Annotated in this window: 137 protein-coding genes and 3 pseudogenes (2 of these 140 cut by a window edge); 91 read left to right on the forward strand and 49 right to left on the reverse strand. The window is 69.7% G+C overall.

What is annotated here, in order from left to right; translation table 11 throughout:
* From IE206_RS18660 to IE206_RS18675, 4 genes are all read right to left on the reverse strand, one after another.
* Window positions 1-428: the start of a family 2 encapsulin nanocompartment cargo protein terpene cyclase gene (locus IE206_RS18660; RefSeq protein ID WP_226599720.1), read on the reverse strand. The gene continues 766 nt to the left of window position 1, outside the view; only the first 428 of its 1,194 coding nucleotides appear in the window; the start codon lies at window positions 426-428; the stop codon falls past the left edge of the window.
* Window positions 429-538: 110 nt separating this feature from the next.
* Window positions 539-1,957, reverse strand: a complete 1,419-nt coding sequence (locus tag IE206_RS18665; protein WP_189963323.1) for a family 2B encapsulin nanocompartment shell protein — start codon at window positions 1,955-1,957, stop codon at window positions 539-541.
* 389 nt (window positions 1,958-2,346) lie between these two features.
* Complete coding sequence (locus IE206_RS18670) at window positions 2,347-2,874, reverse strand: O-acetyl-ADP-ribose deacetylase (RefSeq protein ID WP_189963326.1); 528 nt, start codon at window positions 2,872-2,874, stop codon at window positions 2,347-2,349.
* Between the two features lie 85 nt (window positions 2,875-2,959).
* Window positions 2,960-4,384 (reverse strand): phytoene desaturase family protein, encoded by a 1,425-nt coding sequence (locus tag IE206_RS18675; protein WP_189963327.1) that lies wholly within the window; start codon window positions 4,382-4,384, stop codon window positions 2,960-2,962.
* A gap of 80 nt (window positions 4,385-4,464) precedes the next feature.
* Between IE206_RS18675 and IE206_RS18680 the strand changes: the two genes are divergently transcribed.
* Window positions 4,465-5,283 (forward strand): nucleotidyltransferase family protein, encoded by an 819-nt coding sequence (locus tag IE206_RS18680; RefSeq protein WP_189963329.1) that lies wholly within the window; start codon window positions 4,465-4,467, stop codon window positions 5,281-5,283.
* Window positions 5,284-5,696: 413 nt separating this feature from the next.
* Here IE206_RS18680 and IE206_RS18685 read toward each other — a convergent pair whose 3' ends face one another.
* Complete coding sequence (locus tag IE206_RS18685) at window positions 5,697-6,524, reverse strand: inositol monophosphatase family protein (protein WP_189963332.1); 828 nt, start codon at window positions 6,522-6,524, stop codon at window positions 5,697-5,699.
* A 202-nt stretch (window positions 6,525-6,726) separates the two neighbouring features.
* Between IE206_RS18685 and lplAB the strand changes: the two genes are divergently transcribed.
* Window positions 6,727-7,782 carry a lipoate-protein ligase LplAB gene (gene lplAB / locus IE206_RS18690; RefSeq protein WP_189963334.1) on the forward strand — a complete coding sequence of 352 codons (1,056 nt, stop codon included), beginning with the start codon at window positions 6,727-6,729 and terminating at the stop codon, window positions 7,780-7,782.
* Window positions 7,783-7,807: 25 nt separating this feature from the next.
* Complete coding sequence (locus IE206_RS18695) at window positions 7,808-8,701, forward strand: hypothetical protein (protein WP_189963335.1); 894 nt, start codon at window positions 7,808-7,810, stop codon at window positions 8,699-8,701.
* Here IE206_RS18695 and IE206_RS18700 read toward each other — a convergent pair.
* Together IE206_RS18700 and IE206_RS18705 are read right to left on the reverse strand one after the other, a co-directional pair.
* Window positions 8,665-9,384 (reverse strand): annotated as a pseudogene (locus tag IE206_RS18700) (cytosine permease); the annotation flags it as partial. The gene IE206_RS18695 and the pseudogene IE206_RS18700 overlap by 37 nt on opposite strands.
* Before the next feature lie 471 nt (window positions 9,385-9,855).
* Complete coding sequence (locus tag IE206_RS18705; protein ID WP_189963338.1) at window positions 9,856-10,272, reverse strand: hypothetical protein; 417 nt, start codon at window positions 10,270-10,272, stop codon at window positions 9,856-9,858.
* 258 nt (window positions 10,273-10,530) lie between these two features.
* Between IE206_RS18705 and IE206_RS18710 the strand changes: the two genes are divergently transcribed.
* From IE206_RS18710 to IE206_RS18840, 27 genes are all read left to right on the forward strand, one after another.
* The gene (locus IE206_RS18710; protein WP_226599721.1) at window positions 10,531-10,836 is read left to right on the forward strand and encodes a helix-turn-helix domain-containing protein; all 306 of its coding nucleotides are present in this window, start codon (window positions 10,531-10,533) and stop codon (window positions 10,834-10,836) included.
* Window positions 10,836-11,018, forward strand: coding sequence for a hypothetical protein (locus IE206_RS18715; protein ID WP_189963340.1), 183 nt, complete (start codon window positions 10,836-10,838; stop codon window positions 11,016-11,018). Before IE206_RS18710 ends, IE206_RS18715 begins: the two co-directional genes overlap by 1 nt.
* A gap of 80 nt (window positions 11,019-11,098) precedes the next feature.
* Window positions 11,099-11,452, forward strand: a complete 354-nt coding sequence (locus tag IE206_RS18720) for a hypothetical protein (protein ID WP_189963342.1) — start codon at window positions 11,099-11,101, stop codon at window positions 11,450-11,452.
* On the forward strand, window positions 11,449-11,670 hold the full coding sequence (locus IE206_RS18725; RefSeq protein WP_189963343.1) for a hypothetical protein: 222 nt from the start codon (window positions 11,449-11,451) through the stop codon (window positions 11,668-11,670). Before IE206_RS18720 ends, IE206_RS18725 begins: the two co-directional genes overlap by 4 nt.
* 17 nt (window positions 11,671-11,687) lie before the next feature.
* The gene (locus IE206_RS18730) at window positions 11,688-12,266 is read left to right on the forward strand and encodes a hypothetical protein (protein ID WP_189963345.1); all 579 of its coding nucleotides are present in this window, start codon (window positions 11,688-11,690) and stop codon (window positions 12,264-12,266) included.
* An 87-nt stretch (window positions 12,267-12,353) separates the two neighbouring features.
* Entirely contained in the window at window positions 12,354-12,731 is a 378-nt protein-coding gene (locus IE206_RS18735) for a hypothetical protein (RefSeq protein ID WP_189963347.1), read from the forward strand.
* A complete protein-coding gene (locus IE206_RS18740) occupies window positions 12,728-12,991 on the forward strand; it encodes a hypothetical protein (protein WP_189963349.1) in 264 nt (87 codons plus the stop codon). Before IE206_RS18735 ends, IE206_RS18740 begins: the two co-directional genes overlap by 4 nt.
* A 5-nt stretch (window positions 12,992-12,996) precedes the next feature.
* Window positions 12,997-13,170, forward strand: a complete 174-nt coding sequence (locus IE206_RS18745; protein ID WP_189963648.1) for a hypothetical protein — start codon at window positions 12,997-12,999, stop codon at window positions 13,168-13,170.
* The gene (locus IE206_RS18750) at window positions 13,167-13,412 is read left to right on the forward strand and encodes a hypothetical protein (RefSeq protein WP_189963351.1); all 246 of its coding nucleotides are present in this window, start codon (window positions 13,167-13,169) and stop codon (window positions 13,410-13,412) included. Before IE206_RS18745 ends, IE206_RS18750 begins: the two co-directional genes overlap by 4 nt.
* Window positions 13,409-13,663 (forward strand): hypothetical protein, encoded by a 255-nt coding sequence (locus IE206_RS18755; protein WP_189963353.1) that lies wholly within the window; start codon window positions 13,409-13,411, stop codon window positions 13,661-13,663. The genes IE206_RS18750 and IE206_RS18755 overlap by 4 nt, the downstream gene beginning before the upstream one ends.
* Window positions 13,660-14,583: a hypothetical protein gene (locus IE206_RS18760; RefSeq protein WP_189963355.1), complete on the forward strand. Its 924-nt coding sequence runs from the start codon at window positions 13,660-13,662 to the stop codon at window positions 14,581-14,583. The genes IE206_RS18755 and IE206_RS18760 overlap by 4 nt, the downstream gene beginning before the upstream one ends.
* Entirely contained in the window at window positions 14,583-15,704 is a 1,122-nt protein-coding gene (locus IE206_RS18765; protein WP_189963358.1) for a recombination directionality factor, read from the forward strand. The genes IE206_RS18760 and IE206_RS18765 overlap by 1 nt, the downstream gene beginning before the upstream one ends.
* The gene (locus tag IE206_RS18770) at window positions 15,701-16,426 is read left to right on the forward strand and encodes a 3'-5' exonuclease (protein WP_189963359.1); all 726 of its coding nucleotides are present in this window, start codon (window positions 15,701-15,703) and stop codon (window positions 16,424-16,426) included. The genes IE206_RS18765 and IE206_RS18770 overlap by 4 nt, the downstream gene beginning before the upstream one ends.
* On the forward strand, window positions 16,423-17,016 hold the full coding sequence (locus IE206_RS18775) for a hypothetical protein (RefSeq protein WP_189963361.1): 594 nt from the start codon (window positions 16,423-16,425) through the stop codon (window positions 17,014-17,016). Before IE206_RS18770 ends, IE206_RS18775 begins: the two co-directional genes overlap by 4 nt.
* Window positions 17,013-17,261, forward strand: a complete 249-nt coding sequence (locus tag IE206_RS18780; RefSeq protein WP_189963363.1) for a WhiB family transcriptional regulator — start codon at window positions 17,013-17,015, stop codon at window positions 17,259-17,261. Before IE206_RS18775 ends, IE206_RS18780 begins: the two co-directional genes overlap by 4 nt.
* A complete protein-coding gene (locus IE206_RS18785) occupies window positions 17,258-17,461 on the forward strand; it encodes a hypothetical protein (RefSeq protein WP_189963365.1) in 204 nt (67 codons plus the stop codon). The genes IE206_RS18780 and IE206_RS18785 overlap by 4 nt, the downstream gene beginning before the upstream one ends.
* A complete protein-coding gene (locus tag IE206_RS18790; RefSeq protein ID WP_189963367.1) occupies window positions 17,458-17,823 on the forward strand; it encodes a YfdP family phage-associated protein in 366 nt (121 codons plus the stop codon). The genes IE206_RS18785 and IE206_RS18790 overlap by 4 nt, the downstream gene beginning before the upstream one ends.
* Before the next feature lie 2 nt (window positions 17,824-17,825).
* Window positions 17,826-18,638, forward strand: a complete 813-nt coding sequence (locus tag IE206_RS18795) for a DUF2303 family protein (protein ID WP_189963369.1) — start codon at window positions 17,826-17,828, stop codon at window positions 18,636-18,638.
* Window positions 18,638-18,928 (forward strand): hypothetical protein, encoded by a 291-nt coding sequence (locus IE206_RS18800; protein WP_226599722.1) that lies wholly within the window; start codon window positions 18,638-18,640, stop codon window positions 18,926-18,928. Before IE206_RS18795 ends, IE206_RS18800 begins: the two co-directional genes overlap by 1 nt.
* Before the next feature lie 11 nt (window positions 18,929-18,939).
* Window positions 18,940-20,646, forward strand: a complete 1,707-nt coding sequence (locus tag IE206_RS18805) for an AAA family ATPase (protein WP_189963371.1) — start codon at window positions 18,940-18,942, stop codon at window positions 20,644-20,646.
* A 172-nt stretch (window positions 20,647-20,818) separates the two neighbouring features.
* Window positions 20,819-21,247: a hypothetical protein gene (locus tag IE206_RS18810; protein ID WP_189963373.1), complete on the forward strand. Its 429-nt coding sequence runs from the start codon at window positions 20,819-20,821 to the stop codon at window positions 21,245-21,247.
* Between the two features lie 101 nt (window positions 21,248-21,348).
* Window positions 21,349-21,558 (forward strand): hypothetical protein, encoded by a 210-nt coding sequence (locus IE206_RS18815; RefSeq protein WP_189963376.1) that lies wholly within the window; start codon window positions 21,349-21,351, stop codon window positions 21,556-21,558.
* Window positions 21,555-21,902, forward strand: coding sequence for a hypothetical protein (locus IE206_RS18820; protein WP_226599723.1), 348 nt, complete (start codon window positions 21,555-21,557; stop codon window positions 21,900-21,902). The genes IE206_RS18815 and IE206_RS18820 overlap by 4 nt, the downstream gene beginning before the upstream one ends.
* A gap of 91 nt (window positions 21,903-21,993) precedes the next feature.
* Window positions 21,994-22,185 carry a hypothetical protein gene (locus IE206_RS18825; RefSeq protein ID WP_189963377.1) on the forward strand — a complete coding sequence of 64 codons (192 nt, stop codon included), beginning with the start codon at window positions 21,994-21,996 and terminating at the stop codon, window positions 22,183-22,185.
* A gap of 103 nt (window positions 22,186-22,288) precedes the next feature.
* Window positions 22,289-22,711, forward strand: a complete 423-nt coding sequence (locus tag IE206_RS18830; RefSeq protein ID WP_189963379.1) for an SLOG family protein — start codon at window positions 22,289-22,291, stop codon at window positions 22,709-22,711.
* Between the two features lie 690 nt (window positions 22,712-23,401).
* Complete coding sequence (locus IE206_RS18835) at window positions 23,402-23,797, forward strand: hypothetical protein (protein ID WP_189963381.1); 396 nt, start codon at window positions 23,402-23,404, stop codon at window positions 23,795-23,797.
* 194 nt (window positions 23,798-23,991) lie between these two features.
* Window positions 23,992-25,125 (forward strand): VanZ family protein, encoded by a 1,134-nt coding sequence (locus tag IE206_RS18840; RefSeq protein ID WP_189963382.1) that lies wholly within the window; start codon window positions 23,992-23,994, stop codon window positions 25,123-25,125.
* Window positions 25,126-26,056: 931 nt separating this feature from the next.
* Here the strand turns inward: IE206_RS18840 and IE206_RS18845 are convergent.
* From IE206_RS18845 to IE206_RS18855, 3 genes are all read right to left on the reverse strand, one after another.
* Window positions 26,057-26,548: a hypothetical protein gene (locus IE206_RS18845; RefSeq protein WP_189963384.1), complete on the reverse strand. Its 492-nt coding sequence runs from the start codon at window positions 26,546-26,548 to the stop codon at window positions 26,057-26,059.
* 81 nt (window positions 26,549-26,629) lie between these two features.
* The gene (locus IE206_RS18850; protein ID WP_189963386.1) at window positions 26,630-27,154 is read right to left on the reverse strand and encodes a GIY-YIG nuclease family protein; all 525 of its coding nucleotides are present in this window, start codon (window positions 27,152-27,154) and stop codon (window positions 26,630-26,632) included.
* Window positions 27,102-27,440, reverse strand: a complete 339-nt coding sequence (locus IE206_RS18855) for a sigma-70 RNA polymerase sigma factor region 4 domain-containing protein (RefSeq protein ID WP_189963388.1) — start codon at window positions 27,438-27,440, stop codon at window positions 27,102-27,104. Before IE206_RS18855 ends, IE206_RS18850 begins: the two co-directional genes overlap by 53 nt.
* A 167-nt stretch (window positions 27,441-27,607) precedes the next feature.
* Here IE206_RS18855 and IE206_RS18860 point away from each other — a divergent pair, with 167 nt between their 5' ends.
* From IE206_RS18860 to IE206_RS18900, 9 genes are all read left to right on the forward strand, one after another.
* Window positions 27,608-27,925 (forward strand): hypothetical protein, encoded by a 318-nt coding sequence (locus IE206_RS18860; protein ID WP_189963390.1) that lies wholly within the window; start codon window positions 27,608-27,610, stop codon window positions 27,923-27,925.
* Between the two features lie 219 nt (window positions 27,926-28,144).
* Complete coding sequence (locus IE206_RS18865; RefSeq protein WP_189963392.1) at window positions 28,145-28,459, forward strand: hypothetical protein; 315 nt, start codon at window positions 28,145-28,147, stop codon at window positions 28,457-28,459.
* A 65-nt stretch (window positions 28,460-28,524) separates the two neighbouring features.
* On the forward strand, window positions 28,525-29,454 hold the full coding sequence (locus IE206_RS18870; protein WP_226599724.1) for a DUF2637 domain-containing protein: 930 nt from the start codon (window positions 28,525-28,527) through the stop codon (window positions 29,452-29,454).
* Complete coding sequence (locus tag IE206_RS18875; protein ID WP_189963397.1) at window positions 29,454-29,633, forward strand: hypothetical protein; 180 nt, start codon at window positions 29,454-29,456, stop codon at window positions 29,631-29,633. Before IE206_RS18870 ends, IE206_RS18875 begins: the two co-directional genes overlap by 1 nt.
* A 4-nt stretch (window positions 29,634-29,637) precedes the next feature.
* Window positions 29,638-29,844 (forward strand): hypothetical protein, encoded by a 207-nt coding sequence (locus IE206_RS18880; RefSeq protein WP_189963398.1) that lies wholly within the window; start codon window positions 29,638-29,640, stop codon window positions 29,842-29,844.
* 8 nt (window positions 29,845-29,852) lie between these two features.
* The gene (locus IE206_RS18885) at window positions 29,853-30,371 is read left to right on the forward strand and encodes a hypothetical protein (protein WP_189963401.1); all 519 of its coding nucleotides are present in this window, start codon (window positions 29,853-29,855) and stop codon (window positions 30,369-30,371) included.
* Entirely contained in the window at window positions 30,368-30,886 is a 519-nt protein-coding gene (locus IE206_RS18890; protein WP_226599725.1) for a hypothetical protein, read from the forward strand. The genes IE206_RS18885 and IE206_RS18890 overlap by 4 nt, the downstream gene beginning before the upstream one ends.
* Entirely contained in the window at window positions 30,883-31,647 is a 765-nt protein-coding gene (locus tag IE206_RS18895; protein WP_189963403.1) for a hypothetical protein, read from the forward strand. Before IE206_RS18890 ends, IE206_RS18895 begins: the two co-directional genes overlap by 4 nt.
* Window positions 31,644-31,928: a hypothetical protein gene (locus IE206_RS18900; protein ID WP_189963405.1), complete on the forward strand. Its 285-nt coding sequence runs from the start codon at window positions 31,644-31,646 to the stop codon at window positions 31,926-31,928. The genes IE206_RS18895 and IE206_RS18900 overlap by 4 nt, the downstream gene beginning before the upstream one ends.
* 157 nt (window positions 31,929-32,085) lie before the next feature.
* Here the strand turns inward: IE206_RS18900 and IE206_RS18905 are convergent, their stop codons facing one another.
* Window positions 32,086-32,316 carry a hypothetical protein gene (locus tag IE206_RS18905; protein WP_189963407.1) on the reverse strand — a complete coding sequence of 77 codons (231 nt, stop codon included), beginning with the start codon at window positions 32,314-32,316 and terminating at the stop codon, window positions 32,086-32,088.
* 52 nt (window positions 32,317-32,368) lie between these two features.
* Window positions 32,369-32,581 (reverse strand): hypothetical protein, encoded by a 213-nt coding sequence (locus IE206_RS18910; protein WP_189963409.1) that lies wholly within the window; start codon window positions 32,579-32,581, stop codon window positions 32,369-32,371.
* Between the two features lie 118 nt (window positions 32,582-32,699).
* On the opposite strand from IE206_RS18910, the gene IE206_RS18915 reads away from it, so the two are divergent.
* From IE206_RS18915 to IE206_RS19040, 26 genes are all read left to right on the forward strand, one after another.
* A complete protein-coding gene (locus tag IE206_RS18915) occupies window positions 32,700-33,032 on the forward strand; it encodes a DUF6011 domain-containing protein (RefSeq protein ID WP_189963411.1) in 333 nt (110 codons plus the stop codon).
* 19 nt (window positions 33,033-33,051) lie between these two features.
* A complete protein-coding gene (locus IE206_RS18920) occupies window positions 33,052-33,390 on the forward strand; it encodes a hypothetical protein (protein ID WP_189963414.1) in 339 nt (112 codons plus the stop codon).
* A 76-nt stretch (window positions 33,391-33,466) separates the two neighbouring features.
* On the forward strand, window positions 33,467-34,003 hold the full coding sequence (locus IE206_RS18925; RefSeq protein WP_189963415.1) for a hypothetical protein: 537 nt from the start codon (window positions 33,467-33,469) through the stop codon (window positions 34,001-34,003).
* On the forward strand, window positions 34,000-35,403 hold the full coding sequence (locus IE206_RS18930) for a phage terminase large subunit (RefSeq protein ID WP_189963417.1): 1,404 nt from the start codon (window positions 34,000-34,002) through the stop codon (window positions 35,401-35,403). Before IE206_RS18925 ends, IE206_RS18930 begins: the two co-directional genes overlap by 4 nt.
* 185 nt (window positions 35,404-35,588) lie before the next feature.
* A complete protein-coding gene (locus IE206_RS18935; protein WP_189963419.1) occupies window positions 35,589-37,175 on the forward strand; it encodes a phage portal protein in 1,587 nt (528 codons plus the stop codon).
* Between the two features lie 76 nt (window positions 37,176-37,251).
* Window positions 37,252-38,298 carry a head maturation protease, ClpP-related gene (locus tag IE206_RS18940; protein ID WP_189963421.1) on the forward strand — a complete coding sequence of 349 codons (1,047 nt, stop codon included), beginning with the start codon at window positions 37,252-37,254 and terminating at the stop codon, window positions 38,296-38,298.
* A gap of 13 nt (window positions 38,299-38,311) precedes the next feature.
* Entirely contained in the window at window positions 38,312-39,679 is a 1,368-nt protein-coding gene (locus tag IE206_RS18945) for a phage major capsid protein (RefSeq protein WP_189963423.1), read from the forward strand.
* Between the two features lie 99 nt (window positions 39,680-39,778).
* Window positions 39,779-40,216 carry a hypothetical protein gene (locus IE206_RS18950; RefSeq protein WP_189963425.1) on the forward strand — a complete coding sequence of 146 codons (438 nt, stop codon included), beginning with the start codon at window positions 39,779-39,781 and terminating at the stop codon, window positions 40,214-40,216.
* Between the two features lie 2 nt (window positions 40,217-40,218).
* Window positions 40,219-40,689, forward strand: a complete 471-nt coding sequence (locus tag IE206_RS18955; RefSeq protein WP_189963428.1) for a hypothetical protein — start codon at window positions 40,219-40,221, stop codon at window positions 40,687-40,689.
* Between the two features lies 1 nt (window position 40,690).
* Window positions 40,691-41,224: a hypothetical protein gene (locus IE206_RS18960; protein ID WP_189963429.1), complete on the forward strand. Its 534-nt coding sequence runs from the start codon at window positions 40,691-40,693 to the stop codon at window positions 41,222-41,224.
* Window positions 41,221-41,631 carry a hypothetical protein gene (locus IE206_RS18965; RefSeq protein ID WP_189963431.1) on the forward strand — a complete coding sequence of 137 codons (411 nt, stop codon included), beginning with the start codon at window positions 41,221-41,223 and terminating at the stop codon, window positions 41,629-41,631. The genes IE206_RS18960 and IE206_RS18965 overlap by 4 nt, the downstream gene beginning before the upstream one ends.
* Window positions 41,632-41,673: 42 nt before the next feature.
* Entirely contained in the window at window positions 41,674-42,723 is a 1,050-nt protein-coding gene (locus IE206_RS18970) for a hypothetical protein (RefSeq protein WP_189963433.1), read from the forward strand.
* A 3-nt stretch (window positions 42,724-42,726) separates the two neighbouring features.
* Entirely contained in the window at window positions 42,727-43,128 is a 402-nt protein-coding gene (locus IE206_RS18975; RefSeq protein WP_189963435.1) for a hypothetical protein, read from the forward strand.
* Entirely contained in the window at window positions 43,125-43,580 is a 456-nt protein-coding gene (locus tag IE206_RS18980) for a hypothetical protein (RefSeq protein WP_189963437.1), read from the forward strand. Before IE206_RS18975 ends, IE206_RS18980 begins: the two co-directional genes overlap by 4 nt.
* Window positions 43,577-44,314 (forward strand): hypothetical protein, encoded by a 738-nt coding sequence (locus tag IE206_RS18985; RefSeq protein WP_189963439.1) that lies wholly within the window; start codon window positions 43,577-43,579, stop codon window positions 44,312-44,314. Before IE206_RS18980 ends, IE206_RS18985 begins: the two co-directional genes overlap by 4 nt.
* Window positions 44,314-44,745 carry a hypothetical protein gene (locus IE206_RS18990; RefSeq protein ID WP_189963441.1) on the forward strand — a complete coding sequence of 144 codons (432 nt, stop codon included), beginning with the start codon at window positions 44,314-44,316 and terminating at the stop codon, window positions 44,743-44,745. The genes IE206_RS18985 and IE206_RS18990 overlap by 1 nt, the downstream gene beginning before the upstream one ends.
* A gap of 6 nt (window positions 44,746-44,751) precedes the next feature.
* Window positions 44,752-45,159, forward strand: a complete 408-nt coding sequence (locus IE206_RS18995; protein WP_226599727.1) for a hypothetical protein — start codon at window positions 44,752-44,754, stop codon at window positions 45,157-45,159.
* 12 nt (window positions 45,160-45,171) lie between these two features.
* On the forward strand, window positions 45,172-45,570 hold the full coding sequence (locus IE206_RS19000) for a hypothetical protein (protein ID WP_189963443.1): 399 nt from the start codon (window positions 45,172-45,174) through the stop codon (window positions 45,568-45,570).
* 151 nt (window positions 45,571-45,721) lie between these two features.
* Window positions 45,722-48,256 carry a hypothetical protein gene (locus IE206_RS19005; protein WP_189963445.1) on the forward strand — a complete coding sequence of 845 codons (2,535 nt, stop codon included), beginning with the start codon at window positions 45,722-45,724 and terminating at the stop codon, window positions 48,254-48,256.
* A gap of 2 nt (window positions 48,257-48,258) precedes the next feature.
* Window positions 48,259-51,015, forward strand: a complete 2,757-nt coding sequence (locus IE206_RS19010; RefSeq protein WP_189963446.1) for a hypothetical protein — start codon at window positions 48,259-48,261, stop codon at window positions 51,013-51,015.
* 10 nt (window positions 51,016-51,025) lie between these two features.
* Entirely contained in the window at window positions 51,026-51,502 is a 477-nt protein-coding gene (locus tag IE206_RS19015) for a hypothetical protein (protein ID WP_189963448.1), read from the forward strand.
* Between the two features lie 17 nt (window positions 51,503-51,519).
* Window positions 51,520-51,753, forward strand: coding sequence for a hypothetical protein (locus tag IE206_RS19020; RefSeq protein WP_189963450.1), 234 nt, complete (start codon window positions 51,520-51,522; stop codon window positions 51,751-51,753).
* A complete protein-coding gene (locus IE206_RS19025) occupies window positions 51,753-52,631 on the forward strand; it encodes a hypothetical protein (RefSeq protein WP_189963452.1) in 879 nt (292 codons plus the stop codon). The genes IE206_RS19020 and IE206_RS19025 overlap by 1 nt, the downstream gene beginning before the upstream one ends.
* A 1-nt stretch (window position 52,632) precedes the next feature.
* Window positions 52,633-52,959 carry a hypothetical protein gene (locus IE206_RS19030; RefSeq protein ID WP_189963454.1) on the forward strand — a complete coding sequence of 109 codons (327 nt, stop codon included), beginning with the start codon at window positions 52,633-52,635 and terminating at the stop codon, window positions 52,957-52,959.
* 34 nt (window positions 52,960-52,993) lie between these two features.
* A complete protein-coding gene (locus tag IE206_RS19035; protein ID WP_189963456.1) occupies window positions 52,994-53,260 on the forward strand; it encodes a hypothetical protein in 267 nt (88 codons plus the stop codon).
* Window positions 53,257-53,970 (forward strand): collagen-like domain-containing protein, encoded by a 714-nt coding sequence (locus IE206_RS19040; protein WP_189963458.1) that lies wholly within the window; start codon window positions 53,257-53,259, stop codon window positions 53,968-53,970. The genes IE206_RS19035 and IE206_RS19040 overlap by 4 nt, the downstream gene beginning before the upstream one ends.
* Here IE206_RS19040 and IE206_RS19045 read toward each other — a convergent pair.
* Window positions 53,963-54,172 carry a hypothetical protein gene (locus IE206_RS19045; RefSeq protein ID WP_189963460.1) on the reverse strand — a complete coding sequence of 70 codons (210 nt, stop codon included), beginning with the start codon at window positions 54,170-54,172 and terminating at the stop codon, window positions 53,963-53,965. The genes IE206_RS19040 and IE206_RS19045 overlap by 8 nt on opposite strands.
* 93 nt (window positions 54,173-54,265) lie before the next feature.
* Here IE206_RS19045 and IE206_RS19050 point away from each other — a divergent pair, with 93 nt between their 5' ends.
* Window positions 54,266-54,412, forward strand: coding sequence for a hypothetical protein (locus tag IE206_RS19050; RefSeq protein WP_189963462.1), 147 nt, complete (start codon window positions 54,266-54,268; stop codon window positions 54,410-54,412).
* Here the strand turns inward: IE206_RS19050 and IE206_RS19055 are convergent, their stop codons facing one another.
* Window positions 54,413-54,763 (reverse strand): DUF6233 domain-containing protein, encoded by a 351-nt coding sequence (locus tag IE206_RS19055; protein ID WP_226599728.1) that lies wholly within the window; start codon window positions 54,761-54,763, stop codon window positions 54,413-54,415.
* Between the two features lie 89 nt (window positions 54,764-54,852).
* Between IE206_RS19055 and IE206_RS19060 the strand changes: the two genes are divergently transcribed.
* Window positions 54,853-55,290 (forward strand): hypothetical protein, encoded by a 438-nt coding sequence (locus IE206_RS19060; RefSeq protein ID WP_189963464.1) that lies wholly within the window; start codon window positions 54,853-54,855, stop codon window positions 55,288-55,290.
* A 138-nt stretch (window positions 55,291-55,428) separates the two neighbouring features.
* Window positions 55,429-55,611 (forward strand): hypothetical protein, encoded by a 183-nt coding sequence (locus IE206_RS19065; protein ID WP_189963466.1) that lies wholly within the window; start codon window positions 55,429-55,431, stop codon window positions 55,609-55,611.
* Between the two features lies 1 nt (window position 55,612).
* Here IE206_RS19065 and IE206_RS19070 read toward each other — a convergent pair whose 3' ends face one another.
* The 3 genes from IE206_RS19070 to IE206_RS19080 all read right to left on the reverse strand — a co-directional run bounded on the left by IE206_RS19070 (window position 55,613) and on the right by IE206_RS19080 (window position 57,561).
* Window positions 55,613-55,843 (reverse strand): hypothetical protein, encoded by a 231-nt coding sequence (locus tag IE206_RS19070; RefSeq protein WP_189963468.1) that lies wholly within the window; start codon window positions 55,841-55,843, stop codon window positions 55,613-55,615.
* A 106-nt stretch (window positions 55,844-55,949) separates the two neighbouring features.
* The gene (locus tag IE206_RS19075) at window positions 55,950-56,801 is read right to left on the reverse strand and encodes a helix-turn-helix domain-containing protein (RefSeq protein ID WP_189963470.1); all 852 of its coding nucleotides are present in this window, start codon (window positions 56,799-56,801) and stop codon (window positions 55,950-55,952) included.
* Window positions 56,802-56,811: 10 nt separating this feature from the next.
* Window positions 56,812-57,561 carry a DUF6879 family protein gene (locus tag IE206_RS19080; protein WP_189963639.1) on the reverse strand — a complete coding sequence of 250 codons (750 nt, stop codon included), beginning with the start codon at window positions 57,559-57,561 and terminating at the stop codon, window positions 56,812-56,814.
* Between the two features lie 169 nt (window positions 57,562-57,730).
* On the opposite strand from IE206_RS19080, the gene IE206_RS19085 reads away from it, so the two are divergent.
* From IE206_RS19085 to IE206_RS19100, 4 genes are all read left to right on the forward strand, one after another.
* Window positions 57,731-57,952: a hypothetical protein gene (locus IE206_RS19085; RefSeq protein WP_189963472.1), complete on the forward strand. Its 222-nt coding sequence runs from the start codon at window positions 57,731-57,733 to the stop codon at window positions 57,950-57,952.
* 33 nt (window positions 57,953-57,985) lie between these two features.
* On the forward strand, window positions 57,986-58,474 hold the full coding sequence (locus IE206_RS19090; protein WP_189963474.1) for a hypothetical protein: 489 nt from the start codon (window positions 57,986-57,988) through the stop codon (window positions 58,472-58,474).
* Window positions 58,474-58,653, forward strand: a complete 180-nt coding sequence (locus tag IE206_RS19095; protein WP_189963476.1) for a hypothetical protein — start codon at window positions 58,474-58,476, stop codon at window positions 58,651-58,653. Before IE206_RS19090 ends, IE206_RS19095 begins: the two co-directional genes overlap by 1 nt.
* An 84-nt stretch (window positions 58,654-58,737) precedes the next feature.
* Window positions 58,738-59,202 (forward strand): glycine-rich domain-containing protein, encoded by a 465-nt coding sequence (locus IE206_RS19100; RefSeq protein WP_189963478.1) that lies wholly within the window; start codon window positions 58,738-58,740, stop codon window positions 59,200-59,202.
* 225 nt (window positions 59,203-59,427) lie between these two features.
* Here IE206_RS19100 and IE206_RS19105 read toward each other — a convergent pair whose 3' ends face one another.
* The 12 genes and pseudogenes from IE206_RS19105 to IE206_RS19160 form a co-directional block, all read right to left on the reverse strand.
* Window positions 59,428-59,667 carry a helix-turn-helix domain-containing protein gene (locus tag IE206_RS19105; protein WP_189963480.1) on the reverse strand — a complete coding sequence of 80 codons (240 nt, stop codon included), beginning with the start codon at window positions 59,665-59,667 and terminating at the stop codon, window positions 59,428-59,430.
* A 178-nt stretch (window positions 59,668-59,845) separates the two neighbouring features.
* Complete coding sequence (locus IE206_RS19110; RefSeq protein ID WP_189963481.1) at window positions 59,846-61,243, reverse strand: recombinase family protein; 1,398 nt, start codon at window positions 61,241-61,243, stop codon at window positions 59,846-59,848.
* A 40-nt stretch (window positions 61,244-61,283) separates the two neighbouring features.
* Window positions 61,284-62,096 (reverse strand): annotated as a pseudogene (locus IE206_RS19115) (cytosine permease); the annotation flags it as partial.
* 71 nt (window positions 62,097-62,167) lie between these two features.
* Window positions 62,168-63,166 (reverse strand): TIGR03842 family LLM class F420-dependent oxidoreductase, encoded by a 999-nt coding sequence (locus IE206_RS19120; protein WP_189963482.1) that lies wholly within the window; start codon window positions 63,164-63,166, stop codon window positions 62,168-62,170.
* 7 nt (window positions 63,167-63,173) lie between these two features.
* Window positions 63,174-64,577, reverse strand: coding sequence for a dihydropyrimidinase (gene hydA / locus IE206_RS19125; protein ID WP_189963483.1), 1,404 nt, complete (start codon window positions 64,575-64,577; stop codon window positions 63,174-63,176).
* 53 nt (window positions 64,578-64,630) lie between these two features.
* The gene (locus IE206_RS19130; RefSeq protein WP_189963484.1) at window positions 64,631-65,914 is read right to left on the reverse strand and encodes an aspartate aminotransferase family protein; all 1,284 of its coding nucleotides are present in this window, start codon (window positions 65,912-65,914) and stop codon (window positions 64,631-64,633) included.
* Entirely contained in the window at window positions 65,911-66,753 is an 843-nt protein-coding gene (locus IE206_RS19135) for a nitrilase-related carbon-nitrogen hydrolase (RefSeq protein WP_189963486.1), read from the reverse strand. The genes IE206_RS19130 and IE206_RS19135 overlap by 4 nt, the downstream gene beginning before the upstream one ends.
* A 173-nt stretch (window positions 66,754-66,926) precedes the next feature.
* Window positions 66,927-67,427 (reverse strand): HAD family hydrolase, encoded by a 501-nt coding sequence (locus IE206_RS19140; RefSeq protein WP_189963487.1) that lies wholly within the window; start codon window positions 67,425-67,427, stop codon window positions 66,927-66,929.
* A gap of 84 nt (window positions 67,428-67,511) precedes the next feature.
* Window positions 67,512-68,777, reverse strand: coding sequence for an alginate lyase family protein (locus IE206_RS19145; protein WP_189963489.1), 1,266 nt, complete (start codon window positions 68,775-68,777; stop codon window positions 67,512-67,514).
* Window positions 68,778-68,886: 109 nt separating this feature from the next.
* A complete protein-coding gene (locus IE206_RS42475) occupies window positions 68,887-69,096 on the reverse strand; it encodes a hypothetical protein (RefSeq protein WP_226599730.1) in 210 nt (69 codons plus the stop codon).
* Window positions 69,093-69,353: a helix-turn-helix domain-containing protein gene (locus IE206_RS19155; RefSeq protein ID WP_189963491.1), complete on the reverse strand. Its 261-nt coding sequence runs from the start codon at window positions 69,351-69,353 to the stop codon at window positions 69,093-69,095. Before IE206_RS19155 ends, IE206_RS42475 begins: the two co-directional genes overlap by 4 nt.
* Before the next feature lie 107 nt (window positions 69,354-69,460).
* A complete protein-coding gene (locus IE206_RS19160; protein WP_189963493.1) occupies window positions 69,461-70,006 on the reverse strand; it encodes a winged helix-turn-helix transcriptional regulator in 546 nt (181 codons plus the stop codon).
* A gap of 109 nt (window positions 70,007-70,115) precedes the next feature.
* On the opposite strand from IE206_RS19160, the gene IE206_RS19165 reads away from it, so the two are divergent.
* The gene (locus tag IE206_RS19165; protein WP_189963495.1) at window positions 70,116-71,285 is read left to right on the forward strand and encodes a thiolase family protein; all 1,170 of its coding nucleotides are present in this window, start codon (window positions 70,116-70,118) and stop codon (window positions 71,283-71,285) included.
* Between the two features lie 58 nt (window positions 71,286-71,343).
* Window positions 71,344-72,111, forward strand: coding sequence for a type I methionyl aminopeptidase (gene map / locus IE206_RS19170; RefSeq protein WP_189963498.1), 768 nt, complete (start codon window positions 71,344-71,346; stop codon window positions 72,109-72,111).
* Window positions 72,112-72,284: 173 nt separating this feature from the next.
* On the opposite strand, the gene IE206_RS19175 is transcribed toward map, so the two are convergent.
* Together IE206_RS19175 and ggt are read right to left on the reverse strand one after the other, a co-directional pair.
* Window positions 72,285-72,965, reverse strand: a complete 681-nt coding sequence (locus IE206_RS19175; RefSeq protein WP_189963499.1) for a glycoside hydrolase family 75 protein — start codon at window positions 72,963-72,965, stop codon at window positions 72,285-72,287.
* Between the two features lie 149 nt (window positions 72,966-73,114).
* Window positions 73,115-74,932, reverse strand: coding sequence for a gamma-glutamyltransferase (ggt, locus tag IE206_RS19180; RefSeq protein WP_189963501.1), 1,818 nt, complete (start codon window positions 74,930-74,932; stop codon window positions 73,115-73,117).
* Window positions 74,933-75,036: 104 nt separating this feature from the next.
* Between ggt and IE206_RS19185 the strand changes: the two genes are divergently transcribed.
* Entirely contained in the window at window positions 75,037-75,780 is a 744-nt protein-coding gene (locus tag IE206_RS19185; RefSeq protein WP_189963503.1) for a hypothetical protein, read from the forward strand.
* On the opposite strand, the gene IE206_RS19190 is transcribed toward IE206_RS19185, so the two are convergent.
* The 8 genes from IE206_RS19190 to IE206_RS19225 all read right to left on the reverse strand — a co-directional run bounded on the left by IE206_RS19190 (window position 75,777) and on the right by IE206_RS19225 (window position 84,159).
* Window positions 75,777-77,012, reverse strand: a complete 1,236-nt coding sequence (locus IE206_RS19190) for a cytochrome P450 (RefSeq protein ID WP_226599731.1) — start codon at window positions 77,010-77,012, stop codon at window positions 75,777-75,779. The genes IE206_RS19185 and IE206_RS19190 overlap by 4 nt on opposite strands.
* A 38-nt stretch (window positions 77,013-77,050) precedes the next feature.
* Window positions 77,051-77,824: an alpha/beta fold hydrolase gene (locus IE206_RS19195; RefSeq protein ID WP_189963508.1), complete on the reverse strand. Its 774-nt coding sequence runs from the start codon at window positions 77,822-77,824 to the stop codon at window positions 77,051-77,053.
* Between the two features lie 115 nt (window positions 77,825-77,939).
* Complete coding sequence (locus IE206_RS19200) at window positions 77,940-78,542, reverse strand: hypothetical protein (protein WP_189963510.1); 603 nt, start codon at window positions 78,540-78,542, stop codon at window positions 77,940-77,942.
* A gap of 126 nt (window positions 78,543-78,668) precedes the next feature.
* Window positions 78,669-79,169 (reverse strand): hypothetical protein, encoded by a 501-nt coding sequence (locus tag IE206_RS19205; RefSeq protein ID WP_189963512.1) that lies wholly within the window; start codon window positions 79,167-79,169, stop codon window positions 78,669-78,671.
* Complete coding sequence (locus IE206_RS19210) at window positions 79,166-80,632, reverse strand: ATP-binding protein (protein ID WP_226599732.1); 1,467 nt, start codon at window positions 80,630-80,632, stop codon at window positions 79,166-79,168. Before IE206_RS19210 ends, IE206_RS19205 begins: the two co-directional genes overlap by 4 nt.
* On the reverse strand, window positions 80,629-81,321 hold the full coding sequence (locus tag IE206_RS19215; protein ID WP_189963514.1) for a response regulator: 693 nt from the start codon (window positions 81,319-81,321) through the stop codon (window positions 80,629-80,631). Before IE206_RS19215 ends, IE206_RS19210 begins: the two co-directional genes overlap by 4 nt.
* 34 nt (window positions 81,322-81,355) lie before the next feature.
* Window positions 81,356-83,002, reverse strand: a complete 1,647-nt coding sequence (gene murJ, locus IE206_RS19220; protein WP_189963516.1) for a murein biosynthesis integral membrane protein MurJ — start codon at window positions 83,000-83,002, stop codon at window positions 81,356-81,358.
* The gene (locus IE206_RS19225; protein WP_189963518.1) at window positions 82,999-84,159 is read right to left on the reverse strand and encodes a lipid II:glycine glycyltransferase FemX; all 1,161 of its coding nucleotides are present in this window, start codon (window positions 84,157-84,159) and stop codon (window positions 82,999-83,001) included. Before IE206_RS19225 ends, murJ begins: the two co-directional genes overlap by 4 nt.
* Before the next feature lie 179 nt (window positions 84,160-84,338).
* On the opposite strand from IE206_RS19225, the gene IE206_RS19230 reads away from it, so the two are divergent.
* Both IE206_RS19230 and IE206_RS19235 read left to right on the forward strand, forming a co-directional pair.
* Entirely contained in the window at window positions 84,339-85,604 is a 1,266-nt protein-coding gene (locus IE206_RS19230; protein WP_189963520.1) for a L,D-transpeptidase, read from the forward strand.
* Window positions 85,605-85,719: 115 nt separating this feature from the next.
* Window positions 85,720-87,333 carry an alpha/beta fold hydrolase gene (locus IE206_RS19235; protein ID WP_189963522.1) on the forward strand — a complete coding sequence of 538 codons (1,614 nt, stop codon included), beginning with the start codon at window positions 85,720-85,722 and terminating at the stop codon, window positions 87,331-87,333.
* Between the two features lie 55 nt (window positions 87,334-87,388).
* On the opposite strand, the gene IE206_RS19240 is transcribed toward IE206_RS19235, so the two are convergent.
* The 8 genes from IE206_RS19240 to pcaDC all read right to left on the reverse strand — a co-directional run bounded on the left by IE206_RS19240 (window position 87,389) and on the right by pcaDC (window position 94,035).
* A complete protein-coding gene (locus tag IE206_RS19240; protein WP_189963524.1) occupies window positions 87,389-88,273 on the reverse strand; it encodes an amino acid ABC transporter permease in 885 nt (294 codons plus the stop codon).
* Window positions 88,270-88,914, reverse strand: a complete 645-nt coding sequence (locus IE206_RS19245) for an amino acid ABC transporter permease (RefSeq protein ID WP_189963526.1) — start codon at window positions 88,912-88,914, stop codon at window positions 88,270-88,272. The genes IE206_RS19240 and IE206_RS19245 overlap by 4 nt, the downstream gene beginning before the upstream one ends.
* A 7-nt stretch (window positions 88,915-88,921) precedes the next feature.
* Window positions 88,922-89,827 carry a glutamate ABC transporter substrate-binding protein gene (locus IE206_RS19250; RefSeq protein ID WP_373300945.1) on the reverse strand — a complete coding sequence of 302 codons (906 nt, stop codon included), beginning with the start codon at window positions 89,825-89,827 and terminating at the stop codon, window positions 88,922-88,924.
* A gap of 18 nt (window positions 89,828-89,845) precedes the next feature.
* The gene (locus tag IE206_RS19255) at window positions 89,846-90,589 is read right to left on the reverse strand and encodes an amino acid ABC transporter ATP-binding protein (RefSeq protein WP_189963530.1); all 744 of its coding nucleotides are present in this window, start codon (window positions 90,587-90,589) and stop codon (window positions 89,846-89,848) included.
* A gap of 141 nt (window positions 90,590-90,730) precedes the next feature.
* Window positions 90,731-91,165 (reverse strand): DUF6278 family protein, encoded by a 435-nt coding sequence (locus tag IE206_RS19260; protein ID WP_189963532.1) that lies wholly within the window; start codon window positions 91,163-91,165, stop codon window positions 90,731-90,733.
* 82 nt (window positions 91,166-91,247) lie between these two features.
* Entirely contained in the window at window positions 91,248-92,027 is a 780-nt protein-coding gene (locus tag IE206_RS19265) for an exodeoxyribonuclease III (protein ID WP_189963534.1), read from the reverse strand.
* 30 nt (window positions 92,028-92,057) lie between these two features.
* Window positions 92,058-92,696 carry an MBL fold metallo-hydrolase gene (locus IE206_RS19270; RefSeq protein ID WP_373300946.1) on the reverse strand — a complete coding sequence of 213 codons (639 nt, stop codon included), beginning with the start codon at window positions 92,694-92,696 and terminating at the stop codon, window positions 92,058-92,060.
* 46 nt (window positions 92,697-92,742) lie between these two features.
* Window positions 92,743-94,035, reverse strand: coding sequence for a bifunctional 3-oxoadipate enol-lactonase/4-carboxymuconolactone decarboxylase PcaDC (gene pcaDC / locus IE206_RS19275; protein ID WP_189963538.1), 1,293 nt, complete (start codon window positions 94,033-94,035; stop codon window positions 92,743-92,745).
* Between the two features lie 15 nt (window positions 94,036-94,050).
* On the opposite strand from pcaDC, the pseudogene IE206_RS19280 reads away from it, so the two are divergent.
* From IE206_RS19280 to IE206_RS19325, 10 genes and pseudogenes are all read left to right on the forward strand, one after another.
* A pseudogene (locus IE206_RS19280) lies at window positions 94,051-94,491 on the forward strand (TraM recognition domain-containing protein); the annotation flags it as partial.
* A gap of 42 nt (window positions 94,492-94,533) precedes the next feature.
* Complete coding sequence (locus IE206_RS19285; protein WP_189963540.1) at window positions 94,534-95,022, forward strand: hypothetical protein; 489 nt, start codon at window positions 94,534-94,536, stop codon at window positions 95,020-95,022.
* 153 nt (window positions 95,023-95,175) lie between these two features.
* Window positions 95,176-96,246: a hypothetical protein gene (locus IE206_RS19290; protein WP_189963542.1), complete on the forward strand. Its 1,071-nt coding sequence runs from the start codon at window positions 95,176-95,178 to the stop codon at window positions 96,244-96,246.
* Entirely contained in the window at window positions 96,243-97,007 is a 765-nt protein-coding gene (locus IE206_RS19295; protein ID WP_189963544.1) for a hypothetical protein, read from the forward strand. The genes IE206_RS19290 and IE206_RS19295 overlap by 4 nt, the downstream gene beginning before the upstream one ends.
* Before the next feature lie 438 nt (window positions 97,008-97,445).
* Window positions 97,446-97,835, forward strand: coding sequence for a hypothetical protein (locus IE206_RS19300; protein ID WP_189963546.1), 390 nt, complete (start codon window positions 97,446-97,448; stop codon window positions 97,833-97,835).
* Between the two features lie 109 nt (window positions 97,836-97,944).
* On the forward strand, window positions 97,945-98,814 hold the full coding sequence (locus tag IE206_RS19305) for an adenine nucleotide alpha hydrolase family protein (RefSeq protein WP_189963547.1): 870 nt from the start codon (window positions 97,945-97,947) through the stop codon (window positions 98,812-98,814).
* Window positions 98,814-100,079, forward strand: a complete 1,266-nt coding sequence (locus IE206_RS19310; protein ID WP_189963642.1) for a DNA cytosine methyltransferase — start codon at window positions 98,814-98,816, stop codon at window positions 100,077-100,079. The genes IE206_RS19305 and IE206_RS19310 overlap by 1 nt, the downstream gene beginning before the upstream one ends.
* Window positions 100,079-101,197, forward strand: a complete 1,119-nt coding sequence (locus tag IE206_RS19315; protein WP_189963549.1) for a DnaB-like helicase N-terminal domain-containing protein — start codon at window positions 100,079-100,081, stop codon at window positions 101,195-101,197. Before IE206_RS19310 ends, IE206_RS19315 begins: the two co-directional genes overlap by 1 nt.
* A 955-nt stretch (window positions 101,198-102,152) precedes the next feature.
* Window positions 102,153-102,635, forward strand: coding sequence for a winged helix-turn-helix domain-containing protein (locus tag IE206_RS43180; protein WP_189963551.1), 483 nt, complete (start codon window positions 102,153-102,155; stop codon window positions 102,633-102,635).
* Window positions 102,632-103,207, forward strand: coding sequence for a transposase (locus IE206_RS19325; protein ID WP_226599734.1), 576 nt, complete (start codon window positions 102,632-102,634; stop codon window positions 103,205-103,207). Before IE206_RS43180 ends, IE206_RS19325 begins: the two co-directional genes overlap by 4 nt.
* Here IE206_RS19325 and IE206_RS43570 read toward each other — a convergent pair.
* The gene (locus IE206_RS43570; RefSeq protein ID WP_189963555.1) at window positions 103,175-103,504 is read right to left on the reverse strand and encodes an STAS domain-containing protein; all 330 of its coding nucleotides are present in this window, start codon (window positions 103,502-103,504) and stop codon (window positions 103,175-103,177) included. The two genes, IE206_RS19325 and IE206_RS43570, sit on opposite strands and share 33 nt — an antisense overlap.
* Before the next feature lie 306 nt (window positions 103,505-103,810).
* Between IE206_RS43570 and IE206_RS19335 the strand changes: the two genes are divergently transcribed.
* Window positions 103,811-104,023, forward strand: coding sequence for a hypothetical protein (locus IE206_RS19335; RefSeq protein ID WP_189963557.1), 213 nt, complete (start codon window positions 103,811-103,813; stop codon window positions 104,021-104,023).
* A gap of 43 nt (window positions 104,024-104,066) precedes the next feature.
* On the opposite strand, the gene IE206_RS19340 is transcribed toward IE206_RS19335, so the two are convergent.
* Window positions 104,067-104,906 carry a hypothetical protein gene (locus IE206_RS19340; RefSeq protein ID WP_189963559.1) on the reverse strand — a complete coding sequence of 280 codons (840 nt, stop codon included), beginning with the start codon at window positions 104,904-104,906 and terminating at the stop codon, window positions 104,067-104,069.
* 461 nt (window positions 104,907-105,367) lie between these two features.
* On the opposite strand from IE206_RS19340, the gene IE206_RS19345 reads away from it, so the two are divergent.
* From IE206_RS19345 to csb2, 3 genes are all read left to right on the forward strand, one after another.
* Entirely contained in the window at window positions 105,368-105,721 is a 354-nt protein-coding gene (locus IE206_RS19345; RefSeq protein ID WP_189963561.1) for a hypothetical protein, read from the forward strand.
* Between the two features lie 964 nt (window positions 105,722-106,685).
* Window positions 106,686-107,876, forward strand: coding sequence for a type I-G CRISPR-associated RAMP protein Csb1/Cas7g (cas7g, locus tag IE206_RS19350; RefSeq protein ID WP_189963563.1), 1,191 nt, complete (start codon window positions 106,686-106,688; stop codon window positions 107,874-107,876).
* A gap of 4 nt (window positions 107,877-107,880) precedes the next feature.
* Window positions 107,881-107,934, forward strand: partial view of a type I-G CRISPR-associated protein Csb2 gene (gene csb2 / locus IE206_RS19355; RefSeq protein WP_189963565.1) — the 5' end (the start) only. It continues 1,416 nt past the right edge of the window; 54 of the gene's 1,470 nt are visible here — the first part of the coding sequence; it begins with the start codon at window positions 107,881-107,883; the stop codon falls past the right edge of the window.

Consider the following 107,934-nt stretch of genomic DNA (forward strand, 5'->3'; position numbering starts at 1 on the left):
AGCCGGTCCGGGTCGTCGGTGTCGGGGTGGGCCAGCATCATGAGCCGCCCGAAGTCCGCGGCGCGTACGCGTTCGAGCCGTCCGGCGTAGAGCCCGGCCTCTTCGGCCCAGCTCACCAGGCGGTCGTTCACCTCCTGACCGAGTGCCGGGTCGTCCCGGACCACGGGCGGGCAGTACAGCTCGGGGACTCCGGTGCCGCGCGCCTCCGCGCTGTTGGCGGCCGCCTTGTTCGCAGCGATGCGGGCTGCGGACGTGCCGAGGCCCGTCGGCCCGGTGGGTAGGGACATCGCGGTGCCCGCCGGGCTCGGGGCGGTTCCGGGCAGCGCCTTCGGGGCGGCGTGTTCCTGGCGATGGCTGAGGAGCGTGGCCACCAGCCGCGCCGTGTGGTGGCGGGCCGTGGGTGCGCTCATCCGGGACAGCTGTGACACGGGTTCTGCTCTCCGTTCGCGCTGGTCGACGTCTTCGTCGGAACGGCTGACGCCTTCTCGGTACGGGCTGACGCTGCGTCAGGACAGGCTGCCGTCAGGACGGGCGGTCGTCAGGACGGGCTGTGGAAGACCTCGACGTTTTCGAGGACGCCCAGCGCGTCGGGCACGAGGACCGCGGCCGAGTAGTACGTGCTGACCAGGTAGGAGATCAGGGCCTGGTCGTTGATGCCCATGAACCGCACGTTGAGGCCAGGCTCGTACTCGTCGGGGATTCCGGTCTGGCGCAGGCCGACCACCCCTTCCTCGGCCTCGCCCAGGCGCATCGCGAGGATGGCGGAGGTTCCGTCGTCGGAGACGGGGATCTTGCCGCAGGGCAGGATCGGCACGCCACGCCAGGCAGGAATGGCGTGGCCGCCCACCTCGGCGCTGTCGAACGAGAGGCCCCGCTTGTTGCATTCGCGGGCGAAGGCGGAGATGGCGCGGGGATGCGCGAAGAACGCCTTGGTGCCGCGCCGCATGCTCAGCAGCTCGTCCATGTCGTCCGGGGTGGGCGGGCCGGAGTGGGTGGAGATGCGCTGGCTGTGGTCGGCGTTGTGCAGCAGCCCGAACTCGGGGTTGTTGACGAGCTCCGACTCCTGGCGCTCGCGCAGCGCCTCGATGGTCAGCCGCAGTTGCTGCTCGATCTGGTCCATCGGGTCGTTGTAGAGGTCGGCGACCCGGCTGTGCACTCGCAGGATCGTCTGGGCCACGCTCAACTCGTATTCACGGGGCGCCAGTTCGTAGTCGACGAAGGTTCCCGGAAGGACCGGCTCGCCGGTGTGGCCGGAGGCGAGGGCTATGTTCGCCTCACCCTTCTTGTTCTGCGGCCTTGCCCTGTCGTCCTCGCGCCGGCGGACGTGGTCCCTCAACTGCTCGTTCCGGGCGGCCACTTCCTCGTACGCGGCCCGGGGCAGGGCGAGCACCGTGCACGCCGTCATCGCGCGTGCCGTGAACTCCCACTCCCCCGGCTCCTCGGCGACCGCCTGCCCGCCGAAAAACCCGCCGTCGGACAGCACCCCGCGCCGGGTCTCCTCGCCGTACGGTCCGGTGCCGGCCTTCTCCACCTTGCCGTGCACGATCAGATAGACGTGGTCGACGGCCCCGCCCTGTTCCGCGATCACCTGGCCGGGGCCGTACTGCTGCTTCCGGCACCGGTCGGCGAGCGCACGCAGCGCCTCGTCGTCGTCGAAGCCGCGAAGGAGCGGCAGTTCGCCCAGCTCAGCGGGGACGACCCTGACCGCGGTGCCCTCCTTGACGAAGGTGACCCGGCCGTCGCCGACCTCGTACACCAGGCGCCGGTTGACGCGGTACGCGCCGCCCTTCACCTCCACCCAGGGCAGCATGCGCAGCAGCCACCGGGAGCTGACGCCCTGCATCTGCGGAACGGTCTTGGTGGTGGTCGCCAGGTTCCGCGCGGCGGCGATCCCCAGGCTGAGCTGTGCCCGGCCCGTCGGCTGCTCGGGCTGTTGCCGGTACGCAGCGGTCGACATCCTGGTCCCTTCCGTCGGGGCGTATGCGCCAAAGAAGGAGCCCACGGATTCACCCGATCGGGTGGCGAGAGGCTCCTGCCGGGCAAGTGAACCAGCGAGTAATGATGTTGGTCGAAGCGAGTGACGACATGTCGACGCATTTCGGCCACTGACGCGACACGGCCTCTGCCGCCCACCTCGACGCCTGCGACCGGAGCCCAGCGCTCAACTCGACCGCGATACAACAACATGCGGTGCTTTGATCAAGCAGATTCATGGAGACATGACAGCGGCGGGCTCCACGAACCCGGTCGGCGAGGTGGCCGATAACGCGCGGTCGGGCACAGGCCCCTGAGGGGATCCGCCCACGTCGAGGCGCTCAGCGCGGCGGCTCGGCCGAGCCCGTCCCCTCAGCCGCCCAGGACCTGCGCAAACGCCTGGTACGCCGTCTCGTCGAACAGCACGAAACGGATCTCGCGCAGCGGAGCGCCACCGTGCTCGCGAGCCACGCGGATCGCGATCTCGGCCCCGCTGTCGATCGGCCAGCCGTAGATGCCCGTCGAGATCGCCGGGAAGGCGATGGTCTCGGCGCCCAGCTCTTTCGCAAGCTTGAGGGACTGCTCGTAGCAGGAGGCGAGCAGCGCGCCGCGGTCCTCGGTCTTCGACCAGACCGGGCCCACGGTGTGGATCACGTGGCCGGCGTGCAGCCGCCCGGCCGTGGTGGCGACCGCCTGTCCCGTCGCCAGGCCCTTGCCGTACTGGGAGGCCCGCAACTTGCGGCAGTCCTCCAGGATGGCGGGGCCGCCGCGCCGGTGGATCGCACCGTCAACCCCGCCGCCGCCGAGCAGCGAGGAGTTCGCGGCGTTGACGATGACGTCCACGGTCTGCTCCGTGATGTCACCGTGCACGAGGACGATCTCGGCCCGGGTCGATGTCATCGCTGATCGGCCTTTCGCAGGGTTCGGTGCACGGTCGGCTCTGTGATGCCGCCGCGCATCAGCACGGTCCCCGTCTCAGTCATCGTCATCGCTGATCGGCCTTCCGCAGCGCTCTCCATGCCGCCTTCGCCGCGTTGTGGCCGGACATGCCGTGCACCCCCGGGCCCGGCCACGCTGCCGACGAGCACAGGAACACCGATGGGTGGCGCGTCGCGTACGGGAACAGGGAGACCTTCGGGCGGAGCAGCAGCTGGATGCCGCGGGCCGCGCCGCAGGCGATGTCGCCGCCCACGTAGTTGGCGTTGCGCTCGGCGAGTTGGGGCGGCCCCGCGGTCGCGCGGGCGAGGATCCGGTCGCGGAAGCCGGGGGCGAACCGCTCGATCTGCCGCTCGATGGCGTCCGTGAAGTCGCCCTCCCACCCGTTGGGGACGTGCCCGTACGCCCAGAACACGTGCTTGCCCTCGGGCGCGCGGGACGGGTCGACGAGGCTGGGCTGGGCCGTGATCAGGAACGGGGTGTCGGGGGCCGTGCCGCCGGAGGCCTGGCTCAGGGCGGTGGCGATGTCGCGGCTGGAGGGGCCGATCTGCACGGTCCCGGCGCGCCGGGGCTCCTCGGCCGTCCAGGGCACGGGCCCGTCGAGGGCGTAATCGATCTTGAAGACGGCGGCGCCGTACTTGTAGCCGTCGTACGCGCGGCCCAGGCCCGCGATCCGGGCCAGCGCGGTGGGTGAGGTGTCGAAGAGGTAGGTGCGGGCCGGCGGCAGATCGTCGAGCCGCTTGACCTCGAACCCGGTGTGGACGGCGCCGCCCAGGTCACGCAGGTACGCGGTGAGGGCGTCGGAGATCGACTGGGAGCCGCCGCGCGGCAGCGGCCAGCCGTTCTCATGCGCGGCCAGCGCGAAGAGCATCCCTACGCCGCCCGTGGCCAGGCCGTTGAGGGGGGCGATGACATGGGCGACGAGCCCGGCCATCAGGGCCCGCGCCCGGTCGTCCCGGAAGCGCCGCATCAGCCAGCTGTACGGCGGCAGGCCCACGGTCCCGAACCGGGCGAGGCCGATCGGGTCGCGCGGCAGCGCGGTCAGCGGCAGGGACATGAAGTCCCGTGCCAGGACGTCCCACTTGCCGAGGTAGGGGGCGAGCAGGCGGCGGTACGTTCCGGCGTCGCGCGGTCCGAAGGACGCCGCGGTCTCGGAGACCGAGCGGGACAGGACGGCGGCCGTGCCGTCGTCGAAGGGGTGCGCCATCGGCAGCTCGGGGTGCAGCCATTCCAGGCCGTACCGGTCGAGCGGCATGTTCCGGAACGCGGGCGAGCCGATGCCCAGGGGGTGGACCGCGGAACACGGGTCGTGGCGGAAGCCGGGGAGGGTGAGCTCCTCGGTCCTGGCGCCGCCGCCCACGGTGTCCTTGGCCTCGAAGACCTCGACGCGCAAGCCCCTCCTGGCCAGTTCGACCGCAGCGGTCAGCCCGTTGGGGCCCGCCCCCACGACGACGGCATCGAGCATCGACGGCACCTCGGACTCCTCACGCCACGGCCAGGACCCCCAGGATATTCCGGTGCACCGACAATCCCGCCCGGGGTAGCGTCCGGCCGGTGAACTCGCACGCGGACGCCGCCTTCAGCCACCGTATTTCCGCAGTCGCCGAGCGGCTCACCGAGGTGCCCGGGGTGCGGGCCGTCGCCCTCGGCGGCAGCCGCGCCCGCGGTACGCACCGCCCGGACTCCGACTGGGACCTGGGCCTCTATTACCGCGGTGACCTGGACGTTTCCGCCCTCTCCCGGCTGGCCGAAGAGATCACGGGAGCCCGGGTGGAGGTGGCCGGGCCCGGCGGCTGGGGGCCCTGGGTGAACGGCGGGGCCTGGCTGACGCTCGACGGCGTCGCGGTCGACTGGATCCTGCGCGACCTCGACCGTGTCGAGCACGTCTGGGCGGACTGCCAGGGGGGCCGGTACGAAGTCGGCGTACAGCCCGGCCACCCGCTCGGCTTCTGGTCGCCGACGTATCCCGGCGAGGTGGCCCTGGCGCGCGTACTGGCCGATCCCCAGGGCGAGTTGACGGCCCTTCAGGAGGCGGTACGGGACTATCCCGAGCCGTTGCGGGCGGCGCTGGTCGCGGCGTCCTGGGAGGCGGAGTTCTCGGTGACGGTCGCCCGCAAGTCGGCCGGGTCGGGCGACCCACTGCACGTCGCACTCTGCCTGTCCCGAGCGGTTGGCATCCTGGCCCAGTCGTTGCACGCCCACCACCGGCGCTGGCTCCTGAACGAAAAGGGAGCGTTGGCCTCGGCGGCGGCCCTCCCGGCAGCCCCGCGGGACTTCGCTGAGCGCGCGACGGCAGCGCTGTCCGCCCTGGACGCGGAGGCGGTGGAGCTGGCGGCGACGCTGGTGAGCGAGGTACGAGCGGCGCTGTCCTGACGCCCCCGGGGCTCCGCCCCGGACCCCGTTCGCGCCTGAGGGGCGCTCGTCCTCAAACCCAGCTCGTCCTCAAACTCCCCCAAGGCCACAAGGCCCAGGGGCCCCATGACGGGCTGGGTATGCCCGCATGGGCACCCTGGCAGGGGCGCTGGAGCTTGCGGCCCACCGCATGGACGCGCGGCCTGACGCGGGCGCACCAGCACCCCCCTCCGCCCGGGGCGCGCGTATCAGGGGCACGGGGCCGCGGCACGAGCAACCACACGCGCCCCGCGGCCGTAATGGAGGCCCAAGGAATGCACTCCGCCAGGGCCAACGCTGGTGGGGGCGCGGGGAACCGCGCGAGAAGCACGCACGGTCCGCACCCACACCTGTCCCAGAGGCAGACGCTGAGCCCCCTAAGGCTTGGGCGCGCCTCACTCCCCCGCCAGCAGCCCCCGCATCCGCTCCGCCGTAGCCGCATCCCGCGCCGCGGTGAAGGGAAGCGCATTTCCTCCGGCGATCCGGAACGGCTCGCCCGCGATCGTGGTCTGGGCGCCGCCCGCCTCGGCAATCAGGAGCAGGCCCGCCGCGTGGTCCCACGCGTACTCCCACGAGAAGGCGAGCGCGTCGAGCTCGCCGCGGGCTATCGCCAGGTATTCGAGACCGGCCGAACCGCACGGACGCGGCTGGACCCCCTCGGCGCGCAGGCCGAGGAGAGCCCGCTTCTGGTCGGGCGTCGTGTAGTCCGGGTGGGACGTGGCGACCTCAAGGATCGCGCCGGGTTCGGGTGAACCGGCGTGCAACGGCTCGCCGTTGAGCGTGGCGCCCCGGCCCCGTATCGCCACGGCCATCTCGTCGAGAGCCGGCGCGTACGTCCAGGACGCGAGCAGCTCGCCCCGGTGGGCGAGAGCGACCAGCGTGCAGAATCCGGCTTCGCCGCGGACGAACTGGCGGGTGCCGTCCACCGGGTCGACGATCCACACCGGCGCGTCGCCGTGCAGCGCGTCGTACACCGCCGGGTCCGCGTGCACGGCCTCCTCGCCGACCACGACGGAGCCCGGAAGTATCGCGGTGAGGGAGGCGGTCAGATGCTCCTCCGCGAGCCGGTCGGCCACCGTCACCAGGTCGTGCGGGCCGTTCTTCTCGACGATCTCGTGCGCGGCGAGCTGCCGGAAGCGCGGCATGATCTCGGCGGCGGCCGCCTTGCGGACCGCCTCTTCCACCGCTGCCATGTCACCTGCGAGAAAACCTTCGTCGATCATGCGTCCAGCAAAGCACGAGCCACTGACAATCAGCGAGCCCCGTCCGAATCCCCGGCCAACACCACACGGCTTCGACGTGAACGCCCCAGCCCTTGAGACCCGCCCGATCCAGCTCCGGTCCGCACCCTGTGGGGCCACCCGCCCCGGAATACCCCCCGCCCGATTACCGTTGAGCCCGCTCGGAGCAGATGGAGGCAAATCGGTGCACGGTGAATACAAGGTTCCCGGGGGCAAGCTCGTCGTGGTGGACCTCGACAGCCGCGACGGGGTCCTGCGGGACGTGACGGTCGCGGGGGACTTCTTCCTCGAACCCGACGAGGCGATCCTGGCGATCAACGGGGCCTTGGAAGGGGCACCCGCCGACACCGACGCGGCCGGGCTCGCGGCCCGGATCGACGCGGCGCTGCCGCCCGGCACCACCATGTACGGGCTCACCTCGGAGGGCGTGGCGGTCGCCGTGCGGCGGGCGCTCGCCCACGCCACCGACTGGAACGACTACGACTGGCAGCTGATCCACGAGGCCCCGCAGTCACCCGCGCTGCACATGGCGCTGGACGAGGTCATCACCGCCGAGGTCGCCGCCGGGCGCCGGCCGCCCACCCTGCGGGTGTGGGAGTGGGGCGCGCCCGCCGTGGTCATCGGCAGCTTCCAGTCACTGCGCAACGAGGTCGACCCGGAGGGCGCCGAGCGCCACGGCATCACCGTCGTGCGGCGGATCAGCGGCGGCGGCGCCATGTTCATCGAGCCCGGCAACACCATCACGTACTCGCTTTCCGTGCCCGACGCCCTCGTGCAGGGCCTGTCCTTCGCGGACAGCTACGCCTATCTCGACGACTGGGTCCTGGGCGCGCTCGGCGACATGGGTGTCAAGGCCTGGTACCAGCCGCTCAACGACATCGCGACCGAGGCCGGCAAGATCGCGGGCGCGGCGCAGAAGCGGATGGTCGCGGACGACGGCGCGGTCCTGCACCACGTGACGATGGCGTACGACATCGACGCGGACAAGATGCTGGACGTGCTGCGCATCGGCAAGGAGAAGCTGTCCGACAAGGGCACCAAGAGCGCGAAGAAGCGCGTCGACCCGCTGCGGCGGCAGACCGGCCTGCCGCGCGAGGCCGTCATCGAGCGGATGATCGCTTCGTTCCGTTCCCGGTACGGTCTGTCCGAGGGCAAGGTCACCGACGAGGAGATGGCCCGGGCCCGCGAGCTCGCGGCTACCAAGTTCAGCAGCGAGGAATGGACGGCCCGCGTGCCGTAGCCCGGGCGCGGAGAGGGAGCAGGACGTGGCGGAGCAGTCGCTGTACGTCGACGGGCCTGCCGTTCCCGCGCTGCGGGTCGAGACCGCGTCCGGCCGGCGGCTGCTCCTGCGCCAGGGAGCGGACCCGGTCCTCTTCGCGGTCCAGCGGGCCACCCACCGCGGGCTGTACTACGCGAGGACCGGCCGCTACGTCTCGCCGCTGCCGCCGCTGCGGGCCACCCTCGCCCGCTCCTTCCGGGCATCGCCCGAGTGGCCGGCCCGCTGGGCGCACCACTTCACGGCCGAGCTCCGCACCAGCCCCAACGGGCCCTTCCACCAAGGGAGTTGGCAGCTCCTTCGGTCGCTGCCCAACTGGTTCGCCGACGTGAACTGGCCCAAGCTGCTCTCCCACGATCCCGACCGGGGACACCTCACCTGGTTCGGCTACGGCGACCCGGTCGAGGACGCGCGCGACCTGCTCCCGCTGCGGAGGCTCTCCGCGCCGAACGCTTCCCGCGTGAAGGCCTACCGGCGCCAGTACCGCGAGGGCGTGCTGCCCCCGGTGCTCCTGTGGTGGGTCAGCGGGCTCAACTCCCCCGTCGTACTGGACGGTCACGACCGCCTCACGGCCGCGCTCGCGGAAGGCGGCCGCCCCGAACTCCTCGTCCTGACCCGCGCGATGCTCGACGGCTGGGCCGGGCAGGCCGTGCGCCAACGCATCGAGGCGTACGAGCAGCACGTGCGGGCGGAGGAGGTGAGGGGCGGCCCGCTCGCCTCCACGCGGATCTCCCGTGCATCCCGCAGGCTCGCCGACGACCTCACCACCCTGGACGACGCCGCCGGGCTCACCCGCGCCTGGCCCCTGCCGGGCGGCCCCGAGGCCTGGCAACGGGCGGTCTACGACTACGCGCCGGGCTGGGAGCCGGGCCCCAAGGACTGACGGCGCGTCCCCGCCGACAGCACGACGTACAACAGCAGCGCCGAGCCGAGACCCACCGCCCAGCCGTAGTCCGCGAGCGGCTTCAGGAACGGGATCAGGCCGTCCGTGGGGAACGGGCCCGCCTTGGCGCCCTTGTCGTCGAGCGTGGAGTACGAGCCGCCGATCGCGAGCAGCCCGCCGACCAGGAACGCGGCCACGGCCCGCCAGTTCCAGCCGCCCGTGTACCAGTAGCGGCCGCCCGGCCGGTACAGGTCGGCCACGTCCAGGACCGTGCGGCGCACCACCCAGTAGTCGGCGATGAGGATCCCGGCGACCGTGCCGAGCAGCCCGCCGACCACGCCGAGCCAGGTGAAGATGTACAGCTCGGGCGTGGAGGTCAGCTTCCAGGGGAAGATCAGCACCCCGACCACGCCCGTAATGAGCGCTCCCCGGCGGAAGTTGATGTGTTTGGGGGCCAGATTCGCCAGGTCGTAGGCCGGGGACACGACGTTCGCCGCGATGTTCACCGAGATCGTCGCCACCAGGACCGTCAGCAGCGCGAACAGCAGGCCGAAGACGTTGTCCGTCTTGGCGACCAGGTCGACCGGGCTCCAGATCGGCACCCCGTACACCGCCTGCGAGCCGGAGGTGACCAGGACCGACAGGAGCACGAACGCGGTCATGGTTGTCGGCAATCCGAAGGTATCCGAAAGCCCCAATTAAAGCCCCTGGTCGGAGTGTTGGGGGCGTCCGCCGGGCCGTTCCGTCTCCTCTGTAATGCATGGAAGGGGCCAGCGGCCGGCATGGGCGGTTGCGTGCAGGTTCCACTCGCGGATCAACTGGGGGCTCATGTGTCCGGGTGCTATGGCGAGCACAGTCTCGTCGGCAAGTTCGACTGGGATCATGGCCATGCCGTCGGGGACGAGGCTGGTGATTACAATGCGTGCGCGTTCATTCGGTTCGGCTCCCTCGTTGTCAGCCATGTGACCCCCATTGGCGTGGCCTGCGACACAAACGAATCAGGTGTTCGATTCGCACGGCGTACGCAGACTACTGGACTCTCACGCCCCCCAGGCGGAGCAGTAATGGTGCCGGATTGGACAACTTTTGACTACCCGGCGCACGCAAGAACTACCGTGCGTGCCAGCATTGGCCAAAGGAATATGCCCGCGGCGCTACTGAGGGTCCGTGAACGCGTCCAACAGGCGCATCACTTGCTCACGTTGAGTAGGCGTCAGCTTGTCCGCCCGCTCCACCAGCGCACGCGCCTCCCCGCTCGCAGACCACACCACGTCGATCCCCAGGAACTCGGCCGCAGCCGCATCCTGAACGCGCCTCAGCGGGACATCGACACCCACCGCCAGCCCGCGCAGCATCACCAAGTCGGGCGGCTGGACAGGTAGGCCAGTCAACAACCGGTGCAGCCAGCTCGACTTGATCACCTGCTGACCGGACTCAGGGTCGACGCAGCGCGCGGCCAGCCGTTCGTAGCTCAGGCCGGCCGCGTCCTTGCGTTCTCTTACCAAGTCCCGTAGCTGGGTGCGCGGCGACGAGGTCAGCGCGCCGCGATCTTGTTCAGCCATGAGGTTCATACTGCCACTCCGTGTCTACGCATGGGCCGTGGGGTGTCCATGTGACCAGCGATTCGCGGAGGTGATTTTCGCTGGTGACGCGGGGCTCCCATCCCGCGCGCTGGACAGAGTGTCCATGCAAAACGACGGCGCACGCTAGAGCGCACTTGCAGATAGGCGCAATTCCAGCCCTCGCATCCAAGGAGCTGGACAGACCGTCCAAGCAGTGCAATGCTCTTCTCATCCAAGCAGTGCAACGAATCAATGCACGGGGTGGACGTGACTACACCTGACCCGGATCAGAACCTGATCCCGCTCTTCAAGCTCCTGGACCGCGAACTCATGGCGCGGCTCATGCAGCGCACCGGTACCGGTGCCGCCGTGACCGTGCGTGAACTGGCCTCCAAGGCATCCGTCCCACACGGGACGATCGGCAACCTCCTCACCGGCGAACAGGAATCTGTCTTCCTGCCCTCGGCCTGCGCGATCTGCGCAGTCCTCGGTGTGGATCTGCTGATCCTGTTCGCCCCCATGGGCCGGTCCAGCCGACACACCGGCGGCCGCCGCCTCGAAATGTCGGCGTGATGAACGGCCAGCCCTTCAGCCGCGCAGCCGCCGAGCGGCGTCTCGGCCCGGCTGCGGTCGCCGCGATCGCCCGGCTCGTCGAAGCGGCTCCCCCGCTTCGCGCCGAGCAGCGCATGCAGTTGCAGGCGGTCTTCAACTCGGCCCGCCCCGCACTGCCCCAGGCCCCGCCTCGCGCCGCCTGATCAACGAAGTACGGGGCCGCTCGGACGGCTATCCGAAACGACCCCTCGGCACCTCAACCACTCGAAGAAATCGAGGAACCGTGAGCACCAAGACTACCCACCGACCGCCCGCCACCAGGTGGGGCGCGATCAGTGACAACCGTCTCGCTGTCGAGGCGATGCTCGACTCCCTGCCCCTGCCCTGCCCGACGCTCATCTCCCGGCCGGACGCCGTGTACGTGACGGTCGCCGACGTGGACGACCTCGGTGTCTGGCTCCGTGCGTGTGGCGGCACCATCCGCGTCAGCCCGGAGTTCGGGGGCGTCGAGCTCTGGATGCTGCACACGGAGACGCCGGAGCGGACCGACGGCTCGACGGTGGCGGTGCGGGTGTGCGTGCCGGTGCTGGCGGACGAGTCGGTCATGCACGACATTCGCGCGGCGGTGAAGGCATGAACGACATCGTCCGGGTCACGTTCGACCCGTCCACGGAGATCGAACCGCTGACCGCGAAGAGCGACGACCTCGCCCTGACCGTGGCCCGCTACCTGGTTCGCCTGTCCGGCGAGCAGATGCGGGTGGACTACGCGGAGACGTTCGGGGTCGGCGCCGCGTACACGTCGGTGCGGCTGTTCGCGACGTTCGAGGTCGCGTCGATCGGCGATGCGAAGTGAGCGCCTCGGTGCGGCGGGTGGCCGCTGCCGAGGGTGTGATCCGCGCGGCGTGGAAGCGCTCGAACGCCGAGCCGTGGCACTTCATCGGGGTGGCTGCTCAGGCCCTGGAGGACGCGGGCCGGTTGACGTCGCCGGAGACGGCCGCAGATCTGGAGCGGCTGCGGCTGCTCCAGAACGCGCAGCCTGCCGCCCTGTCCCAGGAGCAGATCGACGCGCTCGCGGACGCCGGTAACGAGGCGCTCAACGACCACTACCACGAAGACCTCTGTTTCTGCTTGGCATGGCCGGAGAGCTGCTTGAGCAGCGGGAACTACTTCGCCGGGTACTGGGACACGGCCGCGTTCAGCATCGGCATGCCTGCCGTGATCGGCGCGTGGGAGGCGATGCGTGCTCGGGACGAGGCTGACGAACTGGCCCGGCTGCGGACGCGGGTCGGTGAGCTGGAGGCCGCGCTCGCGGACTTGACGGAGCCGGACGTCGACGGGGCGGGCCGGACGTACTCCGAGTACCAGCCCTCTGCTGCGTCCAGTCGACGTGACGGGTCCGTGGCCAAGCTCAAGGCCCTGCTCGCCGTGCAGCGGGGTGAGCGCCCGTGATGCCGCTCGTAATCCTCACGATCCTCGCGCTCGGCCTGGTCTGTGTGACCGCCGCGCTCGTACTCGACTCCACTTCCGGGGGCTCCGATGAGCACTGACCGTACGCCCGTTGACGGGCCGTTCCGTATCCACGTCGATGCCACGCCGACCGGTGCGACCCTCGACGTGACGCACTACCTCACGACCGTGCTGCTCTCTCTTGCGGCCGCCGCCGAGGAGGACGGGGAGGGGCTGCTCGCCGAGCTGGTCGAGGTGGCTGGGCTGGCTCGGTCGGCTCAGGCGCAGGGCCGTGACTCGCATGCGGCGCATGAGCGTGATGAGCGGGTGGCCGCGCTGTTGGCCGAGGTGGCTGATGAGGGGCTGATCCCGGTGTACGGCCCGGCGGTTGGCCGGTTGGCTGATCGGCTGCGGGAGATCGCTGCTCCTCGTCCGGTGCCGTCGCAGCGTGAGGCAGGTGCCGCGTGACCGCCCGCCGTCAGTACCGACTGCTCGCGAACGTCGACCACGGCAAGGTCCGCACCTACCGCAAGGGCTGCTGTTGCGCGTCATGCACGGCTGCGGCCGTCGACGCGGCACGCCGTTGGCAGGCGAAGGCGAGGCAGAAGCCCTTCGCCGAGATCCCGCACGGCACCGCAGGCGGCTACACGAACTATGCGTGCCGCTGCCCAGAGTGCACCGCCGCGATGACTGCGGCCAAGCGGCCGCACGGCAGGGGGCAGGTGTGACCCACATGACCGACGCCGAGCGTGTCCTCGGCCAGATCGAGCGCGGCGAGTGCCGCGTCGGCCCCGACGCCGCGCGGGAGATCGCCGCCCGGCATGAGGCCGCGTACGGCGCGGCCTGGCCCGCCGACCACGCATGGGCCGAAGCCCTCACCGCACTCCCCCAGGACGGAACCTCATGAGCCTGCGCCTCTCCTGGCCCACCCTCACGTGGCGCCCCGCCCCGCGGCTGGACCAGACGTACCACGCCGACACGGACTCCCACACCTACGTGGTCGACCACGACGGCACCTCCTGGTGCCTCCGTGCCTGGCACCACGGCAAGCCCATCTCGATCGACCTCAACTACTCGGACAACCCCGACGTGCTCATGCAGTTCGCGGACCAGCACGCCGCACAGCAGAAGGCCGGAGGCGTCCGATGACCGGACCCGAGCACTACCGCGAGGCCGAGCGGCTCATCGCCGTCGCCGTGCGCAGCGATCAGACGACGTACGAGGGCGAGAACCCCGAGGCCGACCGGACGCTCGCCGAGGCGCAGGTGCACGCGACGCTCGCGCTCGCCGCGGCCACCGCGCTCGTGGACGAGACGCCTCGCAGCGACTCGCACAGCGAGTACCGCGCATGGCAGTCCGTCGCAGGCAGCCCGTACCAGGGGCCCGGTGAGGCCCGATGACCAACACGACTGTGCGTGCCGGGGCTTCGGCCCCGGCCGCCGGCCGCCGCTCCCGCACCAAGCAGGAGCAGCCGACCGGCACCGACCGCATCCCCCGCCCGTCGCAGGGCTGGTACCGCGTGCCCGGCACCGACACCAAGTTGCGCCGCGTCACCACGATCTTGAGCCAGGGCTCCACCAAGGGCGACGTCCTTTCCAAGTGGGCCGCCAACCTGGTGGCCGAGGTGGCGATGGCGAATCTGCCGCGCCTCGTCTCGTCCTCCCTGTACACCGAGCAGCGCGCCGAGACGTACGACTGGCTGCGCCGGGCGCCGCTCCGCAAGCGCGACGAGCGGGCCGACATCGGCTCGGCAGTTCACTCCATCATCGAGGCCCACGTGCTGGGCATGCCGGTCCCCGAGGATCTCCTCAACGACCTGGAGATGGCGCCGTACCTGGCCCACTTCCTTCGGTTCGTGGACGAGTGGCAGGTCACCTTCGAGGCGTCGGAGATGGTCGTCGGGAGCTACGAGCACGGCTATGCCGGGACCCTCGACTACCTCCTTAAGTCCCCGTTGATCGCCGGAGAGTTCGGCATCCCGGCGAGCACGGTCCTGCTCGGCGACACGAAGACCGGCGGCGAGCTCGACGTCAAGGGCGTCTATCCCGAGGCCGCCTTGCAGATGGCCGCCTACCGCAAAGCCGATGTGGCGTGGCTGCGGGACGGCACGAACGTGCCGATGCCCGCGACCCATGACCGCGGAGTCGTATTGCACCTGCGCCCCGAGGGATACCGGCTCATCCCGATCGCGTGCGGCGACGACGTGTTCGCCCAGTTCCGCATCACCCAACAGGCCGCCGAGTGGATCTCCGGCCTGTCCAAGACCGTCGTCGGCGAGGCCCTCGCCCTGCCCACCGCTCCAGAAGAGAGGGCCGCCTGATGCCCATCCTTGATCTTCAGCGCCGCATGCGACAGCTCGGCGAGATCCGCATCGGCCACGTCGTCTCCGGCGTGTCCAAGAAGGGCAACGCGTACACCAGCCCCGCCAAGCTCAAGTACTTCCGGTTCACCAGCCCGAGCCGCGAGATCCTCGCCGAGGTCGCCACCCTCTACGGTGGCGACGTCAAGCCCTGGACCCCGGCCAACGGCGGCCCGGCCGAGTTCGAGGTGTACTCCACCACCAACCGCCTCCCGGTTCTCATCCCGCCGAACGACGCGGTCTCCCAGTGGTACGAGCTGTACGCCGGGTCGAAGTGCCGACGCCGCTGCGACGGCGTCACCGAGCACAAGTCCGACCGGCCGTGCATGTGTGACCCGGAAGACCGCGAGTGCAAGATCACGACCCGGGTGAACGTCATGCTGCGCGACGTGCCCGCGCTCGGCCAGTGGCTGCTCGTGTCCAAGGGCTATTACGCGGCGGTGACGCTGCCCCCGGCGGCCGAGCTGCTGGCGCAGGCCGGCGGGTACGTCGCGGGCTGGCTCGGCATGGAGGAGAAGCTCGTTCAGCGGGACGAGGGTCCGGCACGGTTCATGGTGCCGACGCTCGATGTGGAGATCACCCCGGCTGCGTTGATGGCTGGGCAGATCACCGGCGGCGCGGCGGCGGTCGCGTCCGGCCCGGAGCGCGTCGCAATCACCGGCGGGCGGCCGGACTACGCGGCCCTCGCCGCCGTCGCCAAGACCGCCGACGAGGTCGGCAAGCTGTGGAAGCAGGCAGTCGACAGCAAGCACATGGATGACGCACTCGCCGCCGTCCTCAATGCCCGTGGTGCCGAGCTGCGCGCTGGAGAAACGGGCGGCGAGACGGGCGAGTCGGGGCAGGACGACGCGACATCGGCCACCGAGGACCCTGCCGACGAGGTCCACGACGCCGAGTTCGTCGAGGACGACGACGTCGAAGAGATCTGGTTCCAGATCATCGCCGCCGCCGGGCCCCTCGGCCTCACCACCGACCAGGTAGAGGCCCGCTTCGCCGAGGCCAACGGCGGACTCCACCCGTCGACCGCATCAGCCGACCGGCTCCGCACCTTCCTCAAGTCGCTGAAGGCAGCACGCTCATGAGCTGGCACACCGGCCGCCTGGCTGGCTTCGATCTTGAGACGACGGGCGTCGACGTCGAGAACGACCGCATCGTCACCGCCTGCGTCGTCTGCTGCGGCGGCGGCCTGCCTACCCGATCGGCCACGTGGCTCGCCGACCCCGGCATCGAGATCCCCGAGGAAGCCGCCAAGGTCCACGGCATCACGACCGAGAAGGCTCGCACCGAGGGCCGTCCGGCCGCCGAGGTCATCGAGCAGGTGATCGCCTCGTTGCTCGACGCCGTCGAGGGCGGCCTGCCGATCGTGGCGATGAACGCGAGCTTCGACCTGACGGTCCTCGACCGCGAGGCCCGACGCCACGGCGCGATGCCACTGACCGATCTCATCGGCGAGGAACTGCGGGTCGTCGACCCGCGCGTCCTGGACAAGCACATCGCCAAGTACCGCAGCGGCAGCCGCACCCTCACCGCCCTGTGCGCGACGTACCAGGTGGCCCTCGACGGCGCGCACTCGGCGGACGCCGACGCCCTCGCAGCGTGCCGCCTGGCCTGGCGCATGGGGATGGTCACGCCGACGCTCGCCGAACTCTCGCTCGCCCAGCTGCACGAGAAGCAGATCGGATGGGCCCGCGAGCAGGGTGAGAGCTTGGCCGCGTACTTCCGTCGCACGCCCGGCAAGGAGGAGCAGGCCGACGGTGTCCGCACCGAGTGGCCGCTCATCCCCCACCAGCGGAGCGCCTCATGACCCTGCCGCTCTTCCCGTCAACTCCCGCGGCCGGGCTGCCCGCTGCCCGCCCGGCCGCGGTGACCCGCCCCTTGGTCATCGGTCTGGATCTTTCGCTCACGTGCACCGGCGTGGCGGGCGAGGGCTGGACGGACCACATCCGCACCAAGCTGCGCGGCGACGCCCGCCTCGGCTACCTCGAAGCGCAGGTGGCCTCGTTCATCAGGCAGGCCAACTTGGTGGTCATGGAGGGTCCGTCGTACGGACACGCCGCGCTCGCCGGACACGAAGACCTCGCTGGGCTGCGCGTCCTGGTTCGCCGCTACTGCTGGCGCCGCAGCATCCCGTACGCCGTCATCCCCCCGTCGAACCTCAAGCTGTACGCCGCCGGGCGCGGCAACGCGATCAAGGGCGAAATACGCAGCGCCATCGCCGACCGGTACGGCATCCACACCGAGGGCGCCGCACGCTACGACGAGGCCGACGCCTACGCCGCGCTCGCGGCCGGCATGCACTGGCTCGGCTACCCGCTCGCCCCAGTCCCGGAGCGCAACGCCAAGGCGCTGGACGGCTGCGCGTGGCCGGAGCACCCGCCGGTGGTGGCGAGATGACACACCGTTTCTTCGTCCCGTCCGACGGTGCCGTCCCGCTCTGCGCGCAGACCGACCCAGAGATCTTCTTCCCCGAGAGGGGCGCCAGCAACGTGCCCGCCAAGACGCTCTGCTTCGCCTGTGCGGCTCGCGTCGAGTGCCTCGGCTACGCCCTCGACAACGACGAACGGTTCGGGATCTGGGGCGGCCTGTCCGAGCGTGAACGCCGCCGCCTGCTGCGCCCCGACGCGAGCGAGGCGGCATGACAGCCGCACCGCAGCGCGTCACGGCCGCGCTGTTCATCGACATGACCAACGGCCGCGCCCGCTACGAGTGCCTCCTCTGCGGCGCCCGCGCAGGCCCCGTCCAAGGGCGCCGCAAGGTCGCCGAGTTCGTCCAGACCATCCGCGCGAATCACCGCGCGGAATGCCCCCACCTCCATCAGCAAGGAGCACACGCCGCATGACCACCACCGACAACAAGCCGGACACCGAGCCCGCCGACATCGCCGCGTTCCTCGCCGGACACCTCAACGGCCGCACCGCCGAAGAGCTCTCCGGCGAGCTGCACCAGCTCCTCGACGCCGTCCGCGCCCACGGCAAGAAGGGCCAGCTCGTCATCACCTTCATCGTCGACCCGCCCGCCAACGGCGTCGAGTCCGCGCCCCTCCCCATCGGCATCGAGTCCGCCGTCAAGGCTCCCAAGCCCACGCCCGTGAAGTCCCTGTACTTCCTCGACGACGAGGGCAACCCCGTCCGTGAGGACCCGCGACAGCTCGCCATGGACTTCCGCACCGCGCCCACCACCACCGAGTTCAAGGACATCTGACCGTGACCGACATCGACAACGTCCAGACCATCGTTGAGACCGCGCGCCTCTCCGCCACCCCGGCCGAACTGGAGCCCGGCAAGATCTACGCCTTCAACACCCCCACCGGAGTGCATGAGGTCGACCTGAGCGGACCCGCCTTCACGGGTGTCCCGAGCCGTAAGCAGGGCACCACCCTCGTCCGCGACGCCGTCTCCTTCCACGCCTACTACGACAAGCACCACGACGAGAACACCGAAGTGTTCGCCGACGCCGAACGGCTCACCGTCACCGCCATCCTCGACGCCCACACCGCGGACACGGCCCGGTGGTCCGGCCACCGCCTCGCCCTGTCGCTGCGCCAGACCGACGCGTGGAAGCAGTGGCTCGCCTACGACGGCAAGCTCATGGCACAGGAGCCGTTCGCCGAGTTCCTAGAGGACCACCTCCCGGAGCTGATCGAGCCGACCGCCGCGGACATGCTGGAGATCGCGCAGTCCATCCAGGGCGCCACCAAGGCCGAGTTCCAGGCCGGCACCCGTCTCGCCACCGGCCAGCGTCAGCTGTCGTACGTCGAGACGACCACCGCGAAGGCGGGCAGCAAGGGACAGCTGACCATCCCCGAGACGTTCACCATCGGGCTGGTGCCGTTCGAGGGCAGCGAGGGCTACAAGCTCACCGCCCGGCTGCGCTACCGCATCGAGCGGGGCGGGGAACTCCGCATCGGCTACAAGCTGGAGCGGCCCGGCGACATCCAGCGGACAGCATTCGCTGACGTCGTCAAGGCGATCGCCGAGCAGATCGACCAGCCGATCATGAACGGCGCCTGCGCCTGATGGCGGGGCGCGCGAGCGGGAGCGGCACCACCCGGTGCCCCTCCTGCTCCGCGCCCATCCTCCGCCAGCTGGTGGGCCGGGTCGCCGCCCTCGACGTCACCGCGGACCTCACCCCGCTCACCCCCGCCGAGCAGCGCGCCGTACGCGAACCCAACCGGCTCATCTGGTGCCTCTACCGCGCAGGCCCCCACACGGCCCCTCGCCTGCGCTGGACCGGCCGCGACCACCCCGCAGCGTGCCCCCACCCCCACGTCACTCAGCACCGCTGCCCGCCCACCACCCTGTTCTGAGGAGCCAGCACGTGGAGAACGTCCGTCCCCTCCCGCGCGACACGGGGGACAGTGACGCCCTCAACCGGCGCATGCCCCATGACGCTGATGCCGAGTGGCTCATCGGCGGCGTCATCATGCACGACCCCGAGGCCTACAAGGCCTGCGCCCAGATCATCAAACGTGACGACCTGTACCTCCGCCCTGTCCGCCTCATCTGGGACGTCGTCGGCGGCATGGTCGCCGAGAACAAAGAGCTCCACCCCGTCCTCGTCCGAGCCGAGATCGACCGCCTCGGCCGACTGCGCGAGGTCGACGGCGGCGCCCTCATCGACCGCCTCGGCACCGACTACATCACCCCCTCCATGGCCCCCGCGTTCGCCGAACGCATCCGCGACGAGGCCCGCCTGCGCCGCCACCTCGAACACGCCACCGCCATCGAAGCCGCCATCCTCACCGGCACCGCCGACCCCGACCACCTCGACAAGCTCACCGCCAAGCAGACCGAGTACGAAGCCAGCCGCACCACCGCCGACAGCCCCACCCACCTCACCGGCGCCCTCCTCGACTGGGGCCCCTTCTTCGCCACCGACTTCGGCGCCGTCGACCTCCTGCCCGGCCGCCTCCTCGCCCCCGGCCAACAGATCACCGTCGTCGGCGACGGCAAGGCCGGCAAGTCCCTCCTCGTCCAGGAGTGGCTGTGGCGCATGGCCACCGGCCAGAGCTGCCTCGGTGACCGGCCGCAGCCCGCCGTGCCGGTGCTGTACGTCGACGCCGAGAACGGACACCAGGACATTCAGGAACGCTTCGTGTCGTACGGCGGCGGCCCCGGCCGCATGGGCCTCATGTCGTACGCCAGCTTCCCGCCGATCCGCCCCCTCGACACCGCGGGCGGCGGGCAAGACCTCCTCGCCCTGGTGCGGGACTGCGAGGCCCAACTCGTCTGCCTCGACACCGTGTCCCGCTTCATCTCCGGCCCCGAGAACGACGCCGACACCTGGCTCTCCCTCTACCGCCACACCCTGCTCCCCCTCAAGCGCGCCGGCGTCGCCTCCGTACGCCTCGACCACATGGGCAAGGACGGCGAGCGAGGCGCCCGCGGCTCCTCCGCCAAGACACAAGACGTCGACCACGTATGGGAGCTGCGCGCACAGGGCGGCGGGAACCTGCTGCTGCGCCGCACCCACACCCGTACCGGCATCGGCCCCGAACAGTTCGCGCTGGTGCGCCAGGCCCGCAGGGACGGCGACCGCTACATGCCCGGCTGCACCCGCCACATCCTCATGACCTACGAGCACCTCGAACAGAACATCGTCGGCTCCGACGAGCAGATCATCCTCGCCCTCGACGGCGCCGGCGTCCCCCTCGACGCGGGCAACCGGGTCGTCAAGGCCAAGCTCGCCGAGCTCCAGATCCCCGCCGGATCCGACAAGATCGCCCGCGTAGTCAAGGCCCGCCAAAACAGGGCCAAATCGGACAGCGCTCGGCGTTCCCCGGAACGTTCCCCCGACCCCTTCCAAGAGACGTTCCCCGGGAACGTTCCCCGGAACGCGTCAAGGGACGGTAAAGCCCCAGCTCAAACGTTCCCCGGTAACACCGAGGGAACGTCAGGAACGCCCCCCGTTCCCCCCGTTCCCCCCTCGAAGAGGGGGGAACGGGGAGGGAACGCCAGGAACAGCCACACCAACAACCCCCCTCTGCGACATCTGCAACCACCCCCTCAGCCGCGACTGGGCTGACCGCGGATACGCCGTACACCTCGGCTGCGACCCCGCCACCGGCAGCCACCCCGACAGACCCACCCACCCCACCGACCACCCCAACACCGACGTCGCCTGACCCCGGACAACCACATCCCACGGCAACGAGACACCCCGTCTCGCCGCCTCTCCCCGCGTAAGGACACCCGCCATGTACCCGACCCTGTTCCGCACCCCCGGTGTCGCCCGGTTCGCCGAGGCCGTTGACGCTGAGCGTCAGGCTCAGCTCATCAAGTGGGGCGAGCAGCGCCACCCCAACGGCACCGGCGGCGCCCTGGACCAACGGGCCGCGCGCGACGCCCGCACGGCGTGCCAGTACGCCGCCGAGAGGGGTGTCGTCACGTGGCGGGACATCCTCGGTGAGGAGGTCGCCGAGGCCTTCGCCGAGTCCGACCCCGCCGCGCTGCGGGCCGAGCTGGTTCAGGTCGCTGCGGTGTGCGCCGCGTGGATCAGCGACCTAGACCAGCGCGTCTACCCGTGCGCCCACTGCGGCGAAGAGATCGCCGTCGACCCCGCCCGGTGGACGTGGTTCGGGCCGGTGCCGGAGCCGGGCCAGCCGTCGAACCTCGCGCCCCGCTAGCACTTCGACCGCGACGAGTGCCGTGTGGCGGGCGGCGAGCAGCCGCGCGCGCCGCGCCTCGACCCTCCTGCCCCCGACTACAACGCGTAAGGAGCACCACCGTGTTCGAGTACACCGACGTCTACGGCAGGCGCCTCGCCATCTCGCCGGACGTTGACGCGTCCGGCGCCCCGGTCCTCTGCCTCTCCGTGTCGACCGGTCGCGCAGTGCTGACCGTTCAGGTGGCGGCGGGGCGCACCGAGGAGGTCGTCGCGGGCATCCGCGGCACCGTCCGCCAGCCTGGAGCAGCTGCCGCGGGGAGCGCGTCGTGAGCGGCTTCTGGCGCCGCTTCCTGGCGGCCCTCACGCACAGTGGCCCCGGCTACGACACGACCCCGCCGCGCCTGCCTGCACCCCGAGGGGGTGACGCGCCGGCTGAACTCCCCCGCCGCTTCCAACTGCTGCGCCACCGTGACGTGTCCGGGATCTCCGGCACCGGCGTCGTTGCCCTCGGCGTGTGCTGGCCCGACGGGACTGCCTCGGTGCGCTGGCTCGGCGACCGGCCGTCGATCGTGTTCTGGGACCGGGGCGGCATGGCCGACGCCGAGCACGTTCACGGGCATGGCGGGGCCACCGAGGTTGTGTGGCTGGATCCGGCCGAGGAGCAGCCGTCGTGATCTACCTCTGTCTCGCCGTGTACATCGCGCTCGTCTCCATCGGCACGGCGCTGGTCGCCGTCGACCTCAACCCGCCACGGAAGGACCACCGATGACCCGTCGTGAGCCCACGATCCACAACCCCGCCCTCATGATCCAGTGCCCGCGCTGCGACTGTGTGGCCGGCGCCCCCTGCCTCGACACCCGGGGCTCCCGTCTCCGCGACGGCCGGGTGCACCTCGCCCGCACCGCCGCTCACCGCCGCCGCGAGGCTGCACGCAAGCCGCGGGAGGCCGGCCGATGACGACCGCGCTCACCGTCGTGCTCTGGCTCGCCGCAGCCAACCTCTCCGCTTCGCTCTTCGCCCTCGGCTACGCCCTGTTCCAGTCCTGGAAGGACCGCTGCTGATGACCGCCGCCCCGTACCGGGTCCTCGTCACCGGCTCGCGCGACTGGCGCGACGAGCAGCGTGTACGCCGTGAACTCGCCTGCGCCTGGCAGGAGTCCGGCCGCCCGATAGTCGTCGTGCACGGCGCGTGCGACACCGGCGCCGACCGGCACGCCGCCCTGTGGGTCCGCGACTGCCGCGCCACGCTGCTCGGCGGCGTCACCGACGAGCCCCACCCCGCCGCCTGGAAGCAGGGTCCGGGCGCCGGCCCTGCCCGCAACCGGCTGATGGTCGACTCCCGCCCGTCCCTGTGCCTGGCGTTCATCGCGCCGTGCACCAAGTGGAACTGCACCCGGCCGGACGTGCACGGCAGTCACGGGGCGTCACAGTGCGCCGCCTATGCCGAGGTGCGCGGCATCACTACCAGGAGGTTTACGCCATGACCCGACTCGAACGCGCCCGCATGATCCTGCTGTTCGCCACCTGGGTCGGGCTGCTCGCCGTGGCGTGCGTCTACGCGCAGGCCGCTGTGTGGCCCGTGGCGGCCCTGCTGGGGATGGGGGCGGTGGTCTTGCGCCGACGCCGCTCTGAACGCCCAGGAGAAGGCCAGAGAGCTGCACGCTGCGTGCGTCCAGCTGGGGCAGCAGGATCTCGACGCGCGAGGACTCGACGGGGAGGTCCGGTGACTCGCCCCGCTCTCCTCCTCGCCTGCACCCTCATCACGGGCAGGCGAGTACTGCGAGGCGCGGTGGCCCAACCATGGGCGGGAGTATGCGAACGACCGCCGAACGCAGTCCGATCCATACACGGGAGCCCAGGGCTAAATCCTCCTGTCGAGGCCGTCGGATCAATTCCCAATTATTCTGCTGGTGGGGTTAGTTCACGCCACTTGCAGCGAGGGGAAGACCCACCATAGAGCCACCGCGATGAGCGCTAGGGGCAGCCGACTTTCCGGCGCAGCAGGCGATTCAGCACCTACCGAGGCGGCGCAAATATGGGTAATCCGGGCGTCGCGTTTCAGTCAAGGCAGGTTAAACATGTTGCTCGTCATGAGGAGTTCAGCGAGTCTTCCCTTTGTCACCGCCCATCGGACACATGTTCGACTCGGGCTAATTCAAGGGGAGGGGCATTTCATGTTCAAGAAAGCCGTAACCGTAGCCGCGCTGACCGGCGCGTTGGCATTGACAGGCGGGACAGCGTTCGCTTTCGGGGGAGCCAGTACCTCGCTCAGCAACGGAACTCTAAGCGTCTACGCCGACGACGGTTGCAACGTCTCCGGAAATTGCAGCCTGTTCTACTCCCAGACCAGCTACAAGAAGACGGGCGGCTCCAGCGTCTCCATTCAGCTGGCCGTGTGGACGGACAACCGACTTCGCAAGACGGACGCGATGACCGTCTCCTCCGGCCAGACGAAGACCAACAGTTGGGGTGGAATCGCCAAGTCTGAGTCTTCGTCCACCTGTAACATCACCGGCTACATGGTTGCGAGCACGGGCAAGTACTACACGCCGCCCGTATCCGTCTGCTAGTTCCGGAAGCCGTTGCGGCTGGAGGGTGACTTGTTCCCTCCAGCCGCAGCTCCCCACGAAAAGGCCACACTGTGATCAAAGCGTCTATCGGGGCGGTACCGGGGCTCATCCTGTCGTTCCTGATCCTGGCTGCCGTACTCGCTGGAACCACGGCACTCATATCTCGGGCACGAAAGAAGCCACTACTCCTTCCCGTGCTGCTGGCCATCTGCATGGCGGGCGTATCCACGGTGACCTTGCTCCCGAGCGGCGCCGGCACACCAGTTGGCCAGTGCGACACAGGCCTTCCGGGCCATGTACTCACGTCGTCGAGCTCCCTCCTCAACATCGGCTTGTTCGCCCCTGGGGCCGCACTGAGCACGCTGCTGTTCCGCCGGCCCGCAACGACGGCTGCCACATTTGTGGTCTTCAGCGGATTGATCGAATTCATCCAATCCGTCACGCCGTTGGGCCGTTCGTGCAGCGTCACCGACGTCACAGCCAATTCGATAGGCGCGCTTCTCGGTGTCGCGGGCGCCACGGTGTGGCTGCGGATGAATGATCGCCCTCTCCGTCGACCGCTACGCGACCTTGCCTGGGCTGCAGGGATCGCACTCGTCGGCTCGGCAGCACTGGCCGGTGGCTTCAACTCCCAGGTGAAGGGCATCAATGTCGTCGCGATCGACGACTCCCGTCAGGCCTTCGGCGATGCCACTGACGGCTCCGACGCCTGGCTGTCCTCCGAGGCGGAGGCCGTGTTCGGACCCGGCACACACGCCACCGAGACGTCCGCGGAGAAGGACGGGAGCCGATGGAAGATCAGCGCTACGACGAACCGCGGAACGATTTCAGGCTGGTGGCCGGACCGAACCCTTGAGAAAGCCTGGGCTTCCAACAACCGTGGCGACACTGGCAAGCTGAGCGGGGCCCAAGCGGGCCAAGTCGCCCGCACCTTCGCCGAAAAGCACTTCCCCGACAGCCTCGCAGGAAGCGATCAGACGATCCGTACCCTTGGCGACGGGTCCGATGCTGCATACCTGGTGACCTACCGCCGCCACCGCCACGGCGTCATGATGCCCATGCGGCTCGACTTCACGATCACCAAGACCGGCCGAATGATCGGTTTCACTTCCAAGGCGGTCAAGGACCCTGCCCTGCCTCAGGCGACCGTCACGGAGAACACCGCGCGAGCGCAGGCGGCAAAGGCCGCCGGCGCCAAGACGACGAGCGCTCAGCTCCTCGCCCAGCAAGTGGGCGGCCAATGGCGCCCCGTCTGGCTGGTAGGTGCGAACAACGCCGACGTGTGGCTCGACGGCGTCACCGGTCAGAAGGTCACGCCCGACAAGTAGGTCCGATCGGCCCTCGATCGAGACTCGCCCCTCCCGCCCCCGTCCCAGGCGGGAGGGGCGAGTCTCTGCGGCCACTCGTCATGGCGGAGACGCTGCCCGAATGGATCGCTACTCACACTGCGTGAGCTGTGCATGCGCGAGCCCCCGCCCAGGGTCGGGCGGGGGCTGACGCGTGCTCAGGGTCAGTCTGTTGGTCCGGCGGGAGTCGGTATGCGAGGTACCCCGCGAGGCGCCGCGCCTTCACGTCCCAGTCGTGTGCGGCGTCGGCCATCCTCTTGACGGTCAGGCCAGCGCATCGCCTTCTGCCCGACATGGCGAACGTGACATCATGACCCCGACCTTGGGAGGGGACATGGCAAATGGCCATGGTGCGCGCGCAGCCGGCATCACGGTCGCGGTATCCGTTCTCAGTGGTGTGGTGATCATCGCGCTAGGCGGAGCGCAGCCTTATGCCGCCAGCACTGACGACCAGCCGCAGGCGGCCTACAGCGCACCTCCGGCCGCGCCAACGCCGAAACCGTCGTACACCTGCCCCGACGACAGTCGGGTGGACGACGTCATCTGGTGCATAGGCAGGACATCGACGCGGTCACCCGCGGCCCCTCCTCCGCGTGCTACCTACAGCCCCCGGTACACGCCTGACCCGGACTCGGCGCCGCCCGTGGTGTCCAGCGTCCCGGCCGGTGGGGGCTCCCTGTGCGGCGACGGTACGTTCTCGGGGGCATCGGGGCAGGGCGCCTGTTCGTGGCATAAGGGGGTCGTGAAACCGCCGAAGGTACCCAAGCTGCCGAAGGCGCCGCCCCTGAAGTTGCCCAAGGCCCCGCCGCACATCAAGGTGCCTAAGCTTCGTTGATGTTGCGAGCAGCGCTCCAGTACGACACTGCGGAGACGCTGCCCGAATGGATCGTCAGCCGCACCGGGGCTACGCCAGTCAATACCGGGATGGCACCCGCAGGGGGATCCAGTCATCCTGGTCCTGCCAGCGAACGAACAGTTGCGGCGGAACAGGCCGACCCCAACCCCCGGCCATCGTGAAGTCGCGCCCTTCGCCAGCAGCCAGCGAGGACGGCACCCCTGGGCTCAGGTTCTGAGTTGTGGGTAGGTCTCGATCACTTACCATGACTGCGTTCGCCGAGGCCTGGCCATCGTTCACGATGCGGTACTTGGTGCCGTACAAGTGGTGAATGGCGAGTTCCACCTTTGGTCTGGCCGCTTCCGCCTCGGCTAGGCGCCTCTCCTGCGCCTGGCTCTGCTCATGGGCCAGTGCCGCCTCGGCGGCGTCCGCCGATCTGACCGACGCTTCCGCTGCTGTTGCAGCGGCATCTGCGGACCGCCTACCGTCACCACGCGCCTTGAGACTGACGATGAAAGCGCCAACCGAGAGCACGAGCGCTGCCCATGCGGGCACATCTCCCCATTCCATGAGCAGACACTAGGGCTGGAATCATCGGCTGGCAGCAAAAGCCCCCGCCCGCTCACGGCGGGGGCTGACGTGTGCGCGCAGCTACAACCAAACCACAGGCGGGTAGGCCACCCCATCGGGGAAGGCGCCCGACGCTTCCTTGTACGCCCGCTCGGCCATGAGCCCGGCCCGCCGCGCCGTACGCTCTGGCGCGCCCGCCTCAACGAGTCTGGCCTGGACCAGTCGCCGAAGCTGGTTCGCCTGCCGCAAGACCTTGCCCTTGGTCCTCGCCTGCTCCCGGTTGGCCCGCTGCCGTACCGACCGCTTGGCGTTGTCCTGTGGCGTGCCTGCCTGGTTGTAGAGCGGCGCCTCGTTCCAGATGGCCGCTGACTCCGCCTCGCACGCCTTGTTCCGCGTGGGATGCCACGTCTCCTCGCGGCGCGCCACCTGCGGCCACCACGGCTTGTCACTGCGGTGAGCAGCGAACCGGGTGGACGGGTCCTTGGTCACGCCGACGTAGAGCAGCCGGTCGGCACTGTCGTACAGGCGGTAGAGGGCCGTGGCACTCCCGTGCTCAACTCCCGCCGGTGGCCGGTTCGTCGGGTTGTTCGCTTGCTCCTGGGTCATCGTTCCCCTTGGCTGCCTTGGGTCGGTCGGCCCATGACCCGGAGTGGCCGCGCAGGATGTCTTGCACCGTGCCGAGGGACACCGAGATCTCGGCAGCGATCTTCCGAAACGACATGCCCTGAGCACGCAGGTCGACGACGACCTCCCGTCGCAGCGCCGCGAGTCGAGGCGTCCGCTTGGTCTGGTCGGCGAGCACCTTGCTGATCGCACGCGCTCGCTCCGTCGGGTCGGCGATCTCCTCCAAAGCATCCATGGCCTTGATCACCTGCTCCGCCTCGTCGGTCAAAACCCGGTCCCTTCTTCGGGCGGGCCGCTTCCCCAGAGCGTATGGGGGCCCATACACTTCAAGGAAGTGGCCACGCGCTACTGACGCACAAAGCCCCCGGCCCGGCGCTGGAACGCCATATGGGCCGGGGGCGGACCCACTCTGAAGCGATCGAAGGAGCAGGCCCGATGCCTGAGCGTACCGATCACGTCCAGCCCGATGAATACCCACGACGCGCTACCGGCCCCAGCACGGACGGGTGTGCCGTCCTCAACGCCGCGGCCGACCGGCTCTCCGCCGTGCGCCCTGACGGCGTGATGCGTGAGCCGATCCGTCTCGCCCTCGCCCTGCGATACGCCACGCAGGCCCACGGCTTCAGGTCGCAGCGCGCGGACGAGGTGGAGCGTGAGGTGCTGCGCCTCATGCCGATCATCGCCCCCAGCTCGACCACCACGCGTGGCGAGTACGCGCTGATCCTTCGGCGCGCGGCGGGCGGTGCGGCATGACGACCAAGCACACGCACAAGGGGAGCTTCGGCCGCCTCGTCGACGGCTGCCCGCGCTGTGACGAACTCGCCCGCGGCGCCAAGCCTGTGTCCTGGCAGGCCGACAAGACGCGGCGCGACCAGGAGCAGCGCGACGCCGCGCAGCGCGCCCACTTCGCCCCCGGCGGCCCGCACGCGCGCGGTACCTGCGGGCCCGTGTGCACGTTCGGGAGTGGTGACCGTGGCAGGACAGAAGCCCGGCCACATCGCGGTCATGCTCGACAAGGTCGCCAGCACGCTGGAGAACTCCACCGGGCTGAACCCCGACCAAGCCGTCCGCCTGGCCATCTGGGGCGACGCCGACACTCCGGACCCCGAGCACGGCACGCCTAGCGCCGACATGTTCAGGGAGATCACGGTGCTCATCGCGTGCCACATCGCGAACGAGGACGGGATGGACCCCCGGGACAGCATCGCCTGGATTCCACCACACCGTGCGGCCGCGGCATGCCGGGCCGGAGCACGCCGCTGGTGGACCATCGCCGCCCGCGGCTGACCAATCAACCGGCCGGGCCCGCCACTTCCCCGCGGGCCCGGCCCCGCTGCTCCTGGAGCTGCACCGTGACCACCGCACCACGCCGCCTCGGCGGAGCCATCCGCACCGCATGGGCCGTCGTCGTCCTCATGATGCTCGGCGCCGCCGCCTGGTCCATCAGCGGACTCCTCATCCGCTGGGGCATGAACCACACCGCAGCATGGGGCTTCAGCGTCATGTACGACGCCGCCGGCCTCATCTGCGCCGACTACGCCCGCCGGGCGATCGAACGCAACACCCCGGCCGGACTGCCGCGCCTGTCACTCTTGGCGTTCGTCGCCGTGTCCGGCGTCCTCAACTGGTCGCACGGCCAAGCCATCGGCGGTCGGCCCGCAGCGTGGGGCCTGGCCGCGCTGTCCGGCGGTGTCGAGCTGCTCACCGAGCTGCACCGGCGTGACGTGCGTGACGAGCAGCGCGCTGCCCGCGGCCTCGTCGCCGAACGCCTCCCGCACATCCCCGTGTTGGGGTGGATCATGTTCCCCGGCCGGGCGTGGCAGACCCTGCGCGGCGCGGTCGGGGCGCGCCTCGACCTCCTCGACCCGGTGCAGACCGAGGCTCGGACACAGGACAAGGACAGGGCCGGGCACGCGTCCGGGACTGTCCGGGCCGCTGTCCGCGCTGTCCTGGACACGGTGCCCGACGCGACCGAGGACGACGTCTTCGACCAGCTCGACATCCTCGGCATCGACTACGACGAGGACACTGTCCGCGCCATCCTGGACAGCGGACAGGACACGCAGGACAGCAGGTCACGGGGCACGCTGCACCCGATCGCCCCGCCGGGCCAGTCCATCGCGGACACGATCCGGACAGGCCGGTCCACCGGTGTCCGGGACAGGGACAAGCTCGTGTCCTACGTCCGGCAGGTTCATGGTCCGGATGTCCGCCGAGACACGATCATCCGAACCATCAGCCGCATCGAGCGGGACGAGAAGCGCACGCGGCGGGGTGCCTGATGCTGCTCGCCCTCATCGGCTTCCCCACCGCGGCCATCGTCGCCGCCCTCGGCCTGGCCCTCGGGACGTACCGCGACCAGGTACCGCACGCCACCCTCGTACGCGCCGTGCTCCTCGTCGCCGTCTCCTGCATCGCCACGGGAGCGCTGTGCCTGGCCCTCGCCTGGGTCGGCTGGTAGCGCCGTGGCCCACCTCGAACTCCGTGACCTGGCCGACGGCTGGCACCTGTGCGTCGCCCTCGGCCTCACCACGCCCGCAGCAGCCCGCCTCACCGACGCGTTCGCCGCGCTCCTCGTCGTCGCCGCCTGGCACGCCGGCCACTACCGGTCGGCCGTCACGCTCGCCGCGACCACGGTGAGCACCGCCGCCGTGTCGGCCTACCTTCTGTGAGCCCTGCCATGTCTCAGCCGATCGAGCCGACGCGGATCATTCCGCCCGGCGTGCACATCCCGACGCTGCTCTCGGCCGCGCCGCCTCCCCCTCCGCCGCCTCCTCCTCCGGCGCCGACGTGGTACTCCATGCCGGAGCCGCCGCCGCCTGCTCCGCTGGAAGTACGGGTGACCGTAGACCTCGTTCACCCCGCCCCGGAGCCCGAGCCCGCGCGTGACTGGTCGTGGCTGTGGGCGTGGCTGCGGCCCGTGCAGACGATCCTCACGGCCGGGATAGCCGCGCTTCCGGTCCTGCCCGGTGGGCACAGCCTCATCAGCGGGTGGGCCGAGGCGCTGCATCAGTGCCGCACCGAGGCCAGCACCGGCGGCGCCTACGCGCTCGCCGTCGTCGCGCTCGCCGTGACGCTGCTCCTCGACCGCTCCCGCCGGTGGTGGGCACGCACGCTGCTCGTCACCGCGGTCCTCGGCGGGACGGGCGCCATGTCCTGGTTCGACCCGGTGACCGCTCTCACGGGGGTGACCCGTTGAACGGCACCACAGTGGGGCTGTCTCTTGCCGGGCTCGCCCTTGCCCTCGCCGTCCTGTGGGCGAACCTGCGGCCCTGGTGGGAGGGCACCCGCGACCCCAAGGCGCTGGCTCCGTTCGGGTCCGGGTTCCTGCTCGGCGCCCTGTCGACCATGTGCACCGGCGGCCTGCTGGGCTGGCTCGCAGGCTGCACCCCGGGCGTGACCAACGGTGTCGGAGACAAGGCCGTGTCGGCCGTCACCGGGCGGGGAGGAAGCGCCACGCTCGCGCACGGCAGCCTCGGAGCGCTCACGCCGAACGGCGCGATCGTGGTGTTCCTCGCGACGATCGCCATCGTCCTGGGCTGGCGAGCGGCAGGGAAGCAGGACAAGAAGCGCACGGCAGGCGGCGCGTTGGTCGGCTCCACCCTCTGCGTTACGGCCGGAGTAGCGAGCCTCTTGAACTGGCTTCCTGGCCTTGTGAATCAGGGCGGGGACCAGGTCGTGGCTGCGTTCAACGGGCTGGGTGGTTTGCTGTGAGCCGCCTCAACCGGGCCGCGTCGCGCCTCGCCACCGGCGCCACGCTGCTCGCCCGCCGCATCATCGACCGAACCTCAGCGTGGGTGCGCGCGGGGCGCCGCGAGGATCTCACCGGCTGGCAGGCCTCGTTGGGCTGCTGGGTGCGCCTCGCCCTCGTCGTGGCCGGAGTGTGGATCGCGTGGCGCATCGTCCGCGCCGCCCCGGCCGTGCTGTGGGCTGTGCTGCCCGTGCTTGGCCTCGCGGCGTGGCGCGCGGGCCGGCCGCCCCGCAAGCCGGTGGCGCCGGCGGCCGCCGCGGCCGAGGTCCCGGAGCCGGCCGAGGAGCAGCCCGTATCGACGCTCTCCGACGCCGAGTTCATCGACCTCGTCCGGCGCTGCATCGGGCCCCGCTCGGGTGTCCATCTCGCGGTGCTCCCCGACCTCCTCGGCGAGCTCACCGGCGAGCCGTGGTCGGGGGCCCGGGTGAGGGCCTCCCTCAAGGCGGCCGGGGTGCCCGTGTCGGGGTCCGTCCGGATGCGCGGCCGGAAGGTGTCGACGGGGGTGCGCCTGGACGCTCTCCCCTGCCCCTCTCCGACCCCTCCTGTAGCTCCGCCCGTGGGTGTAGTTCCCGCAGGTCAGGATCCAGCTACGCCGGGAACTACAACTACAGCTACACCCAGTCGCCGCCGCGTGGGGGACTGGATCGTCGAGGCGGTCGACGACGCGCGCAACCCGGCCGCGACGCACGTACGCGCGACCAGGGCGGAGGTGAACAAGCCATGACGCGTCACGAGGACTGGTTCCGGATCTACGACAGCGCCCCTGTCTCCGACGTGGACATCCGGGCGGCCTACACCAAGGAGATCAGTGTCGACGGTGCCGTGTGGGAGTGCCCGCACGAAATGACTGGCGAGCACCTGAAGCTCGACATGACCGAGGCCCTGATCGCCGAACGCACGGTTGGACTGCGCAACGGCGTCGTGGTGATCGAGAGCCCCTATCCCATGGGTGGGCTGATCCGCTACACACCCACAGCCCACGTTCGTGCGAGCGGGCGGGGGTGAACGAGTCATGATCCAGCGCCTGTTGCGCGTCCTCGTCCGCGCCAACCCGACGTACTGCGCGGCCTGCGGATGGTGGGTCACCAGCTGCCCGCACCAGAGTTGATCGTCAGCGTTCAGGCCCCGTCGCGGCTTCCCTGCCCGGCGGGGTCTCGCTGTGTCAGCCCTGGTAGTTGTCGGTGTACTGCGGCCCGCCGGGCTCCGACTCGCAGCCCTCGGTGCGGTCCGGGGTGCCGTGGCCGATGACGAGGGCGTACGAGTCGGGGACGAACCGGCACCCCTTGTCAGCCCATTGGCCAGCCACGGCAGTCCAGAGGATGAGGAGCAGGCAGGCGAGGACGATCGTTGTGGATCTCTTGAGGGGCCATCTTCGGCCAGGCGCGTCGGACATGCGCGCGATTGTGACGCGTGCGGGGCCGGATGCGGGAGGGGTTCGACGAGACTCAGTCGGCTTCTGACCAAGGCCCGGCGGCCGGCCGCTCGGGGAGCTTGGCGCCGGGGCGGCGCAGGTACCAGCGGATGAACTCGCGTACGACGGCGGCGCGGGGGCTGCGGCCGGTCGGATGCTGCGCCTTGGTCGCGTCCTCGAACGGGCCCCATTCGCTGTCGGGGATGCGCATCTGGCGGGGCTTGTCGTACTCCTGGTCGTCGGTCATGGGGGGAACGGTACCGCCCTGGATTCGTAGCTACAAGTTTCTCGACCAACCCCCTTGCCTTGTAGCTACAAGCGGCGTAACTTTGTAGCTACAAGGAAGCCGCACCGAGGGGGATCTGATGAACGCCACCACCCACACCAACTGCCTCCGCTGCGGCCGCCACCTCACCAGCACCAAGAGCCAGGCCACCGGCTACGGCCCCACCTGCGCCCGCAAGATCCGCAACGCCGCCGTCGACCTCGCCGACTACAAGGCCCACCAGATCGCCTCGGCCCGCGAGCTCATCGAGGACGGCGCGATCATCCCCCTCCGCTCCGTCGTCTTCCTCGCGATCTCCACCGACGGCACCGAGACCTACCGCAGCGCCCCGACCGGCTGCACCTGCGCCGCCGGGCGCAAGGGCGGGGGCTGCTACCACCAGCTCGCCGCCCGCATGCTCCTCGCCGCCTGACCCTCGAAGGGACCACGCCATGGACACCGACCTCGCCGCCCGCGTACGCACCGCCCTCGGACTCAAGGGCAACCCCGCCATCGACACCGCCGCCGGGGAGACCGAGACCCGCCTCGGCCTCTGGTCCGTCCGCGAACTCGACCACCTGTACGCCCGCGTCGGCGGCACCGTGACCGGCCGCCTGGTGGAACTCCCTTTCAGTGAGGGCACGTTCCCCGCGATCGAGATCACCATCACCGTCGACCTGCCCGGTGTCGGCACGGCACAGGCCTTCACCGACTGGGTACCGGCGGACGAGCCGTACGCGTTCGCGCTGCCGCTGCTGGCGGCACTGCCTGCCTCGCAGCTCACCGTCTGACACACCGAAGGGCCCGTCCCAGGATCCGCACCCGGGACGGGCCCTCTCCGGAGCACCTCGCCGCTAACATCAAATCATGACGACCGTCAACAATCCATCACAGGGCGAGCCGGGCAAGCAGCCGACCCGCTCTGAAGGGAACGGTCAGTTCGTCCGCACCGACGACACCGCGCGCCGCGACGCCCAAGCCGCCGCCCTCCGGTCGCAGGGCAAGACGTTCGAGCACATCGCCACCGCCCTCGGCTACGCCGACAAGGGCGGCGCCTGGCGTGGCGTACGACGCGCCCGCCGTGACGCAGCGATCGAGCCCGTCACCAAGCTCGTCGAGACGGAGTCCGCCGAGCTCGACGAGCTGTACGCCCGCGCCCTGGAGATCCTCGACCGGCACCACATCACAGTGCAGCAAGGCCGCGTGGTCACGATGCTCGACGTCGACACCGGCCGCGAGGTTCCGATCCCGGACGACGGGCCCAAGCTCCAGGCCCTCCAAGTCGCCCTGAAGATCCGCGAGTCGTACCGCAAGCTGCATGGCCTCGACGCCGAGAAGAAGATCAACCTGTCCGGCGGCGTCCGCTACGAGATCGTCGGCATCGACCCCGCCGACCTCACATGACCACCGCCACCGACGCCCCCACCGTCGTCCGCTACGAACCCCGTGGCGCCGCCGTCCAGCTGTTCAAGGCGCGGGAGTCCGAGGTCGTCATCGCCGGACCGGCCGGCACCGGCAAGAGCCTGGCCGCCCTGTTCCGCGTGCACCTCGCTGCGCTCCACAACCCGGGCATCCGATGCATGATCGTCCGCAAGACGGCGGTATCGCTCGGCTCCACCACTCTGGTGACGTACGAGAAGAAGGTGGCGAAAGCCGCGCTGAGCGCTGGCGTCGTGTCCTGGTTCGGCGGGTCGACGCGCGAGGCTGCTTGCTACCGGTACTCGAACGGGTCCGTGATCGTGGTCGGGGGCATGGACAAGCCCGACAAGATCTTGTCGGCGGACTACGACTTGGTGTTCTGCGACGAGGCGACCGAGTTCACCGAGACGGACTGGGAGACCATCGCCACTCGCCTGCGCAATGGCATGCTGTCGTGGCAGCAGCAGATCGCGGCATGCAACCCCGCGCACCCCACGCACTGGCTGAAGCAACGCTGCGACCGGGGCCAAGCCCGGATGCTGGTATCGCGGCACAAGGACAACCCGGCGTACATGAACGCCGACGGCAGCCACACGCGGGCCGGCCGGGACTACTTCGCCAAGCTCGACGGCCTCACCGGCGTGCGCAAGTCGCGGCTGCGGGACGGAACGTGGGCGGCAGCCGAGGGCCTGATCTACGAGGGGTGGGACGACGCCGTCCACCTCATCGACCCGCGGCCCATCCCTGCCGAGTGGACGCGGTGGATGAGCATCGACTTCGGGTTCACGAACCCTTTCGTGGCGCAGTGGTGGGCCGAAGATCCGGACGGACGTCTGTACTTGTACCGGGAGATCTACCGCACCAAGACCCTCGTCGAGGACCACGCGGCTCACATCCTCCGCCTCGTCCGCCGCTGCGCCGAGTGCTGCGGCTCGACGGCCACCGCGCACGACTGCCACGCCTGCGAGGCGTGCGCCCTGGAGTGGACCGAGCCGAAGCCACGCGCGATCTACGCCGACCACGACGCCGAGGACCGGGCCACTCTGGAGCGCCACCTCGGCCTGTCGACCGTGCCCGCCAAGAAGTCCGTGAGCGACGGAATCCAGGCGGTGAATTCTCGGATGAAGGTGCTCGCCGACGGCCGGGCGCGGCTGTTCGTGATGCGCGGCGCGCTGGTCAAGGTCGACCGGGCATTGGAGGCGGCGTCGCTCCCGACGTGCACCGAGGAGGAGATCACCGGCTACGTGTGGGCGGTGAAGCCCGGTAATGCGGGTGGGCTGAAGGAGGCGCCGGTGAAGGAGAACGATCACGGTATGGACGCCATGCGGTACGCGGTCGCGGGCTGCGATCTGGTGGGGCGTCCTCAGATGAGGTGGGTGGGATGAAAAGAGTCAACCCCTCTTTGCTGAAAAATTTGCGGCCAACAGCTACATTGACAGGAGGATTTACGGCGATCACGGCTGGATTCTGGGACATCTTCGGTTCCGGGGTCGGTTTGATCACCGGGGGAATCGCGCTCCTCACCCTTCAGTGGTGGGTCGACCGCGACTGACAAGGGCGGAGGGACGCGGTGGGCAAGACCCTCTTCGGCTCCCTCGCCAACGCCGCAGGCACCTTCCTCAACCGCACCCCCGTCCCCTACGCCCCCTCCACCGGCCGCGCCGGACTCGGCTCCGGCCTCCTGCGCCCCGCCGGCCAGGAAGCGCAGATGCGCGCCATGGGCGGCAACGCCACACTCTTCGCGATCGTCGACCGGATCATCACCGGCTACTCCGAGGTGACGTGGCGCCTCTACCGCTCCGCACCGTCCGGCCGCGCCGAGGACCGCATCGAGGTCACCTCTCACGCAGCCCTCGACCTGTGGCGCCAGCCGAACCCCTTCATGACGGGGCCGGCGTTCCTCGAAGCAACGCAGCAGCATGAGGAGTTGACCGGAGAGCAGTGGTGGGTGACGGCCCGCGACCCGCGGTTCAACATCCCGCTTGAGCTGTGGCCGGTCCGTCCGGACCGCATGGAGCCGATACCCGACCCGCAGGACTTCCTCGTCGGCTACCTCTACCGCGGCCCGTCCGGGGAGCGCATCCCGCTCGGTGTCGACGACGTGCTGTTCCAGCGCCGTCCCAATCCCTTGGATCCGTACCGGGGCATGGGCGCGGTGCAGACGATCCTCGTCGACCTCGACGCCACTAGGGCGAGCGCGGAGTGGAACCGGTCGTTCTTCCTCAACAGCGCGGAGCCCGGCGGGATCGTCGAGGTCGACCGGCGCCTCGACGACACCGAGTTCGACGCGTTCCGTGAGCGGTGGGCCGAGCAGCACCGCGGCGTGTCCAATGCCCACAGGGTCGCCGTCCTGGAGAACGGCCTCAAGTGGGTCGACCGCAAATACTCCATGGTCGACATGCAGTTCGCCGAGATGCGCAGCGTCAACCGCGAGATCATCCGCGAGGCGTTCGGGTTCCCGAAGCCCATCCTCGGCGCCGTCGACGACGTCAACCGGGCCAACGCCGAAGCCGCCGACGCCGTTTTCGCGCGCTGGCTCCTGCGCCCCCGCCTCAACCGCACCCGCGAGATCCTCAACACCCGGCTACTCCCCATGTTCGGGGCGACCAGCAAGGGCCTGGAGTTCGACTACGACAACCCCGTCCCCGCCGACCGCGAGGCCGACGCCGCCGAGCTGACCGCCCGCACGAACGCCGTCAAGGCGCTGGTCGAGGCAGGGGCGTACGGGCCTGCCGCGCTCAGTGCGGTGGGCCTGCCCGACATGCCGTTCGGCCAGCCCGACTCGAACCCCGACAAGGAACTCCTGATCCGGCTGGTCACAGGCGCCCCGTCCCTGGCCCCAATGATCTTGCCCATGCTGGGGTTCGACGTGCCGGAGAACGCGGCCGCCCTGGTGCCCGCTCCCCGCACCCCGGCGGCGCCGGCCGCATTGATGCTCGGCACGGACATCGAGGCCGCGATGCGGTGGGTGGCGGTCGCGCACGACGATGCCGACACGTGCGGCCCGTGCCGCGACAACGACGGCCAGCTCTACCGCAACCGCGAGGACGCGTACGAGGACTACCCGGGCGGCTCCGGCTACGTGCACTGCGTGGGCGCCGAGTACGGCAACGCGTGCCGCTGCAAGGTCGTCAAGCGGCGGGAGAGCAACTCATGAGCGCCCACCGCCTGTTCAGCATGCCCGTCCGTGCGACTGCGACTGTCGCCCTGTCACAGCCCGGAGGTGGCTGCTGATGCCCAAGCCCCCGTTCATCGAGGCCGTGACGCGGCCGGACCGGCTGCGCGTCCAAGCCCTGGCGCGCCCGGCTGAGCGGCGCTGGTACGAGATCCGCAACGCGACGGCGGAGACGGCCGAGCTGCTGATCTACGACGAGATCGGCGGGTGGCTCGGCTGGTACGCGGACGAGTTCGTCGAGGAGCTCGCCGCGATCACCGCACCGAACCTGACCGTCCGGATCAACTCGCCCGGTGGGTCGGTGTTCGAGGGCATCGCCATCGCCAACGCGCTCCGCTCGCACCCGGCGACGGTCACCACACAGGTCGACGGCATCGCCGCATCCATCGCCTCAGTGATCGCGCTCGCCGGTGACCGGCTCGTCATGATGCCGAACTCCCAGCTCATGATCCACGACGCGTCCGGGTTCTGCATGGGCGACGCCGCCGACATGGCGCAGATGGCACAGCTCTTGGAGCAGCAGTCCGACAATCTGGCCGACGTGTACGCCGCGAAGGCAGGCGGCACCCGCGCCGAGTGGCGCGCCCTGATGCAGGCAGAGACCTGGTACCTGGCGGCCGAGGCCGTCGAGGCCGGGCTCGCCGACGCGGTAGGCCAGCCCACCCGCACGCCCGGCCCGGCCCCGGTGGTTCCGCCGACGCCCGACCTGGATGAGCCGATGACCGCCCGGTGGGACCTGTCCGTGTTCCGGCACGCCGGCCGCGAGCAGGCCCCTGCTCCCGCTGCCGTGGCGGCCATCGAGTTGAACGCCGAGGCCTCTGCGGTCTCCGACGAGGACGTAGCCGCAGTTGCTCGCGCCGTACTGGCGGCAGCTGCACCGGCGCCTGCGCCCACCGCCCCCGCGGCCGAGCCGGAGCCGGTGGAGCAGCCCGTCGCCGTGGCGAACACGACCATCGTCGAGGCCCCCACAGACGAGCCGGCCAACGACTGGGCTGCTGCCATCGCCCACCTCAACTCCCCCGACGCGACCCTCGGTTGGTCTGCGTCGATCGCCCACCTCATCGACCCCACCCTCACGCCGTCCAGCGCGACGACGAATGCCTGAAGGAGGCAGAGACGTGCCCACCACACCGACCGTCCCGCGCACATCGGACGAGCTGGAGGAGATGCTCCACGACCCCAAGCAGCGCACGGAAATCCTCAAGGACACCAGCACGCTGAAGGACTTCATCGTCGCGTACGGCGAGCAGCAGCAGGGCGACGGCACCGAGCTGCGTCGCATGGTCGCCGAGGAGACGCAGCGTGTCCTCGCGCAGACGCTGAAGGAGAAGGAGGTCTCTGCCAAGGAGACCGACGCCATCAAGCGCCTCAACCTCGACCCGCAGGCCCGCGCCGCGAACATGCTCACGAGCCACCGGCAGGGCACCGCCCACAACCCGCAGGCCATCGGTGCCAAGCTCGACGGCGAGTTCACGAACGCTGCGGACTTCTTCGCCTCGGCCTGGCACCTCAACCCAGACCCCGAGGCCGGCGCGAAGATGCAGCGCCTGCGCAACTCCTACAGCTCCGTGGTCCCGGCGGACGGCGGGTTCCTGGTGCCGGAGACGCTGCGGTCGCAGCTTCTTCAGATCGCGCTGGAGATGTCGGTCGTCCGCTCGCACGCCACGGTCGTTCCGATGGAAACAGCCCGGGTGCCGTTCCCCACGATCGACGTCACGTCGAACGCGTCGTCCGTGTTCGGCGGCATGATCGGCTACTGGGGCGAGGAAGGCGCGGCGCTCACCGACGCCGCAGGCAAGTTCGGCAAGGTGCTGCTCGACGCGAAGAAGCTCACAGGGTTCTCGATGGTCCCGAACGAGTTGCTCACCGACTCGATCATCTCGTTCGCGGCGCTCATCGAGTCCCTGTGGCCGCGCGCCCTGGCCTGGTACGAGGACGTCGCGTTCACGTCCGGCTCGGGTACCGGTGAGCCGCTCGGCTACCTCGGCAACCCGGCATCGGTGGCGGTGGCCGCCGAGTCCGGGCAGGGCTCGGCGACGGTGCTGTACGAGAACATCGTCAAGATGTACAGCCGGATGCTCCCGGCGTCGCTGTCGCAGGCCGTGTGGGTGTGCTCGCCGGATGTGTTCCCGCAGCTCATGACGATGGCTCTGTCCGTGGGCACCGGCGGTTCCGCAATCATGGTCGCGAACGCGGCGGGTCCGGCCCCGCTCACCATCTTCGGCCGCCCGCTGATCATCACCGAGAAGGCCAAGGTTCTCGGTGCACAGGGCGACATCGCGTTTGTCGACCTTTCGTACTACCTCATCGGTGACCGGCAGCAGATGACTGCCGCCACCTCGACCGAATACAGGTTCGCCAACGACCAGACCGCGTTCCGGATCATCGAGCGCGTCGACGGCCAGCCCTGGATCAAGAGCGCCATCACCCCGCAGAACGGCGGCTCAACGCTGTCCCCGTTCGTCGAGCTCGCCGCACGTCCGTAACCAGACCGGCAGGCGGCGGCACTCACCCCCCGCCGCCTGCCACCACCCGGGCCGGCAGCGTCGCCCCGGCAGGCCCCGCAGACGAAAGGACCAACCTCCATGGGACAGAAGGCACTCGGCAGGACGCTCAACTCGACTCCTGCCGCTGACGGCGTATGGATCAGCCTCAGGCAGGCATCCGGCGTCGCGTTCTCCTGCTACCTCGGTGGCGCCGCTGGCGACACCTACACCCTCCAGGAAGCCAAGGACGCGTCCGGTACCGGCGCGCAGAACCTCGCGTGCATCACCGAGTACCACACCAACACCGGCAACGGCACCGACGCATGGACACGCCGCACGCAGGCCGCGGCCGCAACCGTCGTCACCGCCGCAGCCGCCACGCAGAACGCCATGGTGGTGGAGGTGGAGGGGACGTCGCTGTCCGACGGCTACCGGTACGTCAAGCTCACCAGCACGGGCGCCGGTACGGTCAACGCCCTCACCCGCGATCTGACCACGCAGCGCACCCCCGCGAACCTGCCCGCGATGGGGGTCTGATCATGGCGTCCGGAATCCCTGGCGCGCAGCTGCGCCGACTGCTCCTCGGCACGGCCGTGGCTGGCGCCGCGAAGACCGTGCCGCAGAACGCCACCGGCACGATCTTCACGGTGGCGGGCGGGCGGGTCCTGGTGACCGGCCTCGTCGGCAAGGTCACCACCGTCATCGGCGGTACCACGCCGAGCGCCAAGCTGGTGGCGACGCCCACCGTGGGCAGCGCGAACGACCTGTGCACCGCGACCGCGATCACGGCGGACGAGGTCGGCACCCTGTACAGCATCCCCGGCCCGACCGGCAGCGCCCTCGGCGTGTCCGGATCCGGATCCGGCGGCGTCACCGGGCAGACAGCGCCCGTCATCGTCGCGGCCGGAACGATCGGCGTGAACATCAGCGCGGCCGACGCGACCGGCGCGATCCAGTGGACGCTCACCTACGTGCCGCTCGACGACGGCGCCACCGTGACGGCGGCCTGACATGACACTCGTGACCTGCGACCCGTGCACCGCCCGCTACCCCGACGACGTAGGAGCATGCCCGAACTGCGGCTCAACTGCGCAGCAGGGGGCGGGCGCTGCGGTGCCGTCGGTCACGGTCGTCTGCCGGACCGAGTACTGCCCGGCCCGCGGTGTGGAGCGCAGGCTCATGCTCCGCGCCGCGGCCCCGGGCGTATTGGAGCGGCCGGCGCCGTTGTGCGCCTCTTGCCTCCTGCCCATGCCTGAGCTCACCGAGGACCATGACATGCCGAAGATCACCGTTCACGGCGGACCTACCGTCGACACCCCGACCAGTGCGGAGGGAGGCGAGGAGTCATCTCCTGGCAGCAGCTCCTCGACATCGTCCGAGAAGGCCAGCAGCTCGCCGAAGACGAGCGAGCCCGCGGCCCCCTTGCCTGTCCGCAAGACGGCGAGCCGCTCCAAGAAGGCCCGGACGGACGCCTCTTCTGCCGCTTCGACGGATGGCGACCAGACGGAGGACACGTCGGAGTCTGACGACGAGGACTCGAAGTGACCGCCTACCGGTCGAACGAGCTGTTCAGGGCCAGCGGTCTGACCCTGAACAGCAACACCGACCACGTCACGGCGAGCGTCGTGAACGCCGTGACCGGCCGGGCCGGAGCGATCGACATCTCCCGCATCTCGAACGGGCTTCTCGTCGTGAACGTAGCGAACGCCCCGACCGGCACGAACCCGACGCTCACCGTGCTGATCGACGTGGCGGACGCCCTCGGGAACTGGGTCCTCGTCTCCAACCCCGCTGGCATCTCCGGGTCGGCGATCGGTTCGTCCGGTTTCACCTACGGCAACCTCTCCGGCGGCTACCAGCTCACCGACACAGCACGCATCCGCTGGACGCTCGGAGGCACCGGCTCCCCCAGCTTCACCGGGGTGTCGTTCTCGCTGTACGGCCGCCCCTGACCACCCACCCTGACCCGCACCGACAGCTGAGAGGAGGCACCGATGGGCATCTGGTACGCGACCCGCGAGGACGTGAAGTCCGCGCTGGACTTCAAAGAGACGGCACGCGCAAACCGTGCAGTCGACCGCGCCCTCGAAGCCGCCTCCCGGTCGGTTGAGGGGCTGTGTCACCGCCGCTTCTACCCTGAGATCGCCACTCGCCTGTGGGACTGGCCCAACCAGCAGTACGCCCGTGCCTGGCGCCTGTGGCTCGACGCCAACGAACTGATCTCCGTGACTGCCGTATCGGCGGCCGGCGTCGTGATCCCGGCCCTCGACTACAACCTCGAACCCAACGAGTACGGGCCGCCGTTCAACCGCCTTGAACTAGACATCGCCAGCAACGCGACGTTCGGTGGCGGCGCCACCCACCAGCGGAACATCTCGATCTCCGGGCTGTTCGGCTACCGCAACGACGAGACGATCACGGGCACCATCACCGAGGCGCTGGACGCGTCGGAGACGGGCGTGGACGTCGACGCCGCCACCTCGGCGGCGGTCGGCGTGGGCAGTCTCCTGCGCGTCGATGGGGAGCGCATGGCGGTGACGGGCCGGTCGATGCTCGACACCGGGCAGACGCTCGGCGCGGACCTCACCAATCAGGTCAGTGCCGTGACTGTCCCTGTGGCGAGCGGTGCCGCGTTCGCGGTCGACGAGGTGGTCCTCATCGACGCCGAGCGGATGCTGATCACCGACATCGCGGGCAACCAGCTGATCGTCAAGCGCGGTTGGGACGGCACGGTCCTGGCCGCGCACACGACGGGCGCCCACGTGTACGCGCCGCGCACCCTGACGGTGCAGCGCGCGGTACTCGGCACGATCGCGTCGACGCACGCCCTCGGCGCGACCGTCGCACGGTGGGACCCGCCCGGCCCGGTCAATCAACTCACGATCGCCGAGGCGCTCAACCAGGTGCTCCAGGAGCAGGCCGGTTGGCTGCGGGTGACCGGTGGATCCGGTGGCCAGAAGGAGGCCACCCTCGCCGCGCTGGTGGCGCTGCGCGAGCAGGTGTGGGACAGCCACGGCCGCAAGGCCCGAACGAGGGCGGTGTGACCGATGCCTGACTTCCGTATCAGCGTCAACGCCAGCCGTAGCGGGCCGATCCAGGACGGGCGTTTCGCGCGCGCCGCCCGCGACTACTGCGACGACCTTCAGTACGCGGTCGCCCGGCACGGCGAGGATCTCGTACGCCAGCGCCTCGCCACCGTGCTGCGGCACCCGACGGGCTACTACCAGTCCCGGATCAGCGTCGACCGCGGCCGGGGCGGCTACGTCGTCTCGGACGGCGGCGTCGTGTACGGGCCGTGGCTGGAGGGCACCGGCTCCCGCAACAGCCCGGTGACCCGCTTCCCCGGGTACGCCACGTTCCGCCGTACCAAAGCCCTGGTGGACCGCGACGCCAACCGCATCAGCCGCGAACTCCTCGACCGCTACCAGTCGAGGGGGCTGCTGCGATGAGCCTTCCAATCGGCGCCATCCTCGACGCCCTCGTCTCCCACGCCGCCTCGCTCGGCAGGTTCGAGCGCGTCAACGAGCACGAGCCGAAGAACGCCCCCGGCTCCGGCCTCACCTGCGCAGTCTGGGTCGACCGCATCGAACCGATTACAGCTGGCGGCCTGGCCTCGACGAGCGTGCGACTGGTGTTCAACCTGCGGCTGTATGCGCCGCTGTTGAGCGTGTCGGACGACCTCGTCGACCCGCAGCTTGTCGCCGCCCTGGACGAGCTGTTCGCCGCGTACACCGGTCAGTTCACCCTCGGCGGGCTGCTCCGCCACATCGACGTCCTCGGCGCGTACGGCACCGCCCTGGAAGCCACGGCCGGATACATCAACAGCGGCGGCAACGAGTTCCGCGTGTTCACGATCACCCTTCCCGCCATCGTCAACGACCTCTGGGAGCAGACAGCATGAGCAAGTCCAGCGGCCTCGGCGACGCCCTGTACATCGCGGGCTATGACCTGTCCGGCGACATCAACTCCGTGAAGCTCGCGGCGCCGACGGCAGTGCAGGACGTCACCGGCATCGACAAGAGCGCGATCGAACGGATCGGCCTGGTGCGTGACGGGTCGATCGACTACAAAGCGTTCTTCAACCCCACCAGGGCGCACCCTCAACTGTCCTTGCTGCCGACCACGGACCAGATCCTCACGTACTGCCGAGGCACCGCGCTCGGCTCGCCGGCCGCGTGCCTGGTCGCCAAGCAGCTCAACTACGACGGCACGCGCGCCGACTCCGGAGAGTTCACGTTCGCTGTCAACGCGGTCGCCAACGGCTACGGGATGGAGTGGGGCAACCAGCTCACGGCCGGGCTGCGCACGGACACCGCGGCGACGAACGGCACCGGCATCGACACCACCGCCTCGGCCGCGTTCGGCGCCCAGGCCTATCTCCAGGTGACCGCGTTCACGGGGACGGACTGCACGGTAAAGATCCAGGACTCGGCGGACAACGTCAGCTTCGCGGACGTCGCCGGGCTCGGCTTCACGCAGGTCACCGCCGGGCCCACCTCCCAGCGCATCGCGACCAGCAACGCGGCGACGATCCGCCGCTATGTGCGCGCGGTGACAGTCACGACCGGCGGCTTCACCTCGATCACTTTCTCTGTCGTGATCAACAAGAACCCTGTAGCGGGAGTGGCCTTCTGATGAGCATGTACAGGCTTGATCCCCTGCACGCCGTCGAGGCGTACCAGACGTACAGCATCACCGTCCCGCCGGACGTCCTCGTCAAGGCCGCCTGCGAGCAGGTCGGCTGCGAGGCCTGGCGCAACGGCTGGGAGTCCGTCATCAACGAGGCCACCGACCTCGGCCGGGCACAGGCGGAGTACATCCGCACCCGCGCCGGCCGCACGTTCCGCGAGCAGCGCACCGGGGGCGGCTTCACCGTCTTCCGGTTCGAGGCCGGGCAGCGCTGCTTCGCCGAGCACCAGACCCGCCCCGAGCTGTACGCCGTGCGGGATGGCGACTGGCGGGGCAATCCGACCGGCCGGGCCCGGCAGCACACGCGCGCCGCGGACTGGGTGGAGGACTTCGGCGAGCACCAGCAGCGCATCGCAGACCAGACAGAGAAGGGATAACCAGCCATGGCGAAGAGCAGCGGCCTCGGGTGGACCACGGCGAGCGTCGATGACGCGAGCGGCACCCCGCAGGCGATCAAGAACGATTTCACGCACCTTCAGTTCGCGACCCCGCGAGCGGTGCAGGACATCACGGGCATCGACAAGAGTGCGATGGAGCGGCTGCTCCTGCTCGCGGACTTCTCGATCACGTTCTCCGGGGTGTTCAACGGGGCGGCGAACATGAGCCACGACGTGTTCAAGACCGTGCCGTCCACGTCGGTGACACGCACAGTCACCCTCACCGTGAACAGCAAGACGCTGACCAATGAGTGCCTGTTCACGGACTACCCGCTCACCCGCGCCGACTCCGGTGAGCTGACGTTCACCGCGCCCGGTGTCCTGGCCGACGGCACCGTCCCGACGTGGACCTGAGGAGCGGCTGACATGGGATTCCAGTTCAAGGCCCCACGCATCAACCTCGCGTTCGAACCGGATCACGACTATCACGGCTTGGAGGTGACCCTCCGGAAGCTGAACCTTCAGGAGTTCCTCGACATCAACGGCATCGGCGACGTCGAGGACATGCACGCCGGTCACCAGCTCAGGACGATGGGCGAGAAGCTCCTGTCCTGGAACCTCGAAGACGAGGACGGCCAGCCAGTCCCGGCGACCGTGGACGGCGTACTGCGCCAGGACAAAGACCTAATGATCGCGATCTGTAGCGCATGGCTCGATGCGCTGCGCGGTGTGTCTGCCCCTTTGGAGCAGAGCTCGCCCGATACCGGGCCATCCCTGGAGGCGTCGATTCCGATGGACGCCCCGTCCGAAAGCCTGGCGAGCTAATCGCCGCGGAAACCATCCTCCGCCTCTGCGACCGCTTCCACTGCCTCCCAAGCCAGATCCTCGCCGAAGACGCCTCCATCCTGCGCCTGTTGGAGATCGAGAAGCTCGGCACCCCGCCCCAGACCGACCCCGAGTGAGGAGGTGACGACCCATGGCCGATGACGTCTCCATCATCGTCCGCGTCCGCGACTACACCCGCGCAGGCATCGACGAGGTCAGCGCCCGCCTCAACTCGCTCGTCCGGTCGGCGAACTCCATGGACAAAGAGTTCGGGTCGATGACGTCGGCGGCGCTCAGCCTGGCGCCGGCGCTCATCCCGATCGCCGCGGCGACGGCGCCGATCGTGGTGACGGCGGCCGCAGCGGGTGTGGCCGTGGCTGCGTTCGGTGCGGCGGTCATCCCTCAGATCGGGGCGATGAACGATGCAGCGAAGGCGGAGGACAAATACGAGGCCGCCCTCGACAAGCACGGCAAGACGTCGAAGCAAGCGGCTACGGCGGAGAAGGCTTACCTCGACTCGGTGTCGAAGCTCCCGCCCGCCACGCGGGAGGCTGCGGCTGCGCTGACCATCCTCAAGGACCAGTACAAGGACTGGTCCGAGTCGCTGGCCGGGGACACGATGCCGGTCGTCACCAAGAGCCTGGCTGTGTTCGGGGCGATCTTCCCGAAGCTGACGCCGCTCGTGAAGGGCGCATCGGTCGAGCTCAACCGCATGATCACGCTCGCGGCGGGCGGCATCTCGGCCACGTCGTTCGACACGTTCATGGGCAAGTTCGCGGACTTCGCGAACGGCTCCCTGCGACGAGTCGACGACGGCATCGTCCACCTGCTCCGGACCATGAACACGGGCGCCATCGGCGGCGGCCTCAGCGAGTTCATGCGGTACGCGAAGGAGAACGGGCCGCTCGTCGGCGACACCCTGAAGAACCTTGCACTGGCGCTGACTCACCTCATCACGGCCGGATCAGACGTCGGCGTCAGCATGTTGCAGATCGTCAACGTGTTCGCGCGCCTTGTCGCTGCGGTGCCCACGAGCCTGATCACGACGCTCATGCAGGTCAGCATTGCGTTCAAGGCCGTCAAGCTGGCGTCTGCCGGGTTCGCGTCGATCGCGGGCGGGATCACCCAGCTGAACGCGCAGATCGTCGCTATGCGGACGGCGACCGGCGCAGCGGCGGCCGGGACGTCCACGCTCGCGGCTGCGTGGTCGGGCCTGTCGTCCGGCGCCAAGATGGGCATCGTCGTCACCGGGATCGCGATCCTCGTCGTCGCCCTGAAGAAGCTGTCGGACATCGGCAAGGAAGCGCCGCCGGACATCGAAAAGATGACGACGGCGATCGGGCAGCTCGGCGACACCGGCAAGGTCACCGGCGAGGCTGTGCGCGTGTTCGGCAAGGACATGCAGGGGCTCGCCGATTCGTTGCGCGGCCTGGCCCGCCCGGGCGAGGTCGACCAGGTGCAGCAGTTCATGACGCGTCTGATCGGCATGGACTCGACGCCGGTGAAGAAGTGGAAGGAGGACATCGACAGCGTCGATAAGGCGCTGGCGAACCTGGTCAAGGGCGGCCACGCTGACCTTGCCCGCGGGGCGTTCGACCAGATGGCTTCTGTCGCGCAGAAGAATGGCCTCACGATCCAGGAGCTCCGCGGCAAGCTCGACGACTACAAGAGCGCCCTCGCCGATCAAGCCTTCGAGGAGCAGCTCGCCGCCCAGTCCATGGGTCTGTTCGGTGAGCAGGCGCAGCAGGTCAAGGCGAAGCTCGACAACCAGAAGCAGAGCGCGGATGGCCTGCGGCAGGCGATCCAGGCCCTGAACGACGTCAACCGCGCGGGCTTGGGCGGGATGATCGGCTTCGAGGCGGCCATCGACGCGGCAGCGAAGGCCGCGCAGGAGAACGGCCGCTCGCTGACGATGGTCAACGGGCAGCTCGACCTCAACAGCGAGAAGGCCCGCGGCAACGCCACAGCGCTCAACGACCTCGCCGCGAAGACAGACGCGGCAGCGGGCGCCGCGCGGGACTCCGGGCAGTCGTGGTCACAGGTCAACGGGATCTACGAGCGTGGCCGTCAGCAGCTCATCGCGAACGCCATGCAGATGGGTCTCAACCGGCAGCAGGCCGAGGCGCTGGCCCGGCAGATCCTCAGCACCCCCAACAAGACTGCGGTCCTGAAGGGCAACATCGAGGATCTCCAAGCCAAGCTCAACAGCGCGAAGTCGCAGCTCGCGAGCGTCCCGGCGTCGAAGCGCTCGTCCCTGCTCGCGAACATCGCCGACCTCGAACGGAAGATCGCGAGCGCGAAGTCGCAGCTCAACAACATCGACGGCACCACCGCCAACACGTACGTGACCACGCACTACCGCAGCGACGGGCTCTCCTTCCTCGGCGCCTCGGGCCGTTTCGCGCACGGTGGTGTGGTCGGCGCGGCCGGCGGCGGCCCGCGGTCGCGGATGACGCTGGTCGGCGAGCAGGGCCCCGAGCTGGTCGACCTGGCGCCCGGGTCGCGGGTCCGCTCCAACCCCGACACCGCGCGCATGCTCGGCGGCGGTGGCGGCCGGGGCGGATCCCTCGTCCAGCTGGAGATCAAGTCGGGCGGGTCGGCCCTCGATGACCTCCTCGTCGAGATCCTCCGCAAGGCCGTGCGCGTGCGCGGCGGCAACGTCCAACTCGTCCTGGGACAGGGGTGACCATGACGTTCCCACAGACCGCGCTACCCATCACGACCGAGCTGTACCTCAACGGGGCGTGGACAGACATCTCACCCGACGTGTACACGCGGGACCGAATCCGCATCTCGCGCGGCCGCCCCGACGAGAGCCGGCAAGTCGACGCCGGGCGCTGCTCCCTGACTCTCAACAACCGCACACGCAAGTACTCCCCCAGGAATCCGACCGGCCCGTACTACGGGCAGATCGGCCGGAACACCCCGATCCGGGTGTCCGTCAACGCGGGGTCCTCCTACCTGGCCATGCCGGGCGGCACGACGCCGGGGGTGGGGGCCAGCACGCCGGATGCGGCTGCGCTGGACATCACGGGTGACATCGACGTCCGCATCGACCTCACCATGTCCAACTGGGTCACCTCGGGAGTCCTCTCCGCCGTGGACCTGTGCGGGAAGTACGTCACTGGTACCAACCAACGGTCTTGGTTCCTGCAACAGCGCAACGGGTTTCCCTACTTGGAGTGGTCGCCTGACGGCATTACCACGGTCCAGGTCAGCGCCACCATTCCGCCTGTCGTCCCGGTCGGCGGGCGCCAGGCTTGGCGCGCGACCCTCGACGTGAACAACGGGAGCGGCGGCTACACGGTCACGTTCTACACCGCGCCGACGATTGCCGGGCCGTGGGCGCAGTTGGAGCAGGTCGTCACGACGTCCGGCACTACCAGCATCTTCAACAGCACCAGCTCGCTGCGTGTCGGCGACGCAACTGATCTCACCTTCGCCAGGCCCAACGGCGCCATCTATGCGTTCCAGCTCCGCAACGGCATCGGCGGAACCCTCGTCGCCAACCCGGACTTCACCGTCCAGACCCCGGGCGCAGCCAGCTTCGTCGACAGCACCGGCAAGACATGGACCGTCGGTACCGGCACAACGATCAGCAATCGCAAGGTCCGCTTCGTCGGTGAAGTCCCCGCTTGGCCCGTCAAAGCTGACACCAGCGGTATGGACGCGTATATCCAGATCGAGGCGGCCGGCATCCTCCGGCGCCTGGGACAGGGAAGCTCGCCGCTTCAGTCCGCCATGCGACGCGAGTTCGGCAACGCCGCCCGTACCGGAATCGTGGCGTACTGGCCGTGCGAGGACGGCAGCGCGGCGGTCTCGTTCGCCTCTGCTCACGCCGGTGAGTCTCCGATGGTCGTCTCCGGCAGCGTCAACCCGGCCACGTTCAGTGGCTGGTCGGCGTCCGATCCGCTGCCGACGTTCACGACGACGACGGCCATCGTCCGCGGCAGCGTGGTCCCCTACGCGGCCACTGACTGGGCGTTCCTGCGGACGTTCGTGTTCATCCCGACCGCGGTGGCTTCATCGGTGCGGCTGTTGTCGTTCACGACGACCGGCACGGCCAGGACCTGGACATTGTTCCTCGACCCGAGTGGGCTGACGCTGAAGGCGTACGACGTCGAAGGCACGGAGATCCTCAACTCCGGTGCCCTCTTTGACCTGATCGGCCAGCCCCGCCAGTTCGGTGTCGAGCTCACCCGCAATGGAACGGGCATCGACTGGAGGATCATCGTCTTCTTCATCGAGGACGGCCTCACTAACGCCTCGATCACCGGGACGCTGGCTTCCCGCACAATCGGCTCGGTGACGCAAGTCCGCATCGGCGAAGACGGCGGCCTGGACGGCATCTCCTTCGGGCACGTCGCCGTCGCCAACACCGCGACCGCGTACCAGAGCACCGGTAACGCGATCCTGGGGTGGGCCGGTGAGACCGCCTCGGCCCGCATCGCCCGTCTCGGTTTGGAAGAGCTCGTACCGGTTTCGGTCTACGCGCCCGGCACCGAGCCCCTCGGGGCTCAACGCAGCCAGACCCTGCTCACCGTTTTGCAGGAGGCCGCCGCCGCCGATCACGGCATCCTCGGCGAGGCCCGCAACTCGACGTCCCTCGTCTACTGGGACCGAGTCGGCCTGTACAACCAGGGTGCCACCGCGACGCTGAACTACCCCACCAAGGGCCACATTCAGCCGCCGCTGGACCCGGTCGACGACGACCAGAACGTCCGCAACGACATCACCGTCACCCGCATCGGCGGGAGCTCGGGGCGCTACACGCAGACCACGGGCCGCATGTCGGTCAGCGATCCCCCAGCCGGGGTGGGCCGCTACCCAGACACCCCGTCGCTGTCGCTGTTTGCCGAGGGGCAGGCCGTACAGCACGCGAGCTGGCTGGCTCACCTCGGCACGGTCGACGAGGCGCGCTATCCGGCGGTCAACGTCAGCCTCCAGGCTGCACCGTCACTGATCGACGCGGTGGCGGCACTGGACACGGGGGCCCGGTTGCAGATCACCAACCCATCGAGCCGCTATGCGCCAGGCGCGATCGACGTGATCGTGCAGAGCTACAGCGAGACGATCTCCCAGTACCAGTGGGACATCACGTTCAACTGCACCCCCGCGTCGCCGTACACCGTGGGCGTCGTAGAGGACACGGTCCTCGGCCGGGCGGACACGGACGGCTCGCAGCTCGCTTCGGGGATGACGTCGACGGCCACCTCGATGAGCGTGGCCGTGACCGCCGGCCCGTTGTGGATCACCACCGCTTCGAACCCTTCGGACTTCCCGTTCGATGTCCTCGTCGGCGGGGAGCGCATGACGGTCACCGGGGTCACCGGCGCCAGTTCCCCGCAGACGTTCACGGTGACGCGGTCCGTGAACGGCGTCGTCAAGGCGCAGACGTCCGCGACTGACGTGCGCCTGTTCCAACCAACCATCGTCGCCCTGTGAGGAGGCACTCATGACCGTCTGGCTTGCAGGGCAACGGGTCACCGCCGCGCTGCTCAACAACGACGCCGGACAGTGGACTGCGTACACCCCGACGTGGACGAGCTCCGGTGGCGCCGCCCCGTCTCTCGGGAACGGGACGCTCGACGGCGAGTACTCCCTCAACGGCTCGACGTGCACCGTCCGCATCGGCCTGATCGGCGGGTCCACCACCACGTGGGGCGGCGGACAGCACCGCTTCAATCTGCCGTTCACCGCGGCGTCTCTGGTGAACAGCAACTTTGCGTGGATGGGCGCGGCGGTCGGCACGGATGCGGGCAACGCCTACTACCCGGGCGTGTGCCGGGTGTTCTCCGGCGGCACGTTCGTGATGCCGCTGTCGCCGACCACGTCCACCGGATCGGCGCCCGGCGAGTGGAACGCGACGAGGCCGTTCACGTGGGGCAACGGCGACTACATGGCCCTCGAAGTGACCTACAAGCCCGCCTGACCAAGGAGGTTGTTCCTATGGCTACGTTCCCAGAGATCGACTCGGCCGGAGTTGCGTATCAGCTTCAGCTGTTCAGTGGCGCGGTGGGCGGTGTGCCCGTCATGGTCGGATTCCCGCAGGGCTACGAGCAGCTCCCGAACGCCGAGGCGGACCTGCGCGCGTTCGCGGATGCGCTCGCGGCACGGTGGTCGTTGCAGGTGACGGCGATCACCAAGTACTCGACCACATCTGCTGAGTTGGCGGGTGCGTGATGGCCGCTCAGTGGCGTCAGCTCGTCGACCGCGTGATGGCGGTGCCGGAGCAGATCTACGAACGCTGGAACTCGGCGGACGGCTGGGACAACGACAACCAGTTCGGGAAGGAATTCGGCGAGAACGGCGTGAGCTGGTGCGTGATCTTCGACTGGGTCATGTACTCGCGGGCCGGGCTCGCCAGCGTGGTGCCGCGCACCGACAACGTGTCCTCGTTCACCGACTGGGCACAAGCCCGCGGCCAGTGGTCGGACTACCCCAGCGTCGGTGCGTGGGTGAACTTCGGCGACGGCGCCCACACAGAGATCGTCGTCGGGTTCGACGCCGACACCGTGTACACCAAGGGCGGCAACAGCGTGAAGGCCGGCAGCACCGATGCCGGGCAGGGCAACGGGGTGTGGTCGCACGCGACCGCCCGCCGCTCGGCGCGCGTGGTCGGCTACTTCGCGCCGCGCTTCCCCGACGGCGTCTGTCCGCCGACCGCTGACCCGTCCGACCCGCGCGGCGGCACGGCCGTCACGTCCTGGCGGTGGTCTGGTCCTGCCGCCCCGTCTGTCCCTTCACCGTCACCGTCCGAGGAGGACACCATGCCCCAGCCCGTAGACCTGTGGGCCTACAAGAACAAGGACGACGAGGCCGCCGCTCGCAAGGCGTCCGGCGGGAAGTCCGGTGTCCCGGACGCGTACGGCTACCTCGTCGGCACGTACAAGAACGTCGCCGCCATGGGCGCCACGATCAACACGCTCGCTCAGGCCCTCGGTGACGTGAAGGGCATCGACACCCCGGCGCTCATCGCCGCCGTGCAGGAGGCCATCAAGGACGCCGTCGTCGACGTCGACGTCCACGTCACCAACTCCACCACCAACACCGGGAGCTGACATGCAGACCCACCTCGACGCCGCGTACTGGCTCGGCCTCGTCACCAGCCTCGTTCTGCCCGTCCTCGTCGGCCTCGTCACCACGAGAGTGACCAGCGCCGGCCTCAAGGCCACGCTGCTGCTCGCCCTGTCCACGGCCAACGGCTTCGTCGTCGAGTACGCGGCACCGCACCCGGCCGGGTACAGCGTCGGCACCGCAGCCGTGCTCGCACTCGTCGCGTTCGGTTCGGGCACGCTCGCGCACTTCGGGTTCTGGAAGCCGACCGGCGTCTCTGGCCTGGCGCAGGACTCGCTGATCACCGCCCGCCCGCAGCCGACCGGCGTCTGACCCTGCCCACTGCGAGCGACCGGGAGGGCGCCTGATGGATGCCGCCATGGTCACGGCGCTAGCCGCACTCATTGCGGGGCCCGTGGCCGCGGCGGCCGCCATGTACGGCACCCGCGGCGCATCGCGGGCGGCCCGGGAGGGCAGCGCATTGACCGGCTACAACAGCCTCACGGACCAGCTCCAGGAGGAACGCGCCGAGCTGCGGGCCGAGCTTGCCATGGCACGAGCGGAACTGGCGGCCGAGCGCGCGGAAGTCGCCCGGCTCAAGACGCTCGTGGCGCAGCTGGGGGGCACCCCGTGACGCATGCCGAGCGGCTCCTCTACCGCGGCCGGCATCTCCTGTGGATCGTCGCGGCCCTGCTCTTCCTCGGCGGCGCCGTGGCGCTGGCGTTCCTCCAGATCGACCGGGCCGAGCAGCGCGCCGACAAGCTCGCCGACGAGGCCGACCTACGCGGCACCGCCGTGTCGACGCTCGCCGGAGACGTGCGGGCCCTGCGCCAGCAGGTCACAGTGAAGGGCGGCATCCCAGTGGCCCCGGACCCCACGAAGGCCGTGAAGAACTTGCAGGACCGGGCCGAGGTGCCGGTGCCGATCCCCGGCCCGCCCGGCCCGAAATGCGACCCCGGCGACCCGGGCAAGCCCGCGCCGACACTGACGCCGAGTCCCGGTCCGCCCGGCGCGGCCGGGAAGGACGGCGCCGACTCGACTGTGCCGGGGCCCGCCGGCCCGACCGGTCCCGCGGGCCCGGCGGGGAAGGACGGCACGGACGGTGCCGCGGGCAGGGACGGGACGGACGGGCGGCCGCCCGCGGGGTGGACGTACACGGACCCGCAGGGCGTGACGTACTCGTGCGGCCCGGCCGACGGATTCGATCCGGCCGCGCCGCGGTACCGGTGCTCTGCGGCGGGTGGCGCGGCGTCCCCTTCACCGGCGTCGCGTCGAGGCCTTCTCGGGGTGGGAGTGCTCGCGATGTCGTCGGTGTACCGGCGGCTCGGCGGGCAGGTCAGCTAGGTTCCCAGTCCTCGGGGCCGCCGCCGCGCCAGTCGATGAGCGGCGACCGGATGACGTCGAGTTCGTCGACGTCGAGTCCGGCCCTGCGGAGCCATATGACGAGGTCTCGTAGGTCGGTGGCGCGGCCGAGGATGGTTCCGTCGATGCGCACGCGGCGGGCGCCCTGCTCGTCGGGCGGATAGACGACGATGACCTTGGCCATAGATCCAGGGTGCGGCGACGGGCCGATGATCGCAGAGCCTGAGGTGCTCGTTACTCTGCCTCTCAGGGGAGGGTGAATATGGGGAGCCTTGTCGTGAACGCCCTCATGGTCCTGGCGGTAGCCGGGGCGGGGGCAGCGGCGCTGATAGCGCTGGGGTTCGTGGCAGTCGTACTGACGGTGCGCTGGCGAAAGCGGACGATCGCCGCCATGGAGCAGGCCGAGCGGCACTCTGGCGGATAGCTACTCAAGCACGCCGAGTTCGGTGTCGGGACGACAGAACTGGCAGCCGGGGACACCCTCGGTCAGGGCGCGGAGGGCTTGGTCGCGACTGATCGCCTGAGTAGTGCCGCCTTCAGTCATGCCGCAGTCGCCGACGTGTACGGTCCGCGGCGGCTTCGTTCCCCGGGCGGATGGGGCGCGGCTGGTCGTGATGATCCAAGCTGGGGGTTCGGGTGGCAGTCGCCGTGCGGCCTGCTCGGCTTCGACCTCCTGCACCTTGGCGATCTTCTGCCGGACCTGATCCAAGGTGAGGGTCAGCCACGTCTCCAGAGTGCGGAGACGGGGCAGGTCAGGCGGCAGGTGCTCGTACACATGTTCTAGTGTATGGCGCTTCCGGATACTCCCGCCTCTCGGCCTGCCCGCGCCCGTATCCTGCTGCTCCACATCCCGAGGGGGGACTCATGGCACACACTGGGGCACCGCCATCAGACGGCCACAACAGACCTGCCGACTCCCGAGGGCGCACCCGCCGACCGACGAATGCCGGGATCATCCTGGCCGCCGGTGTCGCCGTCGTCATCGCGTTCTGGCTCGGCCGAGCTACCGCCCCACCGAAGGCCCCAGTCCAATCAGCCAACTGCGCAGAGACGACTAAAGCTGCTGTCGACCTCAACTCTCAGCTCAAAGATCAACAAGCGGGCGGCCAGACGGACGCCGTTGCGACAACGGCGCGGACCTTCGCCACGCTCATCCTCCAGAACCCGGGCTGCTTCAACCCAAGCGAACGCGCCACGGCGCAACAGTTCCTGGACCAGCACGCCCTCGACCAGACCAGCCAGGACATCGAGAGGCTACGCGAAGCCCAGTGCAAGGCGGCAGGCAAGGGCTGGTGGTGCTGACCCACCCCGCCGTTGTCGGTGGCCGTCGTTACCGTGGTCGTAGTCCACATCAGCGCGAGTTTGGCTGCTGGCGCTACTCGGACCCTGCCCCGCCACGAAACAGCGTTCGCGGCGGGGCATCGCCATGCACAATGAGCCATGACCACCACGCTCGTCCCCGCCGCGGCCCGCGCTGTCACCGCCCCGCCGACCGCCCGCCGTGTGCCGCTCACCGCGCGCGCAGCTGCGCAGCACGCCGGCCTCGTCCCGGCCGCCCTCGATCGCGTCACCACGGCCAGGGCCACCGTGCCGAGTGCGTCGGCGTTCCAGTCCGCGCTATAGATCAGGCCTCGGGCCCCGGGTGCCGCGCGATCCGCTTCACCTCTGCCTCAACCTCATACCGGTTCTGGCCAGTCGCTTCGGCGTGCGCCGTGATCCCGGCCTGTACCTGCTCGGTGGCCTCACGCCACGGCAGCCACGCTTCCGCAGAGTACGGCCCGGCCAGAGCCTCCCGCTGCGCAGCCCAGGCCTTGCGTTCCAGTTCAATCAGCTCGTCAGTCAGTTCGATAGCCACGACGCGGGATCCTAAGCGGCCGGTCTGACATCACGCCGCCTCACCGCGGCCAGCGAGACCGTGCCGTCCGTCTCCGTGTTCCAGGACCGCGCTATGGCCCCCACCTTCAGGGCTTGTGCAGCGCGCTTTGGGCACGTGCGATCAGCCGGTGCGCGTCGGCTCCGTAGACCGCAGACTCGCGCAGGGTTTCCCAGGTGCGCAGGTAGGTAGCAACGCTGTCCGGGTCGTCGATCCGCAGTTCGGCATGCCAGGTCTCGACGATCACCTGTCGCTGGTCGTAGATCCAAAACGCGGTTGCGGGCGGGATCTTGAGCGAGGCGCCCAGGGGGACGATCCCCAGCTCGACCGTGGCCAGGCCGATGACGCCGGCCAGTCGGTCCAGCTGAGCGTTGAGGACAGCGGGCGGGCAGATCAGCGCGTACAGCACCGGTTCCCAGAGCAGGATCCGGTACCGCTTGCCTGGCTGGTAGAGGCCTTCCTGCATCCGCATCCGCGCGCGGACGGCGTCATCGGTGTCCTGCGGTGACCGCTGGAGTTCCGAGTAGCGGGTGAAGATCGCACGGGCGTAGTCGGGAATCTGGAGGACGCCGACGACCATAGCGCCCTCCCATGCGTGGAATTCGGCAACTTGCGCTTGGCCGGCCACGTGGCCGAGCTGCACGGGTTTGTGCCCCTCCGCAAGCTGCCGCCTCCACGAGCGTACGTGGTTCTCCATACCGGCCAGCATGGCCAGCAGTTCGTCCGCGGCTTCTGGCTGCCCTGTTGCTTCTGCCCACATGCGCAGGTCATCGGCCGTGGCGGTCTGCCTGCCGTTCTCCAGGCGCGACACTTTGGATTGTGCCCAGCCGAGGGCCTTCGCGAGGTGTACGCCTGTGAGCCGACCTCCAGGGCGGGACTCGCGCACCTCCCGGAGACGCGCTCCGAGGGCTACACGCGCTTGCTGGAAGTCGGTACTCACCGGCTCACTCTCACTCTGCGGCGGCGACTTCCGCCGCGAACGTCTCATACGGAACGGCATGGTGCCAGGCGGCATCGCGGGCCTGGCAGTAGCGGAGCACTGCGGCGGGCTCGGTGATCAGCTCGACGTTGATCAAGTTGTCTGCGTCGTCGAAGTTGAGCAGCGCGGCCATGCGGGAGTCGAACAGCCAGAAGTCCTCGTGGGGAAGACGCAGATCGTCGGCGTCGCTGCGCCATAGGTTGCGCATGTCCTCCCCGACCGCTGCGTTGCGCCGGGCGTTTTCGAGGAGATACAGCTGGCCGGGTGTTGGCGGTGAGTCGACGATGCGGACCCGCTCGAACCTCTTGCCCAGGGCAGTCTGCTCGCGCCGGTCAGCGCACCACTCCAGGTCTGCGCCTGACCAGTCCACTGGTTCGCCCCGCTTGAACTGCGCGTAGGTGTCGGTGAGTTCATCGGAGGCGTAGCGGCGTCGCGTCTCCAGGCGCCAGGCGGTGTGCTTGAACACGCTGAACAGCTGGTCGAACTCGTCGAGGTCGATGATGTGGGGAGTGCGGCTCTTCGGGCCCCAGTCGACCAGGACTTCGCGCGGCACGATGATCGCCTGCTCGCCCGGGGACAGGTGCTGAAGCTGGGCGACGTCGGCGGGGTCGGTGAGCGGCGGTCCGTGGACGATGACTTCGCCGCTGTCGAGGTCTTCGTGTACGGACGGGCACCCGTTGACGCCGGAGCCGGTGCCGTTGAAGCGCAGTCGTCGCATGATCGTGTCCTTTCGTCGGGACATTGATCCACCAGCATCGTCGGGTGATGAGCCCTGCGCTACAGAGTGCCCCCTACCTGCATTGAGATACAGCCGCATATCCCGCCAATGCTGCTGCATATGCTCGCATAATGCCTAGCGGGCTCAACTCCTGCTCCATACCGTCCAGTTCATGGCGAAGAAGAACAGCACGATCGACCCGTGTGCAGCAACGGAACAGCTGCGTGCCGCGCTGACCCGTGCCGGGATCGTCCTCCCGTCCCTCGGCCTCGATGACGGTGGATCCCTCGGTCTGATCAACCTCGGTCGCGTGCGCGCCGACGTGGCGATCCGCCTTGCGGTGCGCCTCGACAAGGGTCACGACGCGTCGCTCGTGTCCGACGCAGCCCTGTAGCCACCGCCACGCCGCCCGCCCCAGGGAGTCTTTGTGAGCACCGCAACCGATGCCGGAAGAGAAGCCGTAGCGGACTGGCTCGCCGCCAGCCTCAACCGGCCCGACAATGCCCACCAGGAGTGGGCGGACAACGGCGTCGCCGTCCTCGCGCTCGGCCGCCGGTTCTCCGCATACCGCCTGGCGGACGAACTCGTCCACGCCGTAGGAGCCAACACCGGCCCGGCGACCACCTCACTGATCCTGCGCACGTTGGGCGGCCCCGTCATCCACGACCCGCGCGGCCACCGCTTCTACGTGCTGGTGCCGTCGTCCCCGCCCGCCCAGAACCTCGGCCCGTACGCCACCTACCTCGGCCTCGGCAACTACCTGGGCGTACCCCGCGTCGAGGACGACGAGCCGGGCGAAGCTGGCGCCAGCTACTGGGCTGTACCCATGAAGCGACCGGGCGCCCTGTGCAGCCCGCCAGCCGTGACCGGACTCATCAACGCGGGGACAGCTGCACTCACCGGCCAGGCCGACTGATGACCGCGACGAAAGCCCCGAGCACCTACGTGACCCCCGAGTGCCGCGAGGCCCGCAACCTCAGCTGGGAGGCCGGGCACCGTCACTGCCCCGGCCCGCTCGACGTACGGCAGCGCCGGGGATCGGTGCCCCTCGAAGTCCTCAAGTGCGCCTGTCACTGCCACAACTTGACCCACTGACTCTCCGTCCCGGCCGACGAACTCCAGGCAGGACCGCGGCCGGGACGGGGCCCTGCACCACCGTCCATCGAACGGAGGCACCACATGCACCAGCTGACAGCGCGAACGCTCCTCACCGACGCCCAGTTCAACGACGTCCGCGCGACGATCCTCGACAACAACCCGGGCATGGAGCCCGACCTCGCAGCCCGCATCCTCACCGACGCCCTCGCCTTCCTGGCGGTCGCGGCCGGACGCGGCGGCCACGGCCTGGTCCCGAGCCGTGTCGTCGACGAGGGCTGGCACGCTCTCATCCTGCACACCGGGCTCTACCAGAACCTGTGCGGCCGACTGGGCGGGTTCGTCCACCACGTCCCCGAGCGGCCCGACCCCGGCCGGTTCAGCGCTGCTGCTCTTGAGCGGACCATCGGCGCCATCGAGAGTGCTGGGTACAGCGTCGACGCTGACCTGTGGCGGTCGCCCGAGGATCAGCTCGTTTCGGTGGCGGCCTCCTGCCAGCATTCCGACGACAGCGGCCCCATCGTCATCATCCCCAAGCCCAGCAGCTGACCCCCTAGCCTGTGCGGCAGGAGGTAGGCATGAACGACCAAGAGTGGACGGACCCTCGGTACGCCGAGCTCGTCAAGGAGTGGCGACGAGCGCAGCCGTATCGCCGTCCAGCCAGAAGCTGGCGTCGAACACGGGACGAACACATCCCCCCGGTGCGGGGCTTCCTCGTACCGCGCTCCGAAGCCTGATGCTCATCGGCCCCGGCCAGGCGGCCGGGGCTTCCTCCTACTGCCGAACGAGGTCAGCGAGGGGCACGCCGATCGCGTCAGCGATGAGGAACAGCGTGTCGAGGAGGGGCGACGCGTGGCCCTGCTCGATCCGGTTATAGGTGGCGCGGTCGATCCCAGTTCGTTCGCAGACGCCCTGTTGGGTGAGGCTCGCGTGGAGCCGCGCGGCGCGGATGCGTTCGCCGACGACGCGTCTTCGGGTGAGTACCCAGTCGGGCGGAGGGGTGGAGCGCGGCACCTACCCACGCTCACCGGTCCATGATCAAATGTATGTAGGTCAAACCCTACATTGTGTGATCAAGGTGGGGAGCGGGCACTAGCGATAGGCCCCACCCCCCTTCCAAGCGGCCCTCCCGGTCCCGCCCCCCAGGCGAACGGGAGCGGCCGGCGGTGCCCCCGCCTAGGCGGGGGCACCGTCATTTCCACTCGATCTGAATCGCGCCCGCATCCCAGTAGCCGCCATCCGGCTGCCGTCCCGGCCGGGCAGGGAAGACTCGCACCGTCATCAGGAAATCCAGCACTGACCGCCTCCGCGAAAGGTCCAGCGCCGCCCACCGGACGTCTAGGTCGGGAGCACCGATCAGACCCACGACGGGGTTCACCTTCTCGGCCTGCGACAGCTCGGCCTCCGCTGCCCGGAGCCTGGCCCTCGCCGCGGCCGAGGCAGTCCGCCATTCCTGCATGTCCATGTCGCCAGCGCCGAGGGCTGCGGCGAAGTCATCGAGCATGGCTCGGGCCTGGTGCATGGTCTCCTGCGCGCCTCGCACGTCCACGGGGTCTTTCCGTTCCGCGAGGAGTTGCGCCGCGTCAGGGCGCGAGAGGCGGCCGAAGATCGCCAGCTGTACGTAGTCGTCGAGTTTGATCAGATCGCGTGAGACGCACTTGTTCGCACGGCAGTGATAGTCCTTCTGCCCCGTCCCTTTGGACCCGGATTTCATGTCGGAGCTGCACGGGCCGCACACGTACAGGCCAGACCCTAGGTGCCTGCGGACGTTGGAGGCGGCCGGGATGCGGGACGGATCCTTGAGCAGGGCGCAGACGCTGCGCCATTTGCTCTCCTCGATAGCGGCGTCCCATATCGCCGGCCCGGCTTCCCTTCCAAGGTGCACGACGATGCCCGCATTGCGCGGTCGTAGGAGGACACGTCGCAGCGATCCGCCTTCGAAGTACGCGCCGGTACTGGTCCGAATTCCCCGCTGCCCCCAGTCTGTCGCGATGGACCGGAGGGAGGCGCCGGCGAGGACGGAGTCCGCGGCTTCATTCAAGGCGTCGATCTCCTCGGGGATCGGGGTTTCCCCGTCGCTCTCCCAGCCGAAGGGGCGCGGGCCGCCGCAGTACTCGCCTCTGCCGATCTTCTGTTCGCGGGCACGCTTCTGCCGCTCGATCATTCGCTCGACTTCGTAGCGTGCCTGGACGCCGAGCTGCCGGGCGATCATCCGTCCCGTCGCCGTGGTGAGGTCGAGGAGTCCAGCCTTGACGGTGTGCGTCGCGATCCGGCGTGACTCGCACACGTCGATGTACTCCTCCAGTTCCACGGGGGACCGGTGGAGGCGGTCTGTGTGCCACGCGAGGACGGTGCCCGCCATGCCGGCGCGCAGGTCGTTGAGCATGGCGTCGTAGTCGGGACGCGGCTTGCCTGAATAGGCGGAGAGGTCGTTGTCCTCGTAGACGCGCACCACTCGCAGCCCAAGTTGAGCGGCGAGTTGGTCGCAGTCCTGCCGCTGCCGCTCGACGGCGAGGCCTCCGCCTTCGCGATCTTCGCTGATTCGGCAGTACATCACGGCGAGTTGGGGATCGGCTGGCTCGTGGTCCATGCCTCATGCTGGCACACTAGTTGGGGGTTTGGTGCCTGTTGGGCAATCCGAGCGTCTGGCCCCAGACCTGGGCGCGCTGGCCCTTGCCGAAGCGGGTGAAGTCAGGGATGTTCAGCGACAGTGTCGCCCAGAAGCCGATCATGCCCATGAGGGACGGGAAGAAGACGGGCCAGAAGCCGCGGCCCCAGCCGTGTTTGGAGGGCTGGTCGAGGAGCGGGCCGAAGCCGCCCGCCTTGTGTGCGATCCAGACCAGCAGGACCAGCGCACCGACGATCACGAAGGGCGCCGCCCAGTTCTCGAAGCGGCGCAGGGTGTCCATCCCCCGGTGAATGATGGCGAGTTCGAGCGCCCAGAAGAGCAGGAAGCAGAGCCAGAGGGTCCAGGGCCGGCCGCCGACGGACGCCACGTCCGCCCAGCCGCCGAAGGTCTTGCCGAGCAGCACGAAGATGCCCTGGCCGCCGATCCAGGTCTGGATGCCGAACCAGCAGCAGGCGACGGCGGCCCGGATCATCGCGGGAAGGTTGGCGCCGCGCAGCCCGAAGGAGGCGCGGGCCAGGACCGGGAACGGGATCCCGTACTTGGGGCCCGCGTGCCCGGTCAGGAGCATCGGGACCAGGACGATCAGGTTGGCCAGGGCGATGGTGAAGACCGCCTGCTTCCAGTCCATGCCGAGCGCGACCAGACCGGAAGCAAGCGTCCAGGAGGGGATGTTGTGGGCCATGCCGACCCACAGGGCGGCGAAGTTGTACGTCGTCCAGGTTCGCCCCTCGGGCGGTACCGGCCGCAGGTCCTCGTTGGCGAACCGGCCGTCCTGGTGGCCGGCCGTGGCGGGTATGGCGGTGGTGTCGGTCATGGGCAGGCCATTCGTTCGGGGAGGGCGGTGAGGGGCGAACGGGCCGTGTGAATATGGGATTTGACGGTACGTCAGCGCAGGGCGGGGATGACCTGCCGGCCGTACGCGTCGATGGCTGCCTCCCGGGCGTCGTGCATGGCGTACAGGGCGAACTGGTCGACGCCCAGCTCTCGCAGCGCCTTCAGTTTGTCGATGTGCGCCTGGGGCGGGCCGAGCAGGCAGAAGCGGTCGACGATCTCGTCGGGCACGAAGGCGGTGTCCGGGTTGTCGGTGCGGCCGTGGTGGCTGTAGTCGTAGCCCTGGCGCGCCTTGATGTACTCGGTGAGCGCTTCGGGGACGAGTCCGGAGTGTTCGCCGTAGCGGGACACGAGGTCGGCGACGTGGTTGCCGACCATGCCGCCGAACCAGCGGCACTGCTCGCGGGCGTGGGCGAGGTCGTCGCCGACGTAGGCGGGGGCGGCGACGCAGATCGTGATCGAGGCGGGGTCACGGCCCGCGTCGGCAGCGGCCTTGCGGACCGCCTTCACCATCCACTCGGTGAGGAACGGGTCGGCGAGCTGGAGGATGAAGCCGTCGGCCTTCTCCCCCGCGAGCGCCAGGGCCTTGGGTCCGTACGCCGCCATCCAGATGGGCAGCTTGCCGTTCTTCACCCAGGGCAGCCGCAGGCGCTGCCCGTCGACGTCGGCCTCGCGGCCCTCGGCGAGGTCGCGGATGACGCCCATCGCCTCGCCGAGCCGGGCCAGCGTGTTGGGCTTGCGGCCCGCCACGCGCATCGCGGAGTCGCCGCGCCCGATGCCGCAGACGGTGCGGTTGCCGTACATGTCGTTCAGGGTGGCGAAGGTGGAGGCGGTGACTTCCCAGGTGCGGGTGCCGGGGTTGGTGACCATCGGGCCGACGGTCATTTTGGTGGTGTGTTCCAGGATGCGGCTGTAGATCACGAAGGGCTCCTGCCAGAGCACCGCCGAGTCGAAGGTCCAGCCGTAGCGGAAGCCGTTGCGTTCCGCGCGCCGCATCAGGCCGACGACGGCCGAGGCGGGCGGATCGGTCTGCAGGACGAGTCCGAAGTCCATGGTGCTCCTAGCCGAGGTACTGACAGGTGGCGCGCGGTACGTAGCAGCCGTGTCCGGCCCGTCCGGTGAACTGCCGGTCGTGGATGACGGGTTCGCCCCGCGAGAGCACCGTCTCGACGCGGCCGGTGACCCGCCTGCCCTCGTACGCCGAGTAGTCCACGTTCATGTGGTGCGTCTCGGCGGAGATGATCTGCTCGGCGTGCGGATCGTAGATGACGACGTCGGCGTCGGTGCCCGGCGCGATGGTGCCCTTCTGCGGGTAGAGGCCGAACATCCGGGCCGGGGTCGCGCAGGCGATCTCGATCCAGCGGCGGCGCGAGATGTGTCCGTCGAGGACCGCCTGGTGCAGCAGGTCCATCCGGTTCTCGACGCCGGGAAGCCCGTTGGGGATCTTGGAGAAGTCGCCCCGGCCGAGCTCCTTCTGTCCCGTGAAGCAGAACGGGCAGTGGTCGGTGGACACCACCTGGAGGTCGTTGGTGCGCAGGCCCCGCCACAGCGCGGCCTGATGTTCCTTGGGCCGCAAGGGAGTTGAGCAGACGTACTTGGCGCCCTCGAAGTCCGGCTCGGCGAGGTTGTCGGTGGACAGGAACAGGTACTGCGGGCAGGTCTCGCCGAAGACCGGGAGCCCCTTGTCGCGGGCGCCGGCCAGCTCGGCGAGCGCCTCCTCGGCCGAGACGTGCACGACGTAGAGCGGGGCGCCCGCGACCCGGGCGAGCTGGATCGCGCGGTGCGTGGCCTCGGCTTCGAGGAGGGCCTTGCGCACCTCGCCGTGGTAGCGGGGGTCGGTCTCGCCGCGTGCGAGGGCCTGCTCGACCAGGACGTCGATGGCGATGCCGTTCTCGGCGTGCATCATGATCAGCCCGCCGTTGGCGGCGGAGCGCTGCATCGCGCGCAGGATCTGCCCGTCATCGCTGTAGAAGACCCCTGGGTACGCCATGAACAGCTTGAAGGAGGTGATGCCCTCCGCGACAAGCAGGTCCATCTCCTTGAGCGACGACTCGTTGACGTCGGAGAGGATCATGTGGAAGCCGTAGTCGATGGCGCACCGGCCGTCCGCCTTGGCGTACCAGGTGTCGAGCCCGGCCCGCAGGGCCTGGCCCTGCGACTGCACGGCGAAGTCCACGATGGTGGTGGTGCCGCCCCACGCGGCGGCGCGGGTGCCGGTCTCGAAGGTGTCGGAGGCGAAGGTGCCGCCGAAGGGCAGTTCCATGTGGGTGTGGGCGTCGACTCCGCCCGGGACCACATACTTGCCGGTGGCGTCGAGGGTGCGGTCCGCGGTCCATCCCTGGGCCACGGTCGAGCCGTGCGCCGCTATGGCGGCGATCCGGCCGTCCTCGATCAGTACATCGGCGTGCGTCTCGTCGGCGGCGGTGATGACCAGGCCGCCGCGGATGAGGGTGCGGGTACTCATGGGTGGAGCTCCCTTACGTACACGTACACGTACACGTGCTTGAGTTACGTGAACTACACGGTGTGCAGGGCGCGTTCGAGGATCGCGGCGCCCTCCTCGGCCTCCGCGACGGTGAGCGTGAGGGGTGGCGCGACGCGCAGCACGCTGGTGTCGTGGCCGCCGCCCTTACCGATGAGGAGGCCGCCTTCACGGGCGGCTTCGAGGACGGCCGCGGCGGCTTCGGGGTTGGCCTCGTCGGTGCCGGGCCTGACCAGTTCGATGCCGGCCATCAGGCCCCGGCCGCGTACCTCTCGGACGACGGGGAGCTGGGCGCAGATCGCGCGCAGCCGCTCGATGAGCAGGCCGCCGACGCGGCGGGCGTTGCCCTGGAGGTCGTGTTCGAGGAGGTAGGTGAGGTTGGCGAGGCCGGCCGCCATGGTGACCGGGGAGCCGCCGAAGGTAGAAATGGAGTTGGAATCCAGGCAGTTCATGACCTCGGCGCGGGCGACGACGCCGCCGATGGACATGCCGTTGCCGATGCCCTTGGCGAAGGTGAGCAGGTCGGGCGGACCGCTCCGCTCGTGTGCCTGCCAGCCCCAGAAGTGGTCGCCGGTGCGGCCCCAGCCGGTCTGCACCTCGTCGGTGATCCACAGGATGCCGTGCCGGTCGAGGACCTCGCGGAACGCGGCGTACAGGCCGTCGGGCGGCGAGGTGAAGCCGCCTACGCCCTGGATGGGTTCGGCGATCAGCGCGGCCACGTTGCGGGTGTGGCCGAGCAGGTCTTCGAGGTCGGCGACGCAGGCCTCGATGAACTGGCTGTCGCCGAGGTGCGCGTACGGGCCGCGGCTGCGGACACCGCCGTGCACGTACAGCGTCTGGAGCGGCGAGAGGCTGGTCGGGGACCAGGCGTGGTTGCCGGTGATGCCCACCGCGCTGAACGAGCGGCCGTGGTAGCTGTTGCGCATCGCGAGGATCTGGTTGGAATTGCGGTACGCGGTCGCGAGCAGCAGCGCGGTGTCGTTGGCCTCGGTGCCGGAGGTGGTGAAGAAGACCCGGGCGTCGGGGATGCCGGACAACTGGGCGATGCGCTCGGCGAGTTCGACCATCTGCCGGTTGAGGTAGAGGGTCGAGGTGTGGATGATCCGGCCGGCCTGTTCGGCGACGGCCTTGGTGACCTCGGGCAGGGCGTGGGCGGTCATCGTGGTGAGGATGCCGCCGAAGAAGTCGAGGTACTTGTTCCCGTCGGCGTCCCAGACGTGCCGGCCCTCGCCGTGGGTGATCTCGACGGGCTGCTTGTAGTAGAGCGCGAGCCAGTCCGGCAGGACGGCGCGGTGGCGGTCGTGGAGGCGGCGGGTCACGGCTTCACCAGGCCCTCGTAGGCGTCGGGGCGGCGGTCGCGGTAGAACGCCCACTGCTGGCGCACTTCCTCGATGAGACCGAAGTCGAGGTCCCTGACCAGGAGTTCCTCCTCCTTGTCGCTGGCGACCTCGCCGACGAACTGCCCGCGCGGGTCGACGAAGTAACTCGTCCCGTAGAAGTCGTTGTCGCCGTACTCCTCGCGGCCGACCCGGTTGATCGCCGCGATGAAGTACTCGTTGGCGACGGCCGAGGCGGGCTGCTCCAGCTGCCACAGGTACGCGGAGAGGCCGCGCGAGGTGGCCGACGGGTTGTAGACCAACTGGGCGCCGTTCAGGCCGAGCTGGCGCCAGCCCTCCGGGAAATGGCGGTCGTAGCAGATGTACACGCCGACCTTGCCGACGGCCGTGTCGAAGACCGGCCAGCCGAGGTTGCCCGGTTTGAAGTAGTACTTCTCCCAGAAGCCCTTGACCTGGGGGATGTGGTGCTTGCGGTACTTGCCGAGGTAGCTGCCGTCGGCGTCGATCACGGCGGCGGTGTTGTAGTAGAAGCCCTCGCCCTCGATCTCGAAGACCGGGACGACGATGACCATCCCGGTCTCGCGGGCGAGTTCCTTCATCCGGGTGACGGTCGGGCCGTCCGGGACGGGTTCGGCCCAGCGGTAGTGCTCGGCCTCCTGCACCTGGCAGAAGTAGGGGGCGTTGAAGACCTCCTGAAAACCGATGATCTTCGCACCCTGCCGGGCCGCCTCGCGGGCGTGTTCCTCATGTTTGGCGATCATGGAATCGGTGTCGCCGGTCCAGGTCGCCTGAACCAGTGCGGCGCGCACGACATTGGCCATGAGCTGCTCCTTCGACGGGTCGTCAGCCAGCCAAATCCACACGCGTAGATCCGTGTGTGGATGAGACCGTAAGGCGCGTCACGCACCGTGGCAAGACCATCGCAGTTACGGCGAGGCTAATTGCGGGGCCACAGGTCAACCCCGGGTGGACGGCTCGCGTACCTGACGCCACGTCACCTCGGGCGGGACTCGGCGGCCGGGAGGCGGCGCCAGTTGCCGCGCCGGGCGTGCCGCAGCAGGACCGGGTCGTCTCCGACCACCACGGGGTGGCCGACCTCGGCGAGCAGCGGCAGGTCCGCCGCCTCGTCCGCGTACGCGTAGCAGCGGGCGGCCAGGATGGCGTGTTCGCGCAGCAGGGCGCGGGCCGCGTACCCCTTGCCCTGGCCGATCATGGGGGCTCGCGGGCGGGAGCAGAGCACGGCGTCGGGGGCGAGGTGCTGGACGACCGGTTCGAGTTCGGCGGCGCTCGCGGGCGAGACGAGCACGACGAGGTGGCCGAGGGCCGCGTGGCCGTGCAGCGCCGCGAGGACCGGCGGGTGCCACAGCCGGCCGAGCGGCCCGGTGGCACCGGCCAGGTCCGGCGCGGCGAGCAGGGTGCCCTCCACGTCGAAGAAGGCGGCGGCGGTGGGCCGCTGCGGGCGGTCGTCGGGCCGGGGGCGGCGGGTCGTGTCCATTGCTACGGACCATGCCCAGCCCACCGCACGGCTCAATCCCCAATATTCAACGTTCTGTTGAACTCGTCCGGAAACCTGCCCGCGCTATCCGGACGTTCCCGGATTCTGCGCGTGGGTGAGCGTCTCCCAGGCGACGAAAAGGTCGTCGGTGCCGCCGGGGCGCTGCTGCTCGGCGAGCTCCTGCGTCTCGGGCAGCGTCAGGTGCAACCGGTTCTGGAGGTGGTTGAGCAGGACCTCGACGTCGGGGCCCATGGTCCGCTGGACGGTGCCGCCGCACAGCCAGGCCGGGGCCTCGGCGCCCAACTGGTAGCGGGCGTGGAACTCCAGGGCCTCCTTCAGCCGCTGGGCCGTCGGCCCGTACAGGTCGACGCCCTGCTGCCAGGCGGTCTCGGCGATGTGGCCGGAGGCGGCGAGGGCGTATCCGATGTGCATGAAGTTGCGGCAGGTCTCCTGGCCGAGCCCGTCCTTGTACGTGCGCTGGCCGAACCAGTACGCCGCGAGCCTGTCCGGGGTGTTCATCGAGCCGCCGGGCGGCGGCTTGGGCAGCTTGCCGTCCGAGGCGAGGTAGAAGTAGGCGGGGAGCCGCGCCCGGTAGCGGTCGAGGGCCTCGTTGAAGATCTTCTGGTCCTCGACGAACACGGCGATGCCGATGGCCGCGTCCGTCATCGCGAGTTCCCAATTCCCGTTGTAGTCGGGCACTTTGGCGGTCACGGCGGGCAGATACGCCGTGCGCAGCATCCGTTTGAAGCGCTGCACGGCCGGGCCCTGCCACTGCGGATAGCCCGCGTGCACGATGTCGGCGGCGCGTGCCCAGGTCGAGCCCGCCCAGGCGGTCTGGAGGTCGGCGTTGCCCTCGGTGTGCCGCTTGATCACCTGCGCCCACCCGTCCATGATCTCGACGGCCTTCTTGGCGTGCGCCTCATTGCCGTTGACGGTCCACAGCAGCGCCTGGGTGTACGCGGCGACGGCGTCCTCGCGTTCGTCGAGACAGGCGGGCGGCCCCGCGTTCGGCGGGCAGGGGACGACCTCGGCGGGGTGCGGGGTGTAGGCGAGCGAGCCGTAACGGCTGGTCCGCATCTGCTCGTACGCCGAGCTCCACGGCTCCTGGCCGGCCCGCACCTTCGCCCGCATCGTGTCGAGCTGGCTCCTGCCGACGACGACGCCGGGGTGGCGGAAGACCGGCGCCGCGGCGTTCGCGCGGCCCGCGGCGGAGGCTGAAGAGACGTGCGGGCCGGGCGCACAGGCGGCGAGCAGCGCGAGCACGCCGACAACGGCCACCAGCACGGGACGGCGGCGCCGAGGGAACTGCGACGGATTGGCCACGCTCCAACGGTCGCCCCGGGCACCCATCCGCGCAGGATCTGTTGCGCCGAACAGGCAGCGCCCGGCCCCCACTCCGGGGCGCGGAGCCCCGGCGGCCGCCCTCGGCGCGGGCGCGGCCGACTGCCTCCGCAGGGGCTCAGCCCCGGCCGGCGATGCCCGACCGGCCCCGGACCGGTACGTATCCCAGGTCGGCGGGGCGATCGCCGGGCGACCAGCCGTCGAGGAGGTCGGACAGCTGGGGAGGCCAGATCTCGTTGTCGTACCGCAGGAGGAACACCGCGCCCAGCGGATCCCGGACGACGGTACGGGCCGCCTGCCTCGGGGTGCGGAGCCTCGGCGGTATCACGCGGCGACCGCGGGCGGCATCTCGCAGTCGCTCACGATCTCGTCCATGGACAGGCCGAGGACCGAGGCCAGCGCCGCCACCGTGAAGAACGCGGGCGTCGGGGCGCGGCCCGTCTCGATCTTGCGGAGGGTCTCGGCGGAGAGGCCCGCCGCGGCCGCGATCTCCGTCATGCTGCGGTCGCCCCGCGCCGAGCGGAGCAACCGGCCGAGCCGTTCACCGCGTTGTCGCTCTGCGGGGGTCAGGGGGGTGCGGACCATTCTGGGATTCTAGGCGCTCGCGTGCGTGTGCGGTGAGTCGTCTGCGGGTCCGCCGTGGCTGGTCGCGCAGTTCCCCGCACCCCTGACAGGGGTTGCCGTTCAGCGGGCTACCGAGCTCGCTCGGCTCCACGCGCCCCTCGAAGGCGCTCGCCCTCAGGCCCCTGCTCCGACCAGCCCGGTACCTCGAACCGGACGGTCACGTCCCTGCGGTGGACCTCCTCGCCGCAGTCTCGGCACGTCACCGCGGGATCCAGGTCCGCGCCGCACTTGTGGCGCCACACCGTCGGCGGGACTTCGGCGAGGTGGCGGTCGCCCCACTTCATGAGCATCAGGAGGACCGGGCGGAGCTCCTGGCCCGCCGGGGTCGCGCGGTACTCGTAGCGGGCCGGGCGCTCGCTGTAGAGGGTGCGCTCCAGGACGCCGGCGTCCACGAGGGTGCGCAGCCGGGTGGTGAGGATGTCGCGGGGGGCGCCGGTGTTCTTGGCGATCGCGTCGAAGCGGTGCACGCCGAAGAAGACCTCGCGCAGCACGAGCAGGGAGTACTTCTCGCCGACCACCGAGAGCGCGTCGGCGATCGAGCACGGCCGGGGGTTCTTGCCCCGCGCGGTACGCGACGGCTCGGGCTTGCGCTGCGGCTGCTCGGACACGTTCATGGGGCCACGGTAGCCGAGCCGGACCCAGTCCGTTGGATTTTCCTACTCACGGAGTTACAGTGAGTCCAGTTTTCCAACCTACTCATGAGTAGAGCCGAGGGAGCGCATCATGCGTGACGCCGTGATCGTGGAAGCCGTACGCACGCCGATCGGCAGGGGAAAGCCGGGCGGGGCCCTGTCGGGGACCCATCCGGTCGAGCTGCTCGCCCACACCCTGCGCACCCTGGTGGAGCGCAGCGGCATCGAACCGGCGCTCGTCGACGACGTCATCGGCGGCACCGTCGACCAGGTCGGCGAGCAGGCCATGAACACCACCCGGTACGCCTGGCTGTCGGCCGGGTTCCCGGACTCCGTGCCCGCGACGACGGTCGACCGGCAGTGCGGGTCCTCGCAGCAGGCGGTGCACTTCGCCGCGCAGGGCGTGATCTCCGGCGCGTACGACCTGGTCGTGGCCTGCGGAGTGGAGTCGATGAGCCGGGTGCCGATGTGGTCCAACGTGCCTGCCGGGAAGGACCCGTTCGGGCCGGGGGTCGCCGCGCGCTTCCCCGACGGACTCGTCCCGCAGGGGATCAGTGCCGAGCTCATCGCCGCCAAGTGGTCGATCGGGCGGGAACAGATGGACGAGTTCGCCACCGCCTCGCACCGGAAGGCCGCGCGCGCCTGGGAGAGCGGCCTGTTCGCGGCGGAAACCGCGCCGATCGCCGGCCTCACCCGGGACGAGTCCGTACGCCCGGCCACCACCCCCGAGATCCTCGCCGGGCTCAATCCGTCGTTCGTGGACCCGGCCTTCGCCGAGCGGTTCCCGCAGATCGACTGGTCGGTGACGGCCGGCAACAGCAGCCCGACCAACGACGGGGCGTCGGCGGTCCTGATCACCTCCAGCGAGACGGCCGCCCGGCTCGGGCTGCGCCCGCTCGCCCGGCTGCACAGCTTCGCCGTGACCGGCTCCGACCCGGTCCTCATGCTGACCGGCGTCGTCCCGGCGACGGAGAAGGTGCTGCGCAAGGCGGGGCTCGACCTCGGCGACATCGACCTGTTCGAGGTCAACGAGGCGTTCGCCAGCGTGGTCCTGGCCTGGCAGCAGGAGACCGGTGCCGACCCGGCGAAGGTGAACGTGCACGGCGGCGCGATCGCACTCGGCCACCCGCTCGGCGCGAGCGGCACCCGCCTGATGACGACGCTGGTGCACGCGATGCGGGAGCGCGGGGCACGCTATGCGCTCCAGACCATGTGCGAAGCGGGCGGCCTCGCCAACGCGACGATCCTGGAGGCCATTTGAACCCACCCCGGCGGGACCCGGGCGCCCACCCCATTCAAATACCGGTATAGTAATTGGAATGGTGGAGATCAAGAGCGATACCCAGATGGATGCGATGCGCGAGGCCGGCCGCGTGGTGGCACAGGCCCTGGCGGCGGCGCGGGAGGCGGCCGACGTCGGCGTCAGCCTCACCGAACTCGACGCCGCCGCGCGGGAGATCCTGTTCAAGGCGGGCGCCACGTCGCCGTTCCTCGACTATCACCCCGAGTTCGCGCCGGTCCCCTTCCCGGCCACGGCGTGCATCTCCGTGAACGACGCGATCGTGCACGGCATCCCGGACGGCTACCGGCTGCGCGACGGCGACCTGGTCAGCGTCGACTTCGGCGCGGTCCTCGACGGGTGGGCCGGGGACTCGGCGATCAGCTTCACGGTCGGCCGGGCCCGGCCCGAGGACGTAACGCTCGTCGAGACGGCGTTCCGGGCGCTGGACGCGGGGATCGCGGCGGCGGTCGTCGGCAACCGCATCGGTGACATCGCGCACGCGATCGGGAAGGTCTGCCGGGGCGCGGGCTATGGCATCCCGGACGGGTTCGGCGGGCACGGCATCGGCCGCCACATGCACGAGGACCCGGCCGTGCCCAACGAGGGGCGGGCCGGGCGCGGCATGGTGCTGCGGCATGGGATGGTGCTGGCGATCGAGCCGATGCTGATCGCCGACGGGAGCGATGCGTACTATCCGGCGGCCGACGGGTGGACTCTGCGCAGCCTGAGCGGGGCTCGAGCTGCCCATGCCGAGCACACGGTTGCCGTCACCGATGCCGGGCCCCGCATCCTCACCCTGCCCTAGCCGGCGGGCCTTTCGCTTCCGCGTGCTGTTCGGTCGGGTGCGGGTCCGTCGCGGCTTGTCGCGCAGTTCCCCGCGCCCCTGAAAAGCCCTCCCCCCGCGGCTGGTCGCGCCCACGCGGCGGAGCCGCACATTGATACCGGCACCGCGCCCCTGACAGGCCCCCAAGGGTTGGCCTAGTTGTTGGCCAGGAACTGCTGGGTCAGGTCGTGGCCCAGGGTTCTTGCCGCGCTGTGGCTTTCGATCGGCTTTGACTGGGAGTTCTTGAACAGGATGTACGTGACGCCGGAGTCCGCGCCGCCCGTCTTCGGGTTCGGGTCCATGCCGAGCGCCTTGGCCGTGGCGTACGACGCCTCACCGATGGTGTTGGTCGGGCCCGTGTCGCCCACGACTGCGTACTCGACCTTGTTGCGGTAGATGACGGCGACGACGCCTCCGCCCTTGATGCCGGACGAGGCGTAGTTCCAGATCGAGCCCGCGCTCGGCACCACCACGTACGGCAGCTTCTCCGCGCTGAGCGGCAGGCCGTTCGACTGGTGGAAGCGGGTGTCGGACTGAAACCAGGGGTCAGTGTCCTTGTTGCAGGCCGGGGTGATCTGGCCGTCGCAGTCGATGCCCAGTCCGGACTTCCAGAACACGGCGCCGTCCATGCCGCAGACCGGCACGTCGGCCGCGGCCGAGGGGTCCTGCCTGTATTTGCCGTGGGAAATCTGGGAACAGGTCTCCACCTTGGCGAGGAGTTCGGCCGCCCCGGCCGTGCCCTCGGCCGCCGAGGCGGGCGCCGTGACGGGGAACGTTGCCGCGGCGAGCAGGGCGGCGCCGGATGCCGCGGCGAGGGCGAGCCTTCTGGTACGCACCCGGGAACCCTTCTGTCAGAAACGTTTCCTTAGCTATTGCGCACGTGAGCTGCCGCCAACCAAGATCGCCGACCCCGCGCAACAAGAGGCCCATGGTTCCCGGCCGTTCAGGACGGGACCATGGGCCTCACCGGCGACGTCAGCCGGGGCTACTGCTTTCCACTCGGATGGACCACCAGCGCCGAGCCGCCGCCCCGCCGCACCTTCTCAGCCGCGGCGAGCCAGCGCCCGTCCGGCAGCCGCTGCACCCCGGTCGCCGCCCCGATCTCCGGATTCAGCGAGAACGAGTGGCCGAGCGCCTCCAGCCGGGCCCTCAAGGGGCTGTTGTAGAGGGCGGGTTCGAGCTCGGTCCGGGCCGCGTTGCGCTGGCTGGCACGCGGTGCCGCGATCGCGTCGACCAGCGGCATCCCCCGGTCCAGATGGTTGATCAGCGTCTGGAGGACGGTTGTGATGATGGTCGCACCGCCCGGCGAACCGAGCGCGAGCACCGGCTTGTCGTGCCGGTCGAGCACGATCGTCGGCGAGATGGAGGAGCGCGGCCGCTTGCCCGGACCCGGCAGGTTCGGGTCGTGGACGGCCGGGTTGGCCGGGGCGAAGGAGAAGTCGGTCAGCTCGTTGTTGAGCAGGAAGCCCCTGCCGGGCACGGTGATGGCGCTGCCGCCGGTCTGCTCGATGGTGAGCGTGTACGCGACGACGTTGCCCCACTTGTCGGCGACCGTCAGATGCGTGGTGTTGTCGCCCTCGTACGTGGTCGGGGCCGCCGGGCCCGACGTCTTGCACGCCGCGGGGTGGCGCGGATCGCCGGGTGCGAGAGGGCTGGTCAGGACCGCGTCGTCCTTGATCAGGCAGGCCCGCGAGTCGGCGAAGCGCTGCGAGAGCAGGCCCTTGACCGGCACGTTCTCGAAGTCCGTGTCGCCCACCCAGCGACCCCGGTCCGCGAACGCGATCCGGCTCGCCTCGATGTAGTGGTGCAGGAACTGCACGTCCGAGGCCTTCGACAGGTCGGTGTTCTCCAGGATGTTGAGCGCCTCGCCGACCGTCGTGCCGCCGGAGGTGGAGGGAGCCATGCCGTAGACGTCGAGCCCTCGGTAGTCGACCTTGGTGGGAGCCTGGAACTTCGCCTCGTACGCGTGCAGGTCCTTCTCGGTGAGGTCGCCGCTGCGCACCTTGCGGGTCGACTTGGGGTCGACGGGCGGCTTGCGGACGGTCTTGACGATGTCGTCGCCGAGGTCACCGCGGTAGACGGCGTCGACGCCCTTGCGGCCCAACTCCTCGTAGGTGCGCGCCAGATCCGGGTTCTTGAAGGTCGAGCCGACCACCGGGAGCTGCCCGCCCGGCAGGAACAGCTTGGCGGAGTCGGGGAAGTCGGCGAACCGGGCCTGGTTGCCCTCGGTCTGCGAGCGGAAGGTGTCGTCGACGGTGAACCCGTCGCGCGCGAGGCGCTCCGCGGGCTTCAGGAGCGTGCGCAGCGACTTGCTGCCCCACGCGTCCAGAGCCCGGTCCCAGGTGGCCGCGGTGCCCGGGGTGCCGACGCTGAGCCCGCTGGTCACGGCGTCCGCGAAGGGCAGCGGTTTGCCGTTCTCCACGAACAGCGAGGACGTGGCGGACGCGGGCGCGGTCTCGCGGCCGTCGAGGGTGTGCACGGAGCGGGAGGCGGCGTCGTAGTAGACGAAGTAGCCGCCCCCGCCGATGCCCGAGGAGTACGGCTCGGTGACACCGAGGGCGGCCGCGGTGGCGACGGCCGCGTCCACCGCGTTGCCCCCGTTCTTCAGGACTTCGAGGCCGGCGGCGGACGCGTCGGCGTCCACACTGGAGACCGCTCCCCCGTAGCCGACCGCCTCCGGCACCTTGGCCGGGGTCCGGCCGGGCGGCGCGGCCGTCGTGGGCGGCGCGGCGGCGACCGAGGCCGCGACGGCGGCCGCCGCGGCGAGGAGGGACAGGGTGCGGGCAGCAGGACGACGACGCATGCATACCTCCCGTTGGCGAACGTCCGCGCAGCGTAGCGCCGGGCCGGGGTTGGCGTCATGGGCATGTCGAACAGGGGCGCGAACTCCCGCTAGCATGCCCGCCCATGAATGACGACGTACGCAACATCGTGCTCGGCGTGGTGGCGGCGGGCATAAGTGCCGCCCTGGGCTGGGTCGCCCGGAACTACCTCTGGAAGCGCAAACTCCGCCGCAAACAGGCCTTCTTCGGGCTGCCCGACCACTCGGAGTGCCTGCTCGTCGTCAACCGGGCCGCGGGGCACGAGGTCGCGGTGCACCGATTCGACGTGTTCGCACTCCTCGAACTCTCCTCGCTCATCAAGGACTGCGGAGCGCACGCCCAGATCATCCAGCACGATCTCGCCCAGCAGGGCTTCGGCGAGCGCACCGAATTCTGCCTCGGCGGGCCCTATTCAAATCGGCGGATGGGAGCCCACCTCGCATCGCTCCTGCCCGGCGTGAAGATGAACGTGGACTCCGAGCCGAGCCCCGACCGCGGCGCCTTCCAGATCGGCTCGGAGCGCTACCGGCTTGAGAACGGCGTCTGCGAGTACGTGATCCTGGCCCGGCTCACACCGGGCCCGGACTCCCGCCCGGTGTTCCTGTTCTGCGGCCAATCCGCGATCACCAACCAGGCCGCCACCCGCTATCTCGCCCGTAATTCCGAGAAGCTCGCCCGCAAGCACGGCAGCAATTCGTTCTGCCTGCTCCTGAAGGTCGTCAACTCGCATGCGTACGGGCCCGATGTGGTGGAGCTCGTCGCCGATGTGACCCGGGCGGCCCAGGAACCGGCCCCGGTGATCCGCACCTCGCACCGGGCGGGCAGTTAACCCACCCTCAGCGGCAAAGACTTGATGCCGTTGATGAAGTTGGAGACGAGCCGACGCGGCGGGGCCGCGAGTTCTGTGCGGGGCAGGGCGCGCAGCGCCTCCTCGTGCAGCACCCTGAGTTGCAGCCGGGCGAAGTGCGCGCCGAGGCACACGTGCGGGCCGTCGCCGAACGAGACGTGCGGGTTCGGGCTGCGGGCCAGGTCCAGGCGGTGCGGGTCGGCGAAGACGCGCTCGTCGTGGTTGGCGGAGGCGTGGAAGACGACGACCTTGTCGCCGGCCGCGACGGTCTGTCCGGCGAGGACGGTGGCCCGGTCGGCGGTGCGCCGGAAGCTCAGCACCGGCGGATGCCATCGCAGGAGTTCCTCGACGGCCATGTCCACAGCAACCTGGCGCTCCATCAGCTCAAGCCGCGCCTCGGGGTGTTCGGCCAACGCGAGCAGGCCGCCCGGGGCCGCGCTGCGTACCGTGTCGTTGCCCGCCACCGTCAGGAGGAAGAAGAACATCTCCAGCTCGGCGTCGGCGAGTTCGGAGTGGGCGAGCGAGGTCATGATGTCGTCGGAGGGACGCTCGCGCTTGTACGCGGCGAGCTCCTGGGCGTACGCGAACATCTCGGCCAGCATCGCGGGCGAGCGCGGGTTGACCGGACGCCCGTCGGGGCCGGGCACCGGCGGCTCGTCCGGGTCCTGGTAGGCGATGACGCGCTCGGTCCACTCCAGGAGGAGGCCCCGGTCGCCCGGCGGCACCCCGAGGAGGTCGGTGAGGTTGAGCAGCGCGTAGTCATCGGTGACGTCGGCGACCAGGTCGGCCACGCCGTCCTCGGCGCCGTCGCGGGCCCCGGTGAGCAGGGCACGGGCCCGCTCGCGCGCCAGCGCCTCGAAGCGGTCGATCCGGCCGGGCGTGAAGGCGCGGCTGACCAGGCGGCGCAGTCTTCCGTGCCGCGGAGGGTCCTGGTTGAGCATCATGCGGCGGATGAACGGCAGGTCCGCCGGGTCGGGGTCGCGGATCTGGGTGGCGCCGAGCGCCGAGGAGAAGGTGCCCGCGTCCTTGAGGACCCGTACGACGTCCGCGTGGCGGGTGACCGCCCAGAAGCCGGGGCCGGCCGGCCAGCCGAGCACCTCGGGCTCCTCCTGCCACGCGACCGGGTGGTGGTCGCGCAACTCGCGGTAGGCGAGGTGCGGCGGCCCGGCCGCGTACAGGCGGGGGTCGAAGACGTCGGGGGTGTCAGCAGCCATGGTGGGCATGATGGGGCCTGCCGAGGACATCGGGCGTGTCAGACATGGTCGGCCCGCAGGAAGTCCTCGACGGTGCGGATCAGGTCGAGCGGTGCCTCGTCCATGGCGTGGTGTCCGACGTGGGGCAGTTCGACGAGCTGGCCCGCCGGGTACCAGCGCAGCCAAGTGGCGCGCAGGAACTGGGCATTGAGGGCCGGATCGAGCGCGCCGGTCACCGCGAGCGCGGGCACCGGGGAGCCCTCGGTCTCCTCGTGGAAGTCCTCGCCGGACCAGGAGTCGAGCCAGGCGCGGAACGCCTTGGGGTCGCTGCGGTCCACCGAGCGCCGGGTCATCCGGTCCAGCCAGGCGTCGGGGCGGTCACCGCCGGTGGTGAGGTCGATGATGGCGCGGCGATTGGCGGGGTGCTCGGCGGCCTCGGTGAACAGTTCGCGGGTCGCCTCGTCCATCGGCATGCCGCTCGCCGGGACCGGCGATATGCCGACCATGCGGCGCACGCGGTCGGGGGCGGCGGCCAGGACGCGCTGGACGACGGCGCCGCCCATCGAGTGGCCGATCAGCGAGAACCGGTGCCAGCCGAGCCGGTCGGCAAGGGCCAGGACGTCCTGGGCTCCCTCGCTCGTGGTGAACGCGCCGGAGGCGTCCCTGGCCTCGCCGTAGCCGCGCAGGTCGACGAAGGCGTAGGTGAAGGCGGCGGCGTCGAGGTCGGGCAGCACGGCGGCGTAGTCGCCGCGGTCGGCGAGCCAGCCGTGCACGGCGACGACCCGATGGGCGCCGTCGCCGTGGAGGGTGTGGGGCAGCGTGAATCCGGCCATGGGCACTCCGATTCCGGGCAGCGGTCGTCGGCGTACGGCTCGCTGGTGGTGCTGTCGGCGCGCGAGACGTACGCGTACACGGTGGCGCTCGCCCTGCCACCTGGCAAGAAGCCGGTCAGAACTCCCAGGGACTCTCGGCCGGTTCCACCGTGCGGTTCTCGACGGCTACCTCGGCGGGCGCGCACCCCCGCACCGCATCGAGCAGTCCGGCCGCGTCGAAGTCGAAGATCTGCTCCTCGAAGCACAGCCCGTGCGCGCCCTTCGCGCGGCCGAGGACGGGCGCCAGGCGCCGGTACATGGAGCGCGGTCGGCTGATGTAGGGCAGCGCGGGTGAGCGCAGGTCGACGACGAGGAAGCGGCGCACCTTGTGGCCGGTCCGTACGGCGACCGCGGTCACGGCGGTGACGTCGTCCCAGTCGATGCGGCCGGCCAGCCAGGTCGGCAGCCGCACGGTGAGCGCGTCGGCGTCCACATCGAGCCGCAGCGGGCGCAGCAGATAGCCCGCGAAGGTGGCCGCGGCGACCAGGACGGCCACGCCCGACACGGCCATCACTGGGCCCGCGAAGCCGCTGTTCGGCCCGTCGAAGACGGAGGCGGCGGCGATGCACCAGATCACGGCCACCGCGATCGCGGCGAGCGGGACCCAGATCAGGGTGCGCCGCAGCCGCAGGACGATCGGGGCGGCCCCGGGCTGCGTTGGGCTGGCTGAATTCTCCACACGCAGAGCTTGGTCCGTCGGCGGCCCGGACGCCAGAGTGTTACCCATGGGTTTACTGAATTGAAGTCAACAGCCCGGGATCATGCTGATGCCTGTCCAGGGCCCCCTTCGCGGCCCGGCGCCCTGTCAGACCGGGCAGGCGAGGGGGCTCAGGGAGCTGTGGTCGTCGGTGCCCGTGATCGTCACCTTCAGGTCCCCGCCCGGCGCAACCGACTGCGCCACGGTGCAGGCGATCTGTTGCTGGGCGAGCGGCGTGAGCCCCGCGACGTCCTGGTCGAGCGCGACCGTGATCATGCCCTGCGCCAGGCTCAGCTTCGACGCGCCCCGGCCCGGTGGCAGTTCCGTACGGATCCCGGCGGCCGCCTCTGCCTTCGTGGGACCCGCGAAGAGGAGCGGGAGCTGCGGCCCGGAGCGGGCGGGCCGCAGCACGGGCATCAGCCCGTCCGGTCCCGCGAAGTAGAGGACCGTTCCATTCGCGTCGGCGTCGGGCGGCACGGCCGACGCGCTCGCGGGTCCGCCCACCGCGATGACGTCGGTGGACTGGATGCCGCAGCCCACCGCGAGGAGTCCGGCCGGGAGCAGGGCGAGCGCGGCCAGTGCCCGGGGCCCGGTGGTCCTGGGCCTCATCGCGCCGCCTGCGCGGGTGCGGCCGCGAGCAGGCCGGTGGGCAGCTCGACCCTGAAGACCGCGCCGCCGTCCAGGCCGTTCGCGGCGCTCACCGTGCCGCCGTGCAGCCGTACGTTCTCCATCGTGATCGCGAGGCCGAGGCCGCTGCCCGCCGAGCGGGTGCGGGCCGCGTCCGCCTTGAAGAAGCGGTCGAAGATGTGCGGAAGCACGGCCGCGTCGATGCCGGGCCCGCTGTCGGCGACCTCCACCACCAGCGGCCCGCCGCCGGAACTCGGACACAGCCGTACGGTCACCGGCTCCGAGCCGTGCCGCAGGGCGTTGCCGACGAGGTTGGCCACCACGATGTCGAAGCGCCGCGGATCGATCATCGCCCGTACGCCGTCCGGGAGTCGAGTGACAACCCGGTCCTCCCAGTGGCGCCCCTGGAGGGTCTTGCGGATGGTCTCGGCGACATCGACCTCGTCGGCGTTGAGCTCGGCGGCCTTGGCGTCGAAGCGGGAGATCTCCATCAGGTCCTCGACGAGGGTGGCCAGCTTGCCCGTCTCGGCCGAGATGAGGCGCACCGCGCGCGCCGTGTCCGGGTCGAGCCCGTCGGCGTCCTCGTCGAGCACCTCGGTCACGGCGAGCATGCCGGCCAGCGGGGTGCGCAGTTCGTGCGAGACGTCGGAGGCGAACCGCCGGGCCCGCGCCTCGGCCTTCTGGAGCTCCTCGACCGAGCGCTCCAGTTCCTCCGCCGACTCGTTGAACGTCCAGGCCAGATCGGCGAGTTCGTCCGATCCCTTGACCTCGATACGGGTGTCGAGCCGGCCCTTGCCCATGCTGCTCGCGGCCCGCCGCAGATCGCGCACCGGCCGCAGCACGCTGCGCGCGGCGAGGAGGGCGGGCACCACGGCGACCGCGAGGGCGGGCAGCGCCCCGTTCTTGGCCGCCGAGACCATGGCCTGGATGGTGACGCCCTCCGGCCTGAGGTCCATCACGGCATACAGGTAGACCCCGCTGCGCTGCTGGTGGCCGTACTGGTCGAACATCACCGGCATGCCGATGGTCAGGTACGGGGTGCCGTCCTGGACCACCCGCTGGAACGAGGCGTGCGTGTTGGCGTGGGTCTGGCTGCGCAGGTCGTCGGTGATCACGGTCGAGGTGGGCCGCATGGTCGAGGAGGCCCGCAGGCTGCCGTACTCGGCGAACACGATCCAGGGGCGCGGCTTGCCCGCCCTGGCCAGCGCCTGGCTGACGTCCTTCAGCGCCGCGGTGGAGGGGGGCAGCCCGAAGTGCTGGTTGGCTATCTGCTCGCGGAACTGCTCGACGGCCTGGTCCTGGGTCTGCTGGAGGATGGCCGAGCGGGCCGACTGGTAGGTGAGGGCCGCGGTGGTGACCGCGCTGACGGCGGCCACCAGGAGGAACGCGGCGATCAGCCGGGTGCGCAGGCCGAGGCGCAGGGCCCGGCGGACGGGGAGTCTCACAGGGGCCCGAAGCGGTAGCCGAAGCCGCGCACGGTCTGGATGTAGCGGGGGCCGGCGTCGGGGCCCGAGGTGTCGCCGAGCTTCTGCCGCAGCCGCCGTACGCAGGCGTCGACCAGCCGGGCGTCGCCGTGGTAGCTGTGCTCCCACACCGATTCGAGGAGCTGCTGGCGGCTGAAGACCTGCTCGGGCGAGGCCGCGAGGTGCAGCAGGAGCTTGAGCTCGGAGGGGGCGAGCGGGAGGCGCTCGCCGTTCTTGGCGGCGGTCAGGCCCGCCCGGTCGAGGGCGAGCTCGCCGTGGAACTCGGGTCCTGGGCGGGCGGCGGCGGGGTCGGCGAGGCGGCGCAGTACGGCCCGGATGCGGGCCTCGATGACCTCGGTGCGGGCGGGCTTGACTATGTAGTCGTCGGCGCCCGCTTCGAGCCCGACCACCACGTCGAAGTCGTCGCCGCGCGCGGTGAGCATGATGATCGGAAGCTGGCTGGTCTCGCGTATCCGGCGGCAGACCTGGACGCCGTTCATGCCGGGCAGCATCAGGTCGAGCAGCACCAGGTCGGGCAGGAAGGTCTTGAGCGAGCCGAGTCCGGCCTCGCCGGTCCCGGCCGCCAGCACCTCGTGGCCGCGCCTGCGCAGCCCGAGCTCGACCCCTTCGCGGACGGAGGGGTCGTCTTCTATGAGAAGCACGCGTGGCATGGAGGTCAGTATCCCAACCGTCTCTTTTGTCCCGTCACCGGGTTCGGTGGCGGCCGCCGCGGACCTTGGCGATCACGGCGTTGATGTCGGTGAGGCCGAGCGGCCGGGCGAGCAGCGCGAGCGCGACCACGAGCGTCACGGCTCCGGCGCCGGCCGCGGCGACGCTGCCGAGCGGGTCGGCCGCGCGGGCCGCCGCGTAGCCGAGCGCGGCCGCGGGCACGCACCCCAGGAGCAGCCGCAGATGGGCGAGCAGCGCCGGGGAGCGGAGCAGCGGGCCGCCGCCGACCTTGCGGTTCAGGGTGTAGGCGGTGACCGCGAGCCCCGCGAAGAGAGCCACCGTGTAGGCCCCGGCGATCCCGGTCACCGCCCAGCGCGCGGGCAGCACAAGGTAAGCGACGACGGTGAGGCCCGCGTTCACCCCGGCGATGACGAGGTTGAGCAGGAACGGGGTGCGGGTGTCGCCGAGCGCGTAGAAGCCGCGGGACAGGACGTACTGGCCCGACAGCGCGATCAGACCCGGCGCGAACGCCATGAGCATGCCCGCCATCACCGTGATGTCGCCGGCGCCCGTCCTGCCGTACTCGTAGACCGAGCCGAGGATCCAGGGCGCGAGCGCGAACAGCGCGCAGGCCGCGGGGACGATCACCGCGGCACATGTCCGCAGCCCGTACGAGAGGTCCGCGCGCACCGCCGCGAGGTCGCCGTCCGCCGAGGCCCGGCTCATCCGCGGCATCAGCGCGGTGACCAGGGACACGGTGACGATGCCGTGCGGAACCATCCAGAGCACGTACGCATTGGTGTACGCGGTGTATCCCGCTCCCCCGCCGACGCCCTCCGCCACGGCTTCGGCTCCCGCGGTGGTGGCGAGCCGGGTCACCACCCAGTACGCGAGCTGGTTGGAGACGACGAGCAGCACCGCCCAGCCCGCCGACCTCAGCGGCCGGCCGAGCCCGCTGCCGCGCCAGTCGAACCGGGGCCGCCAGCGGAACCCGGCCGAGCGCAGCGAGGGGATCAGGGCGATGGCCTGGACGGCGATGCCGGCCGTGGTGCCCCAGCCGAGCAGCCGGGCGTCCCCCGCGCTCAGCGTGCCCCCGCCGGTGGCGGCCAGGGCGAGGTAGAGCCCGAACACCCCTATGACGACGAGGTTGTTGAGCACCGGCGTCCACATCATGGCGCCGAACCGGCCGCGTGCGTTGAGGACCTGGCCGAACAGGGTGAACAGGCCGTAGAAGAGGATCTGCGGCAGGCAGTAGCGGGCAAGGGCGGTCGTGAGGTCGGCCTGGGCGCCGGTGTAGTCGGTGTAGGCACCGACGATCAAGGGCGCGGCGAACACCGCGAGCGCGGTGACGACGACCAGCGCGGTGGTGCAGGCGGTCATCAGCCGGTCGGTGTAGGCCGCGCCCCCGTCGGCGTGCTCCTTGGCGGCGCGCACCAGCTCGGGCACGAAGACCGCGTTGAGGGTGCCGCCGATGAGGAGCATGTAGAGGATGTTGGGCACGTTGTTGGCGACCGCGTAGCCGTCGCCGAGCAGTCCGACGCCGAGCGCGGCCGCGATCACCGCGGAGCGTACGAAGCCGGTCGCGCGCGAGACGATCGAGCCCGCCGCCATCAGCGCGCTGCTGCGCAGCAGGCCGGAGCTCTTGCCGCTCTTGTCCACGGTCTGCGGGGCGGTCGTGGTCATCGGCGGGCCAGGTACGCCTGGAAGGCGCGGTACAGCGCGTTGTTGGTGGTCCCGCCCATGGATGTCTCCCACTCCCCCAGCGTCTCGACGACCTGTCCTCCGGTGCCGAGTTTCCAGCGCAGGAGGCCGAAGGGCCGGTCCCGCGGATCAAGAGTGGAGGGTACCCCGCGCATGTCGTACACCTCGGCGCCGAGCGCATGGGCGTCCTGGATCATCTGCCACTGGAGCGCGTTGCTGGGACGGACCTCGCGGCGGTGGTCGGCGGAGGCACCGGTCTGGTACCAGACCCGGCGGCCCACCGTGATCATGGTGTGCGCGGCGAGCACCTCGCCCTGGTGGACGGCGAGGCAGAGCCGCATCCGGCCGGGCTGTTCGGCGTTCAGGGCCGCGTACTGCTGCTCGTAGTACGCGAGCGAGCGGCCGAGCCGGAATCCGTCGCGCTCCTCGGTGATCCTCAGCAGCCGGTAGAACTCGGGGAGGTCCCGGGCTTCCCCGGCGACGACCTGTACCCCGGCCCGGTCGGCGGCGCGGACGTTGCGCCGCCACTCCTGGTTGAGCCCGGCCCACAGCTCGTCGATGCCGCGGCCGGCCAGGGGCAGCCGGAAGACGTGGCGGGGCTGGGCGTCCGCGTCGCCGTCGTCGTCCCCGCCGCACCTCTTCCAGCCGCGGGTCCGCAGGCGTTCCGCGACGGCGGAGCCGAGCGGGTCGACCTCGGTGGCCAGGACGTCGCCGATCCTGCGGCCGGCTCCGGTGGAGGCCTTCAGGCGAGCGGCGTCCCAGCGGCGGTAGGCGGGGGTCGGTCCGATCCGTACCGCGAAGGCGCCCGCCCGGCGCAGATGGCGCAGCAACGGCTGGAGCCAGCGGTCCATTTCGGGGTCGGCCCAGTCGGCCACCGGGCCTTCCGGAAGGTAGGCGAAGTATTTCCGGGTGCCGGGGAATTGCCGGTAGAGGATCTGGGCGGCCCCGGCCAATTCACCGTTGTCAAGGGACCATCCGACCCTTTCCGAGAACCATTGGTCCTTCACCTCGGCCCACGAGGGACATTGCAGAAAGCTGACGTCGGCGCGTCCCGCGAGAAAGGCGCGGTACTCGACGGCGGTGAGGCCGCGGACCCCGGCATCCTGGTCGCGGTCACCGGTCACCAGCAGTGCGGACACGTCTGTGGCCTCCCAAGTGCGCCCCGTCGTCGGCCCGTCGGGGATGCACAGGATGCTCACAGCGGTCCGTGACCGCCCTGCACTACGAATATGACGGGACCATGACCATGGCGCTGCGGTTCTCGTCACACAACGAATGGAGAGTTTCTCGGCGCGCGCTGCAACCTAAAGTCCAGCTGATGACTCTCACCTACGGAAAAGCATTTGCAACGGAGGTTTTCCAGTTGAGCCGCATACGCCGTCACACCCTGCCCCGCCGACCGGTCCGCCTGGCCGCCATAACCGGAACGGCGGTGCTCGCCGCGGCGCTGACCGCCTGCGGCGGCGGCGATTCCTCGTCCGGTGGCGCGAAGTCCGATCTCAAGTCCGGCAAGAAGACCGAGATTTCGGTGAACCTGACGGGCAAGCAGGCGAAGGCGGGCGAGCCGGTGAAGGTGACGCTCGCCGACGGCAAGCTCCAGAGCGTCACGGTCACCGACGCCAAGGGCGGCAAGCTCGACGGGAAGATATCCGCCGACGGCAGGACGTGGACCTCGGACCGCGTGGCCGCGCCCGGCGCCTCGTACGCGATCGAGGCCAAGGACGACAAGGGCGGCTCCGCGAAGGCCGACTTCGCGACCGCGGCCCCCGAGAAGGAGAACAAGCTGAGCCTGGCGCCCGGCAAGGACTCCACGGTCGGCATCGGCCAGCCGCTCTCGATCGTGTTCGACCACCCGGTGAAGAACAAGGCCGCGGTGGAGAAGCAGCTGAAGGTGACCACCTCGGACAACACCGAGGGTTCCTGGGGGTGGATGGAGGACTACTCCGGCAAGTCGCGCATCGACTGGCGCCCCAAGGACTACTGGAAGCCCGGCACGAAGGTGACCCTGGAGGCCGACCTCAACGGCGTGGACTCGGGCCCCTCGGGCGGCTGGTTCACCAAGGACTACAAGACCGGCTTCACCGTCGGCAAGAACCAGCTCATCAAGGTCGACCTCGACAACCACCGCCTCAAGCTGTTCCGCGACGGCCAGCTGGTGAAGGACATCGCGATGTCGGCGGGCACCCCCGGCGGCGACAAGGCGTCCTGGCGCGGCAAGACCGTCCTCATGGCGAAGGAGGGGACGATCAACATGAACTCGGAGACCGTCGGCCTCGGCAGCTCGTACAACAAGATGGTCGACTATTCGATGCGGCTCACCTGGTCGGGCATGTACGCGCACGCGGCGCCGTGGAACTCCGGCTACTTCGGCTCCGCCAACAAGAGCTCGGGCTGCATCGGCATGAGCGACGGCGACGCCAAGTTCGTGTACGACTCGGTGCAGGTGGGCGACCCGTTCGAGATCACCGGCGACGACGCGAAGGGCACCCAGGCCCTCAACAACGGCTACGGCGAGTGGAATCTGTCGTACGACGCCTGGAAGGCCAAGAGCGCGCTCACGGGCAACACCGGCACCGCCGGTTAACTGACACCCCGTCCAATAATCGTTACCCTCGCGTAACTTACCGACCGGTTACCCCAGGTAAGCCCTCGCGGTTACCGTCGGGGCACTTTGCACCGGCGCGAGCGAGGAGCGATTCATGGCCCCCCACCACCTGTCCGGCCGGCCGTCCAGGACCACGGCCGCGGCCCTCACCGCCGCGGCCCTGTTCGCGGGCGCCGCCTTCGGTCTCGCCCCCGTGGCCGAGGCGGCCCCGGCGAGAGCCGCGAACACCGCCTCGGCGAGCAGTAGCAGCAGCCTGAAGTTCTACGACATCCCCGGCTCCGGCGGGATCACCCTCAAGGGCAATGTGTTCACGCCGGCCGGAGCCGAGGCCGGCGACAGGTACCCACTGATCGTCTTCCCCACCAGCTGGGGCATGCCCCAGATCGAATACCTCGCCCAGGCCCAGAAGCTCGCCGACGCGGGCTACACGGTGGTCAGTTACACCTCGCGGGGCTTCTGGCTCTCGGGCGGCAACATCGAGGTGGCGGGGCCGCCGGACGTCGCCGACGTCTCCTCGGTGATCGACTGGGCGCTCGCCCACACCCCCTCAGACCCCGCGCGGATCGGCATGGGCGGCGTCTCGTACGGCGCGGGCATCAGCCTGCTCGCGGCCGGTCACGACAAGCGGATCAAGGCAGTCGTGGCGATGAGCGGCTGGGCCGACCTCATCCAGTCCATCTACAGCGGCCGCACCCAGCACCTCCAGGCCGCCGCCATGCTGGGCGCCGCGGGCCGGATCACCGGCCGCCCGAGCGCCGAACTGAACCAGATCCTCAAGGAGTTCCTCGGCTCCGACCTGTCCAAGGAACAGGACATGATCGACTGGGGCAGGAAGCGCTCCCCCGCGACCTATCTGGACCAGATCAACAAGAACGGCGCCGCCCTCATGCTGGGCAACGCCTGGGGCGACAGCCTCTTCCCGCCCAACCAGTACGCCGACTTCTTCACGAAGCTGACCGGCCCCAAGCGCCTGGAATTGCGCCCCGGCGACCACGCCACCGCCGAGGCCACCGGCCTGCTCGGGCTGCCCAACGACGTGTGGAGCGACGCCCACCGCTGGTTCGACCACTACCTCAAGGGCGCCGACAACGGCATCGACAAGGAGCAGCCGGTCCAGCTCAAATCCCGTACGGACGGCTCCTACGAGGGCTATCCCAGCTGGCAGGCGGTCGGCACGGCCACGGAGAAGCTGGCGCTGAACGGCACGCAGAAGATCTGGGCGAACGTCGACTCGGGCGCCGACGGCGGGATCATCTTCCTGTCCAGCATCCTGGACCAGTTCGCGAAGCTGCCGCCGATGGCGTCGATTCCGCTGCTTCCGCGCTCGTTCGCGGCGGTGTGGCAGTCCCCGGCGTACGGCGAGGACCGCAGGATCCGGGGAACCGCCAAGCTGCACACCACGCTCACCTCGACCAAGGAGAGCGGCACCCTCGTCGCATACCTCTACGACGTGGGCCCGCTCGGCCTCGGCAAGCTGGTCAGCAACGCCCCCTTCACCTTCCACGGACAGACGCCCGGCAAGCCGTTCCCCGTCGACCTGGAGCTGTTCTCCACGTCGTACGACGTTCCGGCCGGCCATCGTCTGGCACTGGTGGTGGACACCGTCGACCCGCTCTACATCGAGCACAACCCGCTCGGCGCGCAGCTGACCTTCTCCTCGCCCGCGTCAGACCCGTCCAGTCTGACGGTCCCTCTCCGCGAGAAGTGATCACCGGCTGCTGCCGGGCGGGCTCTTGCCCCTCAGCTACTGCTCCCCCAAGGACTCAATGTCCAGGGGGGACCCCCCTCGCCAGCAGCGTCCCTGGTTCAGCCGGTGCGACGTCCACGGCCTCCGTCTTGGGATTGCGCTTCTGTCTCCTGGCCATCCAGGTGGCGAACCAGGAAAGCAGCATGCACATCCCGATGTAGATCGGCGAGATCACCATCACCACGGGGATGAACGGCAAATCGTAGTCGAGATTCGATGCGATGAGTTTCCCCGCGTGCAGGAACTCCTCATAGGTGATCAGGTAGCCGAGCGAGGTGTCCTTCAGGGCGACCACCAGCTGGCTGATGATGGTCGGCAGCATCGCCCGGATCCCCTGCGGGACCAGCACGTACGTCATGACCTGCGTCTTGCGCATGCCGAGTGAGAATGCCGCCTCCTTCTGGCCGCGTTCCACGGAGTTGACGCCGGTTCTGAAGACCTCGGCGAGCACCGAGCCGTTGTAGAGCGTGAGCCCGGCCACCAGGGCGGGCAGCGGCTGCACCTTCAGTGCCACGAAGATGAAGAAGATCATCACGAGGACGGGCATCGCGCGGAAGAACTCGACCAGCAGGGTCGCGATCCAGCGCAGCGGCCGGTGGTCGGAGAGCCGTCCGGTGGCGAGGATCGCGCCGAGCGCGATGGAGAACACCGAGGCGAACGCGAAGGCCCGCAGCGTGTTGCCGAGCCCGCGGAGCAGCAGCTCCTGGATGCCCTTGTACTCGAACGGCGTCCACTTCGCGGAGGTGAACTGGTCGGTGTCGAAGAGGAGATAGACGACCCAGCCGAGCAGGGCGAGGATCAGGGCCGTCGAGATGACTCCGTAGACCAGGTGCCGCTGCTGGGTCCTGGGCCCGGGGATGTCGTAGAGGGCGGTGGATTCCGTGGCCAGTGGCGCGGTCATCGGGCGACTCCCCAGCGCTTTTCGAGGATGTTGAAGACGGCGCTGATGAAGAGGGTGATGATCAGGTAGCCGATCGCGATCCAGACGAAGGTCCAGATGATGTTGTAGCCGAGCTCGCTCAACGTCTTGTACGTGCCGAGGAGTTCGGTGACGCTGAACGCCCCGGCGATCGCGGAGTTCTTCGCGAGTGCGATCAAAGTGGAGCCGACCGGCGGGATCACGGACCGGAAGGCCTGTGGAAGCACCACCGTGGACAGGGTCTGCCCGAAGGTCATCCCGAGGCTTCTGGCCGCCTCGCCCTGCCCCTTGGGCACGGTGTTGATGCCGGAGCGCAGTGCCTCGCAGATGAAGGACGAGGTGTAGCAGCCGAGCGCGATCACCGCGAAGAGCTGGAAGGGCAGCACAAGCCCGAAGCGCGGCAGGCCGAGCAGCACGGCGAAGAACAGCAGCGTCAGCGGGGTGTTGCGCAGCACGGTCACCCACACCGTGCCGAGCACCCGGAACGAGCCGACCGGCGAGACCCGGCAGGACGCCATGACGAAGCCGAGCGCGAGCGCCAGGACCGAGGCGTAGACGGTGAGTTCGACGGTGCCGAGGAAGCCCTTGCCGTACAGCGAGAAGTTCTTGGTGAGTACGTCCATTGCGGCCTCAGCTCGCCGGGTAGCGGTCGATGGGCGGGGCGGGGGCGGCGGGGCGCCCGGACAGGCCGAGCGTCGCGGCGTACGCCTTCTTCCAGTCGCCGTTCTTCTCGTGGGCCTCGATGGCGTCGTCGAGCGCGAACCGCAGCGTGTTGTCGCTCTTGGGCACGCCGATGCCGTACGGCTCCTTGGAGAACGGCTTGCCGACGACCTTGAGTTCGTCGGGCACCTTGGCCGCGTAGCCGCTCAGGATGGTGTCGTCGGTGGTGACCGCGGCGACCTGGAAGGTGAGCAGGTTGTCCACGCACACGGAGTACGTGTCGTAGGCGACCATGTCGACCTTCGGGTAGTCCTTCTGCATCCGCTGGTACGGGGTCGATCCGGCGGCCGAGCAGACCCGCTTGCCGTCGAAGTCCTGGGGTGCGGTGAGGCCGTTCTCGTCCTTGCGGACCAGGAGGCCCTGCCCGGCCATGTAGTACGGGCCCGCGAAGCCGACGAGCTTCTTGCGGTTGGCGTTGATGGTGTAGGTGCCGACGTAGTAGTCGATCTGGCCGTTCTGCAGGGCGGTTTCGCGGTTCGCCGAGGCGATCGTCTTGAACTCGATGGTCTTCGGGTCGAAGCCGAGGGAGGCGGACATCATCTTGGCGATCTCGATGTCGAAGCCGGTGTAGACGCCGGTCGCCGGGTCCTTCTCGCCGAGGTAGGGCTGGTCCTCCTTGGCGCCGACGATCAGGTGGCCGCGGTTCTTCGCCCGCCGCCACACCGGGGACCCGGGGAGGCTGATGTCCTTGGCCACCGTGTAGTGCGGCAGCAGTTCGGCCTTCGGTCCCTTCACCGGCGGGCTGCCCGACTTGCCGCAGCCGGCCACGGCCAGGGCGAGCAACAGGGCGGCGAGCGCGCGTCGTGTGGCCATCATCGTTGCGTACACCCCCGCTCAGTGCTTGAGGATCTTGGAGAGGAAATCCTTGGCCCGGTCGCTCTGCGGGTTGGTGAAGAAGTCGTCGGGGGTGCGGTCCTCGATGATGCGGCCGTCCGCCATGAACACGACGCGGTTGGCGGCGGAGCGGGCGAAGCCCATCTCGTGGGTGACGACGACCATGGTCATGCCGTCGCGGGCGAGCTGCTGCATGACTTCGAGCACCTCGTTGATCATCTCTGGGTCGAGCGCGGAGGTGGGCTCGTCGAAGAGCATGACCTTGGGGTCCATGGCCAGGGCGCGGGCGATGGCCACGCGCTGCTGCTGGCCGCCGGAGAGCTGGGCGGGGAGCTTCTCCGCCTGGGAGGCGAGCCCGACCCGGTCCAGGAGCTCGTGGGAGCGCTTGTCCGCGTCCTCCTTCTTGCGGCCCCGGACCTTGATCTGGGCCAGCGAGACATTGGCGAGGACGGTCTTGTGCGCGAAGAGGTTGAACGACTGGAAGACCATGCCCACTTCGGCACGGAGCTCGGCGAGGCCCTTGCCCTCCTCGGGGAGGGGTCTGCCGTCGATGGCGATCGAACCCGACTCGATCGTCTCAAGCCGGTTCATCGTCCGGCAGAGCGTCGATTTGCCCGAGCCGGACGGGCCGATGACCACCACCACCTCTCCGCGCCCGACGGTGAGGTTGATGCCCTGGAGGACGTGCAGCTTCCCGTAGTGCTTGTTGACGTCACGCAGCTCGATCAACGGATCGACGGCCATACGCTGTCCTGCCCACTCATCGCTGTGTCGAGGTCAGCGCAAACTATCCAGCCTGGTAGAGCACTTCATCTCGACACGCATAAAAGGGGCATAAACCTTATTTTGGCCACATCGGCCGACGGGCGCCGGGAGGGGGGCCGGTCAGGCCTCCGAGGCCTCGGCGTACACCTGGAACAGCTCGGGAGCGCCCGTCGCGGCCCAGGTGAGGCCCGCGTCCACGACGTCGATCTCGCGGCCGGAGGCGAGCCGCACCACCGGCTGGCCGCTGGGCCACACGTCCCAGCTCGCGCCCGGGACGGTGCGCACGATGACGGTGCCCAGATACAGGCCGGCGTCATTGCCGAGCCAGGGCAGCTCCTCCGGGTCCTCTCGCCAGCGCGGGGGCAGCTGGTCGAGGGCCTCCAACGACGTCGGGCTGTCGTCGAGTTCGAGCTTGTTCTCCCAGGCTCTGGTCCGCAGCAGCTCGCACTGCGAGAGCAGCTCCGCGACGCCCTCCGGGTCTTCCCGGACAGCCCCGTAGACCGCCACCCCGGGCGCCGTTGTGTGCCGCTTTCGCCAGTTCTGGAGGAAGTTCATACGATCCAGACTCCCATTCGAGGCTCAGTTGCACTACCAGGCACGCGGGGTGCCACGTCAGCCCCGGGGTGACCCGCGGCCCTCAGACCTCCAGGTCCACCACGACCGGCGCGTGGTCGGAGGCGCCCTTGCCCTTGCGCTCCTCGCGGTCCACATAGCTGTCCTTGACGGCCTTGGCGAACGGCTCGTTCCCGTAGACGAGGTCGATGCGCATGCCCCGGTTCTTGGGGAACGCCAGCTGGCGGTAGTCCCAGTACGTGTAGGGACGGTCGTACTTGAGCGGGCGGGGCACCACGTCGGACAGGCCCGCCTCGCGCAGGGCCGCGAGGGCCGCGCGCTCGGCGGGGGTGACATGGGTGAGGCCCGCGAAGACCGCCGGGTCGAAGACGTCCTCGTCGGTCGGCGCCACGTTGAAGTCGCCGAGGACCGCGAACGGCCGCTTCCCCGCGGCGTCCTCAGCGACGGCCGCCTTCAGGGCCTCGAACCAGGTCAGCTTGTACGCGTAGTGGTCGTGCTCGACCTCGCGGCCGTTGGGCACGTAGACCGACCAGAGGCGGACGCCGCCGCAGGTCGCCGAGATCGCGCGCGGCTCCTCGACCCCCTCGTAGTCGGGGCCGCCGGGCAGGCCGCGCACGACGTCGTCCAGGCCGACGCGGGAGACCAGGGCCACCCCGTTCCACCTGCCGGTGGCATTGACCGCGGACTCGTAGCCGAGCTCGCGCAGCTCGGCGGTGGGGAAGCCCTCGGCGGTGGTCTTGGTCTCCTGGATGCACAGCACGTCCGTGCCGGTGCTCTCCAGCCAGGCCAGCAGGCGGGGCAGCCGGGCGGTGATCGAGTTGACGTTCCAGGTGGCGATGCGCATGGATCCCAACCTACCGCCCGGCTGTGACACTCACAGCTGCGTCGAGTCCCCGGGCGCCAGACGGGCGTGGTCGGCGCCGCCGAGGCCGCCGATCTGAGAGTCGTAGATGGGCCGGGCGAGGTCGGTGAGCAGGGCGTCGTGGATGTCGATGGCGCGGCGCGGCTTGACCTCACGCACGTAGTCGATGACCTCGGAGATCTTGTTCCAGGGGGCCATCACCGGAAGCATGAGGGTGTCCACGGCGTGGTCGGGGACGGTCAGGGCGTCACCGGGGTGGAAGACCGAACCGTCCACCAGGAAGCCGATGTTGGTGATGCGCGGGATGTCGGGGTGGATCACCGCGTGCAGCTCGCCGTGCACCTGGATGTCGAAGCCGGCCGCGCTGAAGGCGTCGCCGTGGCCGACCGTGTGGACGCGGCCGGGAAAGGCCGCCGAGATCTGCTCCGCGACACTGCGCAGGGTCCAGATCTCGGCGGCTCGGTTGGCTTCGAGGCCGGTCCGCAGCCGCTCCTCGTTGAAGTGGTCGAGGTGCTCGTGGGTGACCAGGATCGCGTCGGCACCGAGCGCCGCGTCGCTCTCGCTGAACGTACCCGGGTCGATGACGAGGGTGCGGCCGTCCTTCTCCAGCTGGACGCAGGCATGGGTCTTCTTGGTCAGCTTCAGGTTCATGACCCCCATCCTGCTCCCGGCACCGCGCACGGGCGCGGAATACAGGTCATCCGCGCGGGGTCGTCTCCTCCCGGATGACCGCGCCGGCGACGCGGAACGCGGCGTTCGCCGCGGGAACGCCGCAGTACACGCCGGTCTGGAGCAGCACTTCCTTGATCTCGTCCGGGGTGAGCCCGGTGCGCAGCGCGGCGCGGATGTGGGCCGCGAGGTCGTCCAGGTGGCCGCCCGTGGCGAGCGCGGCGAGAGCCACCGCGGCCCGGGTCCGCCGGTCGAGGCCGTCCCGGGCCCACACCTCGCCCCAGGCGTGGCGGGTGGTGAGCTCGTCGAAGTCGGTGCTGAAGGCGTCGGCGGCGGCCGTCTCGGCGTCCACATGGGCATCGCCCAGGACCTCCCGCCGGATCTTCATCCCGAGCTCGTACGCGTCCGGGGTCACGGCCGGCTCGACGGGGGCGGGCGCCGCCTCCTGGGCCGGAGCCTCGGGCACTGCCGGGGCCACCGGCAGGGGCACGGCGGGCGGCGTCGGAATCGCGGTGAGCCCTGTAGTTGAATCGGGCCCAGCCTGCCAGGCCGTGGAGAAGTGGCGTACGAGGAGATCGGTGACGGCGGCCGGCTGCTCGACCGGGGCCAGATGGGACGCACCCGGCACCACGGCAAGGCCGGCGCCGGGTATGCCCGCGACCAGGGTGCGCGCATCGCCGGGCCCGGTCACCCGGTCTTCGGCGCCGACCAGGGCGAGCGTGGGGGCGGTGATGCGGCCGAGCTCGGCACGGATGTCGAAGGCGGCGAGCGCCTCGCAGGCCGCGATGTAGCAGGCGGGGTCGGTGGTGCGGACCATCTGCACGGCCCACTCCACGATCGCGGGCTGGGCGGCGGCGTAGGCGGCGGTGAACCAGCGCTCGGGCGCGGAGCGGGCCATCGGGTCCATGCCGTTGGCGCGGACGATCACACCGCGCTGGCGGAACTCGTCGGCGGTGCCGAACCGGGGAGAGGCCGCGACCAGGGCCAGCGAGGCGACCCGGTGCGGGTGGCGCAGCGCCAGATCGGCGCCGATCGCGCCGCCGATGGAGCAGCCGGCGTAGCCGAAGCGCTGGACGCCGAGGCCGTCGAGGGTGGCGATCAGCCGGTCGCCGAGCTCGGCTATGGAGTGGGCCGGCTGGGCGGGGGCGCCACCGTGGCCCGGCAGATCGAACCGGACGACCCGCCAGCTGCCCGCCAGCTCGGGTATCTGGCGGTCCCACATGTGCCATGTGGTACCCAGTGAGGGGCCCAGGACCAGGACAGGAGCGTCTTTTGGCCCGTCAGAGCGGTATTGCAGGGTGTTCTTCGGTGTCTCGCTCACCTGCCCGACCCTCTCATCAGTCACCTCCAGTCCTACCGCCAGGGCCAGAAAGTCTGGGGAGACGCGGGCATGGACGCCATGTGGTCCGCCTCCACCATCAAGGTCATCGGCTCCGGAATTGACGACCCCGATTTCGCCGACAAGCTGTCCCGGCTGATCGGCGACCACGACGTCGAGACCACCTCCACCTCGACGTCCGAGTCCGGCAAGTCCACGTCGGTGTCGATGCGGCAGGAGCGCATCCTGCCGGCCGACGCGATCAGGGCCCTGCCCAAGGGGACAGCGCTCGCGTTCGCCACCGGCCTGCGCGCGGCCATGCTCGACCTGCGCCCCTGGTATCTCGAACCCGGCGCCGCCGAACTGTCCGCCGCCTCCGCCCGCGCTTCCAAGGGCATCACCGAGCGCGCCGTCGCCAAGGCCGCCCCGAAGCAGGCCGACTTCGACAAGGCCGCATAGCGGCGCCCGCGCCAGCCAGTACCGCCGGAACCTGGACCACCCATGACATCAGCCAACGCCACGACCATCGAACTCGACCCCGCCACGCACCAGCAGATCGCGCTGCTCTCGCGGGCCTGGAGCATCGCTCCGCACGACGTCATGCGCCTGCTCCTTGCGCACTTCACGCACACACCGGCCCAAGGACCACAGGAGTCGGCAACGCCCACCGGCAGGCCATCGGCGATCCCGGTGTACGCGATCTATGCCCGGACTCGCATCGAAGCACTCTACGATCCGACCACCGCCTGCGTCACCATCCCTGAGGGGCCGGGCGAAGGGATCTACAAGAGCCCGAGCGGTGCCTCGACGGCGGTCCTGCGCGCCCTGCGACCAGACATCAGCCCGGTCCGGGACGGCTGGACGTTCTGGCGCCTCGCCTCCTCCGGTGGGTACCTGCGCACACTGCGCCCCACGGCACGGATCGGCACGTCGCCGGGCACCCCGGCCATGCCGACAGCGCCCGTTCTGCCAGCCATCCCACGCCGCTGACCTCGCCATCCCTGGCACCACCGTCCTCGCCGCCTGAATCGGGCTGCCCCCAGCCGCATCGGCCGCGCCGACCACGGCCGTACGCCCCCGCCTCACGCCCCAGTCACCGGCCCCCGTACCCGCCGACAGACCCAGCCCCTCCCGGAATTGCCCATGACCGACCAACCCCAGTCCCGCGCTGGTGACCGGCTGCGCAGCATCGCCGACGACTTCCTCGCCCTGCGCCGCACGGTGGAGAACAGCAAGCCGGTCGCCGGCGTCCCCGCGTTCGACGAGCTGGCCTCGCGGTACGCCACCGCCCAAGGCATCACCAACACCGCCCTGACCTACCTGCTCACCGCCTCCACCCATCCGCTGGCGTACGGCAGCGCCGCGGGCCATTCGGCTATCGAGTACCTCGGCCACACCGTCCGTCTCGGTACGGACGCCACCGCCCAGCTGGCCTCGGCCATCTCCGTCGCCGCGGAATACCACCGCATCGACGCCCAGCCCGACCCGGCCACCGGCCGCACCCGCCCCCGGCCCTCCGGACGTCGCGACGCTCTCGATGCCCATCTGAAGATCGCGGCCGGCCTCCTGGGAGAGGGATACGTGCGCGCCACGGACGCCGCGGAATTCCCCGACAAGGCCGAGGCACCAGCCCGCCACAAAGCCGAGAAACACCACGCCGACCCGACCCCCGCCACACCTGAAGACCCACGGCAAGCAGCGGCCCTGAGCCCGGCATCTCCGGTGCGGGCGCTGAGCAGCGCACAGCGTGGGGCCCTGCGGATGATCCAGCGCGGGTACGCGCGCCTGCACCAGGACCCGGACGGCAAACACCGCATCGAGACCGGCACCTCCACCCGGATCACCATGGCAACCTTCGAGTCCCTACGCGGCAAGGGCCTCATCGAGGCGGAAGACGGCGGACGCCTGCTCTACTCCGGTCGGCGTCTGCTGCTGACGGGCGCCGGGGAACAAGCCCTTCATGCTCTCGATTCCAGCGCACCCGCCCTGGCTCAGCCCCGCCCCCAGGCCGCGCTGACCACCACCCCCACGGCTGCGGTGAAGCGGGGGGGTGAGCCGATGAGCCCGCACGCACTCGACGACCGGGTCATGGTCTCGCCTCGGTACGTGGCAGGCGCCGACGGCCGGATCGCCGCGTGCTCGGACTCCGGGCCATACCCAACCCGAAAGACGAGCCCCATGCAGCCCTGCCCGATCGCGCGGCGTCGCTCATGACCGAGCCGCCCGCCGAAACCCTGCTCTTCGATGTGCCGCCCCCGCCCACGCCCGTCGAGCGGCTGCTCCACCTGGCCGACCAGTACACCCAGCACAACGACGCACTCGGCCTCCTCCTCCGTGCCACCGACCCGCCCGCCCCGGATGCCCACGCCGTCTGCGCGCAGCGTCTGGCAACCAACACCCGGTCCGCCATCAGGGCGATCCAGGGCGAACGGCTCTACGAGAGCGAGGAGTTGAGCGAGATCGTCATGCGGCTGAAGCAGCTCGCCTTCCTCGCCGGCGCCTCGGCCGACCTCCGCACCGGGCCCGCTCGCGAGCTGACCGCACTGGCCCCGGAAGCCGCCGTCAACTGCGCGATGACGCTGGCCGCCGAGACCCGGCGGCGCCGCTGGGCCACCGCGCCAACCCCCGAGGACCGGCTCAGCCCCGTTCAACGCACAGCCCTGACCGAGATCGCCTGCGGACACGTCGTGGCCAGCAGCTCGCTGGGCCGCGAGTTCACCCGCTCCCGCGAACCCAAGGTGCTGATGAGCACCCTGCGCGCCCTGGAGACGAAGGGCCTGGCCGAGCGAGCGGCGGGCACGGCGCACGCCGCCTACATCGGCGGGCCGCCCCAGGACCGCGTACGCCTCACCTCAGCAGGGATCAACGCCCTCGCCTCGGTCATCGCACTGCCCCCGGCAGGACCGAGCGCCGCACCCGGGACGACGCCCCGCCCTCTTCCCGCCACCGCGCAGGCCACCACCCGAAGCCGCTGACCAGCACAGGAGCCATCCATCCCCACGCCCCCACTCGACCTCCACGAACAAGTGCGCCGCCTACGGCAGTTGGCCCGTGACTTCAAAGCCCTCAAGGCGCGCGTGCGCGACGCCCGGACTACTTCCGCGACGAGCGCGTCCAGCTCACCTCAGCCGGGCGCCGCGGCCTCGCCGCCTCCTTCGCGCGACAACGGCCCACCGCACTCACCACCACACATCCCGCAGCACTCCTGCCCTCAGCCGCCGTAAGCCGCTCCCGCTGAACCCACACCCACCCGGGGAGACCCCACGCCCTCCGACACGCCCACCGCGCACGACATCGCCCTCGCCCTGGCCGCCCAGGTCCACCCCGACGCCACTCCACGCGACGTCGTCGTCCACTTCAGCCTGCACCGCCTGGCCGCCCCGCGTTTTGACCACAGGTCCTCTGGCGGCCCCGTGAACGGCATCGCGCAGTCAGTGCATGCCCGGCTCTACGGCCTGCCCGATGACCCCAGCCCCGTGCCGAACTCCCTCGACGCACTCCTGCAGTTCGCAACCACCGCCGGCGACCGCGACCAGCAGCACGTGGTGCTGCTCCAGCTCGCCGAGCAGCTGCGCAACGCCGCCGAGATCCTCGAATGGGCCCGCAACCACGCCCACTGGCGCCAACTTCCCGCCCCTGCCTGGGAATGGCTGCGATCCGCCACGGACACCGCCCGCCACCTCGCCGACGGCCTCGACGAGATCGGCCCCGCCTTCACCACCCCACCACCCCCATCCCCACCTGCGGCCACGCCGCCACCTCCAGCGCCCGCCGCTCCCCGCGCCGCCCCGACCCGGCACTGACCCCACCCCTTCCCCTACGGCTCCACCCCGCCCATCACAAGGACGCAATATTTCCGCCACCCCCGAATTCACATCAATCTCGCTCGGCGCCGGAATTCAATCCAGCGCCATGCTCGCCCTGTCAGCGAAGGGCATTCTCCCCAGGGTCGACTACGCCATTTTTGCTGACACAGGCTGGGAGCCCAGGGCCGTTTACACTCACCTCGACCGACTGGAACGGGAGATAGCCGAACCGGCAGGCATCCCCGTCCTTCGTGTCACCTCGGGGAACATTCGCAAGGACGCTCTCGACCCTGATCACCGGTTCGCTTCAATGCCGCTCTATATCCTCAATCAGGACGGCAAGCCGGGGATGACCAGGCGTCAATGCACTGGTGAATATAAAATAAAACCGATCAAGAAGAAGGTGCGTGAGCTCCTCGGATTCCCCTATCCTGCACGCATTCCCCGGGGAACCTTTGTGGAGCAGTGGGTCGGCATCTCCACGGATGAATTCCACCGTGCCAAGGATTCCGACGTCCAGTACATGCTCAACCGGCATCCGCTCATCGACATGGGCTGGTCACGCAGCGACTGCATTCGCTATCTGACGTCCCTCGGGCTGGCGGACACTCCGAAATCAAGTTGCCTCGGATGCCCTTTTCACGGTAACGCGCAGTGGAGATCCATCCGGGACGCCTCTCCGGATGAGTGGGCTGATGTGGTGGAGTTCGACGCGGCGATCCGTAAGGGAAACGCGCGCGCCAACGCGACCGGAAAGCGGCTGCTGGGCGAGGCGTTCCTCCACCGCTCGCGGGTTCCTCTCGACCAGGCGCCGATCGACCACGTCACCGCCGCCGAATGGGCAGCTCTGCAGCAGGAACTCGACGACGAGGCGGGCCTGGAGGAGCTGGAGGACGGCGTCATCGACGGCTGTTCCCCGTGGGCATGCCGCGGTGAAGTCGAGCCAATACAGGACGACTTCGGGCTGGCCACTTGATAGTCCTGGATCTATTTGCTGGTCCGGGCGGCTGGAGCCACGCTTTGTCCGTGCTCGGCGTACGCGATGTGGGTCTGGAATGGGATGAGTGGGCCTGCAAAACCCGGGCCGCCGCAGGCCAGTTGACGATCCGGACCGACGTCGCGAGGTATCCGGTCTGGCCGTTCCTCGGGAAGACCACCGGGCTTCTGGCCAGCCCGCCCTGTCAGGCGTGGTCGATGGCCGGCAAGCGCCTCGGGCTCCTCGACCAGCCGCTGGTCCACCAGGCCGTCGCCGACCTCGCCGCCGGCCGCGACACCCGTGCCCAGCTGCTGGCCGCCTGCAAGGACGAGCGGTCGCTGCTTGCCGCCGAGCCGATGCGCTACCTGCACGCCCTGAACCAGCACGGCCAGCCGGAATGGGTCGCGATGGAGGAGGTACCCGACGTGCTGCCGCTGTGGCGCCAGTACGCCGCGATCCTCCGCAGCTGGGGTTTCTCGGTGTGGACCGGGATCCTCAACGCGGCCGATTTCGGAGTGCCGCAGACGAGGCGGCGGGCGATCCTGCTCGCCTCCCGCACTCGCACCGCCGAGCCCCCGCCGCCCACCCACGCCAAACTCGCCGAGCCCGACTCGCTGTTCGGCCCCGGCCGCGAGAAGTGGGTGTCCATGGCCGAGGCCCTCGGCTGGGGCGCCACCGACCGGCCCGTGCCCACCGTGTGCGCCGGAGGCGGCTCCGGCGGCGGCCCGGAACCTTTCCCCTCCGGCGCACGCAAGACGCTGACCGACGCCCGCGACCGCGGTACCTGGAAGCCGCAGAATGCCCCCGCTGAGGTGAAGTCCCGTCGCAAGGATGCTCGTTGGGGCGAGCGAGGTGTGGCTCGGGAGTGCCGGTCAGCCGGTGGGCCGGACCTCGCATGCACCGCCGAGGCGTGCCGGTGGTCGTGGTCGCTGCGCAGCAACAACCAGGCGAACGCAACCGTGCGCCGCGCGGATGAGCCCGCCGGCACGTTGTTCTTCGGTCATCGCGCCAACGAATGCGTCTGGGTCGCCGAACCGGCCGGCAACGTCCTGGTCGAGGACCGTCCGGCACCGGAGTCCATCCGGATCACCGCCCACGAGGCCGGCCTGCTGCAGACCTTCCCCGCCGCCTACCCCTGGGCCGGGAACAAGGGCCAGCAGTTCTCCCAGATCGGCAACGCCGTGCCGCCCCGTCTCGCAGCCCATCTGCTGGCCCCGCACCTCGGCAAAACCCTCAATCCCGACGACTTCACCCTGGCCGCCTGATGCACCACACCCCCGCCCCCTACGAGGACGACGACCTGGACGACCTGCCCCCGCCCCAGCCCGTGCACTACGCCGAGCAAGCCCTGCTCGGCGCGCTCCTCCTCGACCCGCACCGCCGCGCCGACATTGGCCCGCTGGACGCCGCCCACTTCAGCAACCACACCCACGGCGCCCTCTTCGCCGCCATGCACGCCCTACCGGCGCCCGATCCCGAGACCCACCGCACCACCCCGGCCTGGCTGAACAGAGTGCTGGACGCCGCCCGCCCCCAAGCACCGGGGCTGACCCCCTCCTACCTCCACACACTCATCCAGGTCTGCCCCTGGCCCCAGCACGCACCGGCGTACGCGCGGATGATCCGCGCCGATCACGCCCGCCGGATGCTGCACTGGCACGCCGAACGCCTGGCCCACACCGCGTCCGATCCCACCCTGCCCAACCCGGCCACCACCACCCTGGTCCAGGCCGAGACGCTCGGACAGTTCCTGGAGACACTCTCCGGACAGTTCACCCCGCACCCCGGTTCACTGCCACGCACCCCACTGCCTGAGCCTCCCCCGCGAGACAGCGGCGAGGACGCCCTGGACGACGAACGGGCGCTGCTCGCCACAGCGACCGCGCACCCCACCGAGATCAAGGACATGCGGTGGCTCCAGCCCGAGGACTTCGCACTGCCGCTGCACGCCGCGCTGTGGCAGTGCCTGACCTCACTGGTACACCGCGGGGAACCCGTCGATCCTGTCACCGTGCTGTGGGAGGCCCAGCACCGCCATCTCCTCGCCGACGGCCTCACCCCCACCGACCTGATGGCGCTCGTCTCCACCCCCACCGGCTCCCCCGAATACTGGGGGGAGAAAGTCCTTGAGCGCGCCCTGCTCGCCCGCGCCCACCACGTCGCCACCCGCATCATCACCTACACCCAGGACCCGGCCAACACGCCCCACCAGCTGATCACCGGCAGCCGCCGCGCCCTGGCCGACCTGACCTCCCTACGCACCCGCTGGCAGCACACCACCACCCCTCCACCGCAGGCGGGGCGTACACCCCGCACCCCGGCGGCCACCCGAGCCGGACCGCCCCCGCGAACCGCCGCACCCACAGCCCGAGCAACCCGCTGAACCACCCCGCTCCGGCCAGCAGACCGAGCCACCTCACCGATGAAACTCCGGCAGCCCTCTGTTCCACGCCAGATTGCCGTCTAATCAAGCGGTTGCCGATGGGGACTGCACGCAACGCCGTCAGATCCCGTGCACGTCAAGATCTCCAGCAAGCCACGCTCGGTGTCGAGGACAGCGCCAAGACCAACCACGAGGTCGTTGCGGAGCTGGGTGAGCTGATCGTGACCGGCTTCGTCGCGATAGTCGGACCCCTGTCGATCGGGCATGGCAGCATCCTTCTTCCTGGAGGTTCACGGCCTACACAGTTAAGAGGCGCGAAGGGCCGCCAGCGTGAACCCCTGAGGTGAACGCATTTAGGTGTGGTCGCGACCGAGCGCTTCAGGTGGCGGGTGAGTGGCCGAGTTGGTTGTGACCTCGCTTCCGTGACGACTGCGCCAGAAGCAGTCGAACTGGGTAACGTAGCCACGTAACAGCCCTACCCGCGGTGCAGCGCGACCAACAGCCACGCGGCTTACGCCCGTACGCCGCCTGCCACGACCAAGGTGGCGGGCGGCGTACGGACGCGCGGCTGCTGGGTGGCAGGTTGAGGAGCGGGTCCCGCCCTGGGGGAGGGGAGAGCCGGGGGGGGTGGGGCCCGCGCAGGCGTGTTGGGGGTATCGGGTGGCCTGCCTACCCCGGTCGGCAGCGACGCCGTCCGAGGTGTTCCTGGGGGCAGCCTCCCACGTGCACCGCGCGTAGAGCGCCGCGCGGTTCCGGGCAAGCTCACTCGTCCGTCCACCCGTGTTTGCCCGATGCGGAATCCCTTGTGGCTATGCGTCGCCCTGTTACTCGAATCCATCAACGAGGAGACGGTGCACCCCAACTACTGAGTTTTTCGTTAGTTCTGTGGGTGCAGGGGCTGCGGGGGTGTGAGGATGCTGGCCTGTCTTGCGAGTCTGCGTCTGTTGTCTCTGAGGTGTCCGTTCTGCCGCTCACGCGACCGCAGTTGGCCGAGGCCCGTCGTATGCGCGCGGTCGAGTTGTTCGAGCAGGGACGTCCTCAATCCGAGGTCGCACGGATGGTGGGGATGCATCCGGAGAGCGTGCGGCGGTGGAAACGCCTGTGGGAGCAGGGCGGGGCCCAAGCGCTGCGGCGACGGTCGGCCACGGGACGGCCGCCCAAGCTGGATGATGCCCAAGTCGGGGTGGTCCGGGCCGCGTTGGAACAGGGTGCTCAGGCGCACGGGTTCGAGGCGGACTTGTGGACCCTGGAGCGGGCCGGAGTGGTGGTTGAGCGGGTGACCGGGGTGAAGCTGGCGCGAGCGTCGGTGTGGCGGCTGCTGACTGGACGGCTGGGGTGGAGTCTGCAGCGGCCCAGACGCCAGGCCGTCGAGCGGGACGACTCGGAGATCGCCCGATGGGTCGCCCAGGAATGGCCGCGCATCAAAAAGGGGCGGTGAAGAAACGTGCCTGGATCGTGTTCTTCGACGAATCGGGCGTGTCGCTGCTGCCTCAGGTCCGCCGCACCTATGCGCCCCGCGGCCGCACCCCCGTGCTGCGGCACCGGCTGAACTGGAAACGCGCCGGGATGGCCGCTGCGCTGGGCTACCACGCCGCTGACCCCGGGCGTGGCCCGCGGCTGTGCTTCCACCTCAAGCCGGGCAGCTACGACACCGCCTCGTTGATCGAAGTGCTGGAACAGGTCAAATCCTTCTACGCCGGTGAGCCGGTGGTGCTGGTGTGGGACGGGCTGTCCGCGCACTGGAGCCGGGACATGCGGGCCTGGGCGGCGGACCAGGACTGGCTGACACTGGAGCGGCTGCCCGCCTACGCACCCGAACTCAACCCCGTGGAACTACTCTGGTCGGCCATCAAGACCCGCGAGCTCGCCAACCTCGCCGGCGACCACCTGGCCGATGTCGCCGACGCCGCCGAACGCGGCATCCACCGCGTCTGCTCCAACAGCCAACTCCCGTGGTCCTTCCTCACTCACACCGGACTAACCATCCACCCCAAAACACCACAGAACTAACGAAAAACTCAGTAAGCGGAGTATCCGCTGAACGGGCTGGGATACGTGGATCACTCTGCTGCGTCCGCCCACCACGCGAGCGTGACGCTGGTGGACGAGTAGGACAGTGATCCCGGAAGAGTCGATGAAGCTGACCTCTGAGAGGTCGAGTTCCACGCGTCGGTGCAGCAGAGGAGTCAGGGCGGCCCGCAGCCTTGGGGCTGTCTCGATGTCGAGATCTCCCTGCACACGGACGAGGACGGCATCGAGCCCGTCCACGACGGCGAGGTGCAGCGGTTGGTGTGCGGCTGCATCCATCCCTGTGCCTCTCTGAGTACGACATGCTTGTAAGTGTGTACTCAGAGTAGTGATTCCTCGCGAGAGCGACAGGCGGAACCATCTGGGCAGTGGCGGCTGGGACGAACTCAGCTGGAGGACGGTGACGACTCAACGCGGCGAGGAGAGCTCCAGTTCATGACGAGCCAACGTATCGATTCGCAGGTGAACTCGGCGCTGAAGCAGGTGAGTTAACGGCTTCCCGGAGCGCGGGGAGGGGGCTCGCGCGCCTGACCGCGTATGCCGGAAACTCACCCCGCCTTGTGTTGCCTGAGCGATGCTGAGGACATGACGTCCCTTCAGGTCGCTCCTGGACTGGTCCTGGATCAGGTGTGGGAGCGGTTCGATCCAAGGGTCTTCCTGCGGGGATCCGCGCCGGTCACGAAGGTCCAGGCCGCGTTCCGCTCTGCCTACGGCCTGCCTCGGGTTGACGCGGTCGCGGTCGGCACGGACAACGTCGACCACCTGCGGGAGCTGACCGAGCCCTGGCGTGCGAGGTAGACGAGCACGTGGTCCAGGACTACCGGCAGCTCCTCAAAGCCCGTCAGCCTGCCTGAAGTTCCTGCACCATCTGCTCCGCTGTCTTCCGTGCGAGGGCCAGGCGGGGGTCGTCGGGATCAGCGTAGGGACCAAGGACCTTCGCGGCGACGAACAGCATCATCAGCTTGCCGTCCCGGCTCGCCAGATCATTGCGCCGCTCGGTGCGGACGCGGTCGGCCAGAGGCGGGACGGCAAGGGAAGCCGCCCACAGATTCGCTGCATCCAGGCCGCGCGGTGCCATGCCCCAGTCCTCCCAGTCGAACACGCAGAACACCGGCGCCGTCACATTCGCCCAGTTGAGATCCGCATGGGCTGGACGCCAATCGGTCACCGCCGTATCGATCCCGGGGAAAACACTGTGGATCGTGGCCGTGACCAGTTCCTGCGTGAGGGTCTCAGTATCCGGTGTCGCGATCCGGTTCGTGCACTGCGCAGCGAGGGCCTCCAGCGAGGCATTCAGCGAGGCCCACCACTCCTCGGCCAGTCCCGGATCCTTGGCCACCACGGCGCTCCCCACCGGGGCACCCGGCAGCAGTCCTGTCTCGTCCGCCCGCCAGATCACCGGCTCCGCCTCGTCCCGCCACGCGACACCGGCGAGCCAGGCCGGCTTGGCGATCCCGCGCAGGGCCTCCGCGGACGCGGTGCCGTCCCCGCCCTGAACCCCGATCCGATCCAGCCCACGCCGCTCGATACGCACCCACGTCTCGCGGTCCGTACGCGCCCCCACAGACCGGCGCTTACGCACCACCGTCTCGCGGTCGAGGCGTACCCCCAGCATTCGCTCCACACGGTCCAGTACGGCTTCCACAGGCTCTTTACGCAGATCCACCGAACGCAGCGTCATACGGCAGAACGTACCAAGCCCCCCGCCAGAGCCGAATTCAAAGATCCTTATCAGGGTCTGCTGCACGATCGGTATGGGTGCGGCTCTTTTGCAGTGAGATCGCCGGTCAGGTCAGGAACTCATGGCCGTGCCTCCCGCTGCTCGATCCACGACGATCGAGCAACCCACCCCCGGTCGGTAATCATGCAGGCCATGGCTCGCTGCAAAAGAGCCGCGCTCCGCGGAGTCCACGCACTACGACCAAGTCCTCGGCGCTGGCTGGCCGATGAGTATGGGCCGCCGAGGGCGACGCAGAGGATCCGTAGGCACCCGTTCGATGCGTCCCCCACATCGGTGAATATTCCACTTGCGCTCGCAGAGGCTGAAAACACGCTGGTCAGAGGCTCATAGGGCAGAGGATGTTGGATTCCGAAACGACGTTCTTGAACCTCGGTGCAGCTTCAGACCAGGAGAGGAACAACATGAAGAACACGCCTCTGGTTCGCAGGGCCGCCCTCGCGGCTGGCGCCGCACTTCTCACCGTCAGCCTCGCCCCCGCCGCCAGCGCGGCGGCACCCACCCAGGTCCGTGTGCCCGTGAATGTCTGGGCCAGTGATGTCAACACCCACGCAGACCCCTACACCACCTCGCCGGTCACTGGCCAGGTAGGCCCCGGCGCCATCGAAGCCGTCTGCCAGGCGACCGGCGGCAGCGTCTCCTACGGCTCCTACTACAACTACTGGTGGGCGCAGCTCGACAACGGCAGTTGGGTCTCCGACATCTTCATCTCCGGCGGCAACAACGACGAGCCGGTGCCGGGCATCCCGTTCTGCTGACATCGTCCGACCGCCTGGGGTGCTGGTCCGTCGCAACGGACCAGCACCCCAGCTGCCCTGCTTCACCGCGCAGTTCCCGCCCCGGTCCGAGGCGTGCAGGGCGAGGCTGACCTTGTGCGAGCGGGTCGAGCAAGCGCGTACTGACCTGGAAGCCGGGCTTCTTCTTGGCCTTCAGGGGCTTCTTGCAGACAGAGCCCTTCTTGGCTATCGCTCCTCACCCCCCGTTGCCTCCTGTCCAAAACGGTAGAAGCAACCAGCTGCCGCCAGCCCACCGGCACGAAAGCCCAGCTCAGCCAGCCCTCAACCAGTCACTCGGGAGGAGCCGCACCCGATCGGTATCGTCCCCAACTTTGTCGCCGCAAAGCCGCACTACATCCTCGGCAAACCATGGAGCCACCGCTGGCGGATGCACAGCGCCCCGCCCCAGCCTAGGTCGCGGAGGAACGTCGCAAACCCGACACTCCAAACAGCGATAACCTTCCCTGTGATTCAGGTCACATTGAAATTGAGCCGAAGGTAGCCACCTAGCTCGCCCCGAGACGGATACCGCAGAGACAGCGTTCATACCAACACTGCCCGTGCCTGGCTCAATCGCTGCCGGTGCCGTGCTGTGGCACCCAGCGCAACGACAGCGCGTCAGAGGAGCAGCCCGCGCCCGTCTTTGAGGCTCGGTTAGGGGTGTTGTCACACAGCGAGATGCGTGCAGGACCGCCCGCATCCTGCTCACAGACCGGTGCCTCGAGACGACCCAGGGGCCTCAGCCCGACAGTACCCACGAGCTTTCGCGATGAGCGGCTGGGCACCTTACCTACCGGCACTGACAGCGGGTCATTTCCGCCGCGATAGTGATCGTTGTTGCGCGCCTTCGTCGCTGCTTGCATGACCTCTGCCCCGACCGGCGGGCCCATGTTCTCGTTCGTCGCGCTGGGGCACACACTCCCTCTGCGCAACGGAAGGTTCCGCCATGAAAGATGTCTACGAACGGTTGCTGGACGCTGCGAGCCTGCGGTCTGCAGACGGCGCGATTCGTATCACCGCGCATTACGAACCGCTGGCCGGCGTCGGAACGCCTGTGTCCCCTCCGACGGTGAAGGGGAGGGAGACGAACGCCGCCGCCCATCTTGTCGAGCGGCGGTACGTGGACGGCCTTGCGACCTCGGTCGTTCTTCTCGACCAGCCGCAGTCACAAGCCAACCGGTGCGAAACCGCTCTGCTGGACGCGATTCGGCGGCAGGCCGCGTTCATTCCGCATCTGGAGATGGCGACCGAGTCTCTGGGGGTGCCGGTGCGAATGACTAGCCTGGAAGCCCCCCATCGCTCGCGAGATGCGTACTTCCGAGACTCTGTCGACGGTGCGGGCGTTGCCTTCGATGCAACGGAGCCGGGTATGACTCTGCGCGATGCCTGCCCCGGCGACATGAGCGGGTATCTACGTGAGGCCCCGACTGATCTCATTTACGGAGCGTGGGATTCGCACCGCAAGCGTCGTATCCAGGTGAAGATCCCCCGCGCCTATCGGTCCGAGATGATCGGCATCAAGCCGCTGGTCGGTGTCCGGGGAGCTGGGCGTTTCGACCGTCTCAACCTGGCGGGAGAGACGGTCCAGTTGACCGAGACCGGCTGGATTCCCTCGCCCGCCGAGAAGCCGAAGGCGGGCGTCAAGACGGCGCGCATGTCGGAGCTCGGGCACGGCATGATTCCGCCCTCGGAGGGGCTGGGCGGCGTCTCGGTCACCTCCGTACAGCGCAGCGCCTCGCTGAGCCTGGCGAAACTGGCGATGCTGCGCTTCGGTCCCGTCAGCGACGAGCTGACGCAGGCTGCACGGGCCCTGGTGGCCGCTATTGCCCTCCTGGGCGACCGGCTCGCCTTCGCTGCCCCTGCCCTGCACCTGCGCTCTGGTTGCGAACTGCTGTTGGTGTCCGAGCGCATCGATTGGGTCCAGCGCGGCCGTGACGGGAAGCCGGTGCTCGATGCGCTGGAGCTGTCCACTCACGAAGAGGCGTTGGAGCTGTTCGAGATCGCACGCGATCGAGCCCATGCGGCGGGCGTGCAGTGGGCGACCGAACCGTTGATCTTGCACCCCAACCCGAGCCTTCAGCAGGCGATCGACAAGTCGTATGTAATCGCCGGGGTCGGCGAAGCCGAGAGCGAGTGACCCGATGCCCTTTCGCATCACCGTCGACCTGCTAGACCCTTCCTATCAGGCGTCTACC

Origin of the sequence: Streptomyces violascens, from assembly GCF_014649955.1 — a bacterium.
Classification (GTDB): Bacteria; Actinomycetota; Actinomycetes; order Streptomycetales; family Streptomycetaceae; genus Streptomyces; species Streptomyces violascens.

Coding starts and splice junctions, on each gene's coding strand:
- IE206_RS18665 (WP_189963323.1), bottom strand. CDS start 1,957: ATGTCGACCGCTGCGTACCGGCAACAGCCCGAGCAGCCGACGGGCCGG.
- IE206_RS18670 (WP_189963326.1), bottom strand. CDS start 2,874: ATGACATCGACCCGGGCCGAGATCGTCCTCGTGCACGGTGACATCACG.
- IE206_RS18685 (WP_189963332.1), bottom strand. CDS start 6,524: ATGATCGACGAAGGTTTTCTCGCAGGTGACATGGCAGCGGTGGAAGAG.
- IE206_RS18705 (WP_189963338.1), bottom strand. CDS start 10,272: ATGAACCTCATGGCTGAACAAGATCGCGGCGCGCTGACCTCGTCGCCG.
- IE206_RS18715 (WP_189963340.1), top strand. CDS start 10,836: ATGAACGGCCAGCCCTTCAGCCGCGCAGCCGCCGAGCGGCGTCTCGGC.
- IE206_RS18725 (WP_189963343.1), top strand. CDS start 11,449: ATGAACGACATCGTCCGGGTCACGTTCGACCCGTCCACGGAGATCGAA.
- IE206_RS18735 (WP_189963347.1), top strand. CDS start 12,354: ATGAGCACTGACCGTACGCCCGTTGACGGGCCGTTCCGTATCCACGTC.
- IE206_RS18745 (WP_189963648.1), top strand. CDS start 12,997: ATGACCGACGCCGAGCGTGTCCTCGGCCAGATCGAGCGCGGCGAGTGC.
- IE206_RS18750 (WP_189963351.1), top strand. CDS start 13,167: ATGAGCCTGCGCCTCTCCTGGCCCACCCTCACGTGGCGCCCCGCCCCG.
- IE206_RS18755 (WP_189963353.1), top strand. CDS start 13,409: ATGACCGGACCCGAGCACTACCGCGAGGCCGAGCGGCTCATCGCCGTC.
- IE206_RS18760 (WP_189963355.1), top strand. CDS start 13,660: ATGACCAACACGACTGTGCGTGCCGGGGCTTCGGCCCCGGCCGCCGGC.
- IE206_RS18765 (WP_189963358.1), top strand. CDS start 14,583: ATGCCCATCCTTGATCTTCAGCGCCGCATGCGACAGCTCGGCGAGATC.
- IE206_RS18770 (WP_189963359.1), top strand. CDS start 15,701: ATGAGCTGGCACACCGGCCGCCTGGCTGGCTTCGATCTTGAGACGACG.
- IE206_RS18775 (WP_189963361.1), top strand. CDS start 16,423: ATGACCCTGCCGCTCTTCCCGTCAACTCCCGCGGCCGGGCTGCCCGCT.
- IE206_RS18780 (WP_189963363.1), top strand. CDS start 17,013: ATGACACACCGTTTCTTCGTCCCGTCCGACGGTGCCGTCCCGCTCTGC.
- IE206_RS18785 (WP_189963365.1), top strand. CDS start 17,258: ATGACAGCCGCACCGCAGCGCGTCACGGCCGCGCTGTTCATCGACATG.
- IE206_RS18790 (WP_189963367.1), top strand. CDS start 17,458: ATGACCACCACCGACAACAAGCCGGACACCGAGCCCGCCGACATCGCC.
- IE206_RS18800 (WP_226599722.1), top strand. CDS start 18,638: ATGGCGGGGCGCGCGAGCGGGAGCGGCACCACCCGGTGCCCCTCCTGC.
- IE206_RS18810 (WP_189963373.1), top strand. CDS start 20,819: ATGTACCCGACCCTGTTCCGCACCCCCGGTGTCGCCCGGTTCGCCGAG.
- IE206_RS18825 (WP_189963377.1), top strand. CDS start 21,994: ATGACCCGTCGTGAGCCCACGATCCACAACCCCGCCCTCATGATCCAG.
- IE206_RS18830 (WP_189963379.1), top strand. CDS start 22,289: ATGACCGCCGCCCCGTACCGGGTCCTCGTCACCGGCTCGCGCGACTGG.
- IE206_RS18835 (WP_189963381.1), top strand. CDS start 23,402: ATGTTCAAGAAAGCCGTAACCGTAGCCGCGCTGACCGGCGCGTTGGCA.
- IE206_RS18845 (WP_189963384.1), bottom strand. CDS start 26,548: ATGGAATGGGGAGATGTGCCCGCATGGGCAGCGCTCGTGCTCTCGGTT.
- IE206_RS18850 (WP_189963386.1), bottom strand. CDS start 27,154: ATGACCCAGGAGCAAGCGAACAACCCGACGAACCGGCCACCGGCGGGA.
- IE206_RS18860 (WP_189963390.1), top strand. CDS start 27,608: ATGCCTGAGCGTACCGATCACGTCCAGCCCGATGAATACCCACGACGC.
- IE206_RS18875 (WP_189963397.1), top strand. CDS start 29,454: ATGCTGCTCGCCCTCATCGGCTTCCCCACCGCGGCCATCGTCGCCGCC.
- IE206_RS18885 (WP_189963401.1), top strand. CDS start 29,853: ATGTCTCAGCCGATCGAGCCGACGCGGATCATTCCGCCCGGCGTGCAC.
- IE206_RS18900 (WP_189963405.1), top strand. CDS start 31,644: ATGACGCGTCACGAGGACTGGTTCCGGATCTACGACAGCGCCCCTGTC.
- IE206_RS18905 (WP_189963407.1), bottom strand. CDS start 32,316: ATGTCCGACGCGCCTGGCCGAAGATGGCCCCTCAAGAGATCCACAACG.
- IE206_RS18910 (WP_189963409.1), bottom strand. CDS start 32,581: ATGACCGACGACCAGGAGTACGACAAGCCCCGCCAGATGCGCATCCCC.
- IE206_RS18915 (WP_189963411.1), top strand. CDS start 32,700: ATGAACGCCACCACCCACACCAACTGCCTCCGCTGCGGCCGCCACCTC.
- IE206_RS18920 (WP_189963414.1), top strand. CDS start 33,052: ATGGACACCGACCTCGCCGCCCGCGTACGCACCGCCCTCGGACTCAAG.
- IE206_RS18925 (WP_189963415.1), top strand. CDS start 33,467: ATGACGACCGTCAACAATCCATCACAGGGCGAGCCGGGCAAGCAGCCG.
- IE206_RS18930 (WP_189963417.1), top strand. CDS start 34,000: ATGACCACCGCCACCGACGCCCCCACCGTCGTCCGCTACGAACCCCGT.
- IE206_RS18940 (WP_189963421.1), top strand. CDS start 37,252: ATGCCCAAGCCCCCGTTCATCGAGGCCGTGACGCGGCCGGACCGGCTG.
- IE206_RS18950 (WP_189963425.1), top strand. CDS start 39,779: ATGGGACAGAAGGCACTCGGCAGGACGCTCAACTCGACTCCTGCCGCT.
- IE206_RS18955 (WP_189963428.1), top strand. CDS start 40,219: ATGGCGTCCGGAATCCCTGGCGCGCAGCTGCGCCGACTGCTCCTCGGC.
- IE206_RS18960 (WP_189963429.1), top strand. CDS start 40,691: ATGACACTCGTGACCTGCGACCCGTGCACCGCCCGCTACCCCGACGAC.
- IE206_RS18970 (WP_189963433.1), top strand. CDS start 41,674: ATGGGCATCTGGTACGCGACCCGCGAGGACGTGAAGTCCGCGCTGGAC.
- IE206_RS18975 (WP_189963435.1), top strand. CDS start 42,727: ATGCCTGACTTCCGTATCAGCGTCAACGCCAGCCGTAGCGGGCCGATC.
- IE206_RS18980 (WP_189963437.1), top strand. CDS start 43,125: ATGAGCCTTCCAATCGGCGCCATCCTCGACGCCCTCGTCTCCCACGCC.
- IE206_RS18985 (WP_189963439.1), top strand. CDS start 43,577: ATGAGCAAGTCCAGCGGCCTCGGCGACGCCCTGTACATCGCGGGCTAT.
- IE206_RS18990 (WP_189963441.1), top strand. CDS start 44,314: ATGAGCATGTACAGGCTTGATCCCCTGCACGCCGTCGAGGCGTACCAG.
- IE206_RS18995 (WP_226599727.1), top strand. CDS start 44,752: ATGGCGAAGAGCAGCGGCCTCGGGTGGACCACGGCGAGCGTCGATGAC.
- IE206_RS19000 (WP_189963443.1), top strand. CDS start 45,172: ATGGGATTCCAGTTCAAGGCCCCACGCATCAACCTCGCGTTCGAACCG.
- IE206_RS19005 (WP_189963445.1), top strand. CDS start 45,722: ATGGCCGATGACGTCTCCATCATCGTCCGCGTCCGCGACTACACCCGC.
- IE206_RS19010 (WP_189963446.1), top strand. CDS start 48,259: ATGACGTTCCCACAGACCGCGCTACCCATCACGACCGAGCTGTACCTC.
- IE206_RS19015 (WP_189963448.1), top strand. CDS start 51,026: ATGACCGTCTGGCTTGCAGGGCAACGGGTCACCGCCGCGCTGCTCAAC.
- IE206_RS19020 (WP_189963450.1), top strand. CDS start 51,520: ATGGCTACGTTCCCAGAGATCGACTCGGCCGGAGTTGCGTATCAGCTT.
- IE206_RS19025 (WP_189963452.1), top strand. CDS start 51,753: ATGGCCGCTCAGTGGCGTCAGCTCGTCGACCGCGTGATGGCGGTGCCG.
- IE206_RS19030 (WP_189963454.1), top strand. CDS start 52,633: ATGCAGACCCACCTCGACGCCGCGTACTGGCTCGGCCTCGTCACCAGC.
- IE206_RS19035 (WP_189963456.1), top strand. CDS start 52,994: ATGGATGCCGCCATGGTCACGGCGCTAGCCGCACTCATTGCGGGGCCC.
- IE206_RS19045 (WP_189963460.1), bottom strand. CDS start 54,172: ATGGCCAAGGTCATCGTCGTCTATCCGCCCGACGAGCAGGGCGCCCGC.
- IE206_RS19060 (WP_189963464.1), top strand. CDS start 54,853: ATGGCACACACTGGGGCACCGCCATCAGACGGCCACAACAGACCTGCC.
- IE206_RS19065 (WP_189963466.1), top strand. CDS start 55,429: ATGACCACCACGCTCGTCCCCGCCGCGGCCCGCGCTGTCACCGCCCCG.
- IE206_RS19085 (WP_189963472.1), top strand. CDS start 57,731: ATGGCGAAGAAGAACAGCACGATCGACCCGTGTGCAGCAACGGAACAG.
- IE206_RS19095 (WP_189963476.1), top strand. CDS start 58,474: ATGACCGCGACGAAAGCCCCGAGCACCTACGTGACCCCCGAGTGCCGC.
- IE206_RS19100 (WP_189963478.1), top strand. CDS start 58,738: ATGCACCAGCTGACAGCGCGAACGCTCCTCACCGACGCCCAGTTCAAC.
- IE206_RS19110 (WP_189963481.1), bottom strand. CDS start 61,243: ATGGACCACGAGCCAGCCGATCCCCAACTCGCCGTGATGTACTGCCGA.
- IE206_RS19120 (WP_189963482.1), bottom strand. CDS start 63,166: ATGGACTTCGGACTCGTCCTGCAGACCGATCCGCCCGCCTCGGCCGTC.
- hydA (WP_189963483.1), bottom strand. CDS start 64,577: ATGAGTACCCGCACCCTCATCCGCGGCGGCCTGGTCATCACCGCCGCC.
- IE206_RS19135 (WP_189963486.1), bottom strand. CDS start 66,753: ATGGCCAATGTCGTGCGCGCCGCACTGGTTCAGGCGACCTGGACCGGC.
- IE206_RS19140 (WP_189963487.1), bottom strand. CDS start 67,427: ATGGACACGACCCGCCGCCCCCGGCCCGACGACCGCCCGCAGCGGCCC.
- IE206_RS19145 (WP_189963489.1), bottom strand. CDS start 68,777: ATGGGTGCCCGGGGCGACCGTTGGAGCGTGGCCAATCCGTCGCAGTTC.
- IE206_RS19155 (WP_189963491.1), bottom strand. CDS start 69,353: ATGGTCCGCACCCCCCTGACCCCCGCAGAGCGACAACGCGGTGAACGG.
- IE206_RS19160 (WP_189963493.1), bottom strand. CDS start 70,006: ATGAACGTGTCCGAGCAGCCGCAGCGCAAGCCCGAGCCGTCGCGTACC.
- IE206_RS19165 (WP_189963495.1), top strand. CDS start 70,116: ATGCGTGACGCCGTGATCGTGGAAGCCGTACGCACGCCGATCGGCAGG.
- map (WP_189963498.1), top strand. CDS start 71,344: ATGGTGGAGATCAAGAGCGATACCCAGATGGATGCGATGCGCGAGGCC.
- ggt (WP_189963501.1), bottom strand. CDS start 74,932: ATGCGTCGTCGTCCTGCTGCCCGCACCCTGTCCCTCCTCGCCGCGGCG.
- IE206_RS19185 (WP_189963503.1), top strand. CDS start 75,037: ATGAATGACGACGTACGCAACATCGTGCTCGGCGTGGTGGCGGCGGGC.
- IE206_RS19190 (WP_226599731.1), bottom strand. CDS start 77,012: ATGGCTGCTGACACCCCCGACGTCTTCGACCCCCGCCTGTACGCGGCC.
- IE206_RS19195 (WP_189963508.1), bottom strand. CDS start 77,824: ATGGCCGGATTCACGCTGCCCCACACCCTCCACGGCGACGGCGCCCAT.
- IE206_RS19205 (WP_189963512.1), bottom strand. CDS start 79,169: ATGAGGCCCAGGACCACCGGGCCCCGGGCACTGGCCGCGCTCGCCCTG.
- IE206_RS19215 (WP_189963514.1), bottom strand. CDS start 81,321: ATGCCACGCGTGCTTCTCATAGAAGACGACCCCTCCGTCCGCGAAGGG.
- murJ (WP_189963516.1), bottom strand. CDS start 83,002: ATGACCACGACCGCCCCGCAGACCGTGGACAAGAGCGGCAAGAGCTCC.
- IE206_RS19230 (WP_189963520.1), top strand. CDS start 84,339: ATGACTCTCACCTACGGAAAAGCATTTGCAACGGAGGTTTTCCAGTTG.
- IE206_RS19235 (WP_189963522.1), top strand. CDS start 85,720: ATGGCCCCCCACCACCTGTCCGGCCGGCCGTCCAGGACCACGGCCGCG.
- IE206_RS19240 (WP_189963524.1), bottom strand. CDS start 88,273: ATGACCGCGCCACTGGCCACGGAATCCACCGCCCTCTACGACATCCCC.
- IE206_RS19245 (WP_189963526.1), bottom strand. CDS start 88,914: ATGGACGTACTCACCAAGAACTTCTCGCTGTACGGCAAGGGCTTCCTC.
- IE206_RS19250 (WP_373300945.1), bottom strand. CDS start 89,827: ATGATGGCCACACGACGCGCGCTCGCCGCCCTGTTGCTCGCCCTGGCC.
- IE206_RS19255 (WP_189963530.1), bottom strand. CDS start 90,589: ATGGCCGTCGATCCGTTGATCGAGCTGCGTGACGTCAACAAGCACTAC.
- IE206_RS19260 (WP_189963532.1), bottom strand. CDS start 91,165: ATGAACTTCCTCCAGAACTGGCGAAAGCGGCACACAACGGCGCCCGGG.
- IE206_RS19265 (WP_189963534.1), bottom strand. CDS start 92,027: ATGCGCATCGCCACCTGGAACGTCAACTCGATCACCGCCCGGCTGCCC.
- IE206_RS19270 (WP_373300946.1), bottom strand. CDS start 92,696: ATGAACCTGAAGCTGACCAAGAAGACCCATGCCTGCGTCCAGCTGGAG.
- IE206_RS19285 (WP_189963540.1), top strand. CDS start 94,534: ATGACATCAGCCAACGCCACGACCATCGAACTCGACCCCGCCACGCAC.
- IE206_RS19290 (WP_189963542.1), top strand. CDS start 95,176: ATGACCGACCAACCCCAGTCCCGCGCTGGTGACCGGCTGCGCAGCATC.
- IE206_RS19295 (WP_189963544.1), top strand. CDS start 96,243: ATGACCGAGCCGCCCGCCGAAACCCTGCTCTTCGATGTGCCGCCCCCG.
- IE206_RS19305 (WP_189963547.1), top strand. CDS start 97,945: ATGCTCGCCCTGTCAGCGAAGGGCATTCTCCCCAGGGTCGACTACGCC.
- IE206_RS19315 (WP_189963549.1), top strand. CDS start 100,079: ATGCACCACACCCCCGCCCCCTACGAGGACGACGACCTGGACGACCTG.
- IE206_RS43570 (WP_189963555.1), bottom strand. CDS start 103,504: ATGGATGCAGCCGCACACCAACCGCTGCACCTCGCCGTCGTGGACGGG.
- IE206_RS19335 (WP_189963557.1), top strand. CDS start 103,811: ATGACGTCCCTTCAGGTCGCTCCTGGACTGGTCCTGGATCAGGTGTGG.
- IE206_RS19340 (WP_189963559.1), bottom strand. CDS start 104,906: ATGACGCTGCGTTCGGTGGATCTGCGTAAAGAGCCTGTGGAAGCCGTA.
- IE206_RS19345 (WP_189963561.1), top strand. CDS start 105,368: ATGAAGAACACGCCTCTGGTTCGCAGGGCCGCCCTCGCGGCTGGCGCC.
- cas7g (WP_189963563.1), top strand. CDS start 106,686: ATGAAAGATGTCTACGAACGGTTGCTGGACGCTGCGAGCCTGCGGTCT.